Raw genomic sequence first — 115,343 nt, 5'->3', positions numbered from 1 at the left:
CTTTTGATGTTTTTGCAGCCGCTAACATTAAATTCATTGATCAATTAAAAGATAAAGATATAATTATCCCTGAAACACAGACAACCTATGCATTTGGACGAATCGGAATCGCTACACTCCCAAATCAATTGACCACTATTAAAACAGTCGAAGACCTTTTGCAACCAGAAGTCATCAAAGTAGCGATTGCTAACCCAGACCATGCTCCATACGGGTTAGCTGCAAAACAGGCTCTAATAGAAGCAGGTATATGGGAACAGCTACAAGGAAAACTCGTGTTCGGAAGAAATATATCTGATACGTTAGCCTTGATTGATACAGGAAATGTGGAAGCAAGTATCATTGCTTTATCGCTCTATCAAGAAGGCAAGGTGGATTTCCATCTGATCGATGAAAATTTACACGCTCCCCTTGAACAGTCCATTGCTGTTGTCAATCGGACAAATAATGAAGAACTTTCAAAACGTTTTATTGATTTTATTATAGGGCCAATCGGTAAGCCGATTATGGAGAGTTATGGGTTTGTTGTACCTGAGTAAGTTAGGAGAAATCGCTTATGGCAGATGTTAATTTATTTCCACTATTCCTATCATTAAGAGTTGCTACTATGGCAACTCTTTTAGCACTTCTCATCGGCTTGCCTATTGCTTACTATTTAAGTAAATCGAAAGGAAAGATGGCGGACTTCGTTGATACCTTCATTACCCTTCCTATCGTTTTACCTCCAACTGTACTTGGTTATTATTTACTCGTTTTATTAGGTAGGCAAAGTCCAATAGGCAAGTTTGTTGAACAATATTTCGATATGACCATCGTTTTTACACCTACAGGAGCTATCATTGCAGCACTTGTGGTTTCCATTCCATTTTTGATTAAATCGGCAAAAGCATCCTTTGCAAGTGTTGACACAAACGTTGTAAATGCAGCAAAGGTTTTAGGACGGTCAGAGTTCAATCTATTTTTTACTATCATCCTTCCGCTCGCTTGGAAAGGAATTGTTTCTGGACTGACTCTTTCATTTGCAAGGGCTTTAGGTGATTTTGGAGCAACATTAATGGTAGCAGGAAGTATCCCTAACGAAACAATGACAATGCCAATCGCCATTTATGATGCGCTTCTAGCAGGCGACCGCGACCTAGCTAACCTACTTGTGTTTATCATGACAAGTGCATCGGTCACCGTATTATATGTCATTAATCGTTTAGAAAAAAGAGTAGTAAAGGGGTGAGGAATAAATGCTGGATGTATCCATTAAAAAGCAATTAGCTAGCTTTAGCCTTGATGTTTCATTTCGTGTAGAAAATGGAATCACGGCCATTCTAGGGCCATCTGGGTGTGGAAAAAGCTTAACATTACAATGCTTAGCAGGACTACAAACACCTGACAACGGAAAAATCATATTACAAGATCGAACTCTTTTTGATTTCCAAAATAAAAAGTCGGTTAAATCAAGGAATCGAAACATTGGCTATGTATTTCAAAACTACGCGCTTTTTCCCCATTTGACAGTTAAAAACAATATTGGATTCGGCTTAAAAAAAACTTATAAAAAAACGGAAATTGAAGAAAAAGTGGCTATCATGATGGAGAAAATCCAATTAACAGGATACGAAAATCATTACCCCAACCAATTATCAGGTGGGCAACAACAGCGAGTTGCTCTAGGGAGAACGTTAATTACAAACCCTGATCTCTTACTTCTTGATGAACCTTTTTCTGCTTTAGATCATCATATAAAGCAATTACTTGAACAAGAGCTCTTATCAATCATTCAAGAAAATTACTCAGGTGTCGTTTTACTCGTAACACATAATATGGAAGAAGCGTATCGTCTAGCTGACAAGATCTTACTATTAAAACAAGGGAAGGTTATTCAATTTGGAGAAAAATATAAATTGTTTCAAAGGCCTCAATCTGTTGCTGCAGCCCAAATTATCGGCTGTAAAAATATATTTCAAATTCATTCGCTGAAAAAAGGAAACGAGCAAATTGCATGTACCGTTCATGGTTTAACATTAACCTTAAATAAAAAGGACTTTAAAAAACATTCAACTCATATCGCAATCCATGCTGAAAACATAAGATTTGCAAATGATGAAAATAAACATACGGTTAATACATTTGATTTTGAAGTGACTGAGGTAATACCCGGGATCAACCAAACTCAAGTTATGATAAAGACGGGTTCATTAAATTTACAAACAATAGTTCCTAATAGTAAACTTAATGAAGCTCTTACTAGTCGGAAAGTAGTTCTACCTATTGAACATCTTTTTTTACTCACACAATAAACAGGAAACCCCTGTTTATTGTGGAGGTTGTGTTCAAGAAATTAGATAGCATGACCTATCTGTATATTACTATACTAACCACGTTCACCTTCCTATTTTACAAAAAGCTTTAATTCATTTATTAAACTTTTCTGTACGAAGGCATCATTCTGTAATTGTATACCTTCAATAATATAGTTGATATAGTCCTTTTTCCAACGTATTGTGCCAGTTACATCAAACTGAATATTATTTAAACTAAATGATATATGTAATTCAGTTTCTAATGGAAGATCTACAGACGTTTTTATTTTTATACCATTAGGACTTAAATCAAGTATCTGTCCGTCCAAAAGCTCTCCCTTTTGTCTTCCTATATAATAAAAACAATAAATTGGTTCTGAGAAGCTATATCTAAACGGTTCATTTTCTCTTATATCTTCTCATTTGCTTTTTCCTTTCATTGTTCCATATAATACATCTTTAGTCCACTTTATTGAATTGATATAAATATTGGACAACTCACTTTGATCTATCTTAATTCTCTCACTTATTTTACTAATTTCAGGCCAGTCCCCTTTTTCAATCGACATCACTAATCTATGTACATCACTATAAGGTGACCGTATACCTATAATGGTATCTTTTATTTCTTGACCTAAAGGTAACTGATCCATCACTCTTTCAATTGGTTGCTTTAAAACGGTATCAATTAATGAAAGTAATCCTGTTAAAAAGTAAGAAGAACTTTCAACACCTTTGCCAATCTTTACAGCAATTAACTCACTTGTTCTAGCTCTTGTTAGACACATTTTAATAACTTCATCTGAAGTATTTGTATGAATAGTCGCAGTATTGCGAATATATAAAACATATATCCATTTACTGAGCTCTTTTAACCCTAGCAAAACAATGGCTTGTTTGATCGATTTTATTTCATTTAATCTACCAAATAAAGGCGAATTAATTAATTTAAGTAACTTATAAGAAATGGATATATCTCGTTCTATCATAAAGGCAATTTTATCAATGTCTGGACTTGGTTTAGATAACTCATCCATAATCGTAAAAAAACTATTATATTGTGCTACTAAATCATTTGTTGATAAAATTACAGGTTTACTAAAGTAATACCCTTGAAAATACTCATAACCATTTTGTAAACATCGTTCATACTCATCTCTAGTTTCAACTTTCTCCGCTAGTAATTCTACATTGTATTTTTTTAATAATTTTACTAACTGTAGCTGCTGTTCCCGAGACGTTTTTTGAACATCAATTTTTACTATATCAACAATCCTTAAGATCTTATCTAAATTAACACTATTATTTATCATATCAAAATCATCTAGTGCTAATTTATATCCTTTAACCTTTAACCTTCTACAAATATCGATAACCTCATTTGTAATGTCGACTGTTTCTAAAATTTCAACTACAATTGTACTCGGGGAAAAACAAGTTGGGATATCATTTTGAAGCAGTTTATATGTAAAATTTACAAAGCAAGGTTTACCTTCAGATAGGTCATCTATTCCAATCTGAATGAAACTATTTATTACTTCCAATGTAGCTTGTTCATCATCAATTAATGAGAAATTTTCTAGTAGATTATTTCGATAAAGTAGTTCATAACCGAAAACTTGTTGATTTTTAGTTAGTATCGGTTGTCTTGCTAAAAATACTTCCATTAATATTTCCACCCCTTATAAAATGTCATTTTTTTATCTTTAACATTTTGAATTTTTCCTACCTTCACCTTTTCCTTTTTAAAATTTAAAGTTAAGATAGAACTTTTATACCTCTTTTAAGTATAAATATGTAATTTACTAATACTATTTACATAGTCATTATATATCATTACGAAGCTCGAAGTCTGTCAAAATATGTATTTAAAATCTAATAATTTCTTAATTTTGTAAAATAACCCAACAATAAAAACTAAACATTCACAGAGTCAAAATAAAAAAGCCCTTGGTCAGGGCTTAATCATTTAGTACACTTTCTAGTTTTCAGTCCATATATTCCATCATCCGTCAATATTTTTTATGTTAATTCCTCAGCTGCCGTTTTTAACCATATCACTATCCATAGGTAAATTTATACCCGTTTTATATTGCTTTTTTAACTTCCTTTTTGCTATCTACTGGATGTTCGGCGTGATAGATTTCTGACTCCAAATAGGTTACATATTTAACGACTTGCTCGTCACTCCATTTTAATTCTTTTTTCAAATAAGACACTACTTCATTTTTCCACTTTTTAACCCAGTTAATATTAAAAAATAATGCTCCTGTTCTGCGGTTGAAAAAATCAATCGGCGTGGATACCATTTCATGTTCGATCCCGTACTTGATCTGTGCAAAAATCGTTATCGGTAATTTATTCTTATTGGCTTCTTCCTTATTATTTTTTACGATCTCAAACAATCTTTTCACATTTGAACCATATAAATGGACTAATCGGCCTGCTTCTTCTTCTGATAATCCAATTTTTAATCCTTCTTTTACCATTTGACTAACGAAAAGCGAAAACTGAGCAGAACCACCGACGTTTCCACCTGAAAGTTTTATTTTAGCAGTCGTACATGGTTGATTAATACCTAAATCTTTTGAAACGATGTCGACAATTCGCTCTGCCATCTTGCGGTAACCCGTTAACTTCCCACCCGCAATTGAAATAAGGCCTGTATCAGAGAAGAAAATTTCATCTTTACGTGAAATTTCTGATGCACTTTTGCCTTCTTCGTGTATTAACGGACGTAGACCAGTCCAGCTCGACTCAATATCATCTACTGTTAAATTAACAGTAGGGAACATATAATTACATGCAGCAATGATATAGTCACGATCTTCTTCCGTCATTCTTGGATGGGCTATTTCATCATTATAAAATGTATCCGTTGTTCCGATGTATGTTTTACCATCACGTGGAATTGCAAATACCATTCGTTTATCATTTTCTGTATCAAAATAAACAGCCTGTTTTAAAGGAAAACGACTTCCATCAACGACAAGATGAACTCCCTTTGTAAGGTGTAAATATTTTCCTTTTTTCGAGTTGTCTTTTTCACGAAGTGTATCAACCCAGGGTCCTGCAGCATTTACAATCTTTTTAGCATAAATATGATACATTTTATCATTTAAAATGTCTCGAACTTTTACCCCAGTAACTTTACCTTTTTCATAGATAAAACCTTCTGCTTTCGTATAGTTTACTGCTTTTGTACCTCTATGAACCGCTTCTTTTAATACTTCGAGTGTTAAACGGGCATCGTCTGTACGATACTCTACGTAAATTCCTCCACCTTTTAATTTATCACTACGAATAAGCGGTTCTTTTTGTAACGTTTCATTTCTATTTAACATTTTGCGGCGTTCTTCTTTTTTTACTCCTGCTAGATAGTCATATACTTTTAAACCAACAGATGTTGCCGTCTTCCCAAAGGTCCCCCCTTTAATCATTGGGAGAAGCATCCATTCAGGTGTTGTTACGTGTGGTGCATTTTCATAAACAATGGCTCGCTCTTTCCCAACCTCTGCTACAAGCTTCACTTCAAATTGTTTTAAGTAACGTAATCCACCATGAACGAGCTTCGTTGACCTGCTTGAAGTACCTGCCGCAAAATCTTGCATTTCAATTATTCCTGTATTTAAACCTCGAACCTGTGCATCAAGTGCTATTCCACTACCAGTAATTCCCCCACCAATTACTAATAAGTCCAATGTATGTTTAGACATTTCTTCTAAATATAGTGCACGCTTCTTACTTGAAAAAGAATTTCCCATAAATAAAACTCCCCTTTATAGTAATAAATATTATGAGGGCATATAAAAAGAGGCCACAACATCTCAATCTTTACGCGCTAACGCATAAAAAACTGAGTGTTGCGGCCTCTCCTATTCTCCGACCTCAATATTAACTTATTAATATTATAACTCTATTTTTACTATTTTGCAATCTACAAATCCTACTTAAAAGCCATTGTCGCATGAATCGCTTTCTTCCAACCTGAATACAATTGCTCTCTTACTTCATTATTCATTTCATTCGTAAATGTACGATCGATACTCCATTGTTTTGCAATATCGTTACGGCTTTCCCAGAATCCAACGGCAAGTCCTGCTAAGTAAGCCGCACCTAAAGCTGTCGTTTCTTGAACAACTGGTCGCTCTACTGGAACACCTAACATGTCACTTTGAAATTGCATTAAGAATTCATTTGCAACAGCTCCACCGTCTACACGTAATTTTTTTAATGAAATCCCAGAATCGGCTTCCATCGCTGTTAATACGTCTTTTGTTTGATAAGCGAGTGATTCTAGTGTTGCACGAATAAGGTGCTCTTTTTCAGTACCACGCGTAATTCCAAAAACTGCTCCACGAACGTCACTATCCCAATAAGGAGTCCCTAACCCTACAAATGCTGGAACAACATAAACACCATCTGTTGATTCTACTTTTGTAGCATAACTTTCTGAATCACTCGCAGACTTTATTATTCGCAAACCATCACGTAGCCATTGTATAGCTGATCCGGCTACGAAAATACTTCCTTCTAATGCATATTCAACTTTTCCATCCATTCCCCATGCGAGTGTTGTTAAGAGGCCGTGGTCTGATTTCACCGCTTTGTCTCCCGTATTCATCAGCATGAAGCATCCCGTACCATACGTATTTTTCGCCATTCCTTCCTCAAAGCATGCTTGCCCGAACAAAGCAGCTTGCTGATCTCCAGCCGCACCTGCAATCGGTACTTGCTTTCCAAAGAAATGATAATCTATCGTCATTCCATATACCTCAGAAGATGGGCGTACTTCTGGTAACATCGATTTTGGTACCGTTAACATTTCAAGCAATTCATCATCCCATTTTAACTCATGGATATTATACATTAACGTTCGTGAAGCATTCGAATAGTCAGTAACATGTGCTTTTCCGCCAGAAAGCTTCCAAATAAGCCACGTATCAATCGTTCCAAATAAAAGATCTCCGTTTTCTGCTTTTTCACGCGCACCTTCTACATGATCTAAGATCCACTTCACTTTTGTTCCTGAGAAATATGCGTCTATTAATAGGCCTGTTTTTTCACGGACCATTGCCTCTAGACCTTGTTCTTTTAATTGATCACAAATTTCGGCTGTTTGACGAGACTGCCAAACGATCGCATGATATACAGGGTTTCCAGTATTTTTATCCCATACAACTGTCGTTTCACGTTGGTTTGTTATCCCAATACCTGCTATTTCACTCGCTTGAATATTCGTTTTTAATAATACACCTGAAATAACAGCTAAGACTGATGCCCAAATTTCATTTGCATTATGTTCAACCCAACCTGGTTTCGGAAAAATCTGCGTAAATTCTTTTTGTTCGACATCTACGATTTCTCCTGCTTTATTAAATATGATCGCACGTGTACTTGTCGTCCCTTGATCTAATGATAAAATATATTTTTTTTCCATCTTCTTCAGCCCCCATTATATTTATTATATTAATACTATAAAGTAAAAACGTTATGACCTATGCGATTACTTTTTTGTTTGTTGGTACTGCTTTTAATTGCTTCTGCTTTTCTAACTGGATCGTTAGAAGTAATACCGCTAAAAATGCTGCAATAAAATACCAAAGTGCTGAATATACAATTCCTTCAAATACTGCAGCGTAAAATAAGGCGCCAAGTCCTCCACCGATAAATGGCCCTACAATCGGGATCCATGCATATCCCCAATCCGATGAACCTTTACCCGTAATTGGTAAAATGAAGTGAGCTATTCGTGGACCTAGATCACGAGCTGGGTTAATCGCGTATCCCGTTGTTCCTCCTAATGATAGGCCAATTACGACAACCAGAAAACCAACAATTAAAGGATTAAGACCTTCTGTAAACTCATTTGCGCCAATCGCTAATATCCCTAAGACTAACACAAACGTCCCAAATACTTCACTAAAATAGTTAGATGGTGTATGCGCAATCGCTGGTCCTGTTGAGAATACCGCTAGTTTAGCTCCTTGATCTTCTGTTTCCTTCCAATGTGGGTAATAGTGAAGCCATACGAGAGTTGCTCCAATAAAAGCCCCAATCAATTGCGCTAAAATGTATAGAGGTACATCAATCCATGGAAATGCACCTACTAATGCTAGTCCAACTGTAACCGCTGGATTTAAATGTGCTCCACTAAATGCACCAACGGCATAAACAGCGGTTGCTACCCCCAGACCCCAAGCCATTGTAATGACGATCCAACCACCATTTTCAGCTTTCGAGCCTTTTAAAACACAACCAGCAACTACCCCTCCTCCAAGAATAATCAGAATCATTGTACCAATTACTTCTCCAACAAACGGCAACATTTGATTTCCCCCTAATGTTTTATTAATGAAGACAAAAAAGAGACCAGCAAAATAAATTACCATTTTCATAACGGTAACTTCTTTACTGATCTCCTTGTCTCCATCAGAAATATTAACTTGTAAACTATTAAAACAAATTCTGAAAACGCTGTCAATCTATTTTTTTAAAAAATAATAGTTATATTAACAAAATATTATAAAGTAAGAAGTGGATATCATAATCAATGTATTGAAAGGGGTCATTGTTATTCTCCTTACAAACAGAATTCATTTTTAGATCGCCCCATAGTCAGAATAGACATACAGGGCGAATAACTGTTTTTGATTAAGGTAGTGCTCTACGAAGGAGCCATTTAAAAACGCTTTATTTTTATAAGATATCAACCCAGATTTTAACTGCTGTTTAGGGAATAACATCATCACAGCGGCAATTAACGCTAAAACCCCTTAAATGACATTGATTCCACCCTCGGACATAAGCTTTGACCCAAAGCCGCCTACAAAACTACCAATTAAAATGGTTGAACCCATGTATATGATTAATCGCTTATTTAAGTATCCACCTTTGCGATACGCCCATACCCCACCAATGGTCGCAAAAAACACTTGAATGGCAATGATTCCAGAAACCTCATGGGCAGTAAGTGCAGCTAGACCAAACAATGGTGGAATGTAGAGCAGCATGGGGTATTTAATAATTGATCCACCAATTCCTAACATTCCTGAAATATATGAACCTATAAAACCGATTAAAAAGATTGTAATGATAAAAGCAAAATCCATTATGAACTACCTCCTTTTAAAGGAAGAGAGGTAACTAAACTAGTTAATTTTTTATTTTATATATTCTTGTTATCTTACCGCACAACGATTTGGTCCAATTTCCATTTCTCGTTGCTTCTCTTCATCTGGGGTGATTATTCCCATATTTGTTTTACGAATTTCTTGGTATGAGTTTGGTTGCGGTGGTAGATTTTCTGTAACCAGTGATCTAAACTCATTCTCATCTTCAATATTTAAACCATGATTTTGGGCGAAAAGTGTGCCTAGCTTCTCAGCGACACTTCCATCTTCATTTAACTCTTCAATGATCATAAAGTGTGCTGGTAATACAACTAACTCTTCTGATAGTTCTCTATAACGCTTATAAAGCGACTCGCGTAAATCCGCTACCCAATCTTCAGCCATTCCTGTTAAATCAGGTCTTCCAATGGAATCAATGAATAGAATATCCCCTGATAATAGGTATTGCTCATCAACTACAAATGAAGTCGATCCAATAGTGTGACCAGGTGAGTAAAGCGCATGAATGTTAATCGTAGAATTTCCAATCACTACGTCATTTCCACCTTCAAGGGCTGCGTATTCAAATACCACTTCACCTGCATCCTTTGGAGGTAACCAGTACGTCGCACCAGTTGCCTCAGCAATCTTTCTTCCACCAGAAATGTGATCAGCGTGTAAATGTGTATCAAATACGTGTGTAATGTTTGCGCCAATTTCCTTGGCGAAATTTACATACACATCAGCCATACGTATTGCATCGATAATGGCTGCTTCTCCATTAGATACAACCATATAAGATAAGCATCCTTTTCCTAGTCGGACAAATTGATATAACTCACCGCCGTCTTTAAGGTCTCCTGTTTTCACCGGCTCTAAATATTCACTCCAAGCCTTCATTCCGCCTTCAAGGTAAGAAACATCAAGACCTTCATCAGATAACATCTCTGCTACCATCATGGAAGAACCTTCTTTAGCACACACAACTAACACTTCTTTATCTGCCGGAATTTTATCCATGATTTCTTCTATGCCGTCTAATAGTTCAAAGTACGGGATATTGAAGTAAGTGAAGTTTTCTCCTTCAATTTTCCAATCAGCGAAATCACCATTACGAACATCTAAAATAAATAGCTCTTTCTTCTCGATTACTTTTCTTGCTACTTCTTTTGAATTCATTGCTTTGACTGACATTCCATATACCCCCATTAGTATAATTATATTTAAAAAAATTTCATTAAAATGTTAACGTTTCATCCACAACCTTAGCGAATTCTAAGAACGTAATCTCCCCACCTACTTCAATTCCATCAACAAATGCATCTTTCCCTACTAATTTCTCAATGCTGTCATGATAACCTGTTTCATGACTGATTCCTCCTATTTTTTTAGATTTTTTCTTGGATGAAACCATTCACTCATGCCAGGTACGACATTGATCACATGAGTGAATCCAGCTTCTGTTAACTTTTGAGCTGCTAAATCACTACGGCTCCCCGTACGGCAAACAACATAGATTTCCTTATCTGAGCTTAATTCACTTAATCGATTCTCTAGTTCACCTAATGGAATCGACTTGGCACCAGGAATATGATTAAACGCATATTCTGCTGATTCACGGACATCTAGAACTAAAATGTCTTCATTGTTAGCTAACTTGGCTTGAAGCTCTTCATTGTTAACCACATGCAGGTGCTTCTTTTCTTCCTTCTCTTCTTCAGTAGCCTTACGGAGGTAGTGTTTTAACACGTCACCCTCTTCAACTGTTCCTAAATATTGATGTCCTGCACTCCCAGCCCAAGCCTTGATATCGGCCGTTGATCCTTTATCTGTTGCTTGAACTTCTAGAACTTTTCCTGGTTCTAACTCATTCATCGCCTTTTTCGTTCGAACGATCGGCATTGGACAAGCTAAACCTTTTGCATCTACTAGTTGATCAAATTTAATGGTTTCCATTTAATATTCCTCCTTACGTTAAATAAATAGGTTCACATTTCCTTCCTCAGCATCAGCCAAATAAGCAGCAACCCCAGCATATTCTAGGCCATCAATTAACTCTTCTTTTTGAAGTCCTAGTAAGTCCATCGTCATTGTACAAGCAACCAGCTTAACACCTTGTTCTTGTGCCATTTCGATTAATTCAGGCAGCGGCATCGCATTGTGTTTTTTCATCACATGCTTAATCATCTTTGGCCCAATACCCGCAAAATTCATATTCGAAAGTCCCATTTTATCTGCACCTCTTGGCATCATTTTTGCAAACATCCTTTCTAAAAATCCCTTTTTCACAGGAACGTGTAGATCCTTTCTAAATGCATTTAATCCCCAAAAGGTTGAAAAAATCGTCACTTTATGGTCATAGGCTGCAGCTCCATTTGCGATAATAAAGGCTGCCATAGCTTTATCATAATCCCCACTAAATAAAATAATGTTTGTTTTCTTTTTGTCTGTCATGTTGTTCACTCCTTTTGTATTCTTCATATACCTATATGGGTATATTGTTACTCAAAAAAATATTAACTTAGCCTTTTTTAATCCAAAACTTTAACACATTACCTTCTTCTGTATCTGATAATAACTCATGCCCACCAGATTTAGCCCAAGCAGCTAAGTCCTTTTTAGCTCCTTTGTCTGTCGCGTGGATCTCTAGAATTTGACCTGATTCTATTTCGTTCATTGCCTTTTTCGTTTTTACGATTGGCATCGGACAAGCTAGTCCTTTTGCATCAAGAATTTTATCTGATTTCATTTTAGTAGCCCCCTCCATATACTTATACCCTTATCGGTATTATAAAAGATTAAAAAAATTTGTCAATAGCGTTTTAAATTTGTTTTTCATAGCTTAATTAAACCTATAGGGGTATTTTAATTGATATCCATCACCCCTGTCAATCAATCTTTTAGGATTTTAGAGAAAACCTTTATTATCTGCTTTTTACTAACAGATTAACCGCTTCTTGAATAAGAGCTTTTCATTTTATCATTGTATTCCATGGATTTCCCTCCTCTTTCTACAGTTGATTCTAGTTGATCTTTTATTAGTGTTTAAAATGCCACCCTCACTTTAATGTGAGAGCGGCGACATTTATACCAGTTCCGATTACACCATTACTTTACAAATATCATTTGTAAAGTCAACTGGATCCTGGATTGGTAACCCTTCGATAAGTAGTGCTTGATTGTATAACAAGTTTGTATATAGCGTTAACTTGTCTTTATCTTGATCAAATGCAGCTTTTAACGATTGGAATACATCATGATTAATGTTGATTTCTAATACTTTATCTGCCTGGATATTTTGATTGTTCGGCATTGCTTTTAATACTTTTTCCATTTCAATTGAGACATCGCCTTCCGTTGAAATACAAACAGGATGTGATTTTAAGCGCTTCGATGCCTTAACATTCTTCACTTTACCAGATAAAACTTCCTTCATATAATCAAATAACTCTTTGCTTTCATTCTCTTCTGACTCAGCTTGCTTTTCATTTTCATCATCAATTCCTAAATCACCACTTGAAACGGATTTAAATTCTTTTTCCTTATACGACAATAACATTTTAATGGCAAACTCATCGATCTCATCCGTAAAGTAGAGGATCTCATATCCCTTATCTAAAACCATTTCTGTTTGTGGTAATTTTTCAATTCGCTCATGTGTTTCACCTGATGCATAGTAAATGTATTTTTGATCGTCTGGCATTCGCTCTATATACTCAGCTAATGTTACAAGTTTCTTCTCTTTTGAAGAATAGAACATTAATAAGTCTTGTAAATCCTCTTTATATTGGCCGAAATCACTATAAACGCCATACTTTAATTGTCTACCAAATGTTTCAAAGAACTTCTCGTATTTTTCTCTTTCATCTTTTAACAGGCTTTGTAGTTGACCTTTAATTTTATTCTTAATGTTTTTTGCAATTAACTTCAACTGACGGTCGTGCTGGAGAATTTCTCTTGAGATGTTAAGTGATAAATCTTCTGAATCAACCATTCCTTTAACAAAGCTAAAATAATCCGGAAGTAAGTCTGCACATTTATTCATGATCAATACACCGCTAGAATAGAGCTCTAAACCTTTTTCAAATTCCTTTGTATAATAATCAAACGGCATATTCTCTGGGATAAAAAGAATTGCATTATAACGGATTGCACCATCAACACTGATGTGGATATGCTTTAGAGGCTTGTCAAACCCGTAATGCTTTTCCTGGTAGAAGTTTTCATAATCTTCATCCGTCAATTCATTTTTATTCTTTCTCCATAATGGAACCATACTATTAATAGTTTGTTCCTCTTGATACTCTTCAAATTCATTTTCGCTTCCATCCTTCGGCCTTTGACTAGTAACGTCCATCTTGATTGGGTAGCGAATAAAATCAGAGTATTTTTTGATAATTGACTTTAAACGGTATTCTTCCAAGTATTCATCGTATGTTTCATCTTCTGTGTTTTCTTTTATTTTTAAGATAATTTCTGTACCTATTGTATCCTTTTCAACTTCCTCAATCGTATACCCATCGGCACCTTCTGATTCCCATTTATAAGCAGCTTCGCTATCTAAAGCCTTCGTAATCACCGTAACAACATCAGCTACCATAAAAGCGGAGTAAAAACCTACCCCAAATTGACCAATAATATCGTGCCCATCTTTTATTTCATTTTCTTTCTTAAATGCTAATGATCCACTCTTTGCAATGGTTCCAAGGTTGTTTTCAAGCTCATCTTTTGTCATTCCGATCCCAGAATCAGAGAGTTTCAATGTTCTGCTATCTTTATCTGCCTCGACCTTTATGTAGTAACTGTCTTTATCAAACTTAAGCGTATCATCTGTTAAGGCTCGATAATAGATTTTATCAATCGCATCACTTGAATTTGAAATTAACTCTCTTAAAAAAATCTCTTTTTGAGAATAAATCGAATTAATCATCATTTCTAATAATCTTTTCGATTCTGCTTGAAACTGTTTTTTCGTCATAACTAGTTCCCCTTTCTTTTGTATAAATTTTTCAACCTACATTAGTATAAGTTAATTTCTGTGTCCAAGACAGCAATTTACACTTTAGCACTTTATCACCAAGAGTGCTAACCAATAATTTAATATCATAAATTGCTAAAAGTGTCAATAATGGTACAGGCACCTTTAGTCGGCTAAAGGTGCCTGACACCGTTTAGCTTAACGCTTGTTAAACGGATAAAAATTATACATTTGAGAAAACCTAAAAAAAATTGTATACCAAACTAGTTTTTATAAGGGGAATCATAAATGGAAGACATACTTGACCGTATTTTAGGATTTCTACCACAACGTTCTGTATTTTGGACAGCGCTAGGAACATCACTCCTTGTTCTTGGCTTGCAAACCTTGACTCAAAAGCTTAATGAAGTTGTCCAGTTACCTTATATGAAGGAAGAAAATCAAAGAGAACGGCAAAAAATACTGGGGCAAGCGAAGAAAAATAAACTATCGAAATCGAATCCTTAAAGGAGATTACATGTAATGGGAACCAACAATGAATATCAAATAAGTCCGATTGAGATGGGAGTGACTTTAATCTCTCTTATATTTGGGGTTGGAATTCTAACGTTACCAAGAGCATTAGCAAATCGCGTTGGAACGACGGACGGATGGATTTCAATCCTCATTGCTGGCCTTATTTCAATGGTATTAATTTATTTCTATACACGTCTACAACAAAATTTTCCGAATGAGGGTCTACTTCAATATTTAGCAAAAGGGAAGGTTGGAAAATGGGGGGCAAAAGCATTCGCTTTTTTATTTATCTTCTATTTCACTAACTTGCTTGCTTTACAAGCTAGATTATTGGCTATGGCAGTAAAAATGTATTTAATTGACCGAACACCTTCAGAAGTAATTGTGGCCATCATCCTTCTCGTCACAACGTATGCAGCTTCAAAAGGAATACAAGGAATCATTCATATTCATTTAATGTTTATGCCATTTATTCTCTTTGCTCTATTTATTGTCATTATCTTTAATCTTGCCGAAGCAGACTTTAACCGTCTATCACCCATATTAAGTGAAGGGTTTGTTCCTGTTTTATCGGGTATTTTTTCACCTATGTTTTCATTTGTAGGGATCTTCTTTCTTTTCTTTTTTATGACATATATGAAAGCAAGTGATTTACGTTCGCTACCACTTAATATTGCAATGATGTTTCTCATTATAACTTATACATTTCTAACGATTATTTCGTATGCGGTATTTGGATTTGAAATGTCCAAGGTCATTACGTTTCCAGCGATCGAACTTGCAAAGGAAATCGAAATTATTGGAAAGTTTATTGAAAGATTAGAATCCATTTTTTTAACGATCTACATCATGGCTATTTTTACGACAATGGCAACAGTATTATTTACTAACTATAAAGTAATCAATGAACAATTTTTACCAAATAATAAAAATAGAAAATGGGTACCCCCCGTTATTATTTTTATTATTTTCATTGTTACGTTTATCCCCGATTCCATAAATAGTCTAAAAAAGCTTGGAGAATTCATTGCTATTTTAGGTGATAGTTTATTGGGGGCTGGTATTGCCATTGGCTACATGACAGTCTGGCTACGTAAACGAAGAAAAACCTCTTATGATAATGTTAGTCAAACATAAAAATGAGAAGGTTGGGGGCTTTCAGAATGAATAGTCAAGATCAATATGAAATCGCCCCATTAGAAATGACGATTGTTTTAATGTCCATGATTATAGGGGTCGGAATTTTAACGATACCACGAAGCCTAACAACAACATTAGAATCACCTGATGGGTGGATTTCCATTGGGATAACAGGCTTGATGGTTATGTTGCTTGTTTATCTTTATGCTAGCCTACAAAATCAATATCCAGGCCAAACATTATTTGATTATCTTTACCAAGGCAAAGTTGGAAAATGGATTGCTTCTCTTCTCATTGGAGCTTTTATAGTTTATTTTCTATCATTGTTAGCCTTTGAAGCTCGGGTTTTATCATTTGTGGTCAAAATGTATTTACTCAATGAGACGCCATCTGAAGCTTTAGTTGCGATAATTCTTTTAACCACAACTTATGCGGTGACCAAAGGAGTTCAAGGAGTAGTACATCTTAGTCTATTATTTATGCCAATTATATTGTTATTAATTATCCTTTTCTTGATAGCAAACCTACCCAATATGGATATAGACAAGATGTTACCAGTAATGGGTGACGGAATAATGCCTGTGATTGAGGGAACAACAGAGATATCACTTTCATATTTAGGTGTAGAAATCTTATTCTTTATGATGGTCTATATGAAACAGGAAAATCTTCGTGCCTTCCCCTTAAATGTTTCAGTTAGCGTTATTACGCTTTTGTATATATTTACATTTATTATGGTCGTCACGATCTTTGGCGTTGAAGGAACGCAAGTCATCACCTTCCCCACTGTTGAAGCTATAAAGGAAATTGAAGTTCCAGGTGCGTTTTTTGAACGGTTAGAGTCGCTCATGATAACGATTTGGATTATGACGATATTTAACACGATGTCTACAATACAACTTATCACCTTTCTCACCATAAAAAAACAATTGCAGCAACTTAACGAAAAGATTCTACTTTCCACCATCGTTTTTATTACCTATACTATCGCATTTATTCCAAATTCAATAACAGATGTATTTACATTCAGTGATTGGATTGGTTGGCTTGGAGTAAGCTTATTTGGACTGAGTCTTATTTGCGGATTTTTCACCGTGTGGTTTAGAAAGAAAAAAACGTCGAGTCATACGTCAAGGGGGATGTAAAGTGAACAAAACGATTTATTTCCTTCTAATAGTAGTCCTCATTAGTCCTCTTTTTATGGGATGTTGGGACTTAACTGAAATTGAAGAAACGGGATTTTTATTAATTGTAGGACTAGACCCTGTCGAAAATGAAGAAAAAGTAATATCTGAGTATGAAAAAGAAACGGGCCGAAGCATCAGCCAAAAACCTGAGCACAATCAAATGTTTAGTGCCACATTTAATGTCGCAATTCCAGGTAAAATTGAATCCCAAGTAGGAGGCATGACAGGTAAACCTTTTTTTAATATTACCACCACTGGACTAACGAACTTTAAAGCAGTCCGCCAAATTGCCGCAAGAAGAAGTAGAAAATTAAATTTTGAACATGTTAAAGCGATTGTCATTAATGAAGATTTAGTCAGAGGAGGTCCTATGCTACAACACATTTCAGACTTCTATATTCGTGACCACGAAATGAGGAGAAGAGCGAATGTATATATCACGAATAAAAAAGCGAAGGAAGTACTAGACAACAAATTACCACTCGAAGAACTGATCGCAACATCGATTCTAGACATTAATGAAAATCATAATGCAGTCCTCTCGATGAGTGCTCCAATTACGATTGGTGAAGTTGCCGTCCATATTCTCGAAGAAAGTAGTTTTATAATTCCCCGAATTGTCCCTTATGATGGTGATTTAAAAATTGCAGGTGCAGCAATTTTTCTAGGGAGAGAAAATACAATGCTCGGCTGGCTCGGTGAGGTAGATATGAGCGGTTATAACTGGGTAATGGGAGAAGCTAAAAATGGAATCATTGAAGTTAATTACAAAGAAGGTAAAGGTGAGTTTTTTGTATTTGAAGTCATCACGATGGCAACTAAAGTCGATTACAGACGCAAGAACGGTAAAAATATTTTTGATATTAAAGTTCGAGCCGAAGGTTCTATTGGCGATAGTTGGTTACATGATGTAGAAATTAGTGATGAAAAAGCGATTAAAGAATTAGAAAAACTGGTTGAAGAAGAGATTAAAGCACAAGCTAATCAAATTATCGATAAAATGCAAAACGAATTTCATGCCGATATTTTTGATTTCCATACTAAAGTAAAGCAAAAACAATATAACTATTGGAAATCGGTTGAGGATGATTGGGACGGTGAAGGTGGGGAATTTGAAAAAGCTGAAATTAATATAAACACGAAAGTAAAAATTCGTCATTATATGTTAAATGAAAAATTAGGATAACTCGCTATTGGAGGTGACTAATATGTATAAAAAACTTTTAAGAAAATTAAATGCAGATAAAGTTCGAAAAAGTAAGGAATACCATTATGAACTCTCCAAAAACATTGAAGAAACAGTCACTTCAATAAAAAATATCGTTGGTGAAAGTGATGATATTGTTCAACGTGATTTTCACATTGGTAAAAAAATAAAAGCAACGCTATTTTATATCGATGGTTTAGCTGATGAAAATGGGATTGAAACGAAGGTCATCAAACCGCTTATTTATTTTTCCGAAGAAGCAGTCACAGAACTAAAAGGGGACGATTTCATTGATTATATTCAAAACGAAGTAATAAACTTTATTGAACTTTCTGTTGAAACGACATTTGACGGGGCTATGCTTCCTTTCATGAGTGGTGAGACGTTGCTTGTCATTGATGGAATAGATAAGTTTATCTTATTTGAAACTCGTCGTTTTAACCAAAGATCCATACAAGAACCTGAGAGTGAAATTGTTGTTCGTGGACCACGTGATGGCTTTAATGAAGTATTACATACTAATGTCATGTTACTTCGTAGAAGAATTAGAGATCCTAATATGACCGTTCAATTCGGGCAATTAGGTAGAAGAAGTAAACGTGATTTTGCTCTTATTTACATTAAAGGTATTACGAATGAAAACCTTGTTGAAGAAATGCGCTACCGAATTGCTAGTATTGATATCGATGATGTTTCCGAGACAGGGGATCTAGAACAATTTGTTGAAGATAATGTATTATCACCCTTTCCGCAACTGATACGAACCGAGCGGCCAGATAAAGTCGCCTCTCATCTATTAAATGGTAAAGTCATTGTTGTCGTCGATGGGACACCCTTTGTATTAATCGCACCATTTACGTTTGAGGAATTTTTTAAATCACCAGAGGATAATTATGACCGTTGGCACATCGGAACATTATTACGGGTCCTCAGGTATATCGCTGCTTTCATCGCTATATTTCTCCCAGCTCTCTATATTGCGATGGTATCGTATCACCAAGGGATGATTCCAACAACGTTAGCCCTGTCGATTGCAGGAACACGAGAAGGTGTTCCGTTCCCAGCCTTTATTGAAGCCTTATTAATGGAATTTACAATTGAGTTGTTACGGGAAGCTGGGATTCGTTTACCACGGGCTGTTGGGCAAACAATCGGTATCGTTGGTGGCCTTGTTATTGGTGATGCAGCCGTTCAGGCTGGTATTGTAAGTCCAATTATGGTTATTGTTGTCGCATTAACAGCCATTGCATCATTTTCTCTTCCTGCCTATAACATTAGTATTACCTTTAGAATGTTGCGCTTTGGGTTTATGATTGCAGCTGCTGTTTTCGGGCTTTTTGGTATAGTGATCGCATATATTTTAATTAATATTCATATGGTCGGCTTACGTAGCTTTGGTTGTTATTACACGTCACCGTTTGCCCCATATAACTTTGCAAACTGGCTCGATTTAGTCATTCGTGCACCAATATCACTGCAAAAAAATAGAAAAGCCGAGCCGAAAACGCTCGACTCGAAACGTCAAGCGTAATAATCAAGCGGAATAAAGCACCGTCCTATTGGACAGTGCTTATTTTTATTAGTGATGGGTTAGAACAGCAGGTGCTACGATTGGAATTGGATCTATTGCAATTGGGTACCACATTGGTGAAGATAACCTTCACTAACTTAACATCATGAATGATGTATTCCTAACAATTTCCTTGATTTTCCTATATTTTATTCCACTTAGATTAGTGCCAACTTCATTTTTTCTAACGATGATTTCTAACTCAAATTCTCCCCATACGTCATATCTATGTCTTTTGAGGTTTCTCCCTCCTCACCACAAGCTGTTACATAAAGTTCTGTAAAGGCATAGAAGCTACATAAATATAAACTGATATTCGAAAAATTGAGTTTAAATATGGATGCAGAAAATATGTGAAATTATGTTTTTTAAGAATAGATTATTCTCAAAGAATATAATTTGTATTTCAATCAAAATATATGGGATGATATAACTATACATTTTTCGTTTCCCATTATAGCTACTCTCATTTATAAATATTTTTTCGTAAGGAGGTAATACTTTGAATCAACTTACCGTACTTGTAGCGGATGATGATCCGAATGTGTGTGAGATTATCCGCTTGTTTTTTACTGAAAATAATTATCGTGTGGTAGAAGCAAATAGTGGTTCGGAGGCCATTAAATTATATGAGTCTAGTAATCCTGATGTTATTTTATTAGATATCATGATGCCTGACATGGATGGGTACGAGGTGTGTCGGCAAATCCGTAAAAAAACCGATGTCCCGATCATTATGTTATCTGCCAAAGGCGAAGAAATTGACCGAATCCTTGGCTTGGAAATTGGGGCTGACGATTATGTGACTAAGCCTTTTAGTCCTAGAGAAATTATCGCTAGAATTAAAGCGATCTTTAGAAGAGTTCCCGTAAAAACTGGAAATGAAGGTGCTAATGGCAACGATATCCATGATTTTAAAGATTTTTCGATCCATGTTAAAAGTAGACAAGTCCTTGTTAATGATGAAAAGCTTTTTCTTCGTCCAAAAGAGTTTGATTTATTATTATATCTGGTACAAAATTCAAACGCCGTATTAACGAGAGAACAATTATTGGAGCATGTATGGGGGTTTGATTTTGGCGGGGATATCCGAACGGTAGATGTACATATTAAGCGAATTCGCTCTGAGTTTGCTAAATACGACATCCATTGTATACATACCGTATGGGGAGTTGGTTACCAATTTAAAGATTAACGCTACAAAGAGGAGTGCCATCATTTATGCAGTGGTTAAATCAAAGTTTGTTTCGGCGATTACTCGTAAGTTTTTTAACCGTGTTCTTATTAGGGTTTGGGATTATTGGTATTGTGATCTCAATGTCTACAAAGGAATATATTACAAATCAAAAAAAACAAGAAATGCTTACACAGGCGAGAAATGTAAACGGTGCGGTCCTACAAAGCGATAAAATTACTCCAGATATTACAGAGACCATCGAAAAATTAAGTGATTTTTCTCAATCAAATATTTGGATAGTCGATAAAACGGGAGAAATCGTAGCTACATCTTCACAGCAAGACCTGCTAATTGGAGAGTTAATTAATCATGATACTATGCAGGATGTGCTTCAAGGTAATTATAGTATTCAGGTGATGGAAATTGAAGAAGAAGAACGGACGATGCTTTCTGTCATTGTCCCTTGGGGAACAAATGAAACGATTTACGGTGGAATTATTCTCCATTCCCCTATTTCAGGTTTAAAGGCTACGGTAGACAATATTCGAGAAATTGTTTTATGGGCAATTATTAGTGTATTATTTATCGTTGGACTGTTAGTGTCCTATTTGTCTTGGTCCATTTCTAAGCCATTAAAACGAGTGGAGGAAGCAGCAAATGAAATAGCGTTAGGAAATTATAACAAACGTGTTAAACACGACATCCCCGATGAAGTAGGTCAGCTTGTCAACTCATTTAATCGCATGGCTAAGAAATTAGATGATATTGAACGAGAACGTGATTCACTGGAACAAAGGAGAAAAGATTTTATCGCGAATGTTTCCCACGAATTACGGACTCCGTTAACGGGGATTAAAGGCTTTTTAGAAGCTTTACAGGATGGATTAGTAAAAGATGAAGAATCTAAACAAAAATACTATCAAATCATGCAGAGAGAAACTGAGTATCTTACCCATTTAGTGAGGGATTTAATGGAATTAATCAAATTTGAAAAGAACGAAGTAACATTAGATCTTTATTATGTTCAGATCGATGAAGTCATAAAAAAAGTATGTTTCCATCTTCAGCCTGCCATAACTGAAAATGGAAATGAAATTTTTCTTCATCTCCAAGAAAATACACCTCCTATTTTAGGTGATTCGATACGACTTGAACAAATTTTTAAAAACTTAATACACAATGCAAATAAATTTACCGAAAACGGGACGATTACTGCTTCCATTAAACACGACTCAGATAAAGTATTTATAAAAATTTCAGATACAGGAATCGGAATCCCTTCTTATGATTTAAAGCGAATTTGGGACCGATTCTTTAAGGTGGATCGCGTGAGAAATAAAAAAGGGCGCGGAACAGGTTTAGGTTTGGCTATCGTAAAAGAATTAGTCAAATTACATCACGGAGAAGTTCAAGTAGAAAGTAAGCTAGGTGAAGGAACGACTTTTACCGTTATTTTACCTATTGACTTTACGGCCAATGAATAATTTAACACAAACATTGTAATTAATTTGTAAACACAGTTCATATATTTTTAATAATTTGATAAAAGATTGATTATATCTTTCATGTAAAATCACCATTATTAACTAAAAAATAATGGGTGATAACTATGATAAGTCATCAGCTAGATAGTATTCAGCAAGTAAAAGTAGCAAAGACATCTATATATCTAATCCTCCCGTTAACGGCAATGATTTTGGTCGTTCCAAGCCAATGGGAAAGACTTCAGTTTTTTTTACTGTTACTTTATCCTATTTTACTTTCATATAATTATTATAACTTTGACCGACAGCTCCTAAAAAAATCGCTTATTTTTTTAGGGATATTTCTCGTAGCAAACCTTACAACTTTTCTAGTCCATGTTTGGCAGCTGATCTGGGAAATGTCAAACCCGAATGGATTGTTTGGTTGGAAGTTGTATTTAAACCCATTGTTACATTCCATTCCATTTAATGATGGAATGTGGTTACGACAGTTTGCTACACCAGTTCTTGACCGTTTTTTTGTATACATTTACATTCACGGCTTTGTATTTTGTCTATTTGTATTAGCCATTTATTATCTACTTACAGGTCAACCGAAAAAGATTCTTCTCGCGATGTTTGCTGGACATGTCTTACAATACGTTTTGATTATGCCGTTTCACTTCTGGGTTGATGGTCATCAGGTTTGGTGGATTCAAAACCAATGGTTCGGCTATCAATTTACGGATCCAATTGCAGGGTATCGCACTGTGACCGAGCCTATCATACCTAGTTTAAACCACGTATTTCCTAGTATGCATACATCGATTGCAACAGTAACCATCTTATTAGCTTGGAGAGAAAGCTCGAAACCAATTAAATACTTTTTTGCGTTTTTAAATACCGGTATTATTATCTCTACAGTCTATCTAGGAATTCATTGGGTAATTGATATTTTCGGTGGCATTTTATTTGGCTATGTAACTTTGAAATTGGCTGAAAAAATGATCGCAACAAATTGGAAATTAGTATTTGAGCGCTCCGAAAATCGTGTATTAGCATATGTTTATCCATTACGAAATCACCAAATCAATCAAAACCAAACCTTTTTCTGGTGGGATAGCAAATGAAAATAAATCATACAATTAGTGAAGTTATAGTTTTACGGAGTATTGCATGTTTAAGTATTGTTTTTTTACATTCTATTGGGATTGCTTTATCAGGTAGTAACATGGGGACTTGGACGACTGTCTTTTTTGACTCGCTTCATGTCCTCCTTTACTTTGGAACCCCCATGTTTATTTTTATCTCAGAATTTTTAGTTGCCTACTCCTATCGAAATAAATCTTTGCCTACGAATTTTCTTAGGAAGCGATTTAATTTTATCTTCCTACCCTTTTTGTGTATGGCTTTGTTTTATACAATTCCACACGCAAATACTCTAGAAAATGGTGCCGTAAAACTTTTCTTAAATGCTGTTATCGGTGATTTCCATGGCTATTTTGTGTTAATTATTTTTCAGTTTTATTTAATTCATACAATATTTCACAAGCATCTAAAGGCATGGAATCCTAAAGTAGTATTGGTAGTAGCATTTTTCATTAATGCGATTTATCTCGCTTTTTTTAACTTTACACCTCCAATGAATATCCCAGCTGGAGACTATATTTGGAATCGCTATTATTGGGTACCCTTTTTGGGTTGGGTGTTTTATTTTGCATTAGGCTATTATTGTGGCTTTTATTTTGAGGCTTTTATTGAACAGCTCCGTAAATACAAACGGCTCGTCTTAATTAGCCCTTTAATTAGTAGTGTGCTTTTATTAGCCTTCTATCATTCCGAGATGATAAGTGTGCATAGTTCTAAGAGAATCGATCTCCTAATCCATACGACTATTATGTGTTTCTTTTTGTTTTACGTAGCACATAAAATGCCCAAAATCCCTAACTTACTTCATACGGTCAATCAGTATTCTTTTAGTATTTACCTGTTGCATATGTTTTTCCTATCATTTATCGATTTTATTTATCCTAAATTCCCTATCTTCACTGGCAGCGTTTATGTTCTGTTTTTGTTCACATTTAGTACGCTCGGTTCAATCTTTATGAGCTACTATATAAATAAATGGAAGTACGGAAAATATATTATCGGTAGAGTAAATACCCCAATGGAAAACACCACTGTAACTAATAAAAATACGAAGCTAAAAAATAAAAAAGCTTATACTTATTCATAACGTTCGATTAAGAGTGAGACAAATTGAAATAACGGTTCATTCCTCTTTAATTTAGTTTAAAAATAACAATTACAGTAACATTAAAAATCGCATTGGAATCCAATGCGATTTTTGATGTTTGTTGTGTTACTTCACTCAAGCACCTAGTAGAATATAAGATTTAATTTGTTACAAATTTGGACGGACACACAATCCGTTTTACATAAAAATTGTGCTTTTAGGGAATGATTTGAATCATGAAAGTAATTAGAAAACAAATCAAACTCTCTTTCCTAATGAATGAGGCCTATTATGCTAAATATCATCTTAATTTTCGTCCTTCAAATTATATTAGTCCCTCTTTTAACACTAAGAATTATCTTTGTCGTTAAAAACCGGACAGGGACTGCGACGGCTTTTGGTTTTTTAGAAGCCTTAGTTTATGTTTTCGGTTTGTCCATTGTACTTAGTGGTGAACAAAACTTAGCTGAAATGATAACATATGCACTCGGATTCGGTGTAGGCATCTTTTTAGGTGGCAAAATTGAAAATAAGTTAGCGATTGGTTATACCACTCTTGCTGTTAACTTATTAAATCAAAATGATGAATTAATCAGTACATTAAGAAATGAGGGCTTTGGTGTAACCATTTTTGAAGGAAAAGGCCGAGACGGGATTAGATACCACCTAGAAATCCTTACAAAACGAAACCGTGAAGAAGAAGTAATGACAATAATTGAAGAATTCGAGCCGAAAGCATTTATCATTTCTTATGAACCTCGAAAGTTTAGAGGTGGCTACCTCGTTAAAGGCATGAAGAAAAGTTTAAAATAATGGCTGTTTTCGTAAACTTTGTTGCTTTTGGACCGTTTTTTGAAAATAAAATAGCCTTTTCAAGACAAATTCATTTGTCTGAACGGCTATTTTATTTTCAAACCCTTCACGCTATGCGTGAAGAGCCAAGCATCCGCTTGGCTTACGGTCCAAAAGCTAAAAGCAACAATCTCTGAGAAAAGAGCCAAAATAATTAATACTAGTAATTACTTGGCTGATAATGACTTTGAGCTAAAATGATCGGTACCTCATCATAAAAATTTTGTAAATACAAAACAGCAGTGACTGGATAATGATCAGATGCATCACTTTTCATCACATTCGTTTCTCTAACAAGGAATTCTTTACTATGGAAAATATAATCGACTTGCCAATCTTGACTATAATACGTCTGGATTGGCTTTCCTTTGTTGCTTTTCTTGAGATACGGGTCCCAAGTTTTATATTCTTGCTTGATCGGGAGCGAATTTAAGTCACCTGTCAATATTATTGGATCTTTTAACTGATCCAGTTTATGATATATGGTTTCAATCGCCTTTAAACGCTCGTCTTGATCTAGACCTAGATGTGTATTTATAACATTAATAGATTGAGTATTAGACAATTGAATTTTGGACAATATTGCTGACCTTGCTTCTCTCTTGTTAATCAATGGGATCCTTTCAGTACTTTCAATCGGAAAACGAGACAGAATGGCATTTCCATAATATATGCCTGGATATGATATGGATGGATAAAAAACAGCATTCATTTCAAGCTCATCTGCTATGAGTTTCACTTGATCTGTAAACTTTGAACGAACACTATAACGCTCTATTTCTTGCAAACTAATAATATCTGCATCTATTGATCGTAATGTATCTATCGTTCGATTAAGGTCTACACGATTATCTAATCCTTTCCCATAACGGATATTATAAGAGGTAATCGTTATCATTTTTTCACCTAATAAATGATTGTTGCTGCTTGTCCATGTGTACTTTACTTTATATTTTTCATGAAGAGTGTGGATCATACATAAAAGGATGAGAGTAAATAATGAAATAAGAATAAACTTTTTAGTCATGATTACCCCCTCAAAAAGTTTCTGTTTAAATTTTATCATAATTTTCCGATAGATTAATTTGTAGTTTTTTCCTTTTGTTAATCTGCTTCTTAACGGTTTATAAGTATTATCATGTTTTGAAATCTCATCTATCTCTTCGTTTAAACTAGTTTTTCTAAAAACCTAGTCCTTTTTATCGAAATTTTAGTAGTCTTAAATTTACTGTATTTGGAAAAGCCTCTGTTTCATATATTTTAATTATTGATGTTGCATTAAAGGAGGAGTAGAGTAATGGACTATTTCACAACTAGAAAAAAGTATTATCCTTATGTAAGTCCATTTAGCCCTTGCCCACCAATGACAGTTAAAACCTATGTTACGGCACCAAACTTATATCTTGTGTATCAACCACCTAATTTACCTCAATTCTCCCCTCACGAAGCGTTATACGCAGGCACATTATGGAAATATTTTTACGATCCATATTATGGGCCATGTGAAAAAAGGGAGGAGAGTTAACATGAAGCATAAGCAGTTACCACCCCAATTTTACGAACTTATGAAGGAGTTACAGGCAGTTGATTTTGTTCTTATCGATCTTACATTATATTTGGATACTCACCCAAACGATACAGATGCAATTCAGCAATTTAATCAGATGGCTCAAGTCAGCCAACAACTGAAAATAGAAGTTGAAAAATTTTATGGACCATTACTACAATATGGAAATAGTTATAGTGGATATCCATGGAATTGGAATGAGTCCCCATGGCCTTGGGAGTTATAAATTGATGAAGGAGGTAGAATTCTTTGTGGATTTATGAAAAGAAACTGCAATACCCAGTAAAAGTCAGTACGTGTAATCCTACTTTAGCAAAATACTTAATTGAGCAGTATGGCGGTGCTGACGGTGAGCTAGCAGCTGCTTTACGTTATTTAAATCAAAGGTACACGATCCCAGAAAAAGTAATTGGTTTATTAACAGATATAGGAACTGAAGAATTTGCTCATTTAGAAATGATTGCAACAATGATTTATAAATTAACCAAAGATGCTACTCCTGAACAAATGAAGGAAGCAGGACTTGCAGCCCATTATGTCAACCATGATAAAGCGTTGTTTTATCAAAACGCAGCAGGCGTTCCTTGGACAGCAAGCTATATCCAAGCAAAAGGAGATCCGATAGCTGATTTGTATGAAGACATAGCAGCAGAAGAAAAAGCAAGAGCCACTTACCAGTGGATCATTGATATGTCTGATGATCCAGATTTAAATGACGGACTAAGGTTTTTGCGCGAAAGAGAAATCGTTCATGCTCAACGTTTTCGTGAAGCCGTTGAAATATTAAAAGAGGATAGAGAACAAAAGAAAGTATTTTAACAAAAATTATTTTCATTAATTATTTACACTATTTACATTTAAATACGTCAAAATTAGTAAGAACTATTTAATGAAATACTGTTTTCAAATGATCATTAATTGAATAGGAATAAAACGGTTACTTTCACAAAGGGAGGTTCCTTTTACACTTTATGGGAACATCCCTTATTCCTCATAAACCATTTTCTCGTTATCCCACCATCAACAACTAGGTTAATTGATTATTTCACATAGACTTAACCATGAAAATACATAAAAATGTTCTTCTATCACAAAATAAAATGACTAAGATTGGGGGTGAACAGAATGGATGTAAAACGAGTAAAGCAAATTCTTTCTTCTTCTGCTGATATTGATGTGAAATATAATGGTACTTCTGTTTGGATTGATAAGCTGAATGAAGATGGTAAAACAGCCACAGTACACTTAAGAGGACCACTTGAGCAAAGGTCAGAAGTAGAAATTACAGAACTAGTTGAAGAGTAGTTTATTGAAATATTAAATGCATACAGTTTTAAATATAAAGAGCCTGAAGTTCCTACTCGAGCAGGCTCTATTCATTTTTCACCATGCATTCTTCAATAACCTTATGAATATTAAATTTAGGCCACTTATTCATTTAACATCTGTAGAAACTGTTTTGTTCGTTCTTCTGACGGGTTTTCTAGTATAGTCTTTGAAGGACCTTCTTCTATAATATATCCACCATCCATAAACAACACTTTGTCTGCTACTCGACGAGCAAAATTCATTTCATGTGTAACAATAACCATCGTTTGTCCTTCTTTCGCAAGATGTTCAATTACTCGAAGTACTTCACCGACTAGTTGTGGATCAAGGGCAGAAGTCGGCTCATCAAAAAGCATGACTTCTGGGTTCATCATAAGTGCTCGAGCAATCGCAGCACGCTGTTGTTGCCCACCTGAAAGTGAATCTGGATATTTATCACGATGCTCATACATCCCTACCTTTTCGAGCAATCCTTCTCCTTCTTTAATTAAGTCATCTTTCTTCCTCTTTTTCACTGTTAATGGCGCCTCAATTATATTCTCCATCACTGTTTTGTGCGGAAAAAGATGGAACCCTTGAAACACCATCCCTGAGTAGCTTCTTAGTTCTATTGTATCTTTTTTATTTGGAGGCTTATGGTCGAACGATAGAGTTTTATTTCCGATCGTAATCGAACCCCCATTAGGAATTTCAAGTAGATTTAAACAACGAAGTAATGTTGTCTTCCCTGACCCAGAAGGTCCAATTAAACAAACAACTTCACCCTTATTTACTGAAAAATCAATGGATTCAAGGACAGTCACACGATCAAATTTTTTCTTTAAATTGTTCACTTTAATCATAGATTAACTCACCTCTTTTACCGTCGGCTTAAATATCGGTTATACCTTTTTTCTAATCTTTCTTGTAAATGTCCAATAACAATGCACACGATCCAATAGATAAGGGCTGCGGTAATATACATCGTCATACTGTCAAATGTACGTCCAGCAACAAGTCTAGAACTATATAATAATTCTTGTACTGTTATCACTGATGCAAGAGACGTCCCCTTAACAATATCCATGAAAATATTAAAAGTTGGCGGGAGGGCTATTCGTGTTGCTTGTGGAATAATAATTCGATAAAGCGTTTGAACATACCCCATTTGCAATGATGCCGCAGCCTCCCACTGTCCACGAGGTACAGACATGATGGCAGAACGAACCACCTCCGCTATATAAGCAGCAAAATTCAAGCTAATTCCAACAATACCAGCAACAATCGCACTACTAAACTGAACTCCCAATACAGGTACACCATAATATAAAATGAAAATAAAAACTAGGAGCGGTGTTCCACGCATAAAAGAAATATATATTCGAGCTGGCCAACGTAAAAACCAGAACGTAGACATTCGAGCGATACCAAATAAAGTACCAATAATTAGTGCAAAAAACATACTAAATAGGGCAATAATCATTGTAATTTTTAAGCCCTCAAGTAAAAAAGGTAATGAATCTATAGCCAACTTAGGATCATACAAGTGTTCCCATTTGATTTCCTTAAACCATTCAAACATGATCACACCTCCTTTAAATATGTACTGAAATAGAAAGAGGCTGACTTAACAGCGTCAAGCCATCCTCCACATAAAGGTGCCTGGCACCCCTTATATTATTTACCCTCTAAACTAACGACTTCTGAACTGTCCACTGGTTGCGATACGTCTTTACCTAGAAACTCTTCAGACAATTTAGCAACAGTACCATCCTCTAGTAACTCTTGCATCGCTTCATCTAAACGCTCTTTTAATGAAGTGCTTCCTTTTAGCATAATAATTGCACTTTCAGTCGCATGATACTTCACTTGCTCAGCAACTGCAAGACGATCATCGCCAAATTCATCAAGTGTACGGTTAAGTACAAGTAGGTCATTTAAATATGCATCCCGGTTTCCATTAATAATGTCACGTAGGATCGCATCTACACCACCATCATAAGCAACCCCATCAGCACCAATATTTTCTGCAAACATTGCATAATTACTCGTTAAAGACCCTAATGCTACCTTAACCCCTTTTAAATCATGAGCTGATTCGTATTTGTCAACGTCTTCTGTACGGACAATGATTGAGCCGTATGAATATTTATGAGGAATTACAAAGTCAAATGTTTCTTTACGCTCATCTGTAATTGCAAAATCGTTTGCAGCAATGTCTATTTGACCATTTCGTAAAGCAGGTAAAATGCCATCAAAGTCCATTGTACTAAACTCCACTTCGACTCCAAGCTGCTCACCTAATTCACGAATAAGCTCAACATCGAAGCCTGTTAATTGATTATTTTCGTCATAAAATGTAATCGGCGAGTAGTTTCCGGATGTACCTACTACTAGCTTTCCTGCTGCCTTTACATCAGTCCAAGACGTGTCTTCATCTGCTTCTTCTTCCGTAGCAGTATCTCCGCTTTCAGCACCTGCATCTTCTGTATTTTCTGCAGGTGCATCATCTGCAGCTCCACACGCTGCCAATATGATCATTAGCATTAGTGTGAAAAGTAATACCCCCATTTTTTTCATCATGATCTAACCCCTTTTTCTCTATTATTCCTGAGTTATTTAATCGGAATAGCCTGTTAATAGATTATAAAGTTGAAATAAAATATGTCAATCCTATTTAATATTTTCGATTTTTTCTTACTATTTATTCTTAAGCTCTTTATGAATTCAATACACTAAATTTGCCAGCCAATAAAAGTAAGGAATCCCAAAAATTAAATTGAATGGAAGTGTTAATCCAAGAGCTGACCCAATATATATTCCCGAATTCGCTTGAGGTATCGCTTGAGCAACAGCTGCAGGTGCAGCTATGTAAGACGCACTTCCTGTTAAAAACGCCAATACTACCGAACCACCTAAAGACAAACCAATGAACTGACCAGTTATAACTCCAATCGTACCTCCTATTACAGGTAATAGAAATGCAAAAAGAAACGATACTAGCTTCACGTTGCTGATTTGTCGAATACTGAGTGTCGCAACCATCCCCATATGAAGTAAGAAAATACATAGAATTCCATAAAATAAATCCCCGAATAATGGTCTAATTTGAGCTAGTCCATCAATGTGAGCAACATATCCTATAAAAATACCACCTAATAAAAGAAAAATACTTTTTCCAAAAAAAGCCTCTTTAACAACATGCTTTAAACTAGCTTCTTGATTAGAACTTCCGTCACCTTGTTTCTGAGATATGATTTTATAAAGGATGATAGCTAATACGATGGCTGGCCCTTCCATAATGACAAGGATTGCAGACATATACGGTTCATAATAAACACCAACCTTTTCTAAAAATGCTAACCCTGCAATAAAGGTTACGGCACTAACCGAACCATAGTGAGCAGCAATCGCAATAGTATCAGTTATTGAAAACTTAAATAATCCCTTTACAACCAAGTATGAAATACCAAACATCGTTACACTTAGTAAGATCGCAGTTATAATAGTCGGTACCATATCAACTAACGTTACACTTCTTAGTTCAACCCCGCCTTTAATTCCAATGGTTAAAAGAATAATCATCGTATAACCTGTATAAAAAGCAGTCGGTACTTTCAAATCAGAATTAACAATGACAGCTATTATTCCAATTAAAAAAAATAAGATCATCGGAGATAATAAATTGGTATAGGCAATTTCATAGATCAATTCCACTTGCTTCACCTCTTTCCCCAACATCTTTCTACTTTACTTAAAGTATCCAATTTTATCGTATTGTATTATAAAACTCATACCTTTTATTTACAAAACAAAAATTAGGATCTTTTTATTTTAAGAATGTATGTTTCATTTTAAAGTTAAACTAAGGGAATGACATACTTGGAGAAGGTGGCATAAATATGGAAAAGAAAACGCTACTAGTACAGCATAAATTTTATATGGAGAGCCCATATGCAAAACATATCATGAAAGAGGAACATGACGGTTCTTATGGACTAATTTACGATGAATTTATTCATGAAATGGGAACGCTTCTTGAAGTCGATATAATTTTCAATCGATTAAATGAGAAGAATTGGCTTATTGCGGATAATCGTCATATGCAAATTACCTATCAAAAAGATGCTGAAAACAACGATCAATATGATTTCATTCCTAAAACTAATAATGGAGATAAGTTAATTCAAGAAATGATTGAGAAACTTTTACAAAGCAACAATAAGTTCATATCTTTTCACTCTAAAAGTGATAGACATTGATCAGTTCCCATCCGGTATGATGAAGCTTATACTTGCCGGCTTTCGGACAATAGATGCATTTATTCCTTGTTTAATAAGATTACTGACAATCTGTTGAATGGAATTTACATTTTTCATACTTCCATTTGATTTCTCATTTGCTTTTTCTAACGATTTCATACAAATCCTCACCTTTTTTCATATGGTAAATTAAATAATAGCACACGAATATGAACTAAATATGAATTAACTGTTTAAAGTTTTTAGAAATTGAGATGCAAACGGTGTCCGTTATATAGACGTTACTACAAGACGACGATTTTCAGGCTGGGTTTAAAGCAAGGCTTATTACTAGTGCTTAGCTCTCACGTAATTTTGTTGTTTTTTAGACTAGATTCAAAAAAGCTAACGTCATTATTTTGACGTTAGCTTTTTTGAATCTAGTCAATATCCTTTTTGTTCTTTCCTTTCACAAACCGATACGTAACATAAGCAATATATAACGGTGTAGCAATATAAATAAGATAGGGAAATTGCCCATAAAAGCCCTTATAAATCACAAATAGTGCACAACCCAAAAAGATCGTTACAATTGTTCCGTATTTTGGAAGAGGTACTTCTTTTAAACTCGGAATTCTTAATTTACTCACCATTAAAAAGCACAGTGCTGTAAATACTACCGTTGTAATAATATTTGGAATGAGATCTCCAAATAGAGTGAGGATGGCTAAAATTCCACCCGCAGCTGTAATCGGAACGCCAATAAAATAATTCATAGAAGATTTGGTACTTATATTAAACCTTGCTAAGCGATATGCTCCAAACAACGGGAATAATCCAGCTACCATAAATCCTAACAAACCAAACTGATAAAAATATGTATAATACACTAAAAATGACGGCCCTACACCAAATGTAACTATGTCCGCTAAGGAATCTAACTCTTTTCCTAAAGTACTGTCTGCTTTTAACATTCTTGCGAGTCTTCCATCCATGCTGTCTAACATCATTCCAATAAGGATCAAAATGGCAGCGTTTTTATACTGTCCACTAGCTGCATACCCGATTGATAGGAAACCACAGTATAAATTTCCTAATGTAAAAAGGTTCGGGATGCTTTTCGTAAATCGCATTCTTGTCACCACACAACATAGAGTAAATTTTTTAAACCATCTAAGCATTTTGTTAAAAGAACTATATTCTTATTAAGTTAAGGTGTAAAATTTGAGTTGAATTAAAATTTTAAGTAAGAATACGTATATTAATAAAAGCAAAAATAACAGGTTCTGTCAAAGAATATTTTCTTTTAATGATATAGCGAAAGATAAATATCGATAGTAAAACGGGCATTAAAAACATTAAAAACATTTGAAACTCAGTAGAAATTGAAAATAAACTCGTAGTTGTATTGGTTTGTGAAAAAAAATGGTGTTCATGTCCATCTCTTGTATAGGCCATGATAAGCTGTAGAGGTAATGCAAACAGCAAGCACAAAAAATATGCAATCCCGACCCAGCCGACGCTTCTTAAATCTTGAAGGAAAATACCACGGTTAAACGATAATGTTTTCGATAGCATAGCCGACATCCCTCATTTCATAAATAAAAATTTCTTCAAGCGTTAATGGTAATACATCAAATATAGCCGGGTGGAAAGATTGAATATGAGAAGTTACTTTTTCTTCATTCCCCCTTACAATATACAAGCGTACACTTCCTCGTTCCTCTTTAAATAAAACATCAAAGCCGTGTAAAAAGATTGGAGGCAATTCATATTTAAACGCGACTTGAATTTTGTGAATATCAGACTTTAAATCGTCTAAGTCTTTCTCAATCATAAGCTCACCTTGATGCAATATCCCTATTTGATCACAAAGATCCTCCACTTCACGCAGATTATGTGATGAAATCATGATCGTCATTTCTCGTTCAGCTACATCTTGAATCAGTAAATTTTTTACGTTCTTCCGCATCACAGCATCTAGTCCATCAAGTGGTTCGTCCAGAATAAGCACTTCTGGCATCGTCGATAGGACAAGCCAAAAGGCTACTTGGCGCTGCATCCCTTTAGATAGTCGGTGGATTTTCTTATTTACATCAATTGGAAATACTTCTTGTAATCTTTGAAAACGTTCCTCGTTCCAATTCATATACATACTTTTATAAAAATCTGCAGCTTGCTTGATCGTCGTATTAGGAAAAAAGAACAATGAGTCCGCTAAAAAGATAATCGATTGTTTCCGCTTCACATTTTCAAAAATAGGCTCACCATCGATCAGTACTTCACCAGAATCTTGTTTATAAATGCCAGAGATCATTTTTAATAATGTCGTCTTCCCTGCACCATTTGAGCCAAGAAGTCCATATATCGAACCTCTTGAAATTTGTAGGTTTAAGTTTTTTATTGCTTCGACACTTTCAAATTCTTTGCGAATATTTTTTACACTAATCACGTTTTTCTCCCCCTTTCACTGATTGTTCAGCGATCGCAATAAGAGATAGAAGGTCATCTTTCTTCATACCAAGATACATAGCTTCAGATAAAAGCTTAATTAATTCTTGTTTCATCTTTTTCACCTTTTCATCATTAGTCGTTTCTGATTGAGGGGCCACAAATTTCCCCTTACCTGGAATCGAGTATATGTATCCTTGATGCTCTAACTCACGGTAAGCCTTTTGTATCGTATTAGGATTAATGGTCAATTCTTGAGCTAAAGCTCTTACTGATGGTAGTTGTTGATCAGGCAGAAATACCTCATGAATTATCAACTCTTTTAGTTTTTCCACTAATTGTTCATAGATCGGCTTTCGACTACGAATGTCTAATTGAAACATGACTTCCTCCTTTCTAGGAAGCTTTTTAATGTTACTTAGTACGTACTACGATTACTAACTGTACTATTTATCATATTACAGTTATTATTATATATGAATCAAACTTTTATGCAACTAATATTTTATAGAATACATTCAATTGATTTTTTTGACCCAGGAACATTCGGACTTAACTAATGATCAGTCACACCTGATATTACTAAATTAATAGAGTCATTTTAAGTAACGTCGAAATAGATGCAGAAATATCAGTATAATAGAATTGACCTTGTCACATTTAGCTGACATGCTGCATACGATAAAGTTAAGTTAGTAGGTACCCACCCTGTTATAAGGTGAAAATAGTCTTACTCCTCAGCTACTTTCATTGGCATCTTCGGAATTAGTTGTTTCATTCCTAATATTAATTTCTCAGTAATCATTCTGTTTATGTAAAATTAGGTCTTCCATTCACAAGCTCTCAACTTTCGAAAGATGCTTTTTAATAAATCGAAAGGAGGGATTTTATGCCAAAATATAGAAAAATACCAGTTCTCGTCGAAGCGGTTAAAATTACGAGACCAATAACAATAGAAACAGCCGAAGGAACAGTGAAGGGTCTGCCTGGAGATTATTTGATAACTGAAGCAAATGGTGAGCAATATCCGATTAGAGCCGAGCTATTTGAAACGACATATGAACCTGTAAAAACTCATAAAGATGTAAAAGTATTTTTGCAGAGAGCATTGCGAAAAATGCGGAGAAAATCTAAAGAAATTTTTTTAAAGCATCAATAACCAATGTTTTTTTTATATGCTAAAATAATTTTGATTAAACAAGCACATGAATTAGGGTTTATTTATAATATTTTGTAAAAGTTATATTAATTTTGAGTAATTTAAGCCAATCATTCCACCTCCATGATAAAATATATCATGGAGGTGATGAAATGGAAGAAACTTTAAAACAAATTTTAAATACACTTAAACAAGTCGATCATCGTTTAGGTGGTTTAGAATTGGGACAAAATAAATTAGAACAAGGACAAAAAAGTATTGAAAAAGGGCAGAAAAATTTAGAACAAGGAATTATACGTTTAGAGCAGCGTCAAGAGAGTCTCGAACAACATCAAACAAGGTTAGAGCACAGGCAAGAGCAATTAGAAAAAGGGCAAGAAACCATGCAAAAAAATATAGTAAATAGCCTTGGGGAGTTTACAGATCGTATTATTGATCATGTTGACGCAAAAACGGCAGTACTGAATAAACAAGTTTATGCTGTAGAAACCGAAATTCAGCGATTATCACGTGGAATAGACTATTAAAGAACCTCTTAGAATCTCAAATTAAATCTCTCATAAACCAATCCTTATTTATGAATATACAATCATACCTTACAATAGGCTATTCCTCATTATTAACGACTAACCCATTCACAATAAAATGACCATTTCTTGTTCATAATCCCATTTATTAGTGGGTAACACCAATCCCACATTTTCTATTTTCCTTAAAACAATTTTGCTTTTGGCTGTTAAGCGCTCCGATTATTTGAGATAGTTAGTTAATTTTTCGAACTTCCACATGTTCACTTAATTTGATATTCAGTTTATCAAAATCTTTAATTTTTAATAGATCCAGATTAATTTCGATTTCTTTTCCACTTGTTAAAATGAGAATCAGTTTGTTTTCACTTATTCTACTTTCTTCTATATCATGATAGTTTATTTTTTTCTTCAGTCTGATAATGCCTTTATGTACTAAAAGCATATCATTTTCAAGCTGAATATATGTAATATCTGTTAAACGTAAATAATAGGTCCCAATAATAACACTAAGGACAACGTTACACCCAATAATAAGAGCTACTATAAGTGTTAATGTACTAACCCCCATCGTTATAATGAATAGGATACATATGATGTTAAGGAGAGCTAATCCTAACCATTGTACTCCTGTTGTTTTCCATATGCCTTTTTCTCTATATTTCAAATCCACCCCGTCCATCTCCCCAACACTTTTCTACCAGTTACTATACTATTTCTAATTGTATTTGTAAAAATTCCTTTAGTGGACAAATTAATGGTTAGAAATGTTATGACCACTCTTACTAAGGTAAAAAGACTCATCACAAACTATCATGTTTGTGATGAGCCTGCTATTATTGTAATGACTAATCCCAGCAAGACTTGTGCTTTCTTCTAACAATCCACTTATCATCATGCTTTTTGTGTCTAAAGTCATGCTTGTGTTTATGCTTGTGCTTATCATCTTTCTTTTTCTTTTTTTCAACTTCTTTGCATACTAATACAACTTCATCGTCATGTTTGTGTTTTTTCTCCTCGATCTCTTTACATACTAAAAAGATCTTATCATCATCTTTCTTTTTCTTTTCTTCTATTTCTTTACATACTAAAAAGATTTTGTCGTCATCATCTTTCTTTTTATGATGATCGTCTTTTCTTTTCTCATGATCATAGATTAATTCTGCGAGAGCTTCTAATAAATCTTCATATTTATCGCTCATCTCATGCCCTCCTTTCTAATGTGATATAATATTATATTAGGAGGGAACGCGTTATGGAAAGGCTATTATATTACTGATAAATAACTGATTTTTAATAGATACAAGGCGTAGTTTAAAAAACACAGAACGGAAATAAATCTATATTGAACCCTTAAGTAGTCGGTAACTCAACTTTTACTTCTTCCTTTAATTTACGAATGGCATTTTTACAAACGCCGTACGAAAGCCATTTACACCCTTTACAAAGTATATCTAAGTCATCAGGCTCTATCCTATCTCTAATCCTACGAAATATCGTTTTCTTTGAATAAATAAATCCTGGTCGTATTTGTAATTTTTGATTAATTCGTCGGTCGAGCTCTCGAATTTCCTCATCAACCTTTCGAAACGTCGTGCAATTATTGTTGACCATAGCTGGGCAATGCTCACAAATCTCATCCGTGTGTTCATTCACATATATTTCAAAGTCTAACTCTACTTTTCGGTATATGGGTGCAAGATGCTCCATTTTATTAATAAAAGACGTGGAATACCCATGGCCGCTAAAGCCTAGTAAACATAATAAATGATGCCCACGTAAATCCAATCTCCCCACTCCTCTCTTTCACTATATTTATGAAAGGAAATTTGTTTTTTATGAATAAATATCCTAATCTTACTAAAAATTGAATAGGTAATTCAATTTTAAACCTTAACTTAAAAACAGACAGCATTAGTATCATATGTTTTTGTTTTGCAGTTTAGAAGTTAACGTTATATCTTTTTAATCTAATAATTTCTATGCACTTAAAATAAAAACCTTTATTTATCTATATTTTATATTATGAAACAACTTTTAAAAACATAATTGTTATAACTAATTTTGTATATGTTTACATAATCTATTCCTTTTGAGGCATTAAGTTTGACATAGTAAGTTTTTTGGGGAGAGAGGTTTATAGAGGATAAAAATTAAAATGCAATTTAAAAAGGATAGCCGAACAGGAAATCCTACGTTCATTCTACCCTTATTTGTTAAACATAAAGTATTATCTATTAGAGGCTAATTCGTCACGATTCGGTGCAAGTGGAGGCTGTTCCATCCATTTATTTTCAATCATTATATTTGCTCCATCTTCTAGATACTGTACAATTTCGGCAATTAATCGTGTGTAATGTACTCCAAGATCATGTCTAGAACTAGTTCCTATTCCCATCCCATAATGTACTACACTCATCGAAATTATCGTAGTAATATGAAACATCATTAATTTGTCTGAAAATGGCGATTTAGTAGAGGTTGTAGGGGCACCATCCCATATCATTGGAGCTGCAATATCATTTTCACTAAGGATACTTGAAAATACTTCAATATGCTTATCAGCAATTTCTTTCCCTCTCATCATAAAATCACGAACATCTTTAGAGCCAGCAACTTGAGCAAAGCCTAATATCAAACCTCTTCCTAGCATGTTTCGTTGAATATTATAAAATAATTTTCCGATTTCTATTGAATTCAATGGTCTTCTTTGGCCAAACCATCCGGTTAAAAAGCTCTGTTTATGAACATAATCCACTTTTTCAGGGATTGGTATATAAGGTGGTCGTACTAATACACCTTTTGATAACAAAGTGTCTAATACTTGATTGTGCAGTAGATTAAATGAGCTTAAACATTTAGAATAATAATCAACAACATCTCTTCTAACAGAAGTAGACAAAAATGTGCTGTAACCCTCCATTCCTTGCTTTGCTGCTTTATATAAATAGATAAGAAAAAAAATATCCGAATACAATCTCGGAGCATTTATATCTACATCTTCTTTAGTAAAACCATGAGGAATGGGTACATTTTCTTGTTCAAACATCATGCTAATTTTTTGAATGTGGTCTTGTGATAATTGTAAGGCATCTTCAATATGAGGACGAACTTCTTCGTCTTCAACTTTTTGTAAAAAGTATTGGAGAACACATATTGCCATACTGTCCTCCATAAAAGATACCCAAAGGTTTCCTAACTCTGCTGATGTCAACTTCGCCTTTGTTGCTATACTTGTCGTTTCCATGTTAATCCTCCAATATAAAGTTCATCTCTCTAAATTAAAGTTATTCATCATTGAAGAAAAATTTTTTCAAAAAACGAGCCTGAATTGTTTTGCATTACCAAGTTTTGTTTTAAAATTAATTTACCAACATTTTAATACATTAAAATGTTGGTAAATTAGCTAGGTTATTCGTTGGATCTCCGTCAGCATCACTTCGCAAATGCATATCTCCATCTCTTCCTTTAAATACATTGACATGCTCTATTTCCCCATTTTGTGCCATCATTTGTGCTTGTTTATAATCAACAACTTGACCACTCGATAATTTCAACTCGATAATATCACCTTCGTTATTTTTACGAACTGCTATAACTTGTTGACTCATTAATAAGCCCTCCTTATAGTAGAATAGCTTTTTTCTTTGTCGTAGTGTTACACAATTTTTTAATCATTATCCACCTGAGTTTATTTTTTCAAGAAATAGATTATAGGAATTCCTTACATAAACTTACCCTTGTTTTCGAACAATACAATCATGATTGAGGAGGTATAGCATATGAAATCAAGTTCCGCTGAACAAAAAGAAAAACCATTACAGTGGTGGCAGCTATCCCTTTTAGGTATTGCTTGTACGATCGGAACAGGTTTTTTCCTCGGATCAAGCATCGCAATCAACATGGCTGGACCATCTGTAATCTTTTCCTATATTTTAGCTGCCATTGGAACGTACTTCGTTTACGAAGCATTAGCTAAGTTAATGATAAATGATCCTCAGAAAGGCTCATTTCGAACATATGCAAAAAATGCTTACGGGCGTTGGGCTGGCTTTACAAGTGGGTGGGTATATTTTCTATCTGAAATGTTAATCATCGGAAGTCAAATGACGGCATTATCTATCTTTTCTAGGTTTTGGTTTCCTAACATACCTTTGTGGGTGTTCGCTACTTTTTATTCCATACTCGGACTTCTTGTGATCTTAATGGGGCCAGCAGGCTTTGACCGTGTTGAAAACATGTTAGCCGTATTAAAGATCGCTGCCATATTAATGTTTATCCTTTTAGCTGTACTCGCTTTATTCGGCCTGTTAGGTGAGGGAGATACTGAGACCTTTAGATTACCAAGATCGTATGATACCCTTTTTCCGAACGGAATAAGAGGTTTGTTACCTTCTCTTATCTACGGTTTTTATGGTTATGCAGGCATTGAAATTATGGGGCTATTAGCCGTACGTTTAAAGGAAATGAACGAAGCACCAAAATCCGGAAAAATTATGTTATTTTTATTAGCAGTGATTTATATCTCTTCGATTGGACTTGCACTAACGATGGTATCATGGGATACATTTACGACCGAAAAAAGTCCTTTTGTTACTGCACTCAATCAATATAATTTAAAATTTGTTCCGCATGTCTTTAATGGGGTATTTATCATTGCTGGGTTTTCAACGATGGTTGCATCTTTATTTGCTATTATTCGTATTCTTGTCACACTCGCAGAAGACCGTGATGCGCCGGCTATTCTCTCCAAGCGAGTCAAAAAAGAAATCGCCTTACCTGCGATTTTATTAACAACTGGCTGCATTACGATTTCTATCGTGTTAGCTCTCATTATGCCAGGTCGGATTTATGAATACGTAACGACCGCAGCAGGTCTTATGTTGCTGTATAATTGGTTTTTTATTCTTGGCTCTTATGGTCGTATTCTAAAAATGACGGTCATGACCAACGTCAAACGTATTTTAGGCTTCTCACTTGTTATCCTCGGTGTTTTTGGAACCATCTTTCATCCAACGAGTCGTCCTGGATTTTTTGTTAGTTTAGGATTTATCGTGGTTATTGCTATCATTACATTAATTATGAAGCACTTTTGGAACAAGTCGAATGATGATGACAGCAACCGAAGTACATTATTTACGAAAATAAAACAGTAGCTGCTTGGATTCCAAAATAAATTCCAAACCCGATCAGCGATATACCTGAAATAATAGAAATAATTGTTAGTAATCGATTCGTTAAAAACTTTCGCATCGAACTTGCAAGCCCTGCCATTGTTAGATCCCAGAAGGTTATTCCAATAAAGATAGCCGTGCTATACAAGATGACTTTGCCTGTACCGTACGTAGTTACTGTTTTAGCTAAGATCGAGCCAAAAATACCGAGCCAAAAAAGAATCGTTAATGGATTAAATAGCGACATAACGAATCCTGACATGAAAGATTTAAAATGTGATTCTTTTTGACTTCGCATATGACTTACGTTAATATGATTGGCCCCTGATAAACTTTCAATGCCTGTGTAAACAAGTACGAAAAAGCCAAAGATCCATAAGAACGTTTTCATAAATGGAATTTCTAAAAAATGAACGACACCAACGAAGACTAATAACATATAAAACGCATCCGCTACAGTAGCTCCTAAGCCAACTAGCCATGCATGTAAGAATCCGTTTTTTATACCTCTATCGATTTGGGCTGCATTCACAGGCCCAATGGGTGCCGCTAACGACAATCCTAAAATAATATAACTTATAAAAATACTCATTAACTTATCCTCCAGATCAACTGTGTTTCGTACAGCGGACAAACTGTACGACTTGTACATTGTATTCAGCAGATCGTTATCTTACGACTGGAGGATTTATTGTTGTAAATTTTGAGCATATGTTTCCCACCGATAGTGAGAGGTTCTTTATCGGTAATACCTCCATATGCACAAGCACTTAATATAGCTATTAGATCAATGGCTATTAGCAAAAATACTTTCTTCATTTTGCCATCTCCTCTTTTCGGTAGGCTCTTATCTCAAAGATTGTTGCTTTTAGCTTTTGGACCGTAAGCCAAGCGGATGCTTGGCTCTTCACGCATAGCGTGAAGGTTTTGAAAATAAAATAGCCGTTCAGACAAATGAATTTGTCTTGAAAAGGCTATTTTATTTTCAAAAAACGGTCCAAAAGCAACAAAGTTTACGAAAACTGCTTTTCGGTAAAAACATCCTATGATAAATTCAATAGTAAGACGATAAACATATCCTTTAAGTTACATAAAATAGAAAAAGATTGAGGTGTTATTGCTAAGATGAATGTAATACATAATCTTGATACTCCATCATTGTTACTTAACATTAACCAATTAGAAAGAAATTTAGATGAAATCCGAGATCTAGCTAAAAAGAATGGAATAGATTGGCGTCCACATATTAAAACGCATAAAAGTATTAACATTACAAAAATGCAACTTGAAAAAGGAGCTTGCGGGATTACTGTCGCGAAGCTTGAAGAAGCAGAAACAATGGCTCAAGCTAATATATCAAATATTTTAATTGCCTACCCCCTTGCAAAACCGCAAAAGCTTGAGCGACTAAAAGTGTTATCTTCAAGTACCAACATTATTTTGGCAATTGATTCGATTGAGCAAGCTAAGTTAGTGAATCAAACCTTTAGTGATTCCATAAACCCTTTAGAAGTTTGGATTAAAGTTGACTCTGGACTTAACCGTTGTGGGATTAAAGTAGAAGAAATCGTTGAGTTAGCCAAAGAAATTAAAACCATGAAATCTCTATCATTAACTGGCATTTTTACTCACGCTGGACACTCTTATGCAGCTACCTCAAAAGAGCAAATTAAAAAAATTGCCCATGATGAAGCTTACTCTGTCATCAGAAGTGCTGAACTTTGTGAACATGCAGGGATCAAAATTAAACACCGTAGTGTTGGCTCTACACCGACATTTAAGCTTGCAGCATCTATTAAGGGAATTACTGAAATTCGTCCAGGCAATGCAGCTTTTTATGATATGTGTCAAGTCGGCCTTGGTGTAGCAGACCCATCTCAATGTGCTCTGACAGTACTTGCTAGTGTCGTAAGTAAAAAGGTGGACCGAATTATTTTTGATACAGGAAGCAAAGCTTTATCTTTAGACCAAGGGGCTCACGGAAATAAAAGCGTTGTAGGGTACGGAAAAGTAATCGATCATCCTGAAATAACGATCGAACGTCTTTCTGAGGAACATGGGATCGGAACATTTCAAAAAACGAACTTAGTAATAAATGACACTGTTGAGATCATCCCTAATCATTCATGTGTTGTTGCCAATCTATTTAGCGAATATATTTTGCATCGAGATGGCATAGTTATCGAGAAGTGGAATGTTGATGCTCGTGGAATGTTGAAATAGTTTTCCAAGAAAATAAAAGAAGAGGCTGACTCTATGCTTGTCTACCCTCCTCATAATAAAATTACAACATTGTTAATGAGTCAAGGCAATCAGTTAATACTAACTCCATTAAAAGTTATCACCTGAGGGGCTTGACCTTCTTGACTTTGGCTATCTTGGTTGCTTTGACCACTTTGATTGCTTTGACCACTTTGATTGCTTTGGCCTTGCATGTTATGGATTTGCTGCATTTGGCTTAATTGCTGCTGTGATTGATTAAGTTGTTGTGTTATTTGGTTCAATACATTAAAGGATTCAAGAGACTGATTTATACTATTTAACATCTGAGCAGCTTGCTGTACAGTTTGTTGTAATTGTTGAAATATTTTTTGCTGTTCCTGTTGTGCTTGTTTATTGAATTGTTGCAATTGTTGCAGCAATTGTTTAACCTGTTGCTGCTCTTTCCCTAAAGAAGATTTTGAGCTGTTTTGTTGATTTGATGATTTCATAACATTTAAAGTTGATTGTATTTTTTCTAAATAACCATGGATTGGTATTAATTCTTCAAGTATTTCTTCTCCTACCTTTTCTGTTACTCGGCTTTTTGTTTCTTTTTCCAATTCATATTCCTCCTTGAACGATCTCTATTAAACTGTCCTCCTTGCTGTTTCGATAACTAATTTATCGCTTACTTCTTTGTAGAAGCATATTTTCACCTAACTCTGACTAATATATGTTTTATTATTAACTAGCTCAACAACTTCTATTTGAATTAAACGTTGTTAATAATTAACTGCCTTCCTAAAAAACAAATAGGGTATAGTAAATATGAGGTGATACAAATGTGGCGGAAAATCATTTTATGTCTTCTAATGATGATCACCATCTCAACAGTTTCATTCGCTCATGAATATAAAGAAATTGAAATTTTTAATATTGAGAAAGATCAAGTAATAAAAAAAATCCCTATGCAAGCTCGAGAATACCAAGAAGTTGAAAAAATCATCGAAGGAATTAACAATATTCAAAAGAAATTTAACCCGTTACCAACTAAAGGCATTATGATTAAAGTTCCATTAGAGCCTTCCATTAAGGTTGAAAATCAATGGTTTAACGACCTTGTGGACCAAGTCATTTTTATATTACCAGAGGACGAAGACCCTTATTTACTTTTATTCACCGATGAGAATACACCTATTTTTCTAACATTTAAAGGAAACATGGATACTTTTTTATCAAAAATAAACTTTCATTCAAGTCAAGCTAACTAAATAAATAAGCTCAACCTTCACTAAAGTTGAGCTTATTTTTTCTTCTTTTATCAACATAAAAACAATCGATACAATAAATCTGCATAACATTGATATAGTTTATACAAAAGACATCGCTTTTTTACACCAATCCTAAATTAAGGGCGAATACTTACTCCCGTTCCGATTGGGACCGTACGAGCAAGCTCTTCTACATCATGATTATGCATACGAATACATCCTCTAGAAACTGCTTTTCCAATCGATGAAGGGTCGTTTGTTCCGTGAATCCCGTAATGTTTTTTGGACAAAGACATCCACATCGTTCCAAAGGGTCCACCAGGATTAGGAGCTTTATTAATAATGACAAACTCACCAACTGGAGTTTGGTGAAGAATGGCTCCAACCGCAATAGGATATACTTTTACAACCATACCATTTTCCAATAATGTTAACGTTCGATTGGATATGGATACGACAATGGAATAAGGCAGTAAATTAGGGTCGGGTAATCCCGGAATGATAATTGCCTTACCTGCATAAATAAGGTCAGGATTTATAATTTGATTGGATTGCAATAATGCAGTAAAAGGCACACGATAATCCTCAGAAATCCCCCACAACGTCTCTCCTGGTTTAACAATATGCTGATACATACTTCATTTCCTCCTGAAAGATACCATTCATATATTATATGGTTGAAACTGTAAATTTGTTGCAATGCAAAGTTATTGTGAGAGAATAGCCCATAATCAATATGGACAATCACTTAACCAACCTTTATGAAATAACTTAACTAGTAGGTTAGGAGTTGGTAGAGTGAAATTACTTTGGAAAAAAGATGAAGCCAAGCAAATTCTTTTAGGCTGGAAATTAGATGCACTTCAGCATTTTGAAGATAAAATGACCAATCGTTACGAACCTTTTCCTTGCATTCCTGCAACTCAAGCATTTTCGCTTGGACATCTACGCTATGGATTTGTAGGCGCTCTCGAAAGTGACATAACTCCTAATCAAGTAACACAGATTCTAAAAGAGTATTCGGAGGGGTTTCGTCAGTTTGGGAAATTTACAACACTCATTGTGTTCTTTAAAACGGAGAATATAACGAATTTAACTGTAGAAAAGTATGAACAAATGTATTGGAGATTATTAAACGAGTTAACCGCAAACGATGAAAAGGCGTGGCCAGAACATATACCTGAAGATCCACATGATGCGACATGGGAATTTTGTTTTCACGGTGAACCTTACTTTATGTATTGTGCTACTCCTGCACATAAACAAAGAAACAGTCGCGCGTTTCCTTACTTCATACTAGCAATCACACCAAGATGGACACTTCAACAATTTAATGCATCGGCTGACTATGCAGAAAAAGTGAAAGGAAAAATTCGTCAACGCTTAGAAAACTATGATCAGATTACCCCTCACCCTGAATTAAGAAAATACGGGGAGCATGATAACTATGAGTGGAAGCAATACTTTCTTCACGATGATGACACAGTTATTTCGAATTGCCCTTTTTTAAGAAGACAACAGGTTATGAGAAAACAAAAATAAATTAGCAACGAGTTTTAAGACTTGTTTTCATGATCATTTTCAACCAAATGTTTCAGTATAGCCATTTTATTCTCCCAAAACTGTTCGTAAAAGCTAACCACTCTAAACTAATAAATAAAAAACGACAGCATCAACTGTCGTCCACTTCATCACTTATTAATTTATGGTGTATAAAGAGTTTTAATGTTACTTCACTTTTTTTAATTTTTTGATTTTTTCATGCAGTTCGTCACTCGTTTCAAACTTAATGACTTTTTTACCGTCAATTAAACTAAATGGACAACGTTTACATGTTTTACATTCTCCTACGCAGCCTTTTCTTTTTACAATTACTTCTGGGTACTTTTCTTTTAAATTCTTAAATACCTTTTTCGAGACATCATTTTCTTTACAAAAGTAGATTTTCTTCATGTTCATCCACCTCTTAGAAGTAAATAATTGATAATCATAATCATTATCAACATTTACATCATATCAAAGGTAGTTCATTTCGTCACTAACTTTTTAAAGTTTTCTAATAATAGCTTATTGTAATTTTATTATTAAGATTGTAATTTTATTATCATATATTTATTTCACTAATTGTAATCATAGTATTTTTTTGTTATTTTTATAATATCGAATTTCGATATTGATATTGTTAGAAAGAAGAAAACGATTGAACGATAATGTTCTACGCAAGGTGGGAAATGATGACTGACCAAAAAGAAAACAAATTAAAATCTCTACTAGAAATACTACTAGTCTCAACTCGTCTTGGCTTCACTTCATTTGGCGGACCAATTGCCCATTTAGGGTATTTCCATAACGAATATGTACGAAAACGAAAATGGATGGATGAAAAAAGTTATGCTGACCTCGTCTCTCTATGTCAGTTTTTACCTGGTCCAGCGAGTAGCCAGGTAGGGATTGGGGTTGGCGTGATGCGTGCTGGGTTATTAGGGGGAATATTAGCATTTATAGGGTTTACACTTCCATCTGTAATCGCCCTCATTATTTTTGCAATTACCCTAAATCAATTTGGATTCGGTGAGTATGGCTGGATCCACGGTTTGAAAATCGTCGCCGTCGTTGTTGTAGCCCATGCGATACTTGGAATGGCAAAAAACTTAACGCCAGATCTCCAAAGACGTACAATTGCTTTATTTGCGATTGTACTCACTTTACTATGGCAAACTGCCTTTTCCCAAGTTGGAATCATTTTATTATCAGGATTTATCGGATATTTATTGTATAAACAGCAAACGATCGATGCTTCACCATCTAATTCACAATTTCCATTTTCACGACGTTTTGCCTATGGCTGTTTAACTCTTTTCTTTGGCTTACTTATTCTACTTCCAATTTTACGTGAAGCTACATCTATCAATTGGATAGCGATGTTTGATAGTTTTTATCGTTCAGGCGCCTTTGTATTTGGAGGCGGACATGTTGTTCTACCTTTACTAGAACGTGAATTTGTTCCAACGGGCTGGTTAACCGAAGAACAATTTTTAGCTGGATACGGTGCAGCTCAAGCTGTACCAGGACCATTATTTACATTTGCCGCTTATATCGGTGCAGTGATTAATGGATGGCAAGGTGGTTTATTAGCTACAGTAGCTATCTTTTTACCAGCCTTCCTCCTCATCCTAGGAACATTACCATTTTGGGATACACTACGACGTAATCCAAACATTAAAGGCGCGTTAATGGGCGTTAATGCAGCCGTTGTTGGAATTTTAATTGCAGCCCTTTATCACCCAATTTGGACGAGTTCGATCTTAACTGCGATTGATTTTGCATTTGCAGCCGTTTTGTTTAGCATGCTAGTGTATTGGAAATTGCCGCCATGGGTTATTGTGTTAACAGGGGCAATAGGTGGTTTTTTATTGTCATTATAATAATTTAATAAGAAGAGTGAGAATGATTAGAATTACCTATTCTAGCCATCATTACTCAGGTTCTCTTACTAGGAAATAAAACTAGATGAGGTTCATTATCTTAAAAAAGGTTGTTTTTAAATGCCAGAAATGATATATTCATAAAGCGATGAGCTCATTGTGTAAGTCGATAAACACGCCAATATGGTAATGCACAATGTGGAGTGCAGTTTTTCGCCTCAATACGCGAAGAAGACCTCCTAAGGGAAGTCTTCTTTTTTATTTAAATTTCATCCACTGATGATCTTTTTTGGCTAATTTCATTTTTCTTATAGCTAAAAAAATGGGTCCTAAAAAAAATTCTGATCGTATCGGTACTTTAAAAACTACCATTAATATGACTGTTGAGCAGGCTGAAAGTGTTACAATTAATGAAGGGTTTTTTAGTACAAAATAGCTAAAACTGTACATTAATACATACATAAGTATAGACCACTTTAAGCTCCACCCGTGCAAAAAATAAATGGCATTGAATTTTTTTAATCCAAACCATTCAACAGTCGCTGAAGCACACACCCATTTGCTTAAGTAAAGAACTTGTTTGAACAAGGAATTGGGAACATTGGATAAAAATAATAGTGTTAATAATGGCATGATAATAAATAAATGTAACCCTCTAGCCAATCGCACATTTAAAAATTTAGATTTATAATCCCAAAGAATAAAGTGCTTACATATGTAATAATATAGTAAATTAAAGAAAGCAACGTACAGTATGCTAATATAATGTTTCTTAATATTTCTCCAAGTCTTTCGCTTGATATTGAACAACAACAGAAGAATGGCCAATACTACATGCATATTTGCCCCTACTTTCATATGTCTAAAGACTAATTAATTCAACTTTAGGAATTGTAAGTATATGTAAGTCTTCTTATTCTACCTCTGAATACGAAAAACATACATTACCATTACATGTTTAAGTGGAAAATTGGAATTTTCATTTGGTGGATCTATATTTGCATACGAATTTGCTACAATTTATGAACCATTATTGTACGGAGGGAAGTATCGCTAGTCGGTTGGCGCTGCAGCTAGACACCCTTAGAAAAAGCCATCAGAAGCGGTTCTTCTGATGGTTTCATTGTTTAATTTTTATTAAAATTGGAGACTATTTCCTTTACTTTATTATTGTTTCGATCTCGCACCTCATGCTTATTCCGTTAAGGCGAAAATACTTCCAATTAATATTTTCGTTTGAACATTGATATATTTTTCTAGTGTATAGCGCTTCCTTAATGCCCAGCCCCTAAATGCCCACATATGCCCTTGAACAATAATATTATGAGTAAGTAAATAAATTTGCTCTTCATCAAGAATAATGTTTTCTTCTTGAAGCGACTTTGAAAAAATCCCCATAACATACTGAACAAAATCATTTTCCTTTGAAAGAACATACTCTAAATACGGTTTAGGTAACGAGCGTGATTCACTATACATAATGCTCGTCTCTTCCCCAATTTCGTTAATTACTTGAAAGTATTGTTGGACAAACGACCTTAGACGTTCTAGACCTCTAAACTGATCACTCACTCTACTTTTTAAAATTGTATTTAGTTGATCATAGAGGGACTCAAAGAATAAGTATAAGATATCTTCTTTACTTTCTACATATTCATAAATGGCACCAAAGCTCATTCCTGCGTTTTCTGCAATCTCCCTCGTTGTCGTCCTGTGAAACCCTTTTTCTTTAAAAGGTTGAATTGATGCAGCTAATATTTGACTGCGACGTTTACGAATTTTTTGATCGTTCTTTACCATCGATGGGATATGTAACTTTTTCAAATGGGTATCCTCCTTTCGTAACTAAAGTGCTGTTTTGAATTTAGGCTAGTTTAATCAATCCTTTTAGCTTAACTTCGTCATTTTGATTAGCTACAATTACTTCACCTTCAGAATGGTCTTCATTCAATCTACATGTAATTTGAACTGCCTCTCCAGGAAGAGTTATTGATGTAAAGCGAACGTCAAAATGTTTCACTTTATGTATTCCAAACCACTTCGTCAGTTGAGTACTAGTAAGACCCATTATAAACATTCCATGAGCAATTACATCCGGAAGACCATTATCTTTAGCTAAAGACATATTCGTATGAATAGGATTAAAATCACCTGATGCGCCTGCATATCGAACGAGTTGTTCACGAGTAATTGTAATGTAGTCACTCGATTTCATCTGACTCAAACTTCATCACCTCTTTCAATAACAACAGATTTACATTCTAAAAGTAACTCTTCACTTTCGTTATAAAATAACGTTTCAAATGAAAAAATGGTTAGATTCTTCCTTTGCTTCATGTCAACTAAATACGTTTTTCCAAATAAATGATCTCCAGCAAAAATAGGCTTATGATACGTATACGATTGGCTACCGTGCAATACGCGAGCTAACGTTAAGTTTAAGCCATCAATCAAATCTTCAAAGCTGAGACCCTTCCACATTTCAGGTACCGTCCCAAAGGTAAGGGGAACAGGAACATCTCGATACCCTGCATTTACTGCAGCTTCTTGACTCATATATACTTCAATGTCTGCTGCTCCTGTAGCTAATGCAAATTCTCTAATTTTCCCTCGTTCTACTTCAAAAGTAAATTCTTTAAATAGCTTAGGCAATATAAGTTCACTCTTGTCCATCTAAGCCCCTCCCTAAAATTATATGTATCGGTTTTCTGCAATTTGTATTATATGTCTATTCTATAACATTTTTAGAAATTTTCAAAAAATTAAATGAAATAAATTTATTTTACACTTGGAAGGGATATCGTATAAACGATAGGTTAACAAAAGAAGTAAATTATTACATTCTCTTTTTCCACCATGATATCCTTTTCTTATTTTTGAAGAAGTGCAAAAAACGTCACTTTCTATATTGAAAGTGACGTTAACTATTATATTCTATACACCACGTTTATTACCCCATAATAAGGTATGCAGTTGTGGGAGCACTTTTACATCATTCAAATCATTCGAAGCAATGACTTTATCGATCAATCGCTCATAACTCCCAATGAGTTTTTCCATTAATTGAGTAGGATTTTCATCACCTAGATTTTCGTTACCCACTTGTAAGAAAAAAGGGACTTCATTATATCGCACACGTACTTGTTTTGCATACTCAAAATCTTGATCGTTGAAAACAACAACCTTTAAGCTGACGTTACCTTTGATTCTTTGATGCTTTTTTAATTTCGCAATAATTTTATCAAGGGTGTCAAAATTCGTATCCATGCCAGAACTAGGTGGCTTCGGTGATATCGTTAAATCATCAACTTTGGTAAACCAATCCTGCCATTTGCTCCCTTGTGTTTCCAGACCGATTTGAATGTTATTCTCTTGTAATACTTCAATTAATTCATTGATTGAATCATATAATGCTGGATTTCCTCCAGAAATCGTTACATGATCAAACCGGTCACTGCCTACTTTTTTTAGCTCATGATAGATTTGTTCTGCACTCATTTGCTTAATCTGCTCTTTAGCAGAACCGTCCCATGTAAACGCAGAATCACACCATGAACAACGATAGTCACAGCCTGCTGTCCGGACAAACATCGTTTTCCGTCCAATAACCATCCCTTCTCCTTGAATGGTAGGTCCAAAGATTTCTATTACTGGGATGTTACTCGCCATCGAAATCACCTTTTTTCGGTCGATACACGACATAACTTGTTGGCGTTTCACGGACTACGATTTGGACACATTTTGGTTTATTTGATAATTGATCAAGATAATTTTGAATATTTCCCCAAATGGTTCGTGCTACAATTTCTGTAGTTGGAAAATGCTCTGAATTTTTGTCATTATAATCGTCGGTAATATCATTAAGTACACTATGATCATAACGTCCATGAACTAATTTTTTTAAAAGCTGAAAATTCACTAAAAAGCCACTTTCATTTAGCCTATCGCCTGCAACAGTTATATTAACAAAATACGTATGGCCGTGAACATTTTTACACATTCCAGCTTCGTCATGTGGAATAAAATGAGCGGCCGAAAAGTTAAAATCTTTATTTAATTCATATCGAAAATCATGCTGCACTTGCGGATAAAATTGCTGTATCATCTAAGCTCGCTCCTCCTACTTAACTGCAAAAACTCCTCATATCCTTTCAATCGTAATTCACACGCTGGACACTTCCCACATCCGTCACCGATAATCCCGTTATAACATGTTAAAGTTTTCCTGCGAACAAACTCGAGTGCATCTAAATCATCAGCCAGCTTCCATGTTTCAGCTTTATTTAACCACATCAGTGGAGTATGAATGACGAATTGCTTATCCATCGACAAATTTAGAGAAACATTCAAGGACTTTACGAATGCATCACGACAGTCCGGGTAGCCACTAAAGTCTGTCTCACATACCCCTGTAATAATATGCTTTGCATTGACATGGCTTGCTAAAATACCAGCAAAAGATAAAAAGATCAAGTTACGTCCTGGAACAAAAGTAGATGGAAGACCACCATTTTCACCAGCTTTTACTTCAATATCATCACGCGTTAAAGCACTTGGGGCTAACTGATTGAGTAAAGACATATCAAGTACATGGTGCTTAATACCAAGCTCTTTTGATATTGCTCTAGCACACTCTATTTCATCATCATGACGCTGATTGTAATCAAAAGTTACCGTTTCAACTACTTTAAACTGTTTTAATGCCCAAAATAAACAAGTGGTACTGTCCTGTCCACCACTAAAAACTACAATTGCTTTTTCATTTTTCATCAATTTTATGACTCCTTTGCAAACGAAAAAACAGCACCTCTAAGAAGCCCTGTTTCTTCTTAGTTTTTTATAGAGGGTTGAGCTAGAACCTCTACCGACCAAGGATGATCGGAATTTCTATAGAATTCTCTTTATTATAGTATCATAGAAATTTCAACATTACTATTATACTCCTTCTCACCACGATATCAACATAAATCTTTTATTTTCAAAAACACTCCAATCCAATAGGTAATAAAATTTTACGAAAAGCAGCCTATATATAATGATTATCCACATCCTAATCCAACACAACATAGATCACATATATAGTTCTATGCGTTATCCGCCCATATAACCTTAATCTTTGTAAAATCATTTACATTTAAATTTTTTCAGGACATTATGAAATACTAATATTAAACCCTTGGATTATATATGAGAGAGGTGCAAGATGTTTAAAAAATATACTGTTTTCATCGTAATATTATTTGGAATGTTATTCACACCATTGTTTGCAAATGCTCATGTGAAGTGGTTTACAGATTTAGAGCCGACAAAAGAAAACATTGAACAAATTATTACGCCATTATTTATATTATTGACGATATTTTCAGCTATTTTACTTGCTGTCTTACCTCAAGTTTTACCTAAATTGATGACCCTTGATCCTCTTAAGAGGCTTGACCGTAAATTAGAAAGCTATCGTAAATATACGACTGTTATTTTAAAATATGGTACTGCTTTAGCTCTTATTCTTCAGGTGTTATCAGGATCATTATTTGCACCTGAACTTGTTCATCACTCTGGTGTTCTTTCCATTTTAACATGGGTCACCATTGTACTTCTTTTAATACCTCATCACTATGCAACAAAGGCTGGCGCAGTTGTAATGTTAGGGTTATTTATAGTGATGTTTATTGAGCATGGGACTTTTCATATGCTCGATTATGCCTTTTATTTAGCAATTGTATTCGTACTATTTATGTCTAAAACGAAGTACGAAAAGTGGAGTTTTCCATTTTTATATTTAGCAACTGGGTTATCACTGTGTTGGGTTGCAGTAGAAAAGTGGGTTTACCCTGAAATGTCAGTTGATATTATTATCAATCATAATGTTCCCACGTTTCTATTCTCACCAGAGACATTTGTTTCTCTTAGTGCATTTATCGAGTTTATTGTTGGTTATTTATTAATTGTAGGGATCTTAAATCGGCTGTTATCGTTTATTCTAACGGGGATTTTTGTAATGACAACCATGCTATTTGGTTGGGTTGAAGTGATTGGACATTTTATGATTCACATTGTATTAATCACCTTTATTATTGAGGGTGTATCTTTCTATAAGCCACCTATAAAAATTCATAAAACGGTAATCGATCAAATGATTTTTGTCTTCTTGAACTTTATTTTTGTCCTAGCTACAATTTTATTAATCTATTACCGCTTTGCATAAAATGTTGAAGTTGAGGTATACATATTCTTTTGTTTTGTAACATTGACCATAGATCATTAATAAATAACAGTAAACTGATACCCTATAATACAAAGCTAATTCTCTTTTTATTTCGTGCAAACCCACATTACTTTTTGTAAATGTACCTGATGTTTATCGATCCAATTTAAGTTTTCTTTTTCAATTAAGTCATATATTTTTGCTCTATTCTCTTTCGGAGGTTTGGCTCGACTCACCCATTCATTTAAGTCCATTGAAGAAGTCCATGTTTGATAACACATTATATTAGTAAATTTTCTTTCGATAAAAAGTTCCTTCCACTTTGAAAGGGTCACACATTCGTTATGTGAAGGATCCCTTAACCTCTCGATCGTATTTATAAAGTCATCTTTCCCACTTGCCTCAGGTATATAATTATCTACAATGATGAGGATTCCGTTCTTTGACAACACACGATACATTTCTTCAATTGCTTTTTGTAAGTTTGGAAAATGGTGAGCTGCAATCCGGCAAGTAACGACATCATATGTTTCATTCGAAAAAGGGAGCTTTTCAACATCTCCTAAAACAAATGACATGTTGCTTATACCATTCTTGTTCGCTTGACTTTCTGCTAACCGAAGCATATTTGGCGTAATATCAAATGCGACAACTTCATCAACTGATTGACTTAATAAAAGTGCCGTATGTCCAGCACCAGTTGCTACATCCAACGCTTTTGCTCGTCTTTCTCTACGAACAACTTCTTCAATCCATCTTAAATCTTTTCCTTTTGCATGAACACTGCTCGCAAGATAACCATCTGAAGTGTCATTGAATTGGCGTATGACTCGTTCTTTTTCATCTCCCATATATTAACCTCCCTTTTCATTTCACCTATTATCGTATTGTTGCTCTTCTGTGTTCCTTTAATATTTCACCGTTTTTTTATCAACCCTTTCTTAATATATTATATTTTACGAGAAGCACATAATATCCATAAGTTAAAACAAATGCTAAAACATAGCTCAAATAAGTCCACCCAATATTCCATCCATTAAAATAAAATAAAATTTCATAAACGACAACAATCCATTCTATAACCGTCAATATTAAACTAAACACCAGAATCAAAACCAAGGGATTTACCTTACGTTTAGTAAAAAAGTAGCAAATAAAACATGCCATTACTGAAAAAACACCTAAATTGATTGGCAATGCAGATAAGGTAACATTTTTATAAATAGGCTTCATTCCCCAAAAGTATTGAAATCCAACTTCGTTAAATAAAAAAGCAATAACAGCACCAATCGGTGTAAAAAGGATTACTAATTTCAGATGGTTTCTAAGAGCAAATAATAAAATGACCCAAGGTATAATGAACCCAAGTAATATATTAAATAGCATTATTTTAGCTTCCTCTCCTCTACTTCATCATACTTTTTTCATATTAAATACCCCTTTAATCATTCTACAAAAAAAGGACTTTATCCTCTTAAGTCATTCATTTTATTCTGAAAATTTTGAAAAACAGATGTTTTTAGTAGGCCTATTATAGTATACTATAATGGAAATAATACATAGCATAACTATGTTTCACATTTCTTTATTCAAAGTGGTTTAATCACAGAATAACAAAAAAACTCCCCAAATGAGAGTTTTTTGCCATGTATTGTTTTATTTACTTTTATCTTATATTAAGATAAGGTAGTAATGATTGGCTTCATTTTAAGAAACAACCACTGATTTTATCGATAATTTCCTGCTTTATTCTTTGAGATTTGTCCTCTTTCAACGAGCATCTCCAATATCTTTCTAGTTACAAGCGTATTGTTATTTGTATCTTTGAGTTGTGGGTTGCTTGCTTTTAACTTCTTTGCAGCACCTTCATAAGAAATTGCTCTTTTAGAATCCTTTACCATTTCAAGCAGTTGAATTGTATAACTTTTCATTATATCACCCTTTCAAAGTATTTATAGTGTAACATAATATTGAAAGAATAGGAAATTTCTTAAAATACATCCGTAAAAAGGAGACCAACAATTCTTTGTCAGCCTCTTGATTCCTTTTAATTTATCTCGCTTTAATAAACATTTGAACCCAAGCACCGTGATAGAACCCAACACCAATCGTATCAAACTGTGGATTAAGTATGTTTTGGCGATGCCCCTGTGAGTTCATCCATGCATTCATTACTTCTTCTGGTGTTCTTTGACCTTTAGCAATATTTTCACCTGCAGATTGATAGCTAATTCCAAACGTTCTTAACATATCAAATGGTGAACCGTAGTTTGGACTGTTGTGTGAAAAATAATTAGAATTGATTAAGTCTTCAGCTTTCTTATGTGCAACATTTTTAACATCTGCTCGATGCTGAAGCGGCTTTAACCCATTCTTTTGTCGTTCTTGGTTAACAAGTGCTGCAACTTGATCTTCAAACGCACTATGGTGTGAAGCTTCTGGTTTTAGACGAATAATTTCACCAACATGCATATTTCTTGGTTCAACATCTGGATTTAACCTCATTAGCTCACGATAGTCTAAACCATATCGTTTGGCGATAAACCAGAAAGAGTCTCCAGGTGAGACTTTGTAGTGAGAAAACGGTGGTTCTTTAAACATTTTAATTTCAGCGTTAGCGGCGGGCTGTACAGAAAATAGGGAAGCCATAAGTAAAACTGCTACGATTACGACTTGAATTCGTTTCATTATAGAATAACCTCCTTATAAGTATAGTCTACGAATGTTAGTGTCTCTTCGTTTTGTAAAAGCATGCACTAGAAATTCATCTTCCTTTTTTTCTGGAAAGGAAAACGTTATGCTATAATGGATAAACTACCTACAACATTGGAGGAATTATGTTAACATTTGCAGAAAAATTAGCGATCATTGAATCCTTTAACGAATTGACAAGAAAAAATGTTTCCCTTGGAAGAGTTAATTTTCAGTATGAGGAAAGTAAGACCGATAAGAAAAATGTTGTCTATCATTTACATCCAAATGGAAATGGTTTTGTCTACGCAGGAAATATTAAAGGGTATTCAAGCGATTCAAAAGGAATGGTTAATATTCGTGAGTTCACAGAAAGTGAGCTTCGAACCATTATTCAGCAATCGATCATTTCACTAGATGAACTTCAACAAGTACAGCAGAATCAAGAGGATGAAAATGCAGAAGAGACTTGGGTTAACCGTGACAAACAATCACTTGTTCTAATGAAGGAAGAGGATATGTGGAATGTATATGCAGGTATGAATTTGGACGGTACCTTCAATTCATACGGTGAAGCCACTGCGTATTTAGACGAGGAAGGGTTTAAACGAATATAATATAGCGGAAAAGCAACAACGCGTAATAACCGTTGTTGCTTTTCATAAATTTAGGATTTCACAACATATTTACTGTGGTTAACAATCGTTCTTGCCGGATTTCCATTCTTTTCTTTCCTATTCAATTCAACCGCAACAGAATTATTATAAACAGCAATTACTTTTGCATTTTCTCCCTTTTCTTGACCTTTTTTGATTTCAATAATATCTCCGACATGCACATGTGATTCCATTTCTTCTGTCATTGTTTTCTTCCCCCTTTTTTTAAAGTATTTCCCCTTTACTAGTAAACATTCTACACACTCTACAAATAAAATTCTTACACATACAGACGTCAACCATTTTAAGTTTATTAAATATAACTCCTCCTTTAATAACAGCCTTGTTAATACGATGTATGTATGGATGCGTAGTTGGTTATGTAATCAATAGGAACAATTCCCTTTGTTATGATATCATTAGTAAAAAAGAATGAAAAGGGTGTTTTATATATGGATAAATCATTAGACATTGGACAAATTGTTACAGGGATCTATAAGACAGGTAAATACATTGGTGAAATCACAAATGTTAGACCATCTCAATATGTTGTGCGGGTACTAGCGGTGCTTAAGCATCCAGACCAAGGTGACTTACATAACCCAAAAGAAGCTGATGTAGCATTTTTTCACGAACGAAGAGCATTAGCCTACCGCGAACAAACAAATATTCCTAATGTATACGTTAAACCTTATGATGGAGAAATTCCAACTTATGAAAACTCACTAAAACAAGCTTTGAAACAACAGTATTCAGAACTTGATGCTGACAATAGTTTTTGGGCGAAAAAATCAATGGAAATGCTCCGGAATTTGGAAAAAGACTATTTTAAAGGATAAACACAAAATAACCAAATTCACTCCAACAAAATAATACACGTTGAACGAATTCAACGTGTATATTGGATTCTTTCTTTTTATTGTGACTTTTTTGAGCTTAAACTAATGATTAAGAAGTTTTATCTATCTTTAATTTCTTTAATGGCTGATCAGCTGGACCTTCAATGACATCACCATCGATTGAAAATCTCGAGCCATGACATGGACAATCCCACGATCGGTCTCCTTCGTTCCATTCGACTTCACAGCCCATATGTGTACACGTAGTATCTACACAATGAAGCACTCCGTCCTCATCCCGATAAGCCCCTGCTTTTTTTCCGTCGACTTTTACATGTACCCCTTCACCCACTTGAACATCTTCAGGATATTTATGAAGTGTCTCTAACTTGCCTTTCACTAACTCAACTGCGACATTGACGTTTTGAGCAACCATTTCCTTAATACTTGGGTCTGCCTTGAAGCGGGAAGGTGTAAATACATCTTGATACTGATGCTTTCCTTCAATAATGAGATCTTTTAGCATCATCGCTGCTGCTGTACTGTTTGTCATTCCCCATTTCCGGTATCCAGTTGCAACGAGAATGTTTTCTTTACTTGATGTTATAGGACCTACATACGGCACTTTGTCTAATGAATAGAGATCTTGTGCGGACCATCGATACTGAATGTCTGTTAGCCCGAGTACTTCCTTCCCAAATTGAACGAGCGCCTCATAATGTTTCATCGTATTAATACCTTGTCCTGTTTTATGCCCATCCCCTCCTAAAAGGAGCAACTGATCATCGCCAAACGGTGTTGATCTTATGGATCGAGTCGGGGATTCTGAGCTTAAATACATACCTCCAGGAAATTGTTGATCCGTCTTAACAGCAACGACATACGACCGTTCAGAATGCATTCTCGCAAAATAAAAACCCATCCCATCATAAAACGGAAAATGAGAACAAGAGACCACATATTTACAAGTCACATGATGACCATTTTTTGTGATGATTTTTGGCTGGTCCTCCTCTTCTACATTAACCGCGGTCGTGTTTTCAAAAATAAGTCCACCTGCCCTTTTAATTTCCTCTACAAGTGGTAATAAATATTTTATTGGGTGGAACTGTGCTTGTTTATCCATAATAACCGCACGTTTCATAGGAATTTGTAGTGGCATCGTTTCGACGATTGAACCTGGAATCCCTAGCTTTTCATAGGCTTTTGCTTCCTTTTCCAATTTATTCAATTCTTGTTCGGAGTTCGTATAAATATAGGCATCCTGTTCAATAAAATCACAATTTATATTTAATGATGAAACCATATCTTTAATAAAGACTCTTGCTTGATCATTCGCTTGATAGTATTGCTTTGCTTTTTCCTCTCCGAAATGTTGGATAAGTTCATCATAAATCACTCCATGCTGAGCAGTTACTTTTGCCGTCGTATGCCCCGTCGTACCATTAAGGATAACCCCTGCATCAATTAAAGCTACTTTTACACCCGCTTGACTAAGCAAATATGCAGTTGTTATCCCTGTAATACCTGCTCCAACAATACCAACATCAACTAAAATATTTTTTGTTAACGAAGGAAATGAAGGAAACTGTATCTGTTCCCGCCAATATGGTTCAGGAAATCTAGGAAATTGATGATCACTATTTTTACTATTCATTGTCATGTTCTTCCTCCACTAATGGTTTCTCCTAATTTCCCCAATTAACTGGAAATTATGTGATGTTAAACAGACAGGAGTAATCATTTTCCTATTTTTATATATAGGTTCGAAAAGGGATTGTAAAACGAAATGAAAATGTCTAATAAAATGGTAAAAAGCTTAGAGTATCTCCTCTAAGCTTTTTAATCAAACCAACCGTTTTTTACTAAAACTTAATTTTCTTCTGGTGCAAATGTTCGCTTTGAAAATTCGTCATCAAGCATGAATAATGCATTATTATCGTTTTGAATTCTTTTTAACTTTTCAATAATATTATCAAACATTGCTTCTTCTTCTACTTGCTCATCGAGAAAGAATTTTAAAAACTGAATAGTCGCATGTTCACGCTCATCCATTGCTATGTCTGATAATTTATAAATATTTTTAGTTACCTTTTGCTCATGAGCATATCCATTTTTATATACGTCTAATATCGTGTCAAAATCATTTTTCGGTGTATTATATCCAGTAATAATCGCTCGTTTCCCACGATCGTTAATATAGTTATAAAATTTCATCGCATGGAAACGCTCTTCCTCAGCCTGAACTAAGAAAAAATTTGCAAATCCGTCCAAACTTTGTGCAGAGCACCAAGCAGCCATCGCCATATATGTATGTGCTGATTCAAATTCAAAATTCATTTGTTCATTTAAAGCATTTAACAATTTTTCACTTAACATCGTATCTCCTCCTATATATTCCAATGTTACCTGATGGTTACTTTAATTACAAGCAATTTGGATTAGGTCTCACTCCACCAAGTTATAATAGTTCATTACCGTATCGACCCTTTATCTAGTCAAATTTATTAAAATTTAAGAAACTTCTTTGGTCTCAGTAACTTTTTTACCTCGCGTCACTATACCAAGCGCTAATCCCAAAACAAAAAGAGTAACTGTAATTAATGTTCCATGCATTAACCATACCATTTGCGGCATCGTCATGTGAGAAAGGATCCATGGAGCAACAACAAAGCCTCCTGCAAAACCGAGCGATTTTAATAACATTCCAACCCCGAAAATACGGCCGCGAATGTGATTTTCTGTCCTTTGCAAAATCGTTGCATGTAAGGTTGTAAAACAAGCATCAAATATTCCGGTAATAAAAGCAAATAAGAGAATGATCCAAATATTTATGCCTGATAAAAAGATAATGAAACCGGTTGACATTAGAATTGCTGAAATAAAGCATGTAAAGTAGATTTTTTGACCCTTTAGCCACGGCAGCTTCGGTAATGTATAGGTCGCAAACACGGATCCTACTCCCCAAACAGCCCAAATCAAGCCATAATAAAAGCTTTGTCTCACGGGATTTATGTCTTCAGCCAATAACGGAATGCCCAAATTATGTGAGCTACCTGCAAATGCACCAACAAGAAAGACGATATTCACAAACATTAACATTGGTGCAACTATTAAATACGAATAGACTTCTATAATATCGGTCCAAACTGACTTCAGCTTTTGAGATACCCCAATAGCAATTTCCTTCGTTCGGGCTATAGGTGAGTCCCATTTTACTTTGAGTAATACAATCCCTGAGATTAAGTACGTTGCTGCATCAATTAATAACGTTAATTTGTAACCAAGATAATCTGTGATGATAGCTGCTGCAAGAAACCCTGACACTAAGCTAATAGACGTTAATCGAGCTATTAAAGCATTAGTTGGTAACACATTTTTCTCTCCAAAAATTTGCGGAATTTCAGCACTAAAACTGACCATGAAACTACTATTCACAAACCCAATGAAAAATGAGGCCAGAATAATCATCGTTGGATTCGGAAATGGAATAAGAGCAAGTATAATCCCTGCACGTAAAAAATCACTAATAATCATTATTTTTCTGCGATTAAACCGATCAGCTAAAACCCCTGAAAAAAGACTCGATAATACGCCACCGATCGTACGAGCAGCCATCGTTGCCGCAAGCCAAACGGTACTTCCTGTTGCTGCATAAATGATAACATTTAACACAATTAAATCCATAAACATACCAAAATCAGATAAAGCTTTCGTATACAATATTAATTTGCGATTCATCGTTGTAACCCCATATTCTGTTTTTCTTTATTTTAATCTGTTTATGAATATTTCGCAATACGAAACTTTTGTTTAGCTATTTCAAGATATTTTATTAATGGATGGGGGAATTTACTCTATAGCTGTTTTTGATGGTTCGAAAATTCTCCATCCTACAAAAATACAAGTCCCACTACGATGTGGGACTTGTTAAACGTTACATTTCTTTATCCTTAGTCAAAACGAGTTGTCTCGTATCCGTCAATGATACGTTCGAGCTCCATCGTAAAATTTAATTGCAGAGGACCTGGCAGAAGGTTTTCAATCTGTAAGACTTCTGCTAAATCTTCCGCCTCTTTTACCTCTTTGGGCTGAGGGTCAAGCGTTTGAAACCACTTTTCGAACTCATCAATAAAATCGTAAAAATGTCGTTCAAACCTTTCAGCATGTTCAGCTCCTTCATCTCCTGACGTTTCTTGCATCATTCCCCAGTCTTGAAGTGCGACATCCAAAGCATCTAAAACGTTTTGAAACAAAGATAACGAACCCCCTTTTTGCTATTTGTATTGTTGGTTAAACCAGTCTTTAGCTAAATCTACTTCTTGTCTTGTTAATTCGTGGCCGCCTTCACTCCAATGTTCAGTAACTGAAGCATTCGCTTTTCTAAGCTCTTTAATCAGTTCTTTCGTCTCACCAGTCGGAATAAGTGGGTCGCGTTTCCCCGCACCTACAAAAATGGCAGTATCACTTAAGTTCGGAAGTTCTACTCCACGAAGTGGTACCATTGCGTGAAAGAGGATCGCTCCAAGTAATGTTTTTTCGTAATGATACATTAGGCTCGCTGCAATATTTGCCCCGTTCGAATAGCCAACAGCGATGACATTATGACGATCAAAATAATATTTATCAGCCATATCATTAATAAATTCATGAAGCTCTTTCGTACGAAACTTTAAATCTTCCTCATCAAATACGCCTTCACTTAAACGACGGAAAAAGCGCGGCATCCCATTTTCTAATACGTTTCCTCTTACTCCTAAAACGGAACAATTCGGAGCTATGATTTGAGCCAAAGGCAATAAATCACGCTCATTACCACCTGTCCCATGTAGTAATAATAAAATGGGTGCTTGTTTATCGGTTCCTTCGATAAAAACATGTTGCATGATCACACCCCTCCTTTTACTCCTTCGTATCTAAAGGCTTTAATTTTGATTCGATTTCTTCACGTTGATTTTCAAAGTAAGGAGGTAATGAAAGTCTTTCTCCTAAATGTTCAAACGATTCATCACCTTCAAAGCCTGGGCCATCAGTTGCCAGTTCAAACAAAATTCCGTTCGCTTCACGGAAATAGAGTGATTTAAAATAGTACCTTTCTACAAAACCAGAGTTCGGAATTCGTAATTGTTTTAAGTGACTAGCCCAATTGCGCAATTCTTCTTCATTTTCTACGCGAAATGCAACGTGATGAACGCTACCTCGCCCTTGTCTTTCCACCGGGAGATCCGATCTCTCTTCTAGGTATACCTCAGCCCCAGTTCCTCCTTCACCGGTTTCAAACACTTTAATATCAGGTTGACCTTCAACCATTGCAGGATAAGAACCTTTTTCTCGGTATCCTAAAAGTTGCGTTAACACTTGCGCTGAAGCTTCTGCTTTAGCAACGGTTAACATCACAGGTCCTAAACCATAAATCGCATGCTCTGTAAGTACAGGAGACTTGTCCCAAGGCGTCCCTCCAGCAACACCAACATTATGCTCATCTGAAACAAGCATTAAGCGCTGACCTTCAAAATCACGAAAAGCCAATGTTTTTCTACCTGTATGCTGAGAGATATCATCATGGTCAATATTATTTTCTTTGAAGCGCTGTTTCCAATAATCAAGAGAGTCATCACTCGGCACTCGAAGCGACATAGTACTAATACTATTGGTACCGTAATGTGTTTGCCCTGCGTAAGGAAGTTCAAAAAACGTTAGGTCCGTTCCAGGATTCCCTCTTTCATCGGCATAAAAAAGGTGATACACTGATGTATCATCTTGATTAATCGATTTTTTTACGAGTCGCATACCTAAGATTTTTGTATAAAACTCATAATTTCGTTTAGCATCTGCAGTAATGGCCGAAACGTGATGTTGACCTTTTAATGGTTTTAATTGCATAGTATCACGCCTTTCAAAATTTTACCTTATACTTAGTTTAGTACTTCGCTTTTTCACTGTAAAGAATACTGCTTAGTTCGAATGTTACTAACTTCCTCTAAGTTAGTAACACGAAAATTACAACGAACAAATAGACAGTTTTGTATCTCCACCTCACGAAGTTCAACTTCTCTAAAATCTTTTTCATAAAATTCTTTATCTAATAAAGTAGTCATAATAGAAGTTCTCCTCACGGTATCAATAAAGTTCCTGAAATCGTACACACAGCACTTCCGCCAACTTGAACTGACGGGTTGTTTTCTTCAGATTTCGTAATAGTTTGTGTCATAATAACCGATAAGTAGTTCACCTCTTCTTTTAAATAAAAGCAGCCCCAGTACATCTAACTAGAGCTGCCAATAAATTTAATGAATAAACGATTTTATAATGTATTAAGATAATACCTTTATAAATTCTCTCATATAATCTGGTAAATCTGGTGGACGGCGGCTCGAAACTAGATTTCCATCAACAACAACCGGCTCATTTACCCAAGTCGCTCCTGCATTTTCCATATCATCTTTTATACCTGGAGTACTCGTTACCGTTTTGCCTTTTAAAATTTTAGCTGAGATTAATACCCATCCTGCATGACAGATTTGACCGATCGGTTTATTTTGTTCATTTAAAACTCGAACCATTTGTAGTACATCTTCATATCGTCTTAATTTGTCAGGGGACCAACCACCAGGAACAAGGATTGCATCGTAATTTTCTGCATCTATTTCATCAAAAGCCAAATCACTCACAATTGGCACACCATATTTACCGATGTACTCCTTATTCGCTTTTTCGCCGACAATATCTACAGTCGCCCCTTCTTCTCGACACCGTAAGACAGGGTACCATAACTCTAAATCCTCAAAATCATCACTTACAAGTTGAATAATCTTTTTTCCTTCAAGCTTCAATATTTTTCCTCCTTTACCATTTCTCAAACTACTTTTATTTTGTAACACATGGAAGTAGATTGCAACTTTATTAATTTATAACTTTTTATGACTTTTATAAGCACCTTTTAAAATGGTGCACGTATAGCATCCGAACCGTCGATATTCATTTGAAACCAGCCGAGCTCTAATCCACTTATATGTTTGGAGTAATAAATTCTATCATTGATGATATGAATGTGCCCTCCTCTGTCATCCAGTTTTTCTGTCTGACGTGTGTTTAAGTTTAGTTTATATAGACTGTGACCGTCTGAAACATTTGTGTAGTACAATTCATCACCAATTACATTAAATCCTTGACTTTCAACATCTGTTAACCGTTCAACCTGTGTTCCATCAAGGCTGACACGATAAATTCCCTCATTTTCAACAGCACTCTCAAAATATAGCCATCCATCTTCAACAATAAAGCTACTGGCCGGGTAATCGATGATAGTTGGCGATGTTTGTCTTATTTCATCAATTTCTAGTAAATACAAAACTCCTTGTGGCTCTTTTTGATAGACCACTTGGTCATCATAAATCGAATAACGGAATAGATCGTCAATTAACTGTATTTTAACCCCATCATTAGCCTTGACCAGAAATAATGGTTGTGTGTTCTTTAAAGGGTGGTTTGTTTTATAAAAAACCCAGTCATCCACTACCTTTAAATCTATTGCGTAATCATTTGAGACCTTCTCCACTTCGGTACCATCTTTCCTCATTCGATAAACATTGAATCCATCTTTTTCATCCGAATAATAAAGCCAATCGTTTACCACATTTAAATCTACTGCAAATACATCAGAAATGCGTTCCTTTTCCAAATGGTCGTCTGTTAATTTATAAATTCCACTTTCCTGCATCCAATTCGAGTAAAAGACAGCCTTTCCATCCGTTGCAAAATATGATCCATTCAAATGATTACCGTCTGTATTTCCCTTTTTTTCTTCTGAACGATGATCTGTTCGTTCAAAATCTTCAAATAGAATATCGCCGTATGTTTTTGCATTTTCAATGACTGATCTTGGAACGGAAATTTCCTCGGTTTCATTCATTGAATGGTACTTCATATAAAGAGTTTCAGTTACTTTACCATCAGAATTATCATCTTGTATATTCATATCAAAAGCATATTCCATCATTGCTGATGTTCGGTAAAAACTTTCTTTATCAATTGTCATCTCGTAATTTAAATATAAAGGACCACTTTCAGATCGAATAACATGCATCAACGTATAAAATAAAGGATCATCCATAACATAATAAAAAGGAAAAAGTCCTTTCCATAAAACATCCTTCTCTGCTTCAGAAGTAGTAATTGAAAAACGATAGCCATTTTTATCTTCAACAAATTTAAATAAATCAATATTTTCTAAGATAAGCTCCATTTCTTTTGCTGGACTAATCCCCCTTACGTCAGGTGATACATTAATCCATAAACCTTTTTCGCGGTCCATTAAAAAGTACGTTTCATCCTCTTGAATATAAGCTTCCGATTGCATTGTTCTTGTTGCGACTTTCGACGTTCTATTTATGTGTGCAACCATGGGTTGGACTGTTGCAGCCCCATTGATATGAGCAGTCACCGTACCCATTTCTGCTTCACTCGAGATCGAATCTAATTCAAATGCATAAGTTTGAACTTCCCCCATTGCTTGAATTGATTTATGTAACACTTCTTCCGGCGTTACCTGTTCACCTTCTGATTCACAAGCTACTAAAAATCCAAAAAGACCAATTAGCTGTGCAGAAATGACAAATTTTTGAAAACGCATGAATTCTCCCTTCTTAAACATATAGGTTCATTTATTTTACTAGGATATAGGTCTATTTCGCTTGTTGAATATTTATAATACCATAGCTTTTTTAATAGCAAGGATGCTGAATATTATATGTTCCCTTTAAAAATTGAAACCATAATGGTTTAAGAGGTATTTTACTGTGATGCTTGAGGAGATTATTGACCCTTCTTTTTATATGAAAGGAGCAGTCCTTTTTTCACCTGCTCATATAATTGCATTAATTGCTTTTGCAGCAGCTGTTATATGGATATATGTTCACCGACTAAAAGAGTATATGGTTTATATTCGTTGGCTACTGCTTATAATCCTTGTTATTTCTGAACTTAGTATAATTATTTGGAGTATGATATCAGGCTTGTGGGAATCCGTTACAATCTCCCCCTTCACCTTTGTACGATAAGCATCTATTTAAGCTCGATCATGTTAATTACACGTTCCTACCGAATATTCGAAATCATTTATTTTTTCGGATTAGGGGGGGCTCTTCAAGCTTTAATTACTCCTGAGTGATTGCAATATTAATGTTTACTCTTCTTTATTTACCTTTTCTTATTAAAAGAAAAATACAAAAATAATTTCCTCATGTATAAATTTTCTTTTTTATCACATATTATTAGGAATATTTTATGAGGAGGTTATAACTTGTATAAGTTTTTTGAACAACTCACTGCTTTTTTTATTGCATTATTTGAGTTAGAGTATGAACACCTTCTTTATGATGACTCGTTATCCGAGGAGCATATTGATACATCAGCCAAAATCTAATACACCTTTTCTAAACATTACAGTGTACAAGCCTCATATATGCTTTATGGGGAGTTCAAGAAAAGTCCTCCTTCTATTATTTTTTTGAACTCCTCCCATCCACACACACCTCCTTCCTGTTATGGTAATTATCCAAAAGGCGCTATACTAGCACTTACCTCTTCTACCATTTCCTTTTCTACTGTTAAATCTAATCTTCGACCAATTATATTGGTAAATTTTATGTATGTATCTGCATAAAATTGGGATAAATGTTAATAATAATGGATATTCAGGAAATTATATCCATGCTTCTTTAGGAGGTGAGGTTAGTGAAATCTATTCAGTTTGATTATAGTATTCCACGTTACGTCTTTAGTAAGGTCGTTGGAAGGTGGAAGCCCTCGCTCTACTGGCACCCGCGCCTATCCTGTTTGAGACTGCGTGAGGTTGAAGAACCGACGCTTCCAAATAGTGACTGGGTCAAAGTCAATGTTACTTATGGCGGTATTTGTGGTAGTGATTTAAATTTAATTTTTTTAAATGATAGCCCTGCAACTTCGCCTTATGCTTCGTTTCCATTTACGATTGGCCATGAAATTGTCGGTAAAGTTTCAGAAACAGGAAGCCAAGTCACCCACCTTAAAAAAGGGGACCGAGTAGTAATTGATCCGATTTTATCATGCATGAGCCGTGGGTTTTCAACTCCTTGCAAAGCATGTGAGCGAGGCGAATATAGTCTGTGCAGTCATATGACAGAAGGAGACATATCACCAGGATTACTTATTGGTGCATGCAAAGATACTGGTGGTAGCTGGGGGCCTGTAATCGTCGCACACAAAACTCAAATTTTACCTTTACCTGATGAAGTGGATGATTTAAATGGAGTACTCATCGAGCCTTTTAGCTGTGCGCTTCATGCAGTTCTTAAAAATCGGCCGAAGCCACAAGATAAAATTCTTGTCATCGGTGCTGGAGTTATAGGGATTTCAGTTATTGCAGCGATTCGTGCTCTCGATATAAGCTGCCATATTACAGCTCTCGTAAAACACCCATTCCAAGGTGATTTAGCTCATACATTTGGAGCTGACGAGGTTATTTATCTGACACGAAATGGTGCATATATCGATAAAACGGCAAATGTGTTGAATGCAAAAGTATTAAAGCCGATTTATGGTCCTCCCGTTATCGAAGGTGGGGCTGACATTGTCTACGAATGTGTCGGTAAAAAGCAAAGTATTAATGATGCTCTTCGCTTCGCTCAAAGTGGTGGAAAAGTAGTCCTACTCGGATTAGCTAGTATTATGGATGGAATTGACTGGACGACTGTTTGGTTAAACGAACTCGAGGTAAAAGGTAGCTTCGCATACAGCACTGGCGAATTTGAAGGAAAAAAAATGCGAACACTCGAGATTGCAATCGAATTAATCCGCCAGAAAAAAGTCGATTTATCACCAATGATCTCTCATCGCTTCCCAATAGAAAATTACAAAGAAGCAATTTATACAGCAACGAATAAAAGTACTGATTCAGTAATGAAAGTCGTATTTGAACATTAAAACAGTAGCACCTAAGGAGGATTGCACCATGAAGACATTTCTCATTAATGGAACTTGTGAAACTTCATTTATCACCTGGTTAAAAAACGGCATGAAAAATACATTTATTAACAATGGTTTTTCTCTTTGTGAGCAAGCCAGTGAGGATATTCGCCTCGTACTTAACTTTACGGAGCCTGACATCTGCCGCCCGTTTAGAAGAAAAGCCCAGGCGACATTTGTTGTTTCCATCCTAGAAAAGGAAGGTCCAGTTACAAATGTATTTAAAGAAGCTTATCCATATTTAATTCGGTCACTTTCCAATCATTTGCTGTATATCAATCATCATGAAGGAACGACAACTTTCTTTTTCTTAACACCTGAACAAGGTTGCTATCAAATCACGTATAAACAAGATGATGAAGAAGCTAAGCTATTTCAAAAAATTTATGATCGTTTAGAACCACTTGCCTCTTCTCAGCTCGTGATTGATAACGAATTCCATTTTGATTTACCAGAAACATTGTGGAATGGTGACAATATTAGTATGCAATTAAAACATTCAGGGAAGAAGCTCGATGAAATGGATCTTCTCCCTGCTCCATTTCCTATTGATGAATATTTGACTCCTCGAGATATGCGACATTTACATAAGCTGTATGGAATTGGCGGCTTAAGTTACGGAAATTTAAGTGCTCGACAAGATGAGAACCATTTTTGGATGAGTGCTAGCGGAATCGATAAATCGAATATGAATACAATTGGACAAGATATTCTCTATATTAAAGGCTATAGCTCTGAAGACAACAAAATAGAAGTGAGTGTCCCTCCAGAAATTACACCGAAACGAGCGTCGGTTGACGCAATTGAACATTGGATGATCTATAAAGAGCACCCTGAAGTTGGTGCCATTGTCCATATTCATGCATGGATGGACGGAATTCAAGCGACTGAAATCAATTACCCGTGTGGCACCGTAGAATTAGCTAAAACGGTAGCACAGCTCGTCCGCGAATCGGACAACCCTGCACAAGCCGTAATTGGCCTTAAAAATCACGGGTTAACCATTACTGGAAGAAGCCTAGAAGACATTTTCGAGCGTATTGACGGAAAAATAAATCGCCAAGTACCGATGAATTAATACCCAATTCATTTGTGGCATGTAGTGTATTTAAAAAAAAGACCGTATCCCTTACTGACATTTATAAGGATTAACTTAGACTTTTTACGAAAAAAGGCTGACTTAACGAAAGTCAACCTTTTTTGTTATTTTATTTAATTATCTTGCTTCCTCAAGCACTTCTTCATTCTTTTTTCCAACTTCTTTAATTAGTGCTTTATAGCCATTACGCGTTAGCTTGAATTCACTATCGACATAGCCAGATTTCTCTAAAGCTTGAATAACATCATCCTGTAAAGATGAGCGAATCTCTTCAAGTGCCCAATTCAGATCATAAATCGTACCGTTTAATACAGATTCTTTATCGAGTGATGCTGCAATTTCTTTTATCGGGTCTACTTTGATAAAGTACTTTTTCGTCTCTAAAACGGCATGTTGTATTTTATTTTTAGCATTCATCATTTCTTGCATGATTGATGAGATCTCATTATCTTTTTGTTTTATTTTCTGTCGGTACTGTTGTTTTTCGATATCACTTAACGCAGCTTTCGTCAAAAGCTCTTCTAGAAGTAGTGTGCGATCAAGATCTACTTTTACTAAATCACTTTGCTTCTTTTCTACTTCTGAATTTATCAAGAAAACAGGATCTTTTTTTACCTTTTCCTCTTTTTCGTTTTCTAACGTAGTAGAAGTAGCAACATTACTTAACTTACGATTCATTACAGCCGCAAAAATAACTAAGAATAAAATAACAAATAAACGGAAAATCATTTCATTAAATAATGCCCCCACTAGTAGTAAGGCCCCGAGAGCACCGAAAACTATGAAATATGCCCAATCTTTAATTGATTGTGGTTTTTTTAATGCGGTAAGTAATGAAGATTGCTGCTTTGATCTATATTCCATGTTCTTCTCCTTTTTTACTTTTTTGCACTATCCATTCGAATATCTTGCTAATTGTGTAGCTTATGAAATGTCAGACTGCAAATGGTATCTTTTTATTATAGAAAAGAGTTTGTTTCATGTAATGAGGAGTCCTTACTAATTATCTACTACAAAATCATCTATAATAAAAAAGATATGGCGATTACAAATATAGATAAATGGTACAAAAGATCTAAAATATTAATATTGCTTCTTGATTTAAATAGGTTGAATGCAACATAACCTGAACGAATAGCAATCATGATCAGCGCAATCTTAATTAAGATAGGTGGGATCAAATCAATCATTCACCTCCTAGTTTTAATTTCTTTCATTTATATGTATTCGTTTATTAGTATACGACTCCAAAATAAGCCGTTACTTATGAGGTATAGATTTCCCCTCTGTAACGGCTTGTATTTTTGCTTATTTAATCTTTTTTCTACTATCGCCATTTAATGTTGAAATGGATAACACAATTTTTGTTTTTCTTTTTTATTTATCGATGTATGTTTCAAATGAAATCTGATGAAGAAATGGACTCTTTTCACCTACATAAAACAAATCAAGTGAATGCATCGCTCTCGTACATGCCGTATAAAATAAATTTCGTTCACTTTCCCTGCTGTACTTATCACTAGAGGCATCGTATATGATAACCGCATCAAACTCCACACCTTTAGCAAGATAAGATGGAATGACTAGTACTCCAGCTTCGTAGCCTGTCGTATGTTTTGTTATCACTCTTAATGAGACTATGTCATTCAAGCTGTTATAAACGTTTTCTGTTTCTTCAGCTGTTTTACAAATGATTGCAATTGTTTTATGACCCTTCGTTTGAAGTGTGTATATCCTATTTATTATCTTTGAATGAAGTTCCTGACTATTTACGGCAAGGTGTACGTTCGGTGGTTCCCCTTGGCGATTAAACGGGTCGATATTCGCATCAATAATCTGTTTAGTAAACTCAACAATCTGATATGTCGAACGATAACTTCGTGTCAGCTTGTATTGCTCGATATCGTCAAGATTAAACAAATATCGCAATGCATCAAAACTATTAACCGAGGAATGAGCATAAATGGATTGGTTTAAATCTCCTAATACAGTCATCTTTCCACGTGGAAATAAACTCTTAATAAACGCAAACTGAAACGGTGAATAATCTTGTGCCTCATCAATAAAAACGTGACGAATGGATGTATTCACTTGCAGCCCTTCTAATCGCCCTTTTAAATAAAGAAAAGGGGTCGCATCTTCATAACGTAAGTGGTGCTGCTCAATATTTTCAATTGTTGAACTGCAAATTTCAGGCCATAAATGAGGTAATTGACCTAAAAAACTTTTGACATACTCCATTTTTCTAAATAATTGTAAATACGTTGCACGTACATTAATAAATTGAAGATTCTGGATAAATTTGCGAATTTTCTTTAGCCGCTTTTTTACAATAATCGCTGTAAGAATTTCTTTTTCTCTGTCAAAATCATAAAATTCATTATTGGTTTGAGTTGTTTTTAGAAGCTTATGGTAGGCTTTTAAATAGGCTTCCTTATCTAGTAGTTCCATTTCACGTTCGACCCATTCTTCTTTTCGTTCAAGCAGTTCAAAATTACGTAATTCTTTTAAAAGCCATTCTGCTGTCATATTCATCCGATTAGGGATTGGTAAACTCTTATCAAGCGAGTAAAAGTAATCTTTAATTAGCGAACGACTAAACAAAACTTGACCTCGAAATTTAAACCCCTTGAAAATAATTCCATCTTCTTTAAGCAAAGTAAGATATTGATCAATGATTTGCATAAAAAGGATCGATGACTTCAATTGAATCCCTGCAATTCCAACCTCATAAGACTTGTCTTTAGACCGAGTCAGTACAAATTCCATTTGTGAAAAAGGATCTTCAATTGTAAATGTATTACCTAAACGATACTCTAAATACTCTTGAAACGTCGTTTGTTGCATATTTTCTTCCCCGAGCTCCGGAAGGACACTAGAAACATAGCTATTAAACATTGAATTCGGGGAAAATAACACGATGTTTTCTGCTGTTAATGTGTCACGATAACGATATAAAAGATAGGCTACACGTTGCAGTGCTGCTGATGTTTTTCCACTTCCAGCTACACCTTGAACGATTAAAAGCTTTCCCTTTTCATTACGAATAATTTGATTTTGTTCTTTCTGAATCGTTGCAACAATACTTTTCATTTGTGCATCGGCTTGAGCACCAAGGACCGTTTGCAGCATCTCATCACCAATTGTAATACCTGTATCAAACATATGTAAAAGGGTACCATTTCGAATGATATACTGCTTTTTCACTTTCATCATCCCATTTACGGTACCACCGGGTGTGTCATACTGCGCAACACCTGGACCGTAATCATAGTATAAGCTTGAGATTGGCGCACGCCAGTCATACACATAAAAATCAACGCCATTTTTATCCACAAAAGAAGACGTTCCTATATAAACTCGTTCAGAATCGCTTTCACCCGTTTCTAAAAAATCAACTCTACCGAAATAGGGTGAATGCATTAATTTATGTAAGTTACGTAACTGATTCATAGAATGACGATGACTACGTTCACGTTCTGATAAAATTTCTGCTTGTTGTTTAATACTCGCATAGGTTTCAGCAACTTCCTCAGCATTATCAAGGTTTACTGTGACATCATCCCAAAACTTCCTACGAATATCAACGACATCAACTTTGATATCACCAAGCTGTTCATTCAGTTCACCCATTCGTTCGTTGATTTTGCTAATCACATTATTGACCCGTGCTTGCTCTATATTCCATTCATTTGTATGTTCAGTCATAACTCCACTCCTAGTCGGTCGCTCGTTTCAAACATTACCTATTATTTTCGTCGTAGGCATGAATTTTATGCCATTTCTCAAACTTTATTGTCCTAATGTGAACTTTATACCTAAATGTACTCTCATGTGCTCATTTAAATATAAAGAAGACGTACCCTTCTATGGTGGACACGTCAATCTCGTTGTTTGTTAAATGTTATGTTACGTCTAAAAAACCATTATTTCAATAACTACAATTTTGGTGTGTTGTATCGCTTGAATACAGCAATGCTTCCAACACTTCTTGGACTTTTAGTCCTTCCTCAAAATTGATTAAAAATGCTTTTTCTCCAGAAGTAGCTTTGATAAATTCATCTATTAAGTTCACATTGGATAAAGTAAGTTCACTCGCATCGATATGAGTTAATTCTTCCCCGCGCTCGGCTATTTTCACTTTTCGCCAATCTTCTAGTGTAATGGTTTGATTCGTTCCATGGATGGTAAAAGCAATTTTTTCTTTCTCTGCTTGTCCTACAAGACCATCGACTAAAACTTGAAGACCATCTTCCAACGTCAATTTTGCAATTAAGCCTAATTCACTTTTTTCATTGTCTTCTGGATATTCAATGTAAGCTTTGACATCGGTCATTCTTCCAAAGAAATGGACGATCATTTGTAGATAGTGCGGCATGATTTCACGAATAAAACCACCTTGCTCCCGCGTTCCAATCCAAGGCGTTTGCTGCCAGACTCGCGGCCATACATCAAAATGCATTTTTAAAGAAATTCTCCTAATTTCGCCTAATTCCTCTTTTTCGACAAGGTTTTTTATCGTTGCAAATGGCGCATTATACGGTAACGGAAAATGGATCGCATGGACGACATTTGCTTGGCGAGCTTTTTCTAACATATCTTTGGCCTCTTGCAGATTATTCGCTAACGGCTTTTCACATAAAACATGCTTCCCTTGTTCAATTGCTGCAAGAACGACCTCATGATGATGCGCCGGTGGAACTGCTACATAGACGATATCAACTGATTGACGTGAAACTAACTCCCGATAATTTGTAAGAGCAACAGCTGCTCCGTAACCACTTGCCATCTCGTTCACCAATTGTTCATTTACATCACAAACCGCATCTATTTCAGTTTGTGGATTAGCCATAAATTCTTTAATTAATCGTTGTCCAACAACACCTAAGCCAACGATACCTACTCTTTTCATCGTGCTCATATTAATCACCTTCTTAATAGTAGTTCTAATTACTATTTTTACCTTTAAATTATTCGTTTCCTATACCAGAATAAACAAATTTAAGCTTATCATCAACAATAGCTAACTTTGCATCAAATATATTTTCACCTTTTTTAAACCCTTTGATAATGTTTGTTTCTTCTCCTTTGAGGAGCTTCTTTACATTTGCTTGCGAGATGGTTTTCCCTAATACTTTTTTGGAGAGGGTAAAATCACATTTTGTCGCAGTATAATTGGAACAACCGTAAAATGTACCTTTATCGACTACATCACCATTGCATTTTTTACACGGGCCGATTTTTGTTGCTGTTGCTCTCGATTTACTCGCCCTCTTTCCTTTTCTTTGCCTTTTAAATTCATCCAAATTAAAACCAGTAAAATTCCATGAACCACTTTGTTGTTTTGCATCTTCAATTATTTTGAGAGAGAGCTTTTTCACTTGGTTCATAAAATCACTTGGCGCTGCTGTTCCTTTACCTATTTCATGTAAACGTTGTTCCCACTTAGCCGTCATCTCTGCAGACGACAGTAAACTATTCCCAATCGAATCAATCAGCAGTATCCCTTTGTTCGTTGCACTTACTTGATTCTTTTTTACTTCAATATACTTACGATCTTTTAAACCTTTTATAATACCAGCCCGTGTCGCTTCAGTGCCCAGACCCTCAGTTTGCTTTAACACTTTTACTAAATCCCCGTCGTCTAAATGTTTACCTGCTGATTTCATTAATGTAATTAGCTGTCCTTCTGTGTAACGTTTGGGCGGTTCAGTTTTTCCTTCCTTTACATTAACATCCTGTACCTTCCCTACTTTGTTTTCTTGAACGATTGGTAAATCTTGCTCATCTTCCTCCCGCATTTGGTTTTTCTTGTCACTGTAAATAACCTTGCGCCACCCTGCTTGAATTTGTTGTTTTCCTTTTGATATAAAAGTGGCACGGTTCTCAACAATGGTATAAATCGTCGTGTAATCGAATATCGCTAGATCATAGTGAGCTGCAATTAACCTTTTTGCAATAAGCGTATATATTTTCTGTTCATCTGGACTCAGCTTGTCCATTTTTGGAACTTGGTCTGTTGGGATGATCGCATAGTGATCGCTAACCTTTTTTTCATCAACATAGCGCCTATTATTCATTATCGAGGGATGTGGAAGTGGGAAAAATGTCTTTAATTCATCAATCTGTTGAAGCTCTTGTAAAATATCAGGAAACATTTTTGCCTCTTCTTTCGTCACATGACTGGAATCAGACCTTGGATAAGAAATAATTCCTTTAACATAAAGTTTTTGAGCAACCTCAAGTGTCTTTTGTGGAGAAAATTTGTATAAGCTGTTTGCTGTCGCTTGTAAAGCCGATAAATTGAAAAGTAAGGGTGGCTGATATTCTTTCCGCTCTTTTTCAAGCGATTGAACAGCTGCTCCTTTACCTTCACAAAATTGACGAATTTTTTCTGCTATACCTTCTTCGTCTAAGCGAGTTTCCCCATCTTTATGCCATTTGCCTTTATATATTTTTCCATCAAAATTAAATGTTGCAATGACTTCCCAAAACGGTTTTGACGTAAAGCTTTTGATTTCTTTCTCACGTTTCACAATGAGCGCAAGCGTTGGCGTTTGGACCCTTCCTAATGAAAAAACATCGGATATTCCTTTTTTTTGCAATAATAATGTATATGCACGGGACGCATTCATCCCAACTAGCCAATCGGCACAAGCTCTTGAATAAGCTTCATAATATGTAGCTCTCGTATCAGTCTCATCTAATAAATTTTTAAACCCATCGACGATCGATTTATTCGTTAAAGATGAAATCCACAGCCGCTTCATCGGCTTTCGTGCACCACTTAATTGAATAATATTGCGAACAATGAGCTCACCTTCACGTCCAGCATCTCCTGCATGAATAACACCGGTCACTTCATTTTTGTTTAAAAGCTGCTTAACGATATTAAACTGCTTATATTTTGATTTCGTTACTTGATATTGAAACTTTTCTGGAATAATCGGTAACGTTTGCAACGCCCATTTCTTCCAATCTTGCTTGTAAAATTCTGGCGGGCATAACTCCGTCAAATGTCCCACTGCCCATGTACAATAAGCTCCATTTATAAAAACCTCATTCGGCAATATCTCTATGTAGCCATCTCGGCGTTTATAAGGAAACGGAGACGCTAATTTTAACCCTTGATCCGGTTTTTCTGCTATTATAATTTGCATTTTTTTACCCCATTAAATGAATATTCAAGTCTATATTTCTAGTAGTTAGAATAAATTCTATTTCCACTCATTAAGTATATATGAAAGGTGGTATAGTAGCACGAATAATACTACAAAAACACGGCAATCTATATATAGAAGTACCGTGTTTTATATGGAAATATTTTATAAAAGTTTACACCACCTCCCCATACATCACCATATGGAGAGATGGCGTTTAAATGGTCCAATATTCAAGTGTACTGACCTAACATTTAGGACCCTTAAACTACTTTCCTGATTCTAGAAATAAGAGCTTATCGACTTTAATTCTTAAACCCACCACATATCCGAAGGTTTTTCTTCAATTAAAATGGAGTTTAAATTCTTAACCGCTCTTGCAAAGCCTTCCTCAATCGACATAATTGGATCTTCATGTTCTATACTTACGACATTGTCATAACCAAATGTGCGTAATGCACTGATCATATCAGACCATTCTTGAATACTATGTCCGCAGCCGACCGAGCGGAATGTCCACGCTCGCGATTGCACTTCTCCATATGGTTGCATGTCTGTTAATCCGTACATATTGACGTTATCTTGGTCAATGTATGTATCTTTTGCATGGAAGTGGTGAATGGCATTTGCTTTTCCTAAAATTTTAATCGCAGCAACTGGATCAATACCTTGCCACCATAAGTGACTTGGGTCAAGATTTGCACCAATTGCATCACATGTTTCTTCTCGTAATTTTAGTAAAGTGTATGGGGTATGGACTAAAAATCCCCCATGCAGCTCTAAGCCAATCTTAACGTTATGGTCTTTTGCAATTTGAGCCATTTCTTTCCAATACGGAATTAATTTCTCTTCCCACTGCCACTTCAATACATCACCGTATTCATTCGGCCAAGGCGTTACAGGCCAGTTTGGGTATTTCGCATTTTCATGATCGCCTGCTGTACCAGAAAAGCAATTGACAACAGGAACTCCCATTAAATGTGCGAGCTTAATGGTTTTTTGTAATGCATTATGAGACTCTTCTGCAAATGCCTTATCAGGAGAAATCGGGTTCCCGTGACAACTAAATGCACTAATTTCAAGACCACGTGATGTAACTTTCTCTTTATACTCGTTACGCTTCTCTTCACTTTCTAGTAGTGTATCGATATCGCAATGAGCATTTCCAGGGTAACCGCCCGTACCAATTTCAACTGCTTTTACGCCTGCTTCTTTAACGTAATCTAACATTTCATCTAGGTTTTTTTGTGAAAATAATACTGTAAAAACACCTAATTTCATACCGTTCCCTCCTTGCTAGAAGTAAATCTTATACTTTGACCTTTTTGACTACTTTGGTAAATGGCATCAATAATTTGAGACGCTTGCAGCGCTTCTTCTGGTTTCACAATTAATTCATCACGACCTAAGCACGTATTAATAAAATTTTTCGCTTGGGACAATCCTGGGTCTTCTTCCCCAGGTAGCCAGTCAGCGTCCGAATTAAGGAGCATGCCGTACTTAGCTTGATTGAGGTGTAATGGAAATAAATCAAGTCCACCTGACTCTCCAGAAATACTTACACTTTCAACATCTTCTTTAATGTTTGCAGACCACGAAGTTTCAAATAACATCGTCGCTCCGTTTTCGAAACGGATATAAGCCGTTACATGATCATCCACATCGAAAGTTTCATGATTAAACGATCCCCATTGATTAACTTGACCAGCCATTTTACTTAACTCGTTATAAGTTTGACCGACGACTTCTACTGGCTTAGGGTTTCCAAGCAACCATAAACACAAATCTAAAAAGTGGCAACCGTAATCGATTAAACTGCCTCCGCCTTGTAATTCTTTATTTGTAAAAACACCCCAGCCTGGCACTTTTCGTCTTCTTAGAGCTTGAACTCTCGCTACCATTGGCTTACCGATTTCATTTTCTGAAATAATCTTTTTCGCTGCTTGAGGCTCTTGCATGAATCGATAGTGGTAAGCGATCGATAGCACCTTTTCTGAACGGTTTGCAGCAGCAATCATTGCTTTACACTCTTCTGTATTCATCGCCATCGGCTTTTCACAAAGGACGTGAACCCCAGCTTCTAGTGCTGTAACGGTAATTTCTGCATGAAATTTATTTGGTGTACAAATCACGACTACATCGACTTCTTGTAACAAATCTTGATAGTTGATGTACACATTTTCTATATTGAATTTCTGTGCTGCAGCTTTCGCCGTTGCTTCGTTCACATCACAAACAGCTGTAACTTTTACATCATCTGTTATTTTCAAGAAAGCTGGGATATGTCGGTCCTGGGCAATCCCACCTGCACCTATAATGCCCATGCGTAATTTACTCATGACTACACCTTCTCTTACACATTTGTAATTCTTTTCGTTTCATTAGACTCTAGAGCTGAAAGTACAACTTGAAGTGACTTTAAGCCTTCTTCCCCTGTTACAAGTGGTTGTTTATCTTCAATGATGGCTTCGATAAACTGATCAATTACTTGGGTATTCGTTTGACCACCTGACTCGTTGGTTTGAATACCGCCAAGCTCATATTTTACAACTTCACCATTTTTATATTGAACAATAAGCGAATGGACCGGATCATCTTCAAGTCGAAGAATCGCATTTTCTCCGTAAATAATTGTTGAATTATCTTCTTTCGAAACATAAGACCAGCTTGCTGCAAGTGTTCCGATAATACCACCTTCTGTTTTTAATACACAAACCGCCGTATCATCAACATCGGTGTTTTGTTTTGCACTTGTTTCAATAAAAGCACCCACTTCTACAAACTCTTCACCTAATACATAGCGTAATAAATCAGTTTTATGAACACCTAAGTCTCCCATTGCCCCGATAAACGCTTCTTCCTTTTTAAAGAACCAGCTTTCTTTTCCATCAGCACTCCAGCCTTCAGGACCACCATGACCAAATGCCGTTCGGAAGCTATAAATTTTCCCTACCTCACCATTTTTAATTAATTGCCGCGCTTTTTGATGGGATGGAACGAAACGTTGGTTATGAGCAATCATTAATTTTTTATTGCTTTCCTTCGCCGCTTCAATCATAGCAAGTGCATCTTCTCGTGAAGTGGCCATTGGTTTTTCACAAAGAACATGTTTCCCTGCTTTTAATGCAGCAATTGAAACTGGAGCGTGCAAGTAGTTCGGTGTACATACACTAATTGCGTCAACATCAGCTGATTTTAGTAAGTCTTCATAGCTTGTATATGCTGTTGCATTGTATTTTTCAGCAAATTGCTGTGCTCGTTCCTCGACAATATCACAGACTGCAACAATTTCCGCGTTTTTATTATTCGCATATTCAGGCATATGACGATGCTTTGCAATACTTCCACAACCGATAATTCCAACTTTAACTTTACTCATAACTTCAACTCTCCTCTAATCATTAATTTTTGATTTTATGTCTTCTAACGGTTTTGCGTTCCCATATACAGGACTTGTGCGTTTCGTTGGTGCCGTCCAATTGACTGCATTTTTAATGACACGTTGAATATTGTCGTCATAATACGTTGGGTACGTTTCATGCCCTGGACGGAAATAAAAGATCTTCCCTTTTCCACGCTGATATGTACAACCACTTCTAAAAACTTCCCCACCTTCAAACCAACTCATAAACACTAGTTGATCAGGGGCTGGGATATCGAAATGTTCACCGTACATTTCTTCTTTTTCAAGTTCAATATATTCACCAATCCCTTCAGCAATCGGATGGCTTGGGTCAATCACCCATAATCTTTCCTTATCATCAGCTTCACGCCATTTTAAGTCACAAGTTGTTCCCATTAACGTTTTAAAAACCTTTGAAAAATGTCCAGAATGAAGGACGATAAGACCCATACCGTCAAGCACCCGCGCTTTTACCTTTTCAACAATTTCGTCACTGACTTCATCATGCGCAAGATGGCCCCACCAAATTAACACATCTGTTGAATTGAGCACGTCATCTGATAACCCATGCTCTGGTTCATCAAGTGTCGCTGTTTTAACGATGACATCTTCTCCCTTTAAAAAGCTCGAAATTGCTCCGTGAATACCTTCTGGATAAATGTCTCTTACGACAGGATTTTTTTGTTCGTGACGATTTTCATTCCATACTGTTACATTAATCATGAATTATCTCTCCCTCATAATTTTTTTTACTTCCTTTACAGCCAATCCACCATAACCAACTAATTCAGCATCACCGTAACCGAGTTCTGCAACTTTTTTCATGGCTCCGGCAAAATCTTGCTTTGCTTCTTCACGTAAAGTATACATTTGAACAGCAATTGGAATTCCCCCTATTTTTCAACCTCACTTTCCATTATTTTAAAACGGTTACATTGTAGAAATGTGTTAAAGATCTATTATCTAATAGATAAGCTTTTCATCTCATTTTCATTGTGAGTTATTCATTTCTTATTTGACTCCATCATATTCGATATAGCGATAACTAAAAATAGATTATATAATTAAAACATATACTATTTTGCTATTTATTCAGAAAGGAATTGCTTATGACAACACATATCGGATTTTGTGGTTATTCTTTTCACACAAAAGGATATCAGTCTACCGACAAATCGAAATTTACTGGTTACCTATTTCGTTTACAAACGGAAGGTGTTTGTGAAGTTATCGTTAACAAGCGCAAATATAAAATAAAAAAAGGAGATCTTCTCCTCGTAAAACCAGGGGATTATTACGATCTTTTTATCGAAGCAAATCAGAAAAGTGGGGATTATAACTTATTTTGCGAAGGAACCTGGATCGATGAATGGTGGAACCGTTTAGAAAAGCCGACGGTCTCCCGAATTGATCTAGACGAAAAACTACTTTCGTTATGGCGACACCTCATTATTGAACAAAGACGGCCAGCAGCTGAAGAAAACCAAGAGTTATCTAATTATTTACTTCAAGCCTTATGTGTGTCCCTAGATCGAGCCGTTAATGAAACCTCTTCTACAATCAGACGCCCCTACGCAGTAACTAGGATGATGAGATACATTGAAGAGCATGCGACAGACAGATTAAAGGTTGAAGATGCAGCACAATATGCTGGACTAAGCGTATCACGAGCTGTCCATCTATTTAAAAGTAGTGTCGGGAAAACGATGATTGAGTATGCACAGGAAATAAGGCTATCGACGGCCATTAATCAAATGAAGTACACTTCAATGACATTAGAACATATTGCCGATAACTGCGGCTTCGGAACGTATCCCTATTTTCATAGAGTTTTTAAAAAGAAGTACGGTGTTTCACCTGGGGAGTATAGACGGAAGGAATAAACTCGGGAAGATAAGAATAGAAAAAAGGGGTATTTCCAAAGTGAAACGCATTCGTTTTCATCCTTAATAAAATAAATGAAAAGACTGACATAACGGTTTTGAAGAGCCCGTTAGAAGTCAGTCTTTTCATCCACTAAATACTTTCTTTTAAGTCCCACTTGTTTAAGGATTTAATTATTATTGGTTGATCTGCGTAAAACGAAATGCCTGTTGAATTCTGTGACGGGTAAATACGTGCTGTCATCACCTTTCCCCTTCATTAATGAACACCTCAATTGACGATTGGTCAATGAAGATTTGTAGATTAAGTTCGTTGTTTATTAATTTAATTTCTGTACTTCGCTCACCATTAACCCCTTCACCTGACTTGTTACGATCCACCGTTAATAATGAATTCTCTTTTTTATAAGTTAAAACGGTTTCTTCTCCAAGCTCTTCATTTACCCTTAGCTTTAATCCAAAATCTAATGCCTTCTGTGCATCAATCGTCACAGAAAGTTCAAGACAACTTCCAAACACATCTGGAAATGAAGTATCTCCAGTAAAAGACGTATTCGAATAACTTACTTCATTTTGTCTCAATTCTTTAAGTTCTGGTACGGGTTGGGTCATCAATTGATCACCCTTGACCTGTAATAGACGTGGTATTGTCATAGCTCCAGCCCAGTTAAATTTTTGCGTTGGCATTTCACTTTCCCACATGTCCATCCAAGCGATTAATATCCTTCTTCCTTTCTCATCAACCATCGTTTGTGGGGCATAAAAATCAAAGCCATCATCTAGCATTTGAAAATCTCCAATCTCAAATATTCCTTTGCCATAATCCAAGTTTCCAAATACATAGCCAGCCTGATGGAGGTTTTGAAAACGATGTCCTTCTGGCTTCATTCCTTGCGGAGACATAACCAGCACATTCTTTCCATCTAAATGAAAGAAATCTGGACATTCCCACATGAAGCCACAGTTCCCTTCATCTTTAGCAGCTACATTGACAAACTCCCACTGGATTAAATCTTCAGAACGATATAAAAGCACCTGTCCAATATGATCCTTAGTTCTGGAGCCAATGACAGAATAATACACATTTTCATGCTTCCATACCTTTGGGTCGCGGAAGTGATACGGGTGAATATCCCCTTCTGGTGCGTCTCCAATCACTGGATTTTCATCTAGTTTAGTAAAATGAATACCATCTTCACTAACTGCTAATGCTTGCACTTGCTTTAAATCGGTATCATGATCTTCCCCGTCCATACATTACCCGTATACATGAGATATAGTTTTCCATCCTTTTCAATCGCACTCCCTGAAAAACAACAATCACGATCATAGTCTTCACTTGGTGCAAGAGCAATTGGTAGGTGTTCCCACTGTACTAAATTCTTACTTTTTACATGTCCCCAATGCATTGGTCCCCATTCAGGCGAATACGGGTGGTGCTGGTAAAACATGGTACTCCCCTTTAAAGTAGGTGAACCCATTCGGATCATTCATCCAATACGCTTGTGGTGAAACATGATACCGTAACCGCCAATGATGGTTACGAATATCATCCTTTACTTTATTAACGGATTGGTTCGCTTTTTCAATATTTTGTTTCATGTATTCCTCCTAACTTTTACTTGATAAAAAGTTACACCTTCTAAAACCGCTTCAATATAGACATAACCTTAATGTTACGCCTACCTAATAGAACCATCTTGAAAATTAATAGGACCTGGTGCGCCAACACCGATCGCCAATAAACTATCTTTTGAATGACCTAATCCCTTCAACATTTGATGAATAGATTTTGAGATTTCAGCTGGAATATGCTGACCATTATCGCTTTTATTCGTCTCAATTTCCCATTTCGCTATAATTTCACCGACCTCACTTATAAAAGCCAGTTTAATGGTTGTCCCCCCAATGTCTACTCCAACGAGCCATTTCTCCTCCATATCTCAACACTCCTTTTTCTTTCTCCATACTATTTTCGTCTTTTCTTTTATTGGTAAAGAAGTTCTAAATTTTCTCTTTAACACTTCTAAATTAGAGCTAACAAATTCATTTTTTGTAATTGGGTTTTTATAGTTTTTATGAGTACTATCAAAATATAAACTCATCCTAAAGAGGAAGTTACCATCTTTTCTAATTACTGCCCGGAACGTCCCTATGTATTCTCCATTCGTATTGTATCCTTTGATTTTCCCTTCCCATATATACATAAAATTAATCACCTTAACAAACAAAAGTTTTTTTATTCTGAAAATTCAGTCTAAATAAGGGTGTCAAGACTTTTCTTTCGTTTAAGAAACAAGGGGAGGGTTTCATTTATAATAATCCAAAAGGACACCGATTTCTAGTACCCTTTTGGATTTTTTAACTTCTTTAATCCAAAGGCTCTTTTCTAAAAAATTGTTGCTTTTAGCTATTAGACCGTGAGCCAAGTGAAAGCTTGGTTCTTCACGCTTGGCGTGAAGCTTTTGAACATAAATCAGCCAATCCAAAGCAAGCTTTGAAGCAATCGTTTGCATTATCTAAAATAGTTTATTTTAGTTTATAAACTCTTGCTTCATAAGGTTTTAATCCGATAGAATCGGTTCCTTCTTCAGAAGAAACTTGATAATTGCTAATTAACAGCTCTTTAGATTTATTTTTTAAACTTTTTGGTAAGCTAAACTCTGTTTCTTCAGCAAATAAATTCGTAATGATTAAAACAACCTCATCATCTAACGTTCTCGTATAAGCATAAACTTTTTCGTGGTCTTCTGCGATAAGATCATACGTACCATAAATGAATACTGATTGTTCTTTTCTAAGTTGAATCAGCTTTTTGTAATAATGATAAATTGAGCTTGGATCTTGCATTGCCTTTTCAACATTAATATCAGTATAGTTTGAGTTAACTTTTAACCACGGGGTTCCATTTGTAAAACCAGCATTTGTTTCATCGTTCCATTGCATCGGCGTTCTCGAATTATCTCGCCCGTTCTTCCAAATTACCTCCATGATTTCCTCATGTGTTTTCCCATCTTCAATCTCACTTTTATATAAATTCTTAATCGCTACATCGTTATAGTCATCAATCGAAGTAAACTTAACGTTCGTCATGCCGATTTCTTGTCCTTGGTAGATAAATGGCGTTCCTTGCATTAGGAAATACATCGTCGCTAAACATTTAGCTGATTTTTCCCAGTATTGCTCACTATCCCCCCAAGTTGAAACAGAACGAGGCTGATCATGGTTTTCTAGGAATAATGCATTCCAACCGACGCCCTCAAGACCTTTTTGCCATTTTGTTAATGTTTCTTTTAAAGCAGGGAGATCTAAACCGCCGTCGGTACTTTTTCCCCAAAGATCTAAATGTTCGAATTGAAAGATCATATTAAAACAACCTTTTTCTTCTCCAACCCATTCTTCAGCTTGGTCTACCTTTACTCCATTCGCTTCACCGACAGTCATAATATCGTATTTTGCAAATGTTTCACGCTTAAGTTCTTCAAGGAAAACATGAATCCCTTCGCGGTTCATATGTCCTTTTAGCGATGGTACATACCGCTTATTCATTGGATTTGGCAGATTAGGAAACCCTGGTACTTTTTTAATATGAGAAATCGCATCTACACGGAAACCGTCAATTCCTTTATCTAACCACCAATTTACCATTTCATATAAATCTTTTCTTACTTTAGGATTCTCCCAATTCAAATCAGGTTGTTTACGAGAAAAAACGTGCATGTAATACTCTTTTGTTTTTTCATCGTACTCCCAAGCAGATCCACTAAAAATCGATTCCCAATTATTCGGTTCTTTACCATTTTTCCCTGAATGCCAAATATAATAATCTCTATATGGATTTTCTTTAGAAGATCGTGACTCAATAAACCACGGATGTTCATCTGACGTATGGTTGATCACAAGGTCTAAGATTAATTTCATGTCACGATCATGCACTTCTTTTAAAAGCTGATCAAAGTCAGCCATCGTTCCGAAATCTTCCATAATTCCTTTATAATCACTTATATCGTAGCCGTTATCATCATTAGGAGAACTAAAAATTGGACAGATCCAAATAACATCTATTCCAAGATCTTTTAAATAGTCGAGTTTAGAAATGACGCCTTGAATATCACCAATTCCATCACCATTTGAATCCATAAAACTACGAGGATATATTTGATAAGCTACCGCTTCTTTCCACCATTTCTTTTTCATTCGAGTATTCCTCCTTCTCTACCATAAAAATAACATAAATCCCACAATAGAGCAATCGTTTGCGCACTGTGTACTTTTGTTTTCACTTTTTTTCTTCTCCTTGATAGATATATGGAATACCAGGCAAAGTATGAATCATTGTTGCTATTAATTTAGCTGATTCCACACGATTCTTACGATCATTCCCATAACGAGTCACTTGCCGAGTATGGTCATGATTATTCAAAAACTGTGAGTTCGTACCTTTTCCTTTCAATCCTTCGTACCAGCTTCAATTTCATTAACGCTCATAATAGTAGTTTAAAAAGACCTAAAAAAAGAAGGCTGCCCCCAAAAGTGCATAACTCTCTCCTCGGCATACAAACTCGTGTAGTAGAAAAATTTCACTACAAACTACTTCTTGTATTGCAAGTATGCACTTTGCTGATGGGACTGCCTTTTTTTATTTACATGATTGTCTTTTCACTAACCGATGAGGAACAATAACCTTTTTCTCCCTAAATTCCGGATCATTGATCTTACTAATTAGACAATTCGTTGCTTGATAACCTAATTCATAAATATGAATATCAACGGTAGTCATCGTTGGTGACGAAAGCTCTGAAATCATTACGTTATTAAAGCTAACAACAGAAATATCACCTGGAACATTTACATTCATATCGGAGAGCATTTTTAACACGCCAAATGTCATAATATCATCTACTACAATTAGAGCTGTCGGGCGCTGCTCAAGTGACATTAGTTCAATCACAGCATCTTGCCCGCCTTTTTCTAATTCCTCATGATGAACAATGAAATCTTTTCGAATTGGAATTTTAGCATTTTTTAATGCTTGCTCGTATCCTTTTAGATGATCAATTGTTACAACATAATCTAAGTTACCACCAATAAATCCTATCCTTTCATGACCTAATAACATCAAGTATTCGGTTACAGTCTTAGCCGCTTTAAAGTTATCATTATTAACATAAGTGACTAAATCTTCATCTATATTATAAGGTCTGCCAATAAGAACGAATGGAAACTCTTGCTCAATTAGAAACGGCATGATTTTATCATTGACACGAGAATAAAGAAGGACTATCCCATCTACTCGTCCACCGTATACCATTTGCTTTACCTCTTCTAAAATTTCATCTTCGGTTTGGCCTGTTGATAAATAAAGACCATATCCTTGCTGATGTGCCTTTGTACTAATTCCCCGAATAACTTCAGGAAAGAATGGGTTTTGAAAGGCAACCTTAGCTGAGTTTGGCATGATAATTCCGATCGTCTTCGTGCTCTTATTCGCTAAGCTTCTTGCATTAAAATTAGGATGGTAACCTAACTCCTGCATTGCTTCTCTAACTCTTTCTTTCGTCTTTTCGCTTATACGCGAGCTATTTGCTATAACTCGTGATACCGTCGACGGTGCTACATTCGCCCGCTTAGCGACATCTTTTATAGTGACCGCCATCGGTATCCACCTCCCTATAGTGATTTCATCTATATTTTAGCTGTTGGAAACGCTTTAGACAATCATTTTCCTCTAAAGCTAATGAGAAAAATTTCCTTTTTAACACATTAAGAGGTTGTCACAATCCACATTAACAATACAGAGTATAAAAAAAGCCCACCAGCGAGTACCAATAAAATAATAGAAAGTAGTTTAAAACCTTTAAGCACTTGAAATCACCTTCTTAATGACAAATTAACCTTTTTCAGCACCTGCTGTTAAACCTTCTACAATATAGCGTTGGAAAACAAAGAACAACACCATAAGCGGGATTGAAATAAGAACAGCACCTGCTGCAAAAACAGTAAAGTTATTATTCGCTTGGCCAGAAACTAATGTAAACAAGCCTTGCGCTAATGTCCAGTTACTACTAGAACGCAAGATAACTTCTGCCATAATAAAGTCCATACTAGCACCAACAAAACTATTAAAGGCAACAAACGCAATAATTGGCGTAGCTAGCGGAAGCATTACTTTAATGAAAATGTTAGTATTAGATGCTCCATCGATACGAGCTGCTTCCATTAAACTATTTGGTATCCCATCAAAGAACCCTTTCACGATCCATGTATTAAAGGCTACACTTCCTGCAGCTAAAACTAAAATATACCCAAGATGAGTATCCAAAAGACCGAAAGTTCCTAATAAAGTATAGATCGCAATCATCCCCATAATTGTAGGGAACATTTGTAAAATAATAATCGCCATTAAACCTTGCTTTTTCCCTTTAAATCTAAATTTTGAAAAAGCATAACCAGACAAAACTCCAAATACGGTAGAAATGATCATATTGCTTGTCGCAATAAACATCGTATTTTTATACCAATTGATATAATCATGTTCTATAAATAACGATCGGTAGTGATTCCAATTCCAATTGGCAGGGCTTGGAAACACTTGAGATGTGTGTAGCGATGAACCTGGGTTAACGGATCCAATAAAGATAAAATAAACTGGGAATAAACAAAAAATCACTAACGTAACTAAAATACTATAAACGATAAACTTGTTAATTGCTTTTCCAACTTTTGGACCAAACATTCTTATTATCCCTCCCCTTTCAAGGCTTTTGTATTTCGTAAATTGAAATACGCAAATCCAGCAATGATCAGGAACACTAATAAGGCAACAGCTGATGCAATCGCATATTGACCGTTATCTAATGTCATTTTAAATATCCACGATAATAGGATATCGGTATGCCCTGCATAGTTGTAATTAGCGTTCGTTGGTCCACCCTCTGTCATTAAATAAATAAACGTTAACTGGTTGAAGTTAAACGCAAAGGTAAAGACCATTAACGGAACCGCAGCGACCATAACGATCGGGAATGTAATTTTACGAAACTGTTGCACAATTGTCGCTCCATCGATTTCAGCTGCCTCATATAAATCTTTACTTATTGTTGTTAGAACAGCAGTAAAAAGAGCCATCCAAAACGGAAAACCTAACCAAAGATTCGTCAATAAGACTGCTAATTTTGCCCACATTGGATCTGAAAGCCAAGGAATTGGATTGATTCCAACGGTTTGTAACATTTCATTAATAACACCAAACTGGCCATTGTACATATTTCTAAAAATAAGAATACTAACAAATCCAGGTACAGCCCAAGGAATAATGAAAATATTTCTCCAGAACTTTCTATACTTTACGACTTTTTGCGATAGCACGACTGCTACAAAAAGCCCAGCAAACACAACTAACAGTGTCGATAAAATCGCCCAAATAATCGTCCAAGCAAAAACACCAAGGAAGGTTCCTCTCCACGATTCCATCGTGAACAATCGTAAAAACTGTTCAATTCCAACCCAGTCAACTAATGATCTTGGTGGCAAATAGTTCGGTGAAGAAAAGTTTGTAAATGCTATTAATGCTGTAAAAACAAGTGGGAAAACGGTTAACAAAACCATACAAATAGCGGTTGGTGTGATCAAAATATACGCATAGCCATTGTCCCAGACATTACGCATTGTTTCTTTAAAACTCAACACCCTTTGCCCTTGTGCACGTAACTTCCCAACAAGATAAGCATCTCGAACACTTAAATAATAAAGTACTAAAACAGCTAAAAGAACGATAACCATCATAAGACCTTCAGCCATTAACAATATAGAATGATCACCCTGCTCAACAATTCTTCCTCTTTGCCTAACTTGAGGAGTTTCTCCTAGTGTAATTAAACCGTTTAAACCACTCATTATCGGTTTTAAATAGAATATCAAGACCAATATTTCAAATAAAGCCCAGGCGATCCCCTTCCAATATTGTTTGTTATACATTTGACCAAGTCCCATAAAGAGAACAGATAGCAAAGCTGCATTTTTGCTATAACTTTTGTCTTTATGTGACCTTTTTGCTTCTAATTTTTTTATCATGGATTATTCCCCCTTTAACTGGAAAAAATAAAATCTCAAAATACTTTAGCTTATAAAATGGATAGCCAGTGAATCGGTTAGGGGGATACCTTTAACCACACTCACTGACTGATTAGGTTATACCTTTAAAATGTTAATTAGAGCACATATCTCAAAGAAATAAGTGATCAACTACTTTTTTGTAAATTATTGTTGCTGCTCTCTAATAGCATTTTCTATTGTTTTTACAGCACGATCTAGAGCTTCTTGTACATCTACATCTTGATTCCAAATTTCTGTAAATGCCGCACCCATCGGATCCCATACTAGAGGCATTTCTGGAATATTTGGCATAGGAACAGCATGTGTAGCCTGCTCTAAGAAACCAACCGAAATCGGATTACTTTGTATATCTTCATGCTCTGTTAACGCTAAACGTGGAGGTAGCGCACCAGTGATTTCATAAGCTGTTAGTAAGTTTTCCTCATTCGTAATAAATTTAGCTAATAATGATGCTGCATCTGGGAACTCTGTATATGCATTTACATAGAAACCACGAGTACCAGAAAAACTTGTTGGATTTTCTCCATTACCTAGTAACGGTAGTCGTACAACATTGAAATTTACTCCGGCATCTTCATACCCTCGTACTGCCCACGGACCGTTAATATCAAATGCTAGGTCTCCACTTTCAAAAAGAGAAGTTCTAACATCATAAGTAATATCTTCAACAGCCATAGAGGAAAGAATTTCATGACGAAGCGGATGTAAAATAGCTTTCGTACCTTCAACCGCACCTTCATTGTTTAAGCCAATATCTTCTGGGTTTGTACCGTTATCACCAAATACATACCCACCGTAACCGCCAAGGAAACCATATAAGAAGTATAAGTTCCCTGGTTCCATCATAAATCCATAACGCTTACCATCAGTTAAGTCTTTAGCAACTTCAAATAGTTCATCTAAAGTTTCAGGAGCTTTTTCAACTAGATCTGTGTTGTAATAAAGTGCATACGTTTCGATACCAGATGGATATCCGAATAGTTCTCCCTCAAATGAAGTTGCAGTAATTGCCGCTTCCATAAATTCTTCTTCATATTCATCTGGCCAGAAGTTTTCAATTACTAACCCTGCTGAGATTGCTCGACCAATACGGTCATGAGTTGACGCAAAGACGTCAGCAGCTAACCCTTGAGGACCATCTGTAGCTAAACGTTCTGGTGCATCCTCTTGACTAACTTCCTCAACTTGAACAGGAACACCATATTCAGCCTCGAATTTCTCAGCCATCAATTGTGCCCACTCCAGCTGCTCATCACCATCACTCCATAATAGTAGTTCTGCTCCATCCTCAGGAACAACTTCAAAATCTTCTGGTGCTTCTCCTGTCTCTTCACCAACTCCAGCGTTCTCTTGCACTTCCTCTTCTTCTGCTCCACCGCATGCTGTTAGTAGCATTGATGCTGACAATAATAAAGTCGCTGTGACAATTTTTGATTTTTTAAACATAACTGATTCCCCTTTTATAAATAAATTTTAGTTAAAAAATAAAATACGTTTTACCTTAAATGAATTAGGACCATACACCTCCTAGAAAAAATGAAGATCATTTAGCTTGTCCAGTTTCACTAACTACAAAAACACTCTCTTGATTTAGGCTAGATATCGTTATTTTCCTATTCAATAGAACTTTCTATTCTGTAAAACTCCTATCAGTCTATCCATCTACTAAAGAAATATAAGAACCTAACCTCAAATTGAGCAACCGTTTGCATCTTTGGTTTTTTAAAAATGCCTCCGTTCTCTACCTCTGTGAAAACGTTTGCACCTTATTGCACTTATTATACAATCGAATTTTCTTACTGACAATACCTTTTTTAAAATTTATTTCATTCCAAAGTAATATTCTCATGTTCCCCTTAAATTCCATGTGCGCAATTGCCTGATTTTCAAGAAAATCACGTAAACTTATTATAGGAAATGCTCCTCTTTTAAAAAATAAAGAAACAATAGTTTTTCAACTATTGCGCAAACGCTTGACAATTTTTAAAGTTGTTAGTAAGTTGTTGAGAAGATGACAAAGATATGTTTATTATGATCTAGCCTTTTTGTTCAAATACTTTTATATCAGGAGTGTGTACATATGTTAAAAGCTGCCATTTATCACCGACCGAAAAATGAATTTGCATATGCTTTAGATGAAAGAACCCTTCATATCCGAATTAAAACGAAGACAAAAGATGTTAGTAAGATTCACCTCATATACGGTGACCCTTATGACTTCAATCATGAACAAAAATGTTGGGTTTCATATAAAAAAGAAATGCTCTATAACGGCAGCGATGGTTTGCATGATTATTGGCTCGTTGGAATTTCTCCTTTGCATCGCCGATTACGGTATGGTTTTTTGCTTGAAAATGAAGAGGAGTCTCTCTTTTACACAGAAAAAGGTTTCTATTCAGAACAACCAAAAGAAGTTAGCTATTATTTTTGTTTTCCATTTTTAAATAAGATCGATGTTTTTTCTCCTCCGGCTTGGGTAAACGAAACCGTTTGGTATCAAATTTTCCCTGAGCGCTTTGCGAATGGAGACCCTTCTATTAATCCGAAAGGTACACTCCCATGGGGAAGTGCCGACCCTACTCCTAAAAACTTCTTTGGGGGAGATTTTCAAGGTGTCATTGATCATCTAGATTATTTAGAAAAGCTCGGCATTACAGGCTTATATTTCACTCCGATTTTTAAAGCGTATTCCAACCATAAATACGATACAATTGACTATATGGAAATTGATCCACAATTTGGTGATAAAGTAACTTTTAAAAGACTCGTACAAAAATGTCACCAGAAAGGTATTCGGGTCATGTTAGATGCTGTGTTTAATCATAGCGGTTTTTATTTTCAACCATTTCAGGACGTTTTAGAAAAAGGTGAATCCTCTCAATATAGACATTGGTTTCATCTACATGGGTTCCCAGTAAAACCAGAAGAACCAGCTAACTATGATACATTTGCCTATGTACCTTCAATGCCGAAATTAAATACGGAAAATGACGATGTAAAAGCCTATTTACTAGATGTTGCTCGTTATTGGATTGAAGAATTTGATATCGATGGATGGCGTTTAGATGTGGCCAATGAAGTGGATCATGCTTTTTGGCGAGAGTTTCGAAAGACTGTGAAGACCGCCAAATCCGATGCTTACATATTAGGTGAGATTTGGCATGATTCAATGCCTTGGCTACAAGGAGATCAATTTGATGCAGTAATGAATTACCCGATGACTACTGCGATTACCGAGTATTTTGCAAAAGAAAATATAAGCACAACTGAGTTTGCTAATGCCGTCACCTCTGTAAGTAATCTTTATCCAGAAACAGTAAACGATGTACAATTCAATTTACTCGGAAGTCATGATACACCGAGGATATTAACATTAACAGAAAACAATAAAGATAAAGTAAAGCTGCAGATGCTTGTTCAATTTACTATGGCTGGAACCCCTTGTATCTACTATGGCGATGAAATAGGGATGACAGGAGAACAAGATCCAGGTTGCCGAAAGTGTATGCTTTGGGATAAAGAACTACAAGACGAGGAAATGTTCACATTTACACAAAAACTCATTACGTTACGTAAGAAACATCCCCTATTTCGAACGAATAAAGGCTTTAACTTTATCGAAGCATCTGATGAAGAAAACATTATTATTTATCGAAAAAAAGACGAAGAAAACGAAATACTTATTCTTATTAATAATAATGATGAAAGTAAAGAAATATCTGTTCCAGAAGCTTATCAACAGAAACACGGTATTAATTTATGGGATCAACAAGAGAAAACATTAGCTGCTACTCTAGAGATTGAATCATTCGGTTTTTATATCGTAATTCTATAACCATTCGTAGAAAAAGCCTCCGGAATAGAGGCTTTTTAGTAATCAGAAAGGGGGGAGTATCATCCAAACCGATAAACACGAAAAACGAAAATTAACCTTATTTGCTATTACATGGCCTATTTTTATCGAAATCATGCTTCATATGATTATGGGGAATGCTGATACATTAATGCTAAGTCAATATTCTGATGTTGCCGTAGCTGCTGTTGGGGTTTCAAATCAACTTTTAGCTGTCATTATCGTCATGTTTGGATTTATCGCTACCGGTACTAGTATTCTTGTTGCTCAGCACTTAGGCGCTGGAGAAGATGAGAACGCCAACCGGTTCGCAGTGGTATCACTTTTCGCAAATGTTATTTTTGGTCTAATATTAAGTTTGATCCTAGTCTTTTTTAGTGAAACTTTGCTACGCATGATGAATTTACCTCCTGAACTTATGGATAATGGGGTTACTTATTTACAAATTGTTGGTGGTTTTTCCTTTATTCAGGCTTTAATTATGACGATAGGTGCAATCCTTCGTAGTCATGGATTTACGAAGGATGCGATGTATGTCACGATCGGAATGAACATCTTTAATATAATCGGAAACTACTTATTTATTTTCGGAGCATTTAGCTTTCCTGAGCTTGGTGTAACTGGGGTTGCCTATGTTACGGTAGTCAGTCGTACAATCGGAGTGATTGTGTTACTATTCCTACTATATAAGAGAGTTAACGGAATTTTACCATTTACTTTTTTACGTTCTTTTCCAAAATATGAGATTAAGGCATTACTTAAAATCGGGATCCCTTCTGCTGGGGAGCATCTTGCCTATAATACTTCTCAAGTTGTCATTGTTTATTTTATTGCAATGATTGGGACTGAAGCGATTACAACAAAAGTTTATACGCAAAATATTATGATGTTTATTTTACTTTTTTCTGTTGCGATCGGCCAAGGGACGCAAATATTAGTTGGTCATCAAGTAGGCGCTAACAAAATGGAAGTGGCCTACTTACGTTGTATAAGGAGTTTAAAAATCGCACTATCAGTTTCAACAGGAATGGCGATCATCTTTTACCTTTTGAGTGATTTAATTTTTTCTATTTTTACATCGAATGAAGACATAATTAAAGTTGGCAGTTTGCTATTATTATTAACGATTATTTTGGAACCAGGTCGAGCATTTAACCTTGTAGTCATTAATTCCTTACGTGCAGCAGGGGATGTCAAATTTCCTGTTTATATGGGAATTCTCTCAATGTGGGGTGTTGCAGTCACCGTCTCTTATACAATAGGAATCTACTTTGGTATGGGATTAATCGGTATTTGGATTGCTTTTATACTTGATGAGTGGCTTCGAGGTCTCTTAATGCTTTGGCGTTGGCGTGGTCGAAAATGGCAACAGATGTCATTCGTAAACCATACAGAGAAGGAAGAAAAAGCGTTACACGGGATAAAGTGAAACCAACGATATAGATTAGATGACTAATACTTCCTATATGAACGGCACATTCTACTATTTTCTATAAGTTTTAAAAATAGAGATAATAACTTCTCCTTTTATAAATATGATAATTAAGAGGAGGAGTTACAGTGGAGCCAATAGCATTTATTTTTTCACTATTTTTACTAAGTATTGACGGTTTTATAATCGGGTTTATTTTTGGATTAAAAAAAATCCGAATTGAACTATCTACATTAACAGTCCTTTCAGTCTTTACATCAATTGTCATGCTTGTTGCACTTTTTTTCGGACACTTATTCGGTGAATTCATACCGACTGATATAATTAAAAGTTTTTCCGGTATTGTCTTAATTGCTATCGGAGCTTATCAATTAATGAGTGATCCACCACTTTATAAACCTTCGTTTTTAATTCGGTTAGCGATCATTATAAATATTGATAGTTTAGCTTATGGGGTACAAGCAGGTTTAGCTGGACGTTCCTATAGTTTTGCCTTTTTTGTAGGTGTGTTTTTATTTATTGCGGTCATCTTTGGTGTTATCCAAGGATATACGATCAAAAACTCCTTTGTCCTTCGCTATCTTGAGGTTTTACCAGGCTTCATTTTTATCATATTAGGGTTAAGCAAATTTATTTTATAGTACTCCTTTAATCGAAAAAAGCAGTTGCATCTGATTTAGATAGCAACTGCTTTTATTTTGTATTTTTTGACTTCCACCATTTTTACTATTTCGCACGTTCTAATCGTGAAATCTCTTCAATTGAATTTATAAACGAACTAGATATTTCGTTAAATTCATCACTTTTTTCAATGTTACATACGTGGCCACAGTTGGGAATAACATGTAACTTTCCATGCTTGTCGCCTTTGAGATGATCTTTTACTAGTTCAACAAATAGGTGATCTTCATTCCCGGAAATATAAAGCTTAGGTACTTTAATATGATCTCCATTCGTTGTCTCCCTAACACTATTCGCTAATTGAAACCAACGTAAAAAAGAAGTTCGTCCCATTTTTTTTGCTTCTCCGATAAAAATATTTCTGGATGCTTTATGATTTCTTTTAGGCATCATTATTTGAGCAAATAGCCGATAAAGCCACATATAAGGTACAAAATTTTTAACAGCACTGCCTACGCGTATTAACGTCTCAGAAAACCTATTAAAACGAATAACCATCCCCCCTAATACTGCAGAATGAATTCGATTTTCGTGAGACTTCATAAGCTGATATATAACAACCGACCCTAAAGATATACCAACAAAATGAGCTTTTCTAATTTTATGTTCATCTAAAACATTAACAATCATATTCGCACATGTTTTAAAAGAACATTGCTCTTCCCATTCTTTAAATACCGGATTCGGATGATGATCAGGAAGGTCTATAGTCATTACATTAAAATTTTTCTTAAAATACTTTAATTGCTTATACCATATTTTCGAGTTCCCACCCAGTCCGTGCAGTAAAACAACCCACGGTAAGTCTAATGATTTCTTATGAGGAAATATTTTATGATGCAACCTTTTCTGAACCGATACCAAATTAAGCATCCTCTCTAAACTTCTATTTCTTCTATTCTATCATTTTTTATGTATATTAAACATTTCCTTTTATTTCGGGTACCTAAAAGTCTTGCTTTTTACTTCCAATCACCATAAAATAGTCTTACAAATGACTATAATTGGAATAGAGGAATTACATTGGATCAAGAACAATCAAAAGAACATACTATCGGCGCTTTGTTTGCAATTGGAGCTTTTGTACTTTGGGGAATTTTTCCTCTTTATTGGAATCTCCTAAACAATGTCCCAGCTGAGGAAGTTTTAGCCCACCGTGTCGTATGGTGTATAGTTTTTATGTTTATCATTTTACTAGCTTTAGGAAAATTTAAAGGGTTCATAGAAGAAGTTAGGGAGCTATTATCTCAACCAAATCAATTGGTTAGTATAATAATAGCTTCTTTGATCATAAGCATCAATTGGTATTTATTTATCTGGTCAGTCAATCATGAACACGTCATTGAAGTTAGTCTTGGATATTACATTAATCCCATTGTTAATGTTCTACTAGGTGTACTAATACTCAAGGAAAAATTATCTTTTTGGCAAAAGGTTGCTGTTTTATTAGCACTTATTGGTGTTTTACATATGACTATACAATTTGGGAGTATTCCATGGGCCGCATTGGGGTTAGCTGTTAGTTTTGCTCTTTATGGATTATGTAAAAAAATGGTCAAAGTTGGGGCTATTACAGGGTTGACGATTGAAACTTTACTGATGACACCTTTCGCACTGTTTTTCCTTTTTTATTTAAATCAAACTGGTTCAAGTTCCTTTACTTCTGAATCGCCAGGCCACTTATTACTTTTAATTGGTGCAGGAATCGCAACGGCAATACCACTTTTGCTATTTGCTAGCGGAGCTAGAAGAATATCTCTATCACTTATTGGATTTTTTCAATATATTGCTCCATCCCTTATGCTCATCATTGGAGTGATGTTATTTCATGAAACCTTTACACTCGTTCACCTAGGCTCATTTTTATTTATATGGTCAGCCCTATTCATCTTTTCACTAGCTAAGACAAAATGGTTTGCAAAGCTTGAACCAAAGTTTCTGCAAAAGAGAAAATCATTTCAAGGTTAATACGAAGACACCGCTACTAACAAATAGCGGTGTTTTTTATTAAAGTTTTGTCTAACACTAACGATTTACATTTTAAGTACTTTTTTACTCTTTAACAAATTTTTATCAACAATTATCAATTTCAATATTTAGGACAGAATAAAAAATATACCTTTGATTTTTAGGAGCGATCATATTGTCTACAATTCCTCTTGAATTATTACTATTTCTTATCTTCCTTTTAATTTTATCCGCCTTCTTTTCTTCAGCGGAAACGGCATATTCAAGCGCAAATAAAATTCGGTTAAAAAGCTATGCTGATGAAAATCGTTCCGGTGGACAAAAGGCCTTTTTTATTACACAGCACTTTGATCATGCTTTATCTACAATTTTAATCGGTAATAATTTGGTTAATATTGCTGCTGCTACAATCTCAGCTCAAATCGCAACTACTTTGTTTGGGACCAACACTGGCCTTTTAATAAGTACAGTCGTGATGACGACTCTCGTCCTTATATTTGGTGAAGTCTTACCCAAATCATTAGCGAAAGAAAATGCTGAACCATTTGCATTAAAAATCGCCGGTATCTTAACTTTCCTTATGAAATTATTTAAACCGTTAACTTGGTTTCTAGTTCAACTCAAAGAAAGAATTTCAGCATTAGTAACGAAGCAAGAATTAACTCCTTCCATTACTGAACAAGAATTAAAAGAGATGGTTACGATTAGTGAAGAAGAAGGTGTCATTGAAAATCATGAAAAAGAACTACTACATAATTCATTAGATTTTAATGATATTAGAGTTGTAGAGATTTTAACACCCAGGACGGATGTCGTTGCCATTGATGTTGAAATGGATACAGATAAAGTGACAGCATTACTACTAGAAGAACGATTTTCAAGAATTCCTGTATATGAGGGAAATATTGATAACATTATCGGAATATTGTCTGAGCGTGATTTTCTCTCACATTTAATCAAACATCAAAAAGTAAACATTAGAGAAATTGTACGAAAACCAATGTTTGTCATTGAGACATTAACCGTTTCAACTCTTTTACCCATATTACAAAAAAATCGAGTTCATATGGCCGTGGTGATCGATGAGTTCGGTGGAACATCAGGCATTATCACGTTAGAAGATATATTAGAAGAACTTGTGGGCGAGATTTGGGACGAGCACGACGATAAAGTTCGAGGTGTTGACCAATTAGAAGAAAATATCTTTGAGTTTTACGGTGATTTTCCTTTAGATGATTTCGCCAGGTTAACAAATTGTGAACTACCAGATAGTACAAATCATACGTTAGGTGGCTGGTTAGTAGAAGTTTTTCAAAAGGTACCTCCTGTTGGTGAACAATTACAGTACGAACATTTAACCATTACTATTACCGAAGCTGAAGAACGGCGTATTATAAAAGCCAAAGTAGAAATGAATTAGGGTGTCAAACATCTTTAACTCTTTAATAGAGTAAAGGTGCCTGACACCCTATTGTACTCATTTATTTATTCGTACGTAACAGTTATTTTTCCAGCTGCTTGTTTCGCTTTTTCTCTTGATGTGTCTACTGTGTCTGATGTATGAAGCACGACGGCCATTCTTCTACCAACTTTCGTTTCTGGTTTCCCGAAGAGACGAACTTGAGTATCGGCCTCACATAACGCTTCCTCTATACCTAGTACTTTATACGATTTACTCTCTTCCCAAGCTTTAATCGTATGGCTTGCACCTGGTGATAGGAGGCGAATTTCTGGGATCGGTAAACCTAAAATAGCACGAACATGTAAGGCAAATTCAGACAGCTGTTGAGTCGCTAATGTTACCATTCCTGTATCGTGAGGGCGAGGAGAAACTTCGCTAAAATAAACTCCATTAGGCGTTAGAAATAGCTCTACCCCAAAAAGACCATAACCACCCAGTGCATCTGTTATCTTCTTAGCGATTTGCTCTGATTCTGTAATTTGCGCTTTTGTCATCTGGTGTGGCTGCCATGATTCAATATAATCCCCGTCTTTTTGAACATGCCCGATTGGTGGACAATAAGCGGTACCTGATATCGAACGAACAGTTAATAATGTTATTTCTGAGTCAAAATGGATAAACTCTTCGACAATGACTCTCTCCTGTTTCCCTCTTCCGCCTTCAATGGCTTCATTCCAAGATTTTTCAATATCATCTAAAGAACGACAAACACTTTGGCCTTTTCCAGAAGAACTCATAATCGGTTTGATAACACAAGGTGTTCCTATTTCTTTTACAGCTTCTTCTAATTCAGATAGGGTATTTGCAAATGCATACTTTGCAGTAGGTAAGCCTAACTCTTCACTCGCTAACCGACGAATTCCTTCACGGTCCATTGTGAGTTGCGTTGCTTTTGCAGTCGGTACAATATGAAATCCTTCTTTTTCTAATTCTACTAATGTATTTGTAGCGATCGCTTCAATTTCAGGAACGATAAAATCAGGACGTTCTTCTTCTATAATTTGTCGCAGTTGCTCACCGTCTAACATATCAATGACATAGGATCTGTGGGCTACTTGCATGGCAGGTGCGTGTTCATAGCGATCCACAGCAACCGTCTCTACTCCAAGCCGTTGGGCCTCAATAACCACTTCTTTTCCTAACTCTCCTGAACCTAATAGCATTATTTTTTTTATGTTTTCTCCATATGGTACACCGAACATTATGTAATTCCCCCTTATTTATTCTACACACGAACATATTAACTTAGAAGTAACGATATTTCAACCAACTAATTAAATAAATACGAACTCTTTTGTTGTTTTATTCAACAAATGTTCGATAATCACCAAATTCCTCTGTTACATCTTTTTAAACCTTCACCTTTTAATATTATCTAAATTTGAAAAAAAAAACTAGCAAGTAGACATGTTCATTAAAACGCCTATTAAATCCAATAAAATAGCAAAAGATAACAGATATCCTTCGATTTTCTCTGGAAAAAGAGGTAAAATAAAGAAGTGATACCATGCATATGAAAGGTGAGTGAATGTACATGTATAACTTAAAAGAAAGTGAAAAAATCTTTGTTTTTACAGGTCCAGATGGTTCAGGGAGGAAAACTGTTGCAAAACTAGTGGGTGCAACCTTCCATATGAACGGTGTTGTTTCTCATACTACGAGAACGAAAAGAAGATATGAAACTGAAGGTGTCGATTACCACTATTTAAGTGAAGCTGACTTTCTAGAAGCTCACCGCAAAGGCGAATTTTTAGAGAAAGTTGAAATTAATGGTTACCTTTACGGAATTAAAGAAAAGGAAATCGAAGAAAAATTCAAGAAAAAAGGCTGTATTTGGGTCGTTCTTAATACAGAGGGCGCTGAAATATTAAAGGAAATGTACGGTGATAAAGTGATTCGTTTCTTTGTCTATGCCGATGAAGAAACGGTAAAAAGACGTCAATATGGCCGTGGTGACTCAGATGAGGTTATTCAAAATCACTTAGACCATTATAACGAAGATATGGCCTATAAAGATAAGTGTGAGTACGCAATTGAAAACTACGAGCTTTCTCATACGACTTTTGAAATTGCAAATATCGTTGAAAAATATTTGGAAAACAACTAATATACACATCATTACTATAAAAGAGCTTGATTCATGTGCAAGCTCTTTTTCTTATGTATAAAGCTTTCAATAATTGTTCTAGCAAGTAACAGCTGACTTTATTCATCATAACAACTAAATTTGTAGGTATACCCTATCAATATCAAGCCGCATTTGGTATGGATATGACGTTAGATATGTTCTATTCAAAATGACTCGTCGCTTTTTCAATCTCTTCGATAAATAACTGATGTGCTTTAGAGTAACCTGGATTTTTCGCCTGAACGAGCGAAAACGGTCTAACAAATTTACGGTTATTAATGTTTAACCTTTTAATCGTTCCTGCTTGCAACTCTTTTCGAACGGTCCACTTTGAAATCATTGCAATTCCTAGCCCTTCTGATACCGCCTCTTTAATTCCTTGGCTACTGCTAAAAATAAACGAATGTTTGACATTTAAGTGTAACTCATTCATAAAACGATCACTGTATGCACGTGTTCCAGAACCACTTTCTCTCCAAATCCAAACTTCCTCCTGTAGCATTTCAGCCTTAACTACTCTAAGCTGAGCCAATGTATGATTAGCTGGAGCAATCACAATCATTTCATCTTCCATGAATGGTTGTACTAAAATATCAGTATTCGTAACCTCCCCTTCTACTAAACCAATATCAAGGTCATTTGCACGAATTCGTTCTATCACTTCTTCTGTATTCCCGACTGTAACTTCTACTTTGACACCGCGATTTTCGTTAGCAAACTGCGCTAATATTCTAGGTAAAATGTATTCTCCAATCGTAAAACTAGCACCAATTTTTATTTTTCCTTGAACAATATTTTTCCGGTCATTCATTTCTTGCTTTGCTTCCTCATAGAGCGTGAGAATTTGTTTCGCTCGAACGTAAAGAATTTCCCCCTCTTCTGTCACTTTCACTTGCTTAGGTGACCGATGAAATAACACTGCACCGAACTCATTTTCTAAATTTCGAATATGTAAACTAACATTCGGTTGTGATAAATTTAATAATTTTGCTGCTTTCGAAAAATGTCGTTGCTCAACAACGGTAACAAAAATACGCAAACCATCAATCGACATGTTTATTCTCCTTACTACAAAGTCCCATTCTTAAGATAAAATTTTTTTATGCAATTAGGTATTTAAACAGGTAGAACTTTTTTTATCGGAGGAAGTTTATTTACTCCAATCGGTACACACATTGGGGAACCCGCAACGGGATCCGAAATAATTTTACACTCTAACCCAAACACATCTCTGAGCATATCTTCTGTAAATACTTGTGTAGGTGTGCCTTGTTGATAAACTGCTCCATCCCGTATACTCACTAAATGATTGGCATATCGTGCCGCTTGGTTTAAATCGTGTAATACCATAACGATCGTACGCCCATACTCTTCATTTAAGTGTTTTAATAACTCTAACACCTCTATTTGATGGGCTAAATCTAAATACGTCGTAGGTTCATCTAATAACAGCAAATCGGTTCCTTGTGCTAATGCCATCCCAATCCAAGCTCTTTGGCGTTGCCCTCCCGATAAAGCATCAAGAGATCTCTCGGCATATGGAGTCATACCTGTTGCTTCAAGTGCCCATTCCACTAGTTCATCATCTTCCGCAGTATTTTTAGAAAAGAGTCCTTTGTGAGGGTGTCGGCCATAAAAGCATAGTTCCTTCACCGTTAAACCTTCTGGTGCTTGTGGTCCTTGTGGTAAAATGGCTAATTTCTTGGCTACCTCTTTCGTTGGCTGCTTTTGAATATCCTCACCATTCAGATAGACAGATCCTTGTTTTGGGTTTAATAATCTTGCAAAGGAACGTAGAATCGTTGATTTCCCGCATCCATTAGAACCTATGAGTACAGTAATTTCCCCTTGAGGAATGGTAAGGTTTAAATCCTCAACAATTAGCATGGATTCATAGCCTAAACTAAGTTGATTTGCATTTAAAATTCCCATCGTTCTTCCCTCCTCAATTAAAAGCTTTTTCTCTCTTTCCGTAAAAGATATAGAAAATAAGGTGCTCCAATAATCGCAATCACAATACCGACGGGGATTTCTTTAGGTGGTATGATCCCCCTTCCAATAGAATCAGCTAATAACACTAACAATGAGCCAATAAGAGCTGAAATTGGGAGCAAATATTTATGTTTAACACCAACAAATTTCCTTGCCATATGTGGAGCAATTAATCCAACAAAACCGATAGACCCTACTGCTGCTACACATGAAGCAGCTAACGCTACAGCAATCATTAACATCAGTAATCTAATTTTCGAAACACTTTCACCAAGATCTTGAGCTACATCATCCCCAAGATTTAGTATATCTAATTTAATAGCCAAAATGATCGTTAAAGGTAACAGGATAACAATCCATGGAAGTACTCCATAAATATGCTCCCAACTTCTAGACCATAAGCTTCCAGTAAGCCATATTAACGCAGCATTTATTTCAAGAGGATATTTGATCATAAAATATTGAATTCCCGCATGGCATAATGCCCCTAATGCAACTCCACCTAAAGCTAATGTCGTTGGTTTAATCCCTTGTTTATATACCATTAAATAGAGGACCAAGGCGACAATCATCGCACCAACAAAAGCAGCAATCGGTAAAACAATAGAAGGTGACTTCGGGAATAAAATTATAACAATGACAGCAGACAGTCCCGCTCCTTTTGTAATCCCGATCACGTCAGGAGATGCTAGTGGATTACGAATAATCCCTTGTAAAATCGTTCCAGAAACAGCTAGACCAGCACCAACAAGGACAGACAACACAATTCTAGGAATCCGATAACTTTCTATAATAAAGGTATCCATATCAGTTCCTAAACCGATTAAAACAGCGAGTACATCGCTCGGTGAAATAAATACTGCACCTATTCCTGTACTTATTATAGATAATCCAATAATTATAATGGGCAAAATGAGAAAAAGCCGCTTAGGAGTAATGATTTTTTTTCTTCTATAATTTGGACTATTATTTTTCATGCTAACTTCTTCCCCCTTCTTATTAAATAAAAAAAGAACGGGGCACCTAATAATGCGGTCACAATTCCAACAGGTGACTCATATGGAAATGCGATAAAACGGGCAATAATATCAGCATAAACTAGTAATATGGCACCAAATAATGCGGAATACGGAAGCACCCAACGATAATCAACACCTACAAGATATCGAGTAATATGCGGAATAATTAATCCTACAAAACCAATCGGGCCTGCAATGGCGACAGATGCACCTGCCAAAATGACTACGATTAAGCCTGATACAAGCCGGATCCAGCCGATTCTTTGCCCTAAACCCTTGGCGACACTCTCTCCAAGGCTTAATATACTTAGCGACCTAGCTAAGAAAAAAGATCCAACCAGTCCAAGAACCGCCCAAGGAAAAATAATTTTTACATCCTGCCAACCCTTACTATCTATGGCTCCGGCTAACCAAAAAAGAACTCCTTCTGTCGTATGTTCATTAAAAATAATTAATCCCTCTGTCAGTGCAGATAAGAAAAAATGAATGGCAATACCTGCCAAAGCTAACTTAATAGGTGTCATTCCACTACCGGATGATCCCAAATAATAAACCATCATCCCTCCCATAACTGCACCTAAAAAAGCAAAATAAACGAAAGTGGATTGAGAGAGGCCAGAAAAAAATACAGTTGCAGCAACAACAATAAATGAAGCACCTGCATTAATTCCAAAAATTTGTGGTGATGCTAGCGGATTTCGAGTGATAGCTTGCATAATCGCTCCTGCGACAGCTAAACTAGCACCAATTATACAGGCAATAATCGCTCTCGGTAAACGTACCGTTTGCACAATCAAGTGCTCTTTTGCTAGTTCACTTACGTAAAAAGATTCAATGACATGGTTAAATTGTACGTCTGACATGCCAATTGATATACTAATCAAGATTCCGATAATGAGAAAGATAATTCCGATGAATAACAGAAGTCCAAAATAAATAAAGCGGCTTCTAGAATGATTGTCTTTGATCATTAGTTTACTTTGAGAAACATTCATATCCTAGCACTTCCTTAGTCAAAACAATGGCTTTTAACACGAAAAGTGAAAAAAGCGGCAAGGGGGGCTTCACCGCTTCTTTCAATTGAATTATTTCTTTTACTGATTGTATAAATGTTCAATCGTATCTTTAACGATTAATTCAGCAGCAATTAGACCACGAAAACGAGACCACTCGTTTTGGTCCACTTCGTACACTTGACCATTTTTTACAGCACTAATTTCCTGCCATAAAGGATTCTTTTCCCACTCGGTTACAATTGTTTCTCCACCAGAAGTCATGAGAAATAAAATATCTGGATTGTGCTCTACTAAAGTTTCTAAATCAATTTTATTCGTAGCATCTTCTACTCCTGATCCTTGTATAGCATTAGTTAATCCTAAAGTTTCAAGTAATGATCCTGTATAAGATGTAGATGAATGAGCATGGAAGCCAGTTTCAGTTACGACAGCTGGCAAGAATGTACGGCTTTCATCTTCAGGAACATTCGACTTAAGCTCTGCCAAAGTTTCTTCATGTTTAGCCATACGTTCATTTGCTTTCTCAGTTTCACCTAAAGCTTCAGCAATTACTGGAAACGCTTCAATATTTTCTTCGTAATTTGCACTTAAGCTCGATAATACAATAGTTGGTGCAATTTTTTTGAATTCTTCATAAGAATCCTTATGACGTTTCAAATCAGCTATGATTAAGTCTGGTTGTAAACTAGCGATAATTTCTAGGCTAGGCTCTTTTCTCGCTCCAGCTGAAGTATAATCCCCAATTTCTTCAGCAATAGGCCCAATAATTCGATCTGAATCTCCATCGTCAGCAATCCCTACTGGACTAATTCCGAGTGAAGCTAATGCATCAACAAACGAGAATTCTAATACGACAACTCGTTGAGGTGTACCCGTAATTTCTGTTTCTCCCAATTCGTGTGTAATGACTCTTGATTCATTTGTCTCTTCTTCGCTGCTTCCCTCAACCTCTTGTGAAGCTTCTTCTGGTTGTTCTGGCTCATTTCCTGCTTCATTATTAGCACCACAGCCAGAAAGAACAAGTAAACTAATGACCATGATTACTATAATATGTAGAAAAAATGGTTTTCTTTTCATGATGTACTCTCTCCTCCCAAATTACATATGTATATTGAAATTCATTCTCAATAATAACCAAAAAAAATATATTATTGCTACTGATAATAATTATCAACGAGAACATACACTATAATACTCTGAGATAGTAATATTGTCAATAGTTTAATAATTTACAGCGGCACATTAAAATGTGCCGCTGTACGAATTAGTTAACTTTACTTGTATTTTCATAATAACGAGCAAGCTCAATTATCATCGCACCCATTCTTTCAAGTTCAGGGACAACGTAATTGTTAATTCCATCTTCTCTGAATGCCTCTGCTGTCACTTTACCAACGGCTACTGGGACTACTTTTTCTATAAAGTATTGTTGTAATTGTTGGTAGCTTCCTTTTTCCTTTGCATAGTTAAAAAGTTGACGAACTTGAATCGCCGTTGTAAAACATACCGCATCTACTTCACCATTCAAAATCTCATGACATAAAGTTGACACTGTCTCTTCATCCGGTGCAATATGGCGGTACGGGAGAATGTGGCTTACAGTTGCTCCTTTTTCTTCTAAAAAACTCGTTAAACGTGGTGCCGTCTCCCCGTGAAGCTGGATCATGACACGCTTACCTGTAAAGTCATAACCAGCTAACGCACGAGATAATCCTTCAGTTGTTCCATCATCATCTTTTGCAATTGGTTCAATCGCAATTTTCTTTAATGCATTGAGTGTTTTATAACCTCTTGCTGCAACCTTTGCATGACGAAGCAGTCCTAGAAAGCTTTCTTCTAAATCATTATGTTTTGCTATATTTAGAAGTGATTCAGTACCTATTCCTGTTGTAAAAATCATCCAATCGGTACCATCTTCAATTAATTGTTTTAATTCTGGTTCAACTTGATCTTCAGCTAAAAAAACAGTACCTTGTAGTGGACGAACAATAGTAGTTCCTCCCTGTTTTTCAATTAGAGTTGCCATCTCCTCTGTTTTCCGTGAAGCTGCTAAGACGATTGTTTTTCCTGCTAATGCATTTCCCATATTATTTACTCCTTTCACTATTCATACTATGAATCTAGTTTACCCTAAAATGGTCAAAAGAATCGAGATTGTTACAACACTTACTAATGTTGTCACTAAAGCAATACTAGAGACGAGCTTTGGCGTAGTGTTGAATTGTAAAGCGTACATTGTTGTCGTTACAGCAGTTGGCATCGCGGTTAATACGATTAGTACTTTTGCAAGTAACGGATCTACAGGAAAAAATAAAATAAAAACAAAAGCAATTAGCGGTGAAATAAGCATTCTTACAGTCGTCCCATAAATCAGACGTTCTTTATTAATCACTTTATCGACCTTTAATTCTGCTAGTTGCATACCTAAAATAAGCATAACTACTGGAATAGTTGCTTGACCAACAAGGTCAACAGCAGAATATAAATTGGCTGGAAAAGGAATACTTAAAAGATTAAATGAAATTGCAATCACCATAGCATAAGTTAACGGCATACCTGAAATCGTTCGGATCGCTGCTTTAAAACCTATGTTGCCACTTGCAGCATAGTATACCCCGAAAAAGTTCATAATAACTGACTGCAAAACCATAAATGAGACAGCATACGTAAAACCTGTTTCACCATAAGCAAACAAAATGATCGGAGCACCATAATTTCCAGCATTCATAAAAGCAGTGGATAAAATTAAGCCACTTTCAACATCTCGTGGATACTTACGAAACTTCGAATACACTTTATTAATAATGATAATGGAAAATAAAAGAATAAGAGAAAACATCGTTATAAACAAGTATTGCTGATCTAACTGAACATCATAAAACGTTTTAAACACTAAGGCAGGGGATAAAATATAAACCGCTAATGTCGAAATCGATTTTATATTCATTTTTTTCCAGCGTTGAACAATAAAACCAGCCATAAAAATTAAAATAGCAGGTAAAACGACATTTACGAAAATCATCAACAGATCTCACTAGTCATACTATTCCACTCCTATTTTTATTTATTAATCTATTTTAATAATCATACATCATTAATGAGGAAACCGAAATATACAGGTACGATAAAATTTATTCACGATTTAATTGATATACTTTCACATAACGACTTACTTACAGGAAACACTATACTAAAATGATAAATCTGGGAGGGTTCATATGTCTACATTATCTGAACCAAAACACAAAACGTTTTGCATTAGTGAATATGACGTGTTACGAAAAGTGATATTATGTGAACCACAACATATGTCTATTCGTGAAGTCATAAATGATACGCAAAAGCATTTTAAAGATGAAGGCATACACATTCAACGTTCATTAAATCAGCATAAACAATTTGTAGAAACATTGTTAAGTCATGGAATTGATGTTGTCCTATTATCGCCGCTTACCCAATTTCCTGAGCAAGTTTTTACACGCGATATCGGCTTTACATTAGGGCAGACGATATTCGTTGCTGAAATGGCGCATGATTTAAGAAAGGGCGAAGAAGAGGTTTTAAAAACATGGCTAAAAAATGAAGAAATTTCTTATTATAATCTTGTCGGTGATCAAATTGAAGGTGGAGATGTGCTAATTGACCAGTCTACCATCTACATTGGCTTAAGTAATCGAACAAATGAAGCCGCAATTAATCATATGCGGAACTTACTTCCACAGTTTGAAGTCGTTACTATTCCTTTTACTGAGAAATTTCTTCATCTCGACTGTGTATTTAATATCCTCTCACCTACCGAGGCGTTAATTTATCCTGAAGCCCTTGCTCAAAATGACATCGATTTTCTTGCATCGCGATATGACCTTATCGAAGTATCAAAAGCAGAACAATTCACACTTGGCACAAACATTTTATCGATTGGCAATAAAAAAATCATAAGCTTACCGATAAACAATCAAGTAAACAAACAACTTAACGATCGGGGATTCGAAGTTATTGAGGTCGACATTTCTGAAATAATAAAGTCAGGGGGCTCTTTTCGGTGCTGCACACTTCCTGTATTGCGTGAGCCACATAGTAATTAGTTAATATATAGTGAAAGTTCATGAATAAAAGTCCCTAAAAAAAGTACCTCAATAATGAGTTAACGAAATCCTCACTACTTTAAATGATTGATCTAATCCACTTTAAAGTATTGCTGTGAGGTTTACGCTTCTATGAGGTACCCTTTTTTACTTTATTACCATTTTTTTATTTACTAATAATTCTTTAAATTGTTGTTTTGGTAATGGTTTGCTATAGTAATACCCTTGAATTTCTTTACAGTTAATTTCCTTTAATGCGTTCAATTGCTCTTCTGTTTCTACCCCTTCAGCTACTACATTCATTTTTAAATTTTGAGCCAAAGTAATAATCGTTTTTGTAATTTCAAAGCTTTCTGTCTCAAAGGGTATACCTGTTACAAATGAACGATCAATTTTTAATGTGTCAATTTTATACTTTCTTAAATAGCTTAGTGAGGAATATCCTGTTCCAAAATCGTCAAGTGCAATTGTAATACCCATACTTTGTAATTTTTTTAGCGTTTCAATAATACAGGGATTATTTTCTAAAACTGCACTTTCTGTAATTTCAATTTCCAACCATACCGGATCAAGTTCATGCCTCTCTAAGGTCGAACGGACCATGTCAACTAAGTCTTTCTTAAGAAATTGTAATACCGAAAAATTAACTGACATTTTAATAGGAGGTAATCCAAGCTTTTGCCAATGTTTATTTTGAGCGCAGGCTCGATCTAATACCCATTCACCAATTGCGATAATTTGTCCATCCTCTTCTGCAATCGGTATAAATTCATTTGGTGGTATAGTACCGAAGCTCGGATGATACCATCTGAGCAACGCTTCTACACCTACAATTTCATCTGTTTGGCTATTAATTCGAGGTTGGAAATGGAGCATAAACTCATCGAACTCTAACGCTTTTCGTAAGTGATTTTTCAACGTAAATATTCGATACTTATTATTATTCATCGATGGTGTATAAATTTCATATTGATTTTTCCCTTGCTCTTTCGATTGGTACATCGCAGCATCTGCGTTCTTCATTAACTTATGCATATTAACCCCACCATTAGGGTACGTGCTGACTCCGATACTGCATGTAATGTACAGCTCAAAATCACCTTTACAAAATGGTTCGTCAAATGCATTTTTTAATTGAAAGGCTAAGTCCTTAACCTCATCTTCACCATGAATTCCTAATTGTAGCAAACCAAATTCATCTCCACCTAAACGAGCAAGTACTTCGACATGTTCAAGTTCCGTAAATAACCTTTGTGCAACTTCACATAATAAGTGGTCACCAATATCATGTCCAAGCGTATCATTAATAAATTTAAATCCATCTAAATCTATAATAAATACAGCAAACTCCTCACCATTTTTTTTTGCCGATTCTACTTCTTGCCTGATTCGTTTTTCAAAATATTTCCGATTACACATTCCTGTTAAGTGGTCATGATAAGCTAAGTATTGTATTAAATTTTGAAACGTTTCTTCACTCTGTTTCATCTTCTGCTCAAGTTCAATTGTTGCTGTAAAATCTTTAGCTAATCCATAAATTCCAATAATGTCTCCTTCAACATGAATAGGAGTAAATGTTACTTCAACATACTTTATTTTTAAACTTTTTTGCTGGATTCGAAAGGTACAATGTTGAATTTCCCCATTTAAAACGAGCTGAAAGTACTCAATAACACTAGCTAAATCTTCCTCTACCACAATTTCTTTGAAGTTTTTTCCTATGACCTCTATAGGTTCAAATTCAGTTAATGTAGAGACACCTTGATTAATTTCAACAATATAACCATATATATCAATCAAAAATAGGGCTTCAGGATAAGTATAAAAAATTTTTTTGTATGGACTGTCTTCATTACGTAAAAAAGTTGTAAGCTTTGATCTTTTTTGTTTCGGCTGCTCCACGGTATCCCCCTTTTGAATTAAACATTATTCTTAGTTTCAATAATACATGGTTCGACACAATCCTTCCATACTCTACCCAAAATTTAAGCTGAATGATTAAACAACCATAATAAACCATTCCCATTCTATTTTTTTGCTAAACAAAGGTACGATTGCTATACTTTGGATAATTAAACAATTTCTGAGGTGAAATATATGAAGTATGCATTCCTATCTGATATCCATGGTAATGCGGTTGCTCTAGAATCTGTTTTAAAGGACATCCACTCACAAAACGTAGATGAAATTTTTGTTTTAGGTGATATCTGTTATCGCGGTCCAGAGCCCAAACGCGCGTTACAACTCGTGCAAGAATTAAATGCAAAAGTCATTAAAGGAAATGCGGATGAGTGGGTTGTTCGAGGTGTTCGACAAGGTGAGGTCCCTGATCATTTGCTTGAAATAATGAATACAGAAAGGGATTGGTGTGTTTCACAGCTTGATGACCAAGACCTTTCATATTTAGAACAACTCCCTACTGACTTAGAAATAACATTACCGAACGGTACGAATATTTACGCCTTTCATGCCACTCCGACAAGCTTATTTGATGTTGTACTCCCAGAAACTGACACAACAATTTTATCTAAAAAAATGATGACATCTAATGAAGCTAATCTATACATCTATGCCCATATTCACTTGCCGTATGTCCGCTATTTTAATGGAAAATGTATTGCAAATTTAGGGAGTGTCGGTTTGCCTTTTGACGGACAACCACTTTCCTCTTATATCATTATTGAAGAAAAAAATGATCAATTTGTCGTATCAATTCAGCGAGTCATCTACGATACAGAAAAGGTCATTAAGCAATATGAGAAAGTACAATATCCAAACCTAGAGATTATGAAGAATGTTGTTTTAAACGGGACAAGTCCTTTTGGTAAGTAATAAATATATTTATAAAACACCAACAGATAACCAACTAACAATACGACTAATCTCGTCACGTTGTTAATTGGTCAAATAGTATTCCTAGTGAAGAAAAAAGGAAAATCTAACATAAATCGAGAATATAGTATTTTACTAAAATTTTAATAGTAACAAAAGAAGGAGTGCTAGAAAAGTGAATATTAAACCAGTAGAAGAAACGATTTTAGGTGCATTAGGGATAGAAGTAACCGAACTAACAGGTGACAAAGTTGTTGCTACTATGCCCGTTCATTCTGCAACCCATCAACCCTTTGGTTTGCTTCATGGTGGGGCGTCTGTTGTATTAGCTGAAACAGTCGCTAGTATGGGAACCTGGAACCTTGTTGATCAAGAAAACGAGATCGCAGTAGGGCTAGAAATTAACGCAAACCACCTTCGTTCGAAAACGGATGGAATTGTGACAGCAGTCGCTACTCCACTTCATAAAGGGCGGACAACAATGGTTTGGGAAATAAAAATTGTCGATGAGGAAGAAAAATTAATATGTATATCACGATGTACAGTTGCTATAAGAAAAGCGAAAGCGGACGTTTAGCGACGTACGGACTGGACTGAACCGCAGGAGATAAAGGAAACACGCAGAGCATAAGCGATGCGATGTTGACTGATATGAACGAAACTGTCAAATACGTACCCCATTTTTTTAATTTCAGCTAAATCTGGGCAACCTTAATAGGAGAAAAGCTACTTAATTTTTCTCCACTTAAACTTTACATGGAGT

Annotated in this window: 122 protein-coding genes, 4 pseudogenes and 1 riboswitch (1 of these 127 running past the window's edge); of the genes and pseudogenes, 43 read left to right on the top strand and 83 right to left on the bottom strand. The window is 35.5% G+C overall.

Annotated features, from left to right (window positions below; translation table 11 throughout):
- The 3 genes in view from modA to J0N78_RS19335 are tightly spaced (at most 17 nt apart) and all read left to right on the top strand, a layout consistent with a single transcriptional unit that may run on beyond the window.
- Positions 1–539: the 3' portion of a molybdate ABC transporter substrate-binding protein gene (modA, locus tag J0N78_RS19345; RefSeq protein WP_209124761.1), read on the top strand. Its footprint begins 241 nt before the window's first position; the window shows 539 of its 780 coding nt (coding positions 242–780); the start codon falls outside the window, past its left edge; its stop codon occupies positions 537–539.
- A 17-nt stretch (positions 540–556) separates the two neighbouring features.
- A complete protein-coding gene (gene modB / locus J0N78_RS19340) occupies positions 557–1,228 on the top strand; it encodes a molybdate ABC transporter permease subunit (protein WP_209124760.1) in 672 nt (223 codons plus the stop codon).
- A 7-nt stretch (positions 1,229–1,235) separates the two neighbouring features.
- Entirely contained in the window at positions 1,236–2,291 is a 1,056-nt protein-coding gene (locus tag J0N78_RS19335; RefSeq protein ID WP_209124759.1) for a sulfate/molybdate ABC transporter ATP-binding protein, read from the top strand.
- Positions 2,292–2,383: 92 nt separating this feature from the next.
- Here J0N78_RS19335 and J0N78_RS19330 read toward each other — a convergent pair whose 3' ends face one another.
- The 12 genes and pseudogenes from J0N78_RS19330 to htpG form a co-directional block, all read right to left on the bottom strand.
- On the bottom strand, positions 2,384–2,647 hold the full coding sequence (locus tag J0N78_RS19330; RefSeq protein ID WP_374193935.1) for a PilZ domain-containing protein: 264 nt from the start codon (positions 2,645–2,647) through the stop codon (positions 2,384–2,386).
- 66 nt (positions 2,648–2,713) lie between these two features.
- Positions 2,714–3,961, bottom strand: a complete 1,248-nt coding sequence (locus tag J0N78_RS19325) for an EAL and HDOD domain-containing protein (RefSeq protein ID WP_209124758.1) — start codon at positions 3,959–3,961, stop codon at positions 2,714–2,716.
- Positions 3,962–4,381: 420 nt separating this feature from the next.
- Entirely contained in the window at positions 4,382–6,058 is a 1,677-nt protein-coding gene (locus J0N78_RS19320) for a glycerol-3-phosphate dehydrogenase/oxidase (protein ID WP_209124757.1), read from the bottom strand.
- Positions 6,059–6,240: 182 nt separating this feature from the next.
- Positions 6,241–7,734, bottom strand: coding sequence for a glycerol kinase GlpK (gene glpK, locus J0N78_RS19315; protein ID WP_209124756.1), 1,494 nt, complete (start codon positions 7,732–7,734; stop codon positions 6,241–6,243).
- A 58-nt stretch (positions 7,735–7,792) separates the two neighbouring features.
- The gene (locus tag J0N78_RS19310; protein WP_209124770.1) at positions 7,793–8,623 is read right to left on the bottom strand and encodes an MIP/aquaporin family protein; all 831 of its coding nucleotides are present in this window, start codon (positions 8,621–8,623) and stop codon (positions 7,793–7,795) included.
- A 450-nt stretch (positions 8,624–9,073) separates the two neighbouring features.
- Positions 9,074–9,406 (bottom strand): annotated as a pseudogene (locus J0N78_RS19305) (TSUP family transporter); the annotation flags it as partial.
- A gap of 69 nt (positions 9,407–9,475) precedes the next feature.
- Positions 9,476–10,600 carry an MBL fold metallo-hydrolase gene (locus J0N78_RS19300; RefSeq protein WP_209124755.1) on the bottom strand — a complete coding sequence of 375 codons (1,125 nt, stop codon included), beginning with the start codon at positions 10,598–10,600 and terminating at the stop codon, positions 9,476–9,478.
- Positions 10,601–10,643: 43 nt separating this feature from the next.
- A pseudogene (locus J0N78_RS19295) lies at positions 10,644–10,733 on the bottom strand (DsrE/DsrF/DrsH-like family protein); the annotation flags it as partial.
- A gap of 53 nt (positions 10,734–10,786) precedes the next feature.
- A complete protein-coding gene (locus tag J0N78_RS19290; RefSeq protein ID WP_209124754.1) occupies positions 10,787–11,362 on the bottom strand; it encodes a sulfurtransferase TusA family protein in 576 nt (191 codons plus the stop codon).
- An 18-nt stretch (positions 11,363–11,380) separates the two neighbouring features.
- Positions 11,381–11,860, bottom strand: a complete 480-nt coding sequence (locus J0N78_RS19285) for a DsrE/DsrF/DrsH-like family protein (protein WP_209124753.1) — start codon at positions 11,858–11,860, stop codon at positions 11,381–11,383.
- 67 nt (positions 11,861–11,927) lie between these two features.
- Positions 11,928–12,155: a sulfurtransferase TusA family protein gene (locus tag J0N78_RS19280; RefSeq protein WP_209124752.1), complete on the bottom strand. Its 228-nt coding sequence runs from the start codon at positions 12,153–12,155 to the stop codon at positions 11,928–11,930.
- A gap of 351 nt (positions 12,156–12,506) precedes the next feature.
- Positions 12,507–14,384, bottom strand: a complete 1,878-nt coding sequence (gene htpG / locus J0N78_RS19275) for a molecular chaperone HtpG (protein WP_209124751.1) — start codon at positions 14,382–14,384, stop codon at positions 12,507–12,509.
- A gap of 288 nt (positions 14,385–14,672) precedes the next feature.
- Here htpG and J0N78_RS19270 point away from each other — a divergent pair, with 288 nt between their 5' ends.
- The 10 genes from J0N78_RS19270 (at position 14,673) to J0N78_RS19225 (ending at position 25,693) form a co-directional block, all read left to right on the top strand.
- Complete coding sequence (locus J0N78_RS19270; protein WP_209124750.1) at positions 14,673–14,891, top strand: hypothetical protein; 219 nt, start codon at positions 14,673–14,675, stop codon at positions 14,889–14,891.
- Between the two features lie 15 nt (positions 14,892–14,906).
- The gene (locus tag J0N78_RS19265; protein WP_209124749.1) at positions 14,907–16,037 is read left to right on the top strand and encodes a GerAB/ArcD/ProY family transporter; all 1,131 of its coding nucleotides are present in this window, start codon (positions 14,907–14,909) and stop codon (positions 16,035–16,037) included.
- Positions 16,038–16,063: 26 nt separating this feature from the next.
- The gene (locus J0N78_RS19260) at positions 16,064–17,185 is read left to right on the top strand and encodes a GerAB/ArcD/ProY family transporter (protein WP_209124748.1); all 1,122 of its coding nucleotides are present in this window, start codon (positions 16,064–16,066) and stop codon (positions 17,183–17,185) included.
- Between the two features lies 1 nt (position 17,186).
- Positions 17,187–18,413 (top strand): Ger(x)C family spore germination protein, encoded by a 1,227-nt coding sequence (locus J0N78_RS19255; protein WP_209124747.1) that lies wholly within the window; start codon positions 17,187–17,189, stop codon positions 18,411–18,413.
- A 22-nt stretch (positions 18,414–18,435) separates the two neighbouring features.
- Positions 18,436–19,965: a spore germination protein gene (locus J0N78_RS19250; RefSeq protein WP_209124746.1), complete on the top strand. Its 1,530-nt coding sequence runs from the start codon at positions 18,436–18,438 to the stop codon at positions 19,963–19,965.
- A 541-nt stretch (positions 19,966–20,506) separates the two neighbouring features.
- Positions 20,507–21,199: a response regulator transcription factor gene (locus J0N78_RS19245; RefSeq protein ID WP_209124745.1), complete on the top strand. Its 693-nt coding sequence runs from the start codon at positions 20,507–20,509 to the stop codon at positions 21,197–21,199.
- A 26-nt stretch (positions 21,200–21,225) separates the two neighbouring features.
- Positions 21,226–22,665, top strand: coding sequence for a sensor histidine kinase (locus tag J0N78_RS19240; RefSeq protein WP_209124744.1), 1,440 nt, complete (start codon positions 21,226–21,228; stop codon positions 22,663–22,665).
- Positions 22,666–22,790: 125 nt separating this feature from the next.
- Positions 22,791–23,774, top strand: a complete 984-nt coding sequence (locus J0N78_RS19235) for a phosphatase PAP2 family protein (protein WP_209124743.1) — start codon at positions 22,791–22,793, stop codon at positions 23,772–23,774.
- A complete protein-coding gene (locus J0N78_RS19230; protein ID WP_209124742.1) occupies positions 23,771–24,880 on the top strand; it encodes an acyltransferase family protein in 1,110 nt (369 codons plus the stop codon). The genes J0N78_RS19235 and J0N78_RS19230 overlap by 4 nt, the downstream gene beginning before the upstream one ends.
- A 291-nt stretch (positions 24,881–25,171) precedes the next feature.
- On the top strand, positions 25,172–25,693 hold the full coding sequence (locus J0N78_RS19225) for a DUF2179 domain-containing protein (RefSeq protein WP_209124741.1): 522 nt from the start codon (positions 25,172–25,174) through the stop codon (positions 25,691–25,693).
- Between the two features lie 199 nt (positions 25,694–25,892).
- Here J0N78_RS19225 and J0N78_RS19220 read toward each other — a convergent pair whose 3' ends face one another.
- Positions 25,893–26,759 (bottom strand): endonuclease/exonuclease/phosphatase family protein, encoded by an 867-nt coding sequence (locus tag J0N78_RS19220; RefSeq protein WP_209124740.1) that lies wholly within the window; start codon positions 26,757–26,759, stop codon positions 25,893–25,895.
- 270 nt (positions 26,760–27,029) lie between these two features.
- Here J0N78_RS19220 and J0N78_RS19215 point away from each other — a divergent pair, with 270 nt between their 5' ends.
- From J0N78_RS19215 to J0N78_RS19200, 4 genes are all read left to right on the top strand, one after another.
- Positions 27,030–27,257: a spore coat associated protein CotJA gene (locus J0N78_RS19215; protein ID WP_209124739.1), complete on the top strand. Its 228-nt coding sequence runs from the start codon at positions 27,030–27,032 to the stop codon at positions 27,255–27,257.
- Position 27,258: 1 nt separating this feature from the next.
- Positions 27,259–27,525, top strand: a complete 267-nt coding sequence (locus J0N78_RS19210; RefSeq protein ID WP_209124738.1) for a spore coat protein CotJB — start codon at positions 27,259–27,261, stop codon at positions 27,523–27,525.
- Positions 27,526–27,548: 23 nt separating this feature from the next.
- Positions 27,549–28,118, top strand: coding sequence for a manganese catalase family protein (locus J0N78_RS19205; RefSeq protein ID WP_209124737.1), 570 nt, complete (start codon positions 27,549–27,551; stop codon positions 28,116–28,118).
- A 306-nt stretch (positions 28,119–28,424) separates the two neighbouring features.
- The gene (locus J0N78_RS19200) at positions 28,425–28,604 is read left to right on the top strand and encodes an H-type small acid-soluble spore protein (protein WP_209124736.1); all 180 of its coding nucleotides are present in this window, start codon (positions 28,425–28,427) and stop codon (positions 28,602–28,604) included.
- 125 nt (positions 28,605–28,729) lie between these two features.
- Here J0N78_RS19200 and J0N78_RS19195 read toward each other — a convergent pair whose 3' ends face one another.
- The 4 genes from J0N78_RS19195 to J0N78_RS19180 all read right to left on the bottom strand — a co-directional run bounded on the left by J0N78_RS19195 (position 28,730) and on the right by J0N78_RS19180 (position 32,324).
- Complete coding sequence (locus tag J0N78_RS19195) at positions 28,730–29,470, bottom strand: amino acid ABC transporter ATP-binding protein (protein WP_209124735.1); 741 nt, start codon at positions 29,468–29,470, stop codon at positions 28,730–28,732.
- A 17-nt stretch (positions 29,471–29,487) separates the two neighbouring features.
- Entirely contained in the window at positions 29,488–30,189 is a 702-nt protein-coding gene (locus tag J0N78_RS19190; RefSeq protein ID WP_209124734.1) for an amino acid ABC transporter permease, read from the bottom strand.
- 95 nt (positions 30,190–30,284) lie between these two features.
- Complete coding sequence (locus J0N78_RS19185) at positions 30,285–31,190, bottom strand: transporter substrate-binding domain-containing protein (RefSeq protein WP_247747431.1); 906 nt, start codon at positions 31,188–31,190, stop codon at positions 30,285–30,287.
- A 144-nt stretch (positions 31,191–31,334) separates the two neighbouring features.
- Positions 31,335–32,324, bottom strand: coding sequence for a sodium-dependent bicarbonate transport family permease (locus tag J0N78_RS19180; protein WP_209124733.1), 990 nt, complete (start codon positions 32,322–32,324; stop codon positions 31,335–31,337).
- Between the two features lie 185 nt (positions 32,325–32,509).
- On the opposite strand from J0N78_RS19180, the gene J0N78_RS19175 reads away from it, so the two are divergent.
- Positions 32,510–32,869: a hypothetical protein gene (locus J0N78_RS19175; protein ID WP_209124732.1), complete on the top strand. Its 360-nt coding sequence runs from the start codon at positions 32,510–32,512 to the stop codon at positions 32,867–32,869.
- On the opposite strand, the gene J0N78_RS19170 is transcribed toward J0N78_RS19175, so the two are convergent.
- The 5 genes from J0N78_RS19170 to J0N78_RS19150 all read right to left on the bottom strand — a co-directional run bounded on the left by J0N78_RS19170 (position 32,870) and on the right by J0N78_RS19150 (position 35,682).
- Entirely contained in the window at positions 32,870–33,028 is a 159-nt protein-coding gene (locus tag J0N78_RS19170) for a hypothetical protein (protein ID WP_209124731.1), read from the bottom strand.
- 260 nt (positions 33,029–33,288) lie between these two features.
- Positions 33,289–33,981 carry a CDP-diacylglycerol--serine O-phosphatidyltransferase gene (gene pssA, locus J0N78_RS19165; RefSeq protein ID WP_209124730.1) on the bottom strand — a complete coding sequence of 231 codons (693 nt, stop codon included), beginning with the start codon at positions 33,979–33,981 and terminating at the stop codon, positions 33,289–33,291.
- A 109-nt stretch (positions 33,982–34,090) separates the two neighbouring features.
- Entirely contained in the window at positions 34,091–34,426 is a 336-nt protein-coding gene (locus J0N78_RS19160) for a hypothetical protein (RefSeq protein ID WP_209124729.1), read from the bottom strand.
- Positions 34,401–35,300: an ABC transporter ATP-binding protein gene (locus J0N78_RS19155; protein ID WP_209124728.1), complete on the bottom strand. Its 900-nt coding sequence runs from the start codon at positions 35,298–35,300 to the stop codon at positions 34,401–34,403. Before J0N78_RS19155 ends, J0N78_RS19160 begins: the two co-directional genes overlap by 26 nt.
- Positions 35,293–35,682, bottom strand: a complete 390-nt coding sequence (locus tag J0N78_RS19150) for a GntR family transcriptional regulator (RefSeq protein WP_209124727.1) — start codon at positions 35,680–35,682, stop codon at positions 35,293–35,295. The genes J0N78_RS19155 and J0N78_RS19150 overlap by 8 nt, the downstream gene beginning before the upstream one ends.
- A gap of 506 nt (positions 35,683–36,188) precedes the next feature.
- Between J0N78_RS19150 and J0N78_RS19145 the strand changes: the two genes are divergently transcribed.
- Positions 36,189–36,458 carry a hypothetical protein gene (locus J0N78_RS19145; protein WP_209124726.1) on the top strand — a complete coding sequence of 90 codons (270 nt, stop codon included), beginning with the start codon at positions 36,189–36,191 and terminating at the stop codon, positions 36,456–36,458.
- 152 nt (positions 36,459–36,610) lie between these two features.
- Complete coding sequence (locus J0N78_RS19140; protein ID WP_209124725.1) at positions 36,611–36,985, top strand: hypothetical protein; 375 nt, start codon at positions 36,611–36,613, stop codon at positions 36,983–36,985.
- A gap of 235 nt (positions 36,986–37,220) precedes the next feature.
- Here the strand turns inward: J0N78_RS19140 and J0N78_RS19135 are convergent, their stop codons facing one another.
- The 5 genes from J0N78_RS19135 to J0N78_RS19115 all read right to left on the bottom strand — a co-directional run bounded on the left by J0N78_RS19135 (position 37,221) and on the right by J0N78_RS19115 (position 40,596).
- On the bottom strand, positions 37,221–37,667 hold the full coding sequence (locus J0N78_RS19135; protein ID WP_209124724.1) for a hypothetical protein: 447 nt from the start codon (positions 37,665–37,667) through the stop codon (positions 37,221–37,223).
- A gap of 166 nt (positions 37,668–37,833) precedes the next feature.
- The gene (locus tag J0N78_RS19130; protein ID WP_209124723.1) at positions 37,834–38,187 is read right to left on the bottom strand and encodes a hypothetical protein; all 354 of its coding nucleotides are present in this window, start codon (positions 38,185–38,187) and stop codon (positions 37,834–37,836) included.
- Positions 38,188–38,338: 151 nt separating this feature from the next.
- Entirely contained in the window at positions 38,339–38,773 is a 435-nt protein-coding gene (locus J0N78_RS19125) for a DUF1284 domain-containing protein (protein WP_209124722.1), read from the bottom strand.
- A gap of 442 nt (positions 38,774–39,215) precedes the next feature.
- Complete coding sequence (locus tag J0N78_RS19120) at positions 39,216–40,232, bottom strand: DUF3231 family protein (RefSeq protein ID WP_209124721.1); 1,017 nt, start codon at positions 40,230–40,232, stop codon at positions 39,216–39,218.
- A gap of 139 nt (positions 40,233–40,371) precedes the next feature.
- The gene (locus tag J0N78_RS19115) at positions 40,372–40,596 is read right to left on the bottom strand and encodes a DUF3892 domain-containing protein (RefSeq protein ID WP_209124720.1); all 225 of its coding nucleotides are present in this window, start codon (positions 40,594–40,596) and stop codon (positions 40,372–40,374) included.
- 171 nt (positions 40,597–40,767) lie between these two features.
- Here J0N78_RS19115 and J0N78_RS19110 point away from each other — a divergent pair, with 171 nt between their 5' ends.
- Positions 40,768–42,141: an amino acid permease gene (locus J0N78_RS19110; RefSeq protein WP_209124719.1), complete on the top strand. Its 1,374-nt coding sequence runs from the start codon at positions 40,768–40,770 to the stop codon at positions 42,139–42,141.
- On the opposite strand, the gene J0N78_RS19105 is transcribed toward J0N78_RS19110, so the two are convergent.
- Both J0N78_RS19105 and J0N78_RS19100 read right to left on the bottom strand, forming a co-directional pair.
- Positions 42,122–42,751 (bottom strand): LysE family transporter, encoded by a 630-nt coding sequence (locus tag J0N78_RS19105; protein WP_209124718.1) that lies wholly within the window; start codon positions 42,749–42,751, stop codon positions 42,122–42,124. The genes J0N78_RS19110 and J0N78_RS19105 overlap by 20 nt on opposite strands.
- Before the next feature lie 65 nt (positions 42,752–42,816).
- On the bottom strand, positions 42,817–42,978 hold the full coding sequence (locus J0N78_RS19100) for a hypothetical protein (RefSeq protein ID WP_209124717.1): 162 nt from the start codon (positions 42,976–42,978) through the stop codon (positions 42,817–42,819).
- A gap of 306 nt (positions 42,979–43,284) precedes the next feature.
- On the opposite strand from J0N78_RS19100, the gene J0N78_RS19095 reads away from it, so the two are divergent.
- Positions 43,285–44,382 carry an alanine racemase gene (locus J0N78_RS19095; RefSeq protein ID WP_209124716.1) on the top strand — a complete coding sequence of 366 codons (1,098 nt, stop codon included), beginning with the start codon at positions 43,285–43,287 and terminating at the stop codon, positions 44,380–44,382.
- Between the two features lie 89 nt (positions 44,383–44,471).
- On the opposite strand, the gene J0N78_RS19090 is transcribed toward J0N78_RS19095, so the two are convergent.
- Complete coding sequence (locus tag J0N78_RS19090; protein ID WP_209124715.1) at positions 44,472–44,981, bottom strand: hypothetical protein; 510 nt, start codon at positions 44,979–44,981, stop codon at positions 44,472–44,474.
- Between the two features lie 222 nt (positions 44,982–45,203).
- On the opposite strand from J0N78_RS19090, the gene J0N78_RS19085 reads away from it, so the two are divergent.
- On the top strand, positions 45,204–45,632 hold the full coding sequence (locus tag J0N78_RS19085) for a hypothetical protein (protein WP_209124714.1): 429 nt from the start codon (positions 45,204–45,206) through the stop codon (positions 45,630–45,632).
- Positions 45,633–45,769: 137 nt separating this feature from the next.
- Here J0N78_RS19085 and J0N78_RS19080 read toward each other — a convergent pair whose 3' ends face one another.
- Positions 45,770–46,267 (bottom strand): L,D-transpeptidase family protein, encoded by a 498-nt coding sequence (locus J0N78_RS19080; protein WP_209124713.1) that lies wholly within the window; start codon positions 46,265–46,267, stop codon positions 45,770–45,772.
- 163 nt (positions 46,268–46,430) lie between these two features.
- Between J0N78_RS19080 and J0N78_RS19075 the strand changes: the two genes are divergently transcribed.
- Positions 46,431–47,174, top strand: a complete 744-nt coding sequence (locus J0N78_RS19075) for a YqcI/YcgG family protein (RefSeq protein ID WP_307794978.1) — start codon at positions 46,431–46,433, stop codon at positions 47,172–47,174.
- Positions 47,175–47,360: 186 nt separating this feature from the next.
- On the opposite strand, the gene J0N78_RS19070 is transcribed toward J0N78_RS19075, so the two are convergent.
- Positions 47,361–47,585, bottom strand: a complete 225-nt coding sequence (locus J0N78_RS19070) for a DUF1450 domain-containing protein (RefSeq protein WP_209124712.1) — start codon at positions 47,583–47,585, stop codon at positions 47,361–47,363.
- Positions 47,586–47,863: 278 nt separating this feature from the next.
- Between J0N78_RS19070 and J0N78_RS19065 the strand changes: the two genes are divergently transcribed.
- Complete coding sequence (locus tag J0N78_RS19065; RefSeq protein ID WP_209124711.1) at positions 47,864–49,057, top strand: chromate transporter; 1,194 nt, start codon at positions 47,864–47,866, stop codon at positions 49,055–49,057.
- A gap of 258 nt (positions 49,058–49,315) precedes the next feature.
- Here the strand turns inward: J0N78_RS19065 and J0N78_RS19060 are convergent, their stop codons facing one another.
- The 7 genes from J0N78_RS19060 to queC form a co-directional block, all read right to left on the bottom strand.
- The gene (locus J0N78_RS19060) at positions 49,316–49,897 is read right to left on the bottom strand and encodes a CBO0543 family protein (RefSeq protein WP_209124710.1); all 582 of its coding nucleotides are present in this window, start codon (positions 49,895–49,897) and stop codon (positions 49,316–49,318) included.
- A gap of 354 nt (positions 49,898–50,251) precedes the next feature.
- On the bottom strand, positions 50,252–50,881 hold the full coding sequence (locus tag J0N78_RS19055) for a TetR/AcrR family transcriptional regulator (RefSeq protein WP_209124709.1): 630 nt from the start codon (positions 50,879–50,881) through the stop codon (positions 50,252–50,254).
- Between the two features lie 40 nt (positions 50,882–50,921).
- Positions 50,922–51,272: a MaoC/PaaZ C-terminal domain-containing protein gene (locus tag J0N78_RS19050; RefSeq protein ID WP_209124767.1), complete on the bottom strand. Its 351-nt coding sequence runs from the start codon at positions 51,270–51,272 to the stop codon at positions 50,922–50,924.
- A 5-nt stretch (positions 51,273–51,277) separates the two neighbouring features.
- A complete protein-coding gene (locus J0N78_RS19045) occupies positions 51,278–51,730 on the bottom strand; it encodes an FAS1-like dehydratase domain-containing protein (RefSeq protein ID WP_209124708.1) in 453 nt (150 codons plus the stop codon).
- Between the two features lie 261 nt (positions 51,731–51,991).
- Positions 51,992–52,726, bottom strand: coding sequence for a 7-carboxy-7-deazaguanine synthase QueE (gene queE / locus J0N78_RS19040; protein WP_209124707.1), 735 nt, complete (start codon positions 52,724–52,726; stop codon positions 51,992–51,994).
- Entirely contained in the window at positions 52,716–53,162 is a 447-nt protein-coding gene (gene queD, locus J0N78_RS19035) for a 6-carboxytetrahydropterin synthase QueD (protein WP_209124706.1), read from the bottom strand. Before queD ends, queE begins: the two co-directional genes overlap by 11 nt.
- Positions 53,159–53,827: a 7-cyano-7-deazaguanine synthase QueC gene (gene queC, locus J0N78_RS19030; RefSeq protein WP_209124705.1), complete on the bottom strand. Its 669-nt coding sequence runs from the start codon at positions 53,825–53,827 to the stop codon at positions 53,159–53,161. The genes queD and queC overlap by 4 nt, the downstream gene beginning before the upstream one ends.
- A 53-nt stretch (positions 53,828–53,880) precedes the next feature.
- Positions 53,881–53,925, bottom strand: a riboswitch (PreQ1 riboswitch).
- A gap of 335 nt (positions 53,926–54,260) precedes the next feature.
- Between queC and J0N78_RS19025 the strand changes: the two genes are divergently transcribed.
- The gene (locus J0N78_RS19025; protein WP_209124704.1) at positions 54,261–55,262 is read left to right on the top strand and encodes a DoxX family membrane protein; all 1,002 of its coding nucleotides are present in this window, start codon (positions 54,261–54,263) and stop codon (positions 55,260–55,262) included.
- A 107-nt stretch (positions 55,263–55,369) separates the two neighbouring features.
- On the opposite strand, the gene J0N78_RS19020 is transcribed toward J0N78_RS19025, so the two are convergent.
- The 4 genes from J0N78_RS19020 to J0N78_RS19005 all read right to left on the bottom strand — a co-directional run bounded on the left by J0N78_RS19020 (position 55,370) and on the right by J0N78_RS19005 (position 57,950).
- Entirely contained in the window at positions 55,370–56,113 is a 744-nt protein-coding gene (locus J0N78_RS19020; RefSeq protein ID WP_209124703.1) for a class I SAM-dependent methyltransferase, read from the bottom strand.
- 79 nt (positions 56,114–56,192) lie between these two features.
- Positions 56,193–56,648, bottom strand: coding sequence for a hypothetical protein (locus J0N78_RS19015; protein WP_209124702.1), 456 nt, complete (start codon positions 56,646–56,648; stop codon positions 56,193–56,195).
- A gap of 341 nt (positions 56,649–56,989) precedes the next feature.
- Positions 56,990–57,193 (bottom strand): hypothetical protein, encoded by a 204-nt coding sequence (locus J0N78_RS19010; RefSeq protein ID WP_209124701.1) that lies wholly within the window; start codon positions 57,191–57,193, stop codon positions 56,990–56,992.
- Positions 57,194–57,314: 121 nt separating this feature from the next.
- Positions 57,315–57,950 carry a CAP domain-containing protein gene (locus J0N78_RS19005; RefSeq protein WP_209124700.1) on the bottom strand — a complete coding sequence of 212 codons (636 nt, stop codon included), beginning with the start codon at positions 57,948–57,950 and terminating at the stop codon, positions 57,315–57,317.
- Positions 57,951–58,099: 149 nt separating this feature from the next.
- On the opposite strand from J0N78_RS19005, the gene J0N78_RS19000 reads away from it, so the two are divergent.
- Positions 58,100–58,570, top strand: a complete 471-nt coding sequence (locus tag J0N78_RS19000; RefSeq protein ID WP_209124699.1) for a hypothetical protein — start codon at positions 58,100–58,102, stop codon at positions 58,568–58,570.
- Positions 58,571–58,620: 50 nt separating this feature from the next.
- Here J0N78_RS19000 and J0N78_RS18995 read toward each other — a convergent pair whose 3' ends face one another.
- The gene (locus J0N78_RS18995; RefSeq protein WP_209124698.1) at positions 58,621–58,815 is read right to left on the bottom strand and encodes a DUF2187 family protein; all 195 of its coding nucleotides are present in this window, start codon (positions 58,813–58,815) and stop codon (positions 58,621–58,623) included.
- Positions 58,816–59,061: 246 nt separating this feature from the next.
- Here J0N78_RS18995 and kapB point away from each other — a divergent pair, with 246 nt between their 5' ends.
- A complete protein-coding gene (gene kapB / locus J0N78_RS18990; RefSeq protein WP_209124697.1) occupies positions 59,062–59,448 on the top strand; it encodes a kinase-associated lipoprotein KapB in 387 nt (128 codons plus the stop codon).
- A 109-nt stretch (positions 59,449–59,557) separates the two neighbouring features.
- On the opposite strand, the gene J0N78_RS18985 is transcribed toward kapB, so the two are convergent.
- The 9 genes from J0N78_RS18985 to J0N78_RS18945 form a co-directional block, all read right to left on the bottom strand.
- Positions 59,558–61,111 (bottom strand): FAD-dependent oxidoreductase, encoded by a 1,554-nt coding sequence (locus tag J0N78_RS18985; RefSeq protein WP_209124696.1) that lies wholly within the window; start codon positions 61,109–61,111, stop codon positions 59,558–59,560.
- A 209-nt stretch (positions 61,112–61,320) separates the two neighbouring features.
- Positions 61,321–61,827 (bottom strand): ferritin, encoded by a 507-nt coding sequence (locus tag J0N78_RS18980; RefSeq protein WP_209124695.1) that lies wholly within the window; start codon positions 61,825–61,827, stop codon positions 61,321–61,323.
- Positions 61,828–61,962: 135 nt separating this feature from the next.
- Positions 61,963–63,189, bottom strand: coding sequence for an MFS transporter (locus J0N78_RS18975; RefSeq protein WP_209124694.1), 1,227 nt, complete (start codon positions 63,187–63,189; stop codon positions 61,963–61,965).
- Positions 63,190–63,401: 212 nt separating this feature from the next.
- A complete protein-coding gene (locus tag J0N78_RS18970; protein WP_247747430.1) occupies positions 63,402–63,704 on the bottom strand; it encodes a hypothetical protein in 303 nt (100 codons plus the stop codon).
- A gap of 21 nt (positions 63,705–63,725) precedes the next feature.
- Entirely contained in the window at positions 63,726–64,334 is a 609-nt protein-coding gene (locus J0N78_RS18965; RefSeq protein ID WP_209124693.1) for an alpha/beta hydrolase, read from the bottom strand.
- A 16-nt stretch (positions 64,335–64,350) separates the two neighbouring features.
- On the bottom strand, positions 64,351–65,331 hold the full coding sequence (locus J0N78_RS18960; RefSeq protein ID WP_209124692.1) for a ring-cleaving dioxygenase: 981 nt from the start codon (positions 65,329–65,331) through the stop codon (positions 64,351–64,353).
- Positions 65,332–65,384: 53 nt separating this feature from the next.
- The gene (locus J0N78_RS18955) at positions 65,385–65,546 is read right to left on the bottom strand and encodes a hypothetical protein (protein ID WP_209124691.1); all 162 of its coding nucleotides are present in this window, start codon (positions 65,544–65,546) and stop codon (positions 65,385–65,387) included.
- 216 nt (positions 65,547–65,762) lie between these two features.
- Positions 65,763–66,281, bottom strand: coding sequence for a type 1 glutamine amidotransferase domain-containing protein (locus J0N78_RS18950; RefSeq protein ID WP_209124690.1), 519 nt, complete (start codon positions 66,279–66,281; stop codon positions 65,763–65,765).
- A gap of 107 nt (positions 66,282–66,388) precedes the next feature.
- Complete coding sequence (locus J0N78_RS18945) at positions 66,389–68,080, bottom strand: DUF6612 family protein (RefSeq protein WP_209124689.1); 1,692 nt, start codon at positions 68,078–68,080, stop codon at positions 66,389–66,391.
- Between the two features lie 166 nt (positions 68,081–68,246).
- Between J0N78_RS18945 and J0N78_RS18940 the strand changes: the two genes are divergently transcribed.
- From J0N78_RS18940 to J0N78_RS18925, 5 genes are all read left to right on the top strand, one after another.
- Positions 68,247–68,507, top strand: coding sequence for a hypothetical protein (locus tag J0N78_RS18940; protein WP_209124772.1), 261 nt, complete (start codon positions 68,247–68,249; stop codon positions 68,505–68,507).
- A gap of 20 nt (positions 68,508–68,527) precedes the next feature.
- Positions 68,528–68,617 carry a TMEM164 family acyltransferase gene (locus J0N78_RS26690; RefSeq protein WP_483860611.1) on the top strand — a complete coding sequence of 30 codons (90 nt, stop codon included), beginning with the start codon at positions 68,528–68,530 and terminating at the stop codon, positions 68,615–68,617.
- 132 nt (positions 68,618–68,749) lie between these two features.
- On the top strand, positions 68,750–68,872 hold the full coding sequence (locus J0N78_RS26250; RefSeq protein WP_280637258.1) for a hypothetical protein: 123 nt from the start codon (positions 68,750–68,752) through the stop codon (positions 68,870–68,872).
- Positions 68,873–69,183: 311 nt separating this feature from the next.
- Entirely contained in the window at positions 69,184–70,410 is a 1,227-nt protein-coding gene (locus J0N78_RS18930) for a zinc-dependent alcohol dehydrogenase (protein ID WP_209124687.1), read from the top strand.
- A gap of 28 nt (positions 70,411–70,438) precedes the next feature.
- Complete coding sequence (locus J0N78_RS18925; protein WP_209124686.1) at positions 70,439–71,530, top strand: class II aldolase/adducin family protein; 1,092 nt, start codon at positions 70,439–70,441, stop codon at positions 71,528–71,530.
- Between the two features lie 138 nt (positions 71,531–71,668).
- Here the strand turns inward: J0N78_RS18925 and J0N78_RS18920 are convergent, their stop codons facing one another.
- From J0N78_RS18920 to J0N78_RS18880, 9 genes are all read right to left on the bottom strand, one after another.
- Positions 71,669–72,415, bottom strand: a complete 747-nt coding sequence (locus tag J0N78_RS18920; protein ID WP_209124685.1) for a hypothetical protein — start codon at positions 72,413–72,415, stop codon at positions 71,669–71,671.
- Positions 72,416–72,928: 513 nt separating this feature from the next.
- Complete coding sequence (gene helD, locus J0N78_RS18915; RefSeq protein ID WP_209124684.1) at positions 72,929–75,259, bottom strand: RNA polymerase recycling motor HelD; 2,331 nt, start codon at positions 75,257–75,259, stop codon at positions 72,929–72,931.
- A gap of 223 nt (positions 75,260–75,482) precedes the next feature.
- Positions 75,483–76,472 carry a Gfo/Idh/MocA family protein gene (locus J0N78_RS18910; RefSeq protein WP_209124683.1) on the bottom strand — a complete coding sequence of 330 codons (990 nt, stop codon included), beginning with the start codon at positions 76,470–76,472 and terminating at the stop codon, positions 75,483–75,485.
- Positions 76,473–76,521: 49 nt separating this feature from the next.
- Positions 76,522–78,711: a DNA topoisomerase III gene (locus tag J0N78_RS18905; RefSeq protein WP_209124682.1), complete on the bottom strand. Its 2,190-nt coding sequence runs from the start codon at positions 78,709–78,711 to the stop codon at positions 76,522–76,524.
- A 312-nt stretch (positions 78,712–79,023) separates the two neighbouring features.
- A complete protein-coding gene (locus J0N78_RS18900; protein ID WP_209124681.1) occupies positions 79,024–79,992 on the bottom strand; it encodes a sugar phosphate isomerase/epimerase family protein in 969 nt (322 codons plus the stop codon).
- Positions 79,989–81,050, bottom strand: coding sequence for a Gfo/Idh/MocA family protein (locus J0N78_RS18895; RefSeq protein WP_209124680.1), 1,062 nt, complete (start codon positions 81,048–81,050; stop codon positions 79,989–79,991). Before J0N78_RS18895 ends, J0N78_RS18900 begins: the two co-directional genes overlap by 4 nt.
- 14 nt (positions 81,051–81,064) lie before the next feature.
- On the bottom strand, positions 81,065–82,090 hold the full coding sequence (locus J0N78_RS18890) for a Gfo/Idh/MocA family protein (protein ID WP_209124679.1): 1,026 nt from the start codon (positions 82,088–82,090) through the stop codon (positions 81,065–81,067).
- Between the two features lie 15 nt (positions 82,091–82,105).
- Positions 82,106–82,837 carry a ThuA domain-containing protein gene (locus J0N78_RS18885; protein WP_209124678.1) on the bottom strand — a complete coding sequence of 244 codons (732 nt, stop codon included), beginning with the start codon at positions 82,835–82,837 and terminating at the stop codon, positions 82,106–82,108.
- Between the two features lie 3 nt (positions 82,838–82,840).
- Complete coding sequence (locus J0N78_RS18880; protein ID WP_209124677.1) at positions 82,841–82,984, bottom strand: hypothetical protein; 144 nt, start codon at positions 82,982–82,984, stop codon at positions 82,841–82,843.
- Positions 82,985–83,223: 239 nt separating this feature from the next.
- On the opposite strand from J0N78_RS18880, the gene J0N78_RS18875 reads away from it, so the two are divergent.
- On the top strand, positions 83,224–83,997 hold the full coding sequence (locus J0N78_RS18875) for an AraC family transcriptional regulator (RefSeq protein ID WP_209124676.1): 774 nt from the start codon (positions 83,224–83,226) through the stop codon (positions 83,995–83,997).
- 133 nt (positions 83,998–84,130) lie between these two features.
- Here the strand turns inward: J0N78_RS18875 and J0N78_RS26420 are convergent, their stop codons facing one another.
- The 11 genes and pseudogenes from J0N78_RS26420 to J0N78_RS18830 all read right to left on the bottom strand — a co-directional run bounded on the left by J0N78_RS26420 (position 84,131) and on the right by J0N78_RS18830 (position 93,558).
- A complete protein-coding gene (locus tag J0N78_RS26420; RefSeq protein WP_307794977.1) occupies positions 84,131–84,241 on the bottom strand; it encodes a hypothetical protein in 111 nt (36 codons plus the stop codon).
- Positions 84,241–85,251 (bottom strand): glycoside hydrolase family 32 protein, encoded by a 1,011-nt coding sequence (locus J0N78_RS18870; protein WP_307794976.1) that lies wholly within the window; start codon positions 85,249–85,251, stop codon positions 84,241–84,243. Before J0N78_RS18870 ends, J0N78_RS26420 begins: the two co-directional genes overlap by 1 nt.
- Positions 85,221–85,491: pseudogene (locus J0N78_RS26415) on the bottom strand (hypothetical protein). Before J0N78_RS26415 ends, J0N78_RS18870 begins: the two are co-directional and overlap by 31 nt.
- A 188-nt stretch (positions 85,492–85,679) precedes the next feature.
- Positions 85,680–85,937 carry an ROK family protein gene (locus J0N78_RS18865; protein ID WP_209124675.1) on the bottom strand — a complete coding sequence of 86 codons (258 nt, stop codon included), beginning with the start codon at positions 85,935–85,937 and terminating at the stop codon, positions 85,680–85,682.
- Positions 85,938–85,940: 3 nt separating this feature from the next.
- Positions 85,941–86,204, bottom strand: coding sequence for a hypothetical protein (locus tag J0N78_RS18860; RefSeq protein ID WP_209124674.1), 264 nt, complete (start codon positions 86,202–86,204; stop codon positions 85,941–85,943).
- Between the two features lie 322 nt (positions 86,205–86,526).
- A complete protein-coding gene (locus J0N78_RS18855; protein ID WP_209124673.1) occupies positions 86,527–88,194 on the bottom strand; it encodes a glycoside hydrolase family 13 protein in 1,668 nt (555 codons plus the stop codon).
- 91 nt (positions 88,195–88,285) lie between these two features.
- Positions 88,286–88,462 (bottom strand): annotated as a pseudogene (locus J0N78_RS18850) (alpha-amylase family glycosyl hydrolase); the annotation flags it as partial.
- 174 nt (positions 88,463–88,636) lie between these two features.
- Positions 88,637–89,653, bottom strand: coding sequence for a LacI family DNA-binding transcriptional regulator (locus tag J0N78_RS18845; RefSeq protein ID WP_209124672.1), 1,017 nt, complete (start codon positions 89,651–89,653; stop codon positions 88,637–88,639).
- A gap of 234 nt (positions 89,654–89,887) precedes the next feature.
- Positions 89,888–90,733 carry a sugar ABC transporter permease gene (locus J0N78_RS18840; RefSeq protein ID WP_209124671.1) on the bottom strand — a complete coding sequence of 282 codons (846 nt, stop codon included), beginning with the start codon at positions 90,731–90,733 and terminating at the stop codon, positions 89,888–89,890.
- Positions 90,734–90,738: 5 nt separating this feature from the next.
- Positions 90,739–92,070: a sugar ABC transporter permease gene (locus J0N78_RS18835; RefSeq protein WP_209124670.1), complete on the bottom strand. Its 1,332-nt coding sequence runs from the start codon at positions 92,068–92,070 to the stop codon at positions 90,739–90,741.
- Positions 92,071–92,256: 186 nt separating this feature from the next.
- Complete coding sequence (locus tag J0N78_RS18830; RefSeq protein WP_247747429.1) at positions 92,257–93,558, bottom strand: sugar ABC transporter substrate-binding protein; 1,302 nt, start codon at positions 93,556–93,558, stop codon at positions 92,257–92,259.
- Positions 93,559–94,192: 634 nt separating this feature from the next.
- On the opposite strand from J0N78_RS18830, the gene J0N78_RS18825 reads away from it, so the two are divergent.
- The 3 genes from J0N78_RS18825 (at position 94,193) to J0N78_RS18815 (ending at position 98,038) form a co-directional block, all read left to right on the top strand.
- Positions 94,193–95,947: a glycoside hydrolase family 13 protein gene (locus tag J0N78_RS18825; RefSeq protein ID WP_209124669.1), complete on the top strand. Its 1,755-nt coding sequence runs from the start codon at positions 94,193–94,195 to the stop codon at positions 95,945–95,947.
- 58 nt (positions 95,948–96,005) lie between these two features.
- Positions 96,006–97,394 (top strand): MATE family efflux transporter, encoded by a 1,389-nt coding sequence (locus tag J0N78_RS18820; protein WP_374193934.1) that lies wholly within the window; start codon positions 96,006–96,008, stop codon positions 97,392–97,394.
- A gap of 131 nt (positions 97,395–97,525) precedes the next feature.
- Positions 97,526–98,038 carry a manganese efflux pump gene (locus J0N78_RS18815; RefSeq protein WP_209124668.1) on the top strand — a complete coding sequence of 171 codons (513 nt, stop codon included), beginning with the start codon at positions 97,526–97,528 and terminating at the stop codon, positions 98,036–98,038.
- Positions 98,039–98,123: 85 nt separating this feature from the next.
- Here the strand turns inward: J0N78_RS18815 and J0N78_RS18810 are convergent, their stop codons facing one another.
- Positions 98,124–98,951, bottom strand: coding sequence for an alpha/beta fold hydrolase (locus J0N78_RS18810; RefSeq protein WP_209124667.1), 828 nt, complete (start codon positions 98,949–98,951; stop codon positions 98,124–98,126).
- Between the two features lie 150 nt (positions 98,952–99,101).
- On the opposite strand from J0N78_RS18810, the gene rarD reads away from it, so the two are divergent.
- Both rarD and J0N78_RS18800 read left to right on the top strand, forming a co-directional pair.
- Positions 99,102–100,046, top strand: a complete 945-nt coding sequence (gene rarD, locus J0N78_RS18805) for an EamA family transporter RarD (protein ID WP_209124666.1) — start codon at positions 99,102–99,104, stop codon at positions 100,044–100,046.
- Between the two features lie 175 nt (positions 100,047–100,221).
- Positions 100,222–101,466, top strand: coding sequence for a hemolysin family protein (locus J0N78_RS18800; RefSeq protein WP_209124665.1), 1,245 nt, complete (start codon positions 100,222–100,224; stop codon positions 101,464–101,466).
- 65 nt (positions 101,467–101,531) lie between these two features.
- Here J0N78_RS18800 and purT read toward each other — a convergent pair whose 3' ends face one another.
- The gene (purT, locus tag J0N78_RS18795) at positions 101,532–102,710 is read right to left on the bottom strand and encodes a formate-dependent phosphoribosylglycinamide formyltransferase (RefSeq protein WP_209124664.1); all 1,179 of its coding nucleotides are present in this window, start codon (positions 102,708–102,710) and stop codon (positions 101,532–101,534) included.
- Positions 102,711–103,042: 332 nt separating this feature from the next.
- On the opposite strand from purT, the gene J0N78_RS18790 reads away from it, so the two are divergent.
- Positions 103,043–103,615, top strand: coding sequence for a guanylate kinase (locus J0N78_RS18790; RefSeq protein WP_209124663.1), 573 nt, complete (start codon positions 103,043–103,045; stop codon positions 103,613–103,615).
- 181 nt (positions 103,616–103,796) lie between these two features.
- Here the strand turns inward: J0N78_RS18790 and J0N78_RS18785 are convergent, their stop codons facing one another.
- From J0N78_RS18785 to J0N78_RS18755, 7 genes are all read right to left on the bottom strand, one after another.
- Positions 103,797–104,690 (bottom strand): LysR family transcriptional regulator, encoded by an 894-nt coding sequence (locus J0N78_RS18785; protein ID WP_209124662.1) that lies wholly within the window; start codon positions 104,688–104,690, stop codon positions 103,797–103,799.
- Between the two features lie 62 nt (positions 104,691–104,752).
- Entirely contained in the window at positions 104,753–105,568 is an 816-nt protein-coding gene (locus J0N78_RS18780; protein WP_209124661.1) for an ABC transporter ATP-binding protein, read from the bottom strand.
- A gap of 17 nt (positions 105,569–105,585) precedes the next feature.
- A complete protein-coding gene (locus J0N78_RS18775; RefSeq protein ID WP_209124660.1) occupies positions 105,586–106,605 on the bottom strand; it encodes a FecCD family ABC transporter permease in 1,020 nt (339 codons plus the stop codon).
- A complete protein-coding gene (locus tag J0N78_RS18770; protein ID WP_374193932.1) occupies positions 106,602–107,642 on the bottom strand; it encodes a FecCD family ABC transporter permease in 1,041 nt (346 codons plus the stop codon). The genes J0N78_RS18775 and J0N78_RS18770 overlap by 4 nt, the downstream gene beginning before the upstream one ends.
- Before the next feature lie 99 nt (positions 107,643–107,741).
- Positions 107,742–108,740, bottom strand: coding sequence for an ABC transporter substrate-binding protein (locus tag J0N78_RS18765; RefSeq protein WP_209124659.1), 999 nt, complete (start codon positions 108,738–108,740; stop codon positions 107,742–107,744).
- 187 nt (positions 108,741–108,927) lie between these two features.
- Positions 108,928–109,749, bottom strand: coding sequence for a uroporphyrinogen-III synthase (locus J0N78_RS18760; RefSeq protein ID WP_209124658.1), 822 nt, complete (start codon positions 109,747–109,749; stop codon positions 108,928–108,930).
- A gap of 39 nt (positions 109,750–109,788) precedes the next feature.
- Entirely contained in the window at positions 109,789–110,685 is an 897-nt protein-coding gene (locus J0N78_RS18755; RefSeq protein WP_307794975.1) for an AEC family transporter, read from the bottom strand.
- Positions 110,686–110,881: 196 nt separating this feature from the next.
- On the opposite strand from J0N78_RS18755, the gene J0N78_RS18750 reads away from it, so the two are divergent.
- A complete protein-coding gene (locus J0N78_RS18750; protein WP_209124656.1) occupies positions 110,882–111,748 on the top strand; it encodes a dimethylarginine dimethylaminohydrolase family protein in 867 nt (288 codons plus the stop codon).
- A gap of 147 nt (positions 111,749–111,895) precedes the next feature.
- On the opposite strand, the gene J0N78_RS26410 is transcribed toward J0N78_RS18750, so the two are convergent.
- A complete protein-coding gene (locus J0N78_RS26410; RefSeq protein WP_209124655.1) occupies positions 111,896–113,650 on the bottom strand; it encodes a bifunctional diguanylate cyclase/phosphodiesterase in 1,755 nt (584 codons plus the stop codon).
- A 195-nt stretch (positions 113,651–113,845) separates the two neighbouring features.
- On the opposite strand from J0N78_RS26410, the gene J0N78_RS18740 reads away from it, so the two are divergent.
- Together J0N78_RS18740 and J0N78_RS18735 are read left to right on the top strand one after the other, a co-directional pair.
- The gene (locus tag J0N78_RS18740; protein WP_209124654.1) at positions 113,846–114,580 is read left to right on the top strand and encodes a metallophosphoesterase family protein; all 735 of its coding nucleotides are present in this window, start codon (positions 113,846–113,848) and stop codon (positions 114,578–114,580) included.
- A gap of 175 nt (positions 114,581–114,755) precedes the next feature.
- A complete protein-coding gene (locus tag J0N78_RS18735; protein WP_209124653.1) occupies positions 114,756–115,157 on the top strand; it encodes a hotdog fold thioesterase in 402 nt (133 codons plus the stop codon).
- Positions 115,158–115,343 lie beyond the last annotated feature (186 nt).

It is taken from the genome of Alkalihalobacillus sp. BA299 (assembly GCF_017745675.1).
Lineage (GTDB): Bacteria > Bacillota > Bacilli > Bacillales > Bacillaceae_F > Alkalihalobacterium.
The sequence above is the reverse complement of the archived record's forward strand: the minus strand, read 5'-3'. Positions and strand labels throughout refer to the sequence as shown.

Excerpts from the sequence above, each read along its gene's own strand:
- modB (WP_209124760.1), top strand. The coding sequence starts at position 557 with ATGGCAGATGTTAATTTATTTCCACTATTCCTATCATTAAGAGTTGCT.
- J0N78_RS19335 (WP_209124759.1), top strand. The coding sequence starts at position 1,236 with ATGCTGGATGTATCCATTAAAAAGCAATTAGCTAGCTTTAGCCTTGAT.
- J0N78_RS19325 (WP_209124758.1), bottom strand. The coding sequence starts at position 3,961 with ATGGAAGTATTTTTAGCAAGACAACCGATACTAACTAAAAATCAACAA.
- J0N78_RS19320 (WP_209124757.1), bottom strand. The coding sequence starts at position 6,058 with ATGGGAAATTCTTTTTCAAGTAAGAAGCGTGCACTATATTTAGAAGAA.
- glpK (WP_209124756.1), bottom strand. The coding sequence starts at position 7,734 with ATGGAAAAAAAATATATTTTATCATTAGATCAAGGGACGACAAGTACA.
- J0N78_RS19310 (WP_209124770.1), bottom strand. The coding sequence starts at position 8,623 with ATGTTGCCGTTTGTTGGAGAAGTAATTGGTACAATGATTCTGATTATT.
- J0N78_RS19300 (WP_209124755.1), bottom strand. The coding sequence starts at position 10,600 with ATGTCAGTCAAAGCAATGAATTCAAAAGAAGTAGCAAGAAAAGTAATC.
- J0N78_RS19290 (WP_209124754.1), bottom strand. The coding sequence starts at position 11,362 with ATGGAAACCATTAAATTTGATCAACTAGTAGATGCAAAAGGTTTAGCT.
- J0N78_RS19285 (WP_209124753.1), bottom strand. The coding sequence starts at position 11,860 with ATGACAGACAAAAAGAAAACAAACATTATTTTATTTAGTGGGGATTAT.
- J0N78_RS19280 (WP_209124752.1), bottom strand. The coding sequence starts at position 12,155 with ATGAAATCAGATAAAATTCTTGATGCAAAAGGACTAGCTTGTCCGATG.
- htpG (WP_209124751.1), bottom strand. The coding sequence starts at position 14,384 with ATGACGAAAAAACAGTTTCAAGCAGAATCGAAAAGATTATTAGAAATG.
- J0N78_RS19270 (WP_209124750.1), top strand. The coding sequence starts at position 14,673 with ATGGAAGACATACTTGACCGTATTTTAGGATTTCTACCACAACGTTCT.
- J0N78_RS19265 (WP_209124749.1), top strand. The coding sequence starts at position 14,907 with ATGGGAACCAACAATGAATATCAAATAAGTCCGATTGAGATGGGAGTG.
- J0N78_RS19260 (WP_209124748.1), top strand. The coding sequence starts at position 16,064 with ATGAATAGTCAAGATCAATATGAAATCGCCCCATTAGAAATGACGATT.
- J0N78_RS19250 (WP_209124746.1), top strand. The coding sequence starts at position 18,436 with ATGTATAAAAAACTTTTAAGAAAATTAAATGCAGATAAAGTTCGAAAA.
- J0N78_RS19240 (WP_209124744.1), top strand. The coding sequence starts at position 21,226 with ATGCAGTGGTTAAATCAAAGTTTGTTTCGGCGATTACTCGTAAGTTTT.
- J0N78_RS19235 (WP_209124743.1), top strand. The coding sequence starts at position 22,791 with ATGATAAGTCATCAGCTAGATAGTATTCAGCAAGTAAAAGTAGCAAAG.
- J0N78_RS19230 (WP_209124742.1), top strand. The coding sequence starts at position 23,771 with ATGAAAATAAATCATACAATTAGTGAAGTTATAGTTTTACGGAGTATT.
- J0N78_RS19225 (WP_209124741.1), top strand. The coding sequence starts at position 25,172 with ATGCTAAATATCATCTTAATTTTCGTCCTTCAAATTATATTAGTCCCT.
- J0N78_RS19220 (WP_209124740.1), bottom strand. The coding sequence starts at position 26,759 with ATGACTAAAAAGTTTATTCTTATTTCATTATTTACTCTCATCCTTTTA.
- J0N78_RS19215 (WP_209124739.1), top strand. The coding sequence starts at position 27,030 with ATGGACTATTTCACAACTAGAAAAAAGTATTATCCTTATGTAAGTCCA.
- J0N78_RS19210 (WP_209124738.1), top strand. The coding sequence starts at position 27,259 with ATGAAGCATAAGCAGTTACCACCCCAATTTTACGAACTTATGAAGGAG.
- J0N78_RS19200 (WP_209124736.1), top strand. The coding sequence starts at position 28,425 with ATGGATGTAAAACGAGTAAAGCAAATTCTTTCTTCTTCTGCTGATATT.
- J0N78_RS19195 (WP_209124735.1), bottom strand. The coding sequence starts at position 29,470 with ATGATTAAAGTGAACAATTTAAAGAAAAAATTTGATCGTGTGACTGTC.
- J0N78_RS19190 (WP_209124734.1), bottom strand. The coding sequence starts at position 30,189 with ATGTTTGAATGGTTTAAGGAAATCAAATGGGAACACTTGTATGATCCT.
- J0N78_RS19185 (WP_247747431.1), bottom strand. The coding sequence starts at position 31,190 with ATGATGAAAAAAATGGGGGTATTACTTTTCACACTAATGCTAATGATC.
- J0N78_RS19175 (WP_209124732.1), top strand. The coding sequence starts at position 32,510 with ATGGAAAAGAAAACGCTACTAGTACAGCATAAATTTTATATGGAGAGC.
- J0N78_RS19170 (WP_209124731.1), bottom strand. The coding sequence starts at position 33,028 with ATGAAATCGTTAGAAAAAGCAAATGAGAAATCAAATGGAAGTATGAAA.
- pssA (WP_209124730.1), bottom strand. The coding sequence starts at position 33,981 with ATGCGATTTACGAAAAGCATCCCGAACCTTTTTACATTAGGAAATTTA.
- J0N78_RS19160 (WP_209124729.1), bottom strand. The coding sequence starts at position 34,426 with ATGCTATCGAAAACATTATCGTTTAACCGTGGTATTTTCCTTCAAGAT.
- J0N78_RS19150 (WP_209124727.1), bottom strand. The coding sequence starts at position 35,682 with ATGTTTCAATTAGACATTCGTAGTCGAAAGCCGATCTATGAACAATTA.
- J0N78_RS19145 (WP_209124726.1), top strand. The coding sequence starts at position 36,189 with ATGCCAAAATATAGAAAAATACCAGTTCTCGTCGAAGCGGTTAAAATT.
- J0N78_RS19140 (WP_209124725.1), top strand. The coding sequence starts at position 36,611 with ATGGAAGAAACTTTAAAACAAATTTTAAATACACTTAAACAAGTCGAT.
- J0N78_RS19135 (WP_209124724.1), bottom strand. The coding sequence starts at position 37,667 with ATGGACGGGGTGGATTTGAAATATAGAGAAAAAGGCATATGGAAAACA.
- J0N78_RS19130 (WP_209124723.1), bottom strand. The coding sequence starts at position 38,187 with ATGAGCGATAAATATGAAGATTTATTAGAAGCTCTCGCAGAATTAATC.
- J0N78_RS19120 (WP_209124721.1), bottom strand. The coding sequence starts at position 40,232 with ATGGAAACGACAAGTATAGCAACAAAGGCGAAGTTGACATCAGCAGAG.
- J0N78_RS19115 (WP_209124720.1), bottom strand. The coding sequence starts at position 40,596 with ATGAGTCAACAAGTTATAGCAGTTCGTAAAAATAACGAAGGTGATATT.
- J0N78_RS19110 (WP_209124719.1), top strand. The coding sequence starts at position 40,768 with ATGAAATCAAGTTCCGCTGAACAAAAAGAAAAACCATTACAGTGGTGG.
- J0N78_RS19105 (WP_209124718.1), bottom strand. The coding sequence starts at position 42,751 with ATGAGTATTTTTATAAGTTATATTATTTTAGGATTGTCGTTAGCGGCA.
- J0N78_RS19100 (WP_209124717.1), bottom strand. The coding sequence starts at position 42,978 with ATGAAGAAAGTATTTTTGCTAATAGCCATTGATCTAATAGCTATATTA.
- J0N78_RS19095 (WP_209124716.1), top strand. The coding sequence starts at position 43,285 with ATGAATGTAATACATAATCTTGATACTCCATCATTGTTACTTAACATT.
- J0N78_RS19085 (WP_209124714.1), top strand. The coding sequence starts at position 45,204 with ATGTGGCGGAAAATCATTTTATGTCTTCTAATGATGATCACCATCTCA.
- J0N78_RS19080 (WP_209124713.1), bottom strand. The coding sequence starts at position 46,267 with ATGTATCAGCATATTGTTAAACCAGGAGAGACGTTGTGGGGGATTTCT.
- J0N78_RS19070 (WP_209124712.1), bottom strand. The coding sequence starts at position 47,585 with ATGAAGAAAATCTACTTTTGTAAAGAAAATGATGTCTCGAAAAAGGTA.
- J0N78_RS19065 (WP_209124711.1), top strand. The coding sequence starts at position 47,864 with ATGATGACTGACCAAAAAGAAAACAAATTAAAATCTCTACTAGAAATA.
- J0N78_RS19060 (WP_209124710.1), bottom strand. The coding sequence starts at position 49,897 with ATGCATGTAGTATTGGCCATTCTTCTGTTGTTGTTCAATATCAAGCGA.
- J0N78_RS19050 (WP_209124767.1), bottom strand. The coding sequence starts at position 51,272 with ATGAAATCGAGTGACTACATTACAATTACTCGTGAACAACTCGTTCGA.
- J0N78_RS19045 (WP_209124708.1), bottom strand. The coding sequence starts at position 51,730 with ATGGACAAGAGTGAACTTATATTGCCTAAGCTATTTAAAGAATTTACT.
- queE (WP_209124707.1), bottom strand. The coding sequence starts at position 52,726 with ATGGCGAGTAACATCCCAGTAATAGAAATCTTTGGACCTACCATTCAA.
- queD (WP_209124706.1), bottom strand. The coding sequence starts at position 53,162 with ATGATACAGCAATTTTATCCGCAAGTGCAGCATGATTTTCGATATGAA.
- queC (WP_209124705.1), bottom strand. The coding sequence starts at position 53,827 with ATGAAAAATGAAAAAGCAATTGTAGTTTTTAGTGGTGGACAGGACAGT.
- J0N78_RS19025 (WP_209124704.1), top strand. The coding sequence starts at position 54,261 with ATGTTTAAAAAATATACTGTTTTCATCGTAATATTATTTGGAATGTTA.
- J0N78_RS19020 (WP_209124703.1), bottom strand. The coding sequence starts at position 56,113 with ATGGGAGATGAAAAAGAACGAGTCATACGCCAATTCAATGACACTTCA.
- J0N78_RS19015 (WP_209124702.1), bottom strand. The coding sequence starts at position 56,648 with ATGCTATTTAATATATTACTTGGGTTCATTATACCTTGGGTCATTTTA.
- J0N78_RS19010 (WP_209124701.1), bottom strand. The coding sequence starts at position 57,193 with ATGAAAAGTTATACAATTCAACTGCTTGAAATGGTAAAGGATTCTAAA.
- J0N78_RS19005 (WP_209124700.1), bottom strand. The coding sequence starts at position 57,950 with ATGAAACGAATTCAAGTCGTAATCGTAGCAGTTTTACTTATGGCTTCC.
- J0N78_RS19000 (WP_209124699.1), top strand. The coding sequence starts at position 58,100 with ATGTTAACATTTGCAGAAAAATTAGCGATCATTGAATCCTTTAACGAA.
- J0N78_RS18995 (WP_209124698.1), bottom strand. The coding sequence starts at position 58,815 with ATGACAGAAGAAATGGAATCACATGTGCATGTCGGAGATATTATTGAA.
- kapB (WP_209124697.1), top strand. The coding sequence starts at position 59,062 with ATGGATAAATCATTAGACATTGGACAAATTGTTACAGGGATCTATAAG.
- J0N78_RS18985 (WP_209124696.1), bottom strand. The coding sequence starts at position 61,111 with ATGACAATGAATAGTAAAAATAGTGATCATCAATTTCCTAGATTTCCT.
- J0N78_RS18980 (WP_209124695.1), bottom strand. The coding sequence starts at position 61,827 with ATGTTAAGTGAAAAATTGTTAAATGCTTTAAATGAACAAATGAATTTT.
- J0N78_RS18975 (WP_209124694.1), bottom strand. The coding sequence starts at position 63,189 with ATGAATCGCAAATTAATATTGTATACGAAAGCTTTATCTGATTTTGGT.
- J0N78_RS18965 (WP_209124693.1), bottom strand. The coding sequence starts at position 64,334 with ATGCAACATGTTTTTATCGAAGGAACCGATAAACAAGCACCCATTTTA.
- J0N78_RS18960 (WP_209124692.1), bottom strand. The coding sequence starts at position 65,331 with ATGCAATTAAAACCATTAAAAGGTCAACATCACGTTTCGGCCATTACT.
- J0N78_RS18955 (WP_209124691.1), bottom strand. The coding sequence starts at position 65,546 with ATGACTACTTTATTAGATAAAGAATTTTATGAAAAAGATTTTAGAGAA.
- J0N78_RS18945 (WP_209124689.1), bottom strand. The coding sequence starts at position 68,080 with ATGCGTTTTCAAAAATTTGTCATTTCTGCACAGCTAATTGGTCTTTTT.
- J0N78_RS26690 (WP_483860611.1), top strand. The coding sequence starts at position 68,528 with ATGTTAATTACACGTTCCTACCGAATATTCGAAATCATTTATTTTTTC.
- J0N78_RS18925 (WP_209124686.1), top strand. The coding sequence starts at position 70,439 with ATGAAGACATTTCTCATTAATGGAACTTGTGAAACTTCATTTATCACC.
- J0N78_RS18920 (WP_209124685.1), bottom strand. The coding sequence starts at position 72,415 with ATGGAATATAGATCAAAGCAGCAATCTTCATTACTTACCGCATTAAAA.
- helD (WP_209124684.1), bottom strand. The coding sequence starts at position 75,259 with ATGACTGAACATACAAATGAATGGAATATAGAGCAAGCACGGGTCAAT.
- J0N78_RS18910 (WP_209124683.1), bottom strand. The coding sequence starts at position 76,472 with ATGAGCACGATGAAAAGAGTAGGTATCGTTGGCTTAGGTGTTGTTGGA.
- J0N78_RS18905 (WP_209124682.1), bottom strand. The coding sequence starts at position 78,711 with ATGCAAATTATAATAGCAGAAAAACCGGATCAAGGGTTAAAATTAGCG.
- J0N78_RS18900 (WP_209124681.1), bottom strand. The coding sequence starts at position 79,992 with ATGAAATTAGGTGTTTTTACAGTATTATTTTCACAAAAAAACCTAGAT.
- J0N78_RS18895 (WP_209124680.1), bottom strand. The coding sequence starts at position 81,050 with ATGAGTAAATTACGCATGGGCATTATAGGTGCAGGTGGGATTGCCCAG.
- J0N78_RS18890 (WP_209124679.1), bottom strand. The coding sequence starts at position 82,090 with ATGAGTAAAGTTAAAGTTGGAATTATCGGTTGTGGAAGTATTGCAAAG.
- J0N78_RS18885 (WP_209124678.1), bottom strand. The coding sequence starts at position 82,837 with ATGATTAATGTAACAGTATGGAATGAAAATCGTCACGAACAAAAAAAT.
- J0N78_RS18880 (WP_209124677.1), bottom strand. The coding sequence starts at position 82,984 with ATGTATACTTTACGTGAAGAAGCAAAGCAAGATTTTGCCGGAGCCATG.
- J0N78_RS18875 (WP_209124676.1), top strand. The coding sequence starts at position 83,224 with ATGACAACACATATCGGATTTTGTGGTTATTCTTTTCACACAAAAGGA.
- J0N78_RS26420 (WP_307794977.1), bottom strand. The coding sequence starts at position 84,241 with ATGACAGCACGTATTTACCCGTCACAGAATTCAACAGGCATTTCGTTT.
- J0N78_RS18870 (WP_307794976.1), bottom strand. The coding sequence starts at position 85,251 with ATGGACGGGGAAGATCATGATACCGATTTAAAGCAAGTGCAAGCATTA.
- J0N78_RS18865 (WP_209124675.1), bottom strand. The coding sequence starts at position 85,937 with ATGGAGGAGAAATGGCTCGTTGGAGTAGACATTGGGGGGACAACCATT.
- J0N78_RS18860 (WP_209124674.1), bottom strand. The coding sequence starts at position 86,204 with ATGTATATATGGGAAGGGAAAATCAAAGGATACAATACGAATGGAGAA.
- J0N78_RS18855 (WP_209124673.1), bottom strand. The coding sequence starts at position 88,194 with ATGAAAAAGAAATGGTGGAAAGAAGCGGTAGCTTATCAAATATATCCT.
- J0N78_RS18845 (WP_209124672.1), bottom strand. The coding sequence starts at position 89,653 with ATGGCGGTCACTATAAAAGATGTCGCTAAGCGGGCGAATGTAGCACCG.
- J0N78_RS18840 (WP_209124671.1), bottom strand. The coding sequence starts at position 90,733 with ATGTTTGGTCCAAAAGTTGGAAAAGCAATTAACAAGTTTATCGTTTAT.
- J0N78_RS18835 (WP_209124670.1), bottom strand. The coding sequence starts at position 92,070 with ATGATAAAAAAATTAGAAGCAAAAAGGTCACATAAAGACAAAAGTTAT.
- J0N78_RS18830 (WP_247747429.1), bottom strand. The coding sequence starts at position 93,558 with ATGTTTAAAAAATCAAAAATTGTCACAGCGACTTTATTATTGTCAGCA.
- J0N78_RS18825 (WP_209124669.1), top strand. The coding sequence starts at position 94,193 with ATGTTAAAAGCTGCCATTTATCACCGACCGAAAAATGAATTTGCATAT.
- J0N78_RS18810 (WP_209124667.1), bottom strand. The coding sequence starts at position 98,951 with ATGCTTAATTTGGTATCGGTTCAGAAAAGGTTGCATCATAAAATATTT.
- purT (WP_209124664.1), bottom strand. The coding sequence starts at position 102,710 with ATGTTCGGTGTACCATATGGAGAAAACATAAAAAAAATAATGCTATTA.
- J0N78_RS18790 (WP_209124663.1), top strand. The coding sequence starts at position 103,043 with ATGTATAACTTAAAAGAAAGTGAAAAAATCTTTGTTTTTACAGGTCCA.
- J0N78_RS18785 (WP_209124662.1), bottom strand. The coding sequence starts at position 104,690 with ATGTCGATTGATGGTTTGCGTATTTTTGTTACCGTTGTTGAGCAACGA.
- J0N78_RS18780 (WP_209124661.1), bottom strand. The coding sequence starts at position 105,568 with ATGGGAATTTTAAATGCAAATCAACTTAGTTTAGGCTATGAATCCATG.
- J0N78_RS18775 (WP_209124660.1), bottom strand. The coding sequence starts at position 106,605 with ATGAAAAATAATAGTCCAAATTATAGAAGAAAAAAAATCATTACTCCT.
- J0N78_RS18770 (WP_374193932.1), bottom strand. The coding sequence starts at position 107,642 with ATGAATGTTTCTCAAAGTAAACTAATGATCAAAGACAATCATTCTAGA.
- J0N78_RS18765 (WP_209124659.1), bottom strand. The coding sequence starts at position 108,740 with ATGAAAAGAAAACCATTTTTTCTACATATTATAGTAATCATGGTCATT.
- J0N78_RS18760 (WP_209124658.1), bottom strand. The coding sequence starts at position 109,749 with ATGGGAAATGCATTAGCAGGAAAAACAATCGTCTTAGCAGCTTCACGG.
- J0N78_RS18755 (WP_307794975.1), bottom strand. The coding sequence starts at position 110,685 with ATGATTTTCGTAAATGTCGTTTTACCTGCTATTTTAATTTTTATGGCT.
- J0N78_RS18750 (WP_209124656.1), top strand. The coding sequence starts at position 110,882 with ATGTCTACATTATCTGAACCAAAACACAAAACGTTTTGCATTAGTGAA.
- J0N78_RS18740 (WP_209124654.1), top strand. The coding sequence starts at position 113,846 with ATGAAGTATGCATTCCTATCTGATATCCATGGTAATGCGGTTGCTCTA.